This is a genomic window from Pseudomonas sp. TE12508, assembly GCF_056279485.1.
The window spans coordinates 1-81,364 of record NZ_JBWCCN010000025.1; the positions used below are offsets into that span (position 1 = coordinate 1).

The 81,364-nt window shown below is 60.2% G+C and carries 66 protein-coding genes; 35 read left to right on the forward strand and 31 right to left on the reverse strand.

Annotated features, from left to right (window positions below; translation table 11 throughout):
- Positions 1-129 precede the first annotated feature (129 nt).
- The gene (locus tag ACZ9IM_RS27615) at positions 130-570 is read right to left on the reverse strand and encodes a carboxymuconolactone decarboxylase family protein (RefSeq protein ID WP_476225546.1); all 441 of its coding nucleotides are present in this window, start codon (positions 568-570) and stop codon (positions 130-132) included.
- Between the two features lie 205 nt (positions 571-775).
- Here ACZ9IM_RS27615 and pdxR point away from each other — a divergent pair, with 205 nt between their 5' ends.
- From pdxR to ACZ9IM_RS27630, 3 genes are all read left to right on the forward strand, one after another.
- The gene (gene pdxR, locus ACZ9IM_RS27620) at positions 776-2,209 is read left to right on the forward strand and encodes a MocR-like pyridoxine biosynthesis transcription factor PdxR (protein WP_427628043.1); all 1,434 of its coding nucleotides are present in this window, start codon (positions 776-778) and stop codon (positions 2,207-2,209) included.
- 123 nt (positions 2,210-2,332) lie between these two features.
- Positions 2,333-2,626, forward strand: coding sequence for a putative quinol monooxygenase (locus ACZ9IM_RS27625; RefSeq protein ID WP_476225548.1), 294 nt, complete (start codon positions 2,333-2,335; stop codon positions 2,624-2,626).
- A 245-nt stretch (positions 2,627-2,871) separates the two neighbouring features.
- On the forward strand, positions 2,872-3,288 hold the full coding sequence (locus ACZ9IM_RS27630; protein ID WP_427628041.1) for a cupin domain-containing protein: 417 nt from the start codon (positions 2,872-2,874) through the stop codon (positions 3,286-3,288).
- A 190-nt stretch (positions 3,289-3,478) separates the two neighbouring features.
- Here ACZ9IM_RS27630 and ACZ9IM_RS27635 read toward each other — a convergent pair whose 3' ends face one another.
- Positions 3,479-8,386, reverse strand: coding sequence for an NAD-glutamate dehydrogenase (locus ACZ9IM_RS27635; RefSeq protein ID WP_476225549.1), 4,908 nt, complete (start codon positions 8,384-8,386; stop codon positions 3,479-3,481).
- A gap of 503 nt (positions 8,387-8,889) precedes the next feature.
- Here ACZ9IM_RS27635 and ACZ9IM_RS27640 point away from each other — a divergent pair.
- From ACZ9IM_RS27640 to ACZ9IM_RS27685, 10 genes are all read left to right on the forward strand, one after another.
- A complete protein-coding gene (locus tag ACZ9IM_RS27640) occupies positions 8,890-9,243 on the forward strand; it encodes a hypothetical protein (protein ID WP_476225551.1) in 354 nt (117 codons plus the stop codon).
- Between the two features lie 294 nt (positions 9,244-9,537).
- A complete protein-coding gene (locus tag ACZ9IM_RS27645) occupies positions 9,538-10,497 on the forward strand; it encodes an AAA family ATPase (protein WP_007901181.1) in 960 nt (319 codons plus the stop codon).
- Positions 10,498-10,502: 5 nt separating this feature from the next.
- Complete coding sequence (locus ACZ9IM_RS27650) at positions 10,503-11,447, forward strand: DUF58 domain-containing protein (protein ID WP_008067941.1); 945 nt, start codon at positions 10,503-10,505, stop codon at positions 11,445-11,447.
- A complete protein-coding gene (locus ACZ9IM_RS27655; RefSeq protein WP_007901179.1) occupies positions 11,444-11,938 on the forward strand; it encodes a DUF4381 domain-containing protein in 495 nt (164 codons plus the stop codon). Before ACZ9IM_RS27650 ends, ACZ9IM_RS27655 begins: the two co-directional genes overlap by 4 nt.
- Positions 11,931-13,025, forward strand: coding sequence for a vWA domain-containing protein (locus ACZ9IM_RS27660; protein ID WP_476225553.1), 1,095 nt, complete (start codon positions 11,931-11,933; stop codon positions 13,023-13,025). Before ACZ9IM_RS27655 ends, ACZ9IM_RS27660 begins: the two co-directional genes overlap by 8 nt.
- Positions 13,022-14,758, forward strand: a complete 1,737-nt coding sequence (locus ACZ9IM_RS27665; protein WP_427627616.1) for a tetratricopeptide repeat protein — start codon at positions 13,022-13,024, stop codon at positions 14,756-14,758. Before ACZ9IM_RS27660 ends, ACZ9IM_RS27665 begins: the two co-directional genes overlap by 4 nt.
- Complete coding sequence (locus tag ACZ9IM_RS27670) at positions 14,755-16,404, forward strand: BatD family protein (RefSeq protein ID WP_476225555.1); 1,650 nt, start codon at positions 14,755-14,757, stop codon at positions 16,402-16,404. The genes ACZ9IM_RS27665 and ACZ9IM_RS27670 overlap by 4 nt, the downstream gene beginning before the upstream one ends.
- Positions 16,405-16,679: 275 nt before the next feature.
- Positions 16,680-17,924, forward strand: a complete 1,245-nt coding sequence (locus ACZ9IM_RS27675) for an exonuclease SbcCD subunit D C-terminal domain-containing protein (RefSeq protein ID WP_427627613.1) — start codon at positions 16,680-16,682, stop codon at positions 17,922-17,924.
- Positions 17,921-21,562 carry an AAA family ATPase gene (locus ACZ9IM_RS27680; RefSeq protein WP_476225556.1) on the forward strand — a complete coding sequence of 1,214 codons (3,642 nt, stop codon included), beginning with the start codon at positions 17,921-17,923 and terminating at the stop codon, positions 21,560-21,562. The genes ACZ9IM_RS27675 and ACZ9IM_RS27680 overlap by 4 nt, the downstream gene beginning before the upstream one ends.
- Positions 21,559-22,161 carry a glutathione S-transferase gene (locus ACZ9IM_RS27685; RefSeq protein ID WP_476225557.1) on the forward strand — a complete coding sequence of 201 codons (603 nt, stop codon included), beginning with the start codon at positions 21,559-21,561 and terminating at the stop codon, positions 22,159-22,161. The genes ACZ9IM_RS27680 and ACZ9IM_RS27685 overlap by 4 nt, the downstream gene beginning before the upstream one ends.
- A gap of 166 nt (positions 22,162-22,327) precedes the next feature.
- On the opposite strand, the gene ACZ9IM_RS27690 is transcribed toward ACZ9IM_RS27685, so the two are convergent.
- From ACZ9IM_RS27690 to ACZ9IM_RS27730, 9 genes are all read right to left on the reverse strand, one after another.
- Positions 22,328-22,585, reverse strand: coding sequence for a hypothetical protein (locus ACZ9IM_RS27690; protein ID WP_476225559.1), 258 nt, complete (start codon positions 22,583-22,585; stop codon positions 22,328-22,330).
- Positions 22,582-22,794: a hypothetical protein gene (locus ACZ9IM_RS27695; RefSeq protein WP_427627607.1), complete on the reverse strand. Its 213-nt coding sequence runs from the start codon at positions 22,792-22,794 to the stop codon at positions 22,582-22,584. Before ACZ9IM_RS27695 ends, ACZ9IM_RS27690 begins: the two co-directional genes overlap by 4 nt.
- A 114-nt stretch (positions 22,795-22,908) precedes the next feature.
- On the reverse strand, positions 22,909-23,034 hold the full coding sequence (locus ACZ9IM_RS27700) for a hypothetical protein (protein WP_007901166.1): 126 nt from the start codon (positions 23,032-23,034) through the stop codon (positions 22,909-22,911).
- Between the two features lie 206 nt (positions 23,035-23,240).
- Positions 23,241-23,420 carry a hypothetical protein gene (locus tag ACZ9IM_RS27705; protein WP_007901164.1) on the reverse strand — a complete coding sequence of 60 codons (180 nt, stop codon included), beginning with the start codon at positions 23,418-23,420 and terminating at the stop codon, positions 23,241-23,243.
- 156 nt (positions 23,421-23,576) lie between these two features.
- Positions 23,577-24,746: a lactonase family protein gene (locus tag ACZ9IM_RS27710; protein ID WP_476225591.1), complete on the reverse strand. Its 1,170-nt coding sequence runs from the start codon at positions 24,744-24,746 to the stop codon at positions 23,577-23,579.
- Positions 24,739-25,035 (reverse strand): DUF5629 family protein, encoded by a 297-nt coding sequence (locus ACZ9IM_RS27715; RefSeq protein WP_008011324.1) that lies wholly within the window; start codon positions 25,033-25,035, stop codon positions 24,739-24,741. The genes ACZ9IM_RS27710 and ACZ9IM_RS27715 overlap by 8 nt, the downstream gene beginning before the upstream one ends.
- 199 nt (positions 25,036-25,234) lie before the next feature.
- On the reverse strand, positions 25,235-26,815 hold the full coding sequence (locus tag ACZ9IM_RS27720) for an aldehyde dehydrogenase (NADP(+)) (protein ID WP_476225561.1): 1,581 nt from the start codon (positions 26,813-26,815) through the stop codon (positions 25,235-25,237).
- 10 nt (positions 26,816-26,825) lie between these two features.
- Positions 26,826-27,818, reverse strand: coding sequence for an AraD1 family protein (araD1, locus tag ACZ9IM_RS27725; protein ID WP_476225562.1), 993 nt, complete (start codon positions 27,816-27,818; stop codon positions 26,826-26,828).
- A 156-nt stretch (positions 27,819-27,974) separates the two neighbouring features.
- Positions 27,975-29,297 carry an MFS transporter gene (locus ACZ9IM_RS27730; protein WP_427627600.1) on the reverse strand — a complete coding sequence of 441 codons (1,323 nt, stop codon included), beginning with the start codon at positions 29,295-29,297 and terminating at the stop codon, positions 27,975-27,977.
- 194 nt (positions 29,298-29,491) lie between these two features.
- Between ACZ9IM_RS27730 and ACZ9IM_RS27735 the strand changes: the two genes are divergently transcribed.
- From ACZ9IM_RS27735 to ACZ9IM_RS27745, 3 genes are all read left to right on the forward strand, one after another.
- Positions 29,492-31,228, forward strand: coding sequence for an IlvD/Edd family dehydratase (locus ACZ9IM_RS27735; RefSeq protein ID WP_476225564.1), 1,737 nt, complete (start codon positions 29,492-29,494; stop codon positions 31,226-31,228).
- A gap of 185 nt (positions 31,229-31,413) precedes the next feature.
- A complete protein-coding gene (locus tag ACZ9IM_RS27740; RefSeq protein ID WP_032830095.1) occupies positions 31,414-32,130 on the forward strand; it encodes a FadR/GntR family transcriptional regulator in 717 nt (238 codons plus the stop codon).
- A gap of 126 nt (positions 32,131-32,256) precedes the next feature.
- Positions 32,257-37,065 carry a dermonecrotic toxin domain-containing protein gene (locus ACZ9IM_RS27745; RefSeq protein WP_476225566.1) on the forward strand — a complete coding sequence of 1,603 codons (4,809 nt, stop codon included), beginning with the start codon at positions 32,257-32,259 and terminating at the stop codon, positions 37,063-37,065.
- A gap of 78 nt (positions 37,066-37,143) precedes the next feature.
- On the opposite strand, the gene ACZ9IM_RS27750 is transcribed toward ACZ9IM_RS27745, so the two are convergent.
- From ACZ9IM_RS27750 to ACZ9IM_RS27785, 8 genes are all read right to left on the reverse strand, one after another.
- Complete coding sequence (locus ACZ9IM_RS27750; RefSeq protein WP_476225568.1) at positions 37,144-39,528, reverse strand: efflux RND transporter permease subunit; 2,385 nt, start codon at positions 39,526-39,528, stop codon at positions 37,144-37,146.
- A 28-nt stretch (positions 39,529-39,556) separates the two neighbouring features.
- Positions 39,557-40,624 (reverse strand): WD40/YVTN/BNR-like repeat-containing protein, encoded by a 1,068-nt coding sequence (locus tag ACZ9IM_RS27755; RefSeq protein WP_427627595.1) that lies wholly within the window; start codon positions 40,622-40,624, stop codon positions 39,557-39,559.
- A 1,072-nt stretch (positions 40,625-41,696) separates the two neighbouring features.
- Positions 41,697-44,354, reverse strand: a complete 2,658-nt coding sequence (gene pepN / locus ACZ9IM_RS27760; RefSeq protein WP_476225570.1) for an aminopeptidase N — start codon at positions 44,352-44,354, stop codon at positions 41,697-41,699.
- Between the two features lie 10 nt (positions 44,355-44,364).
- A complete protein-coding gene (locus tag ACZ9IM_RS27765) occupies positions 44,365-45,195 on the reverse strand; it encodes a DUF2797 domain-containing protein (RefSeq protein WP_063343486.1) in 831 nt (276 codons plus the stop codon).
- Positions 45,192-45,452, reverse strand: a complete 261-nt coding sequence (locus ACZ9IM_RS27770) for a YeaC family protein (protein WP_192343680.1) — start codon at positions 45,450-45,452, stop codon at positions 45,192-45,194. The genes ACZ9IM_RS27765 and ACZ9IM_RS27770 overlap by 4 nt, the downstream gene beginning before the upstream one ends.
- Before the next feature lie 30 nt (positions 45,453-45,482).
- Entirely contained in the window at positions 45,483-46,355 is an 873-nt protein-coding gene (locus ACZ9IM_RS27775; protein WP_476225573.1) for a rhomboid family intramembrane serine protease, read from the reverse strand.
- On the reverse strand, positions 46,352-47,326 hold the full coding sequence (locus ACZ9IM_RS27780; RefSeq protein ID WP_427628252.1) for a metallophosphoesterase: 975 nt from the start codon (positions 47,324-47,326) through the stop codon (positions 46,352-46,354). The genes ACZ9IM_RS27775 and ACZ9IM_RS27780 overlap by 4 nt, the downstream gene beginning before the upstream one ends.
- Positions 47,323-48,213 carry an NAD(+) kinase gene (locus tag ACZ9IM_RS27785; protein ID WP_007906781.1) on the reverse strand — a complete coding sequence of 297 codons (891 nt, stop codon included), beginning with the start codon at positions 48,211-48,213 and terminating at the stop codon, positions 47,323-47,325. The genes ACZ9IM_RS27780 and ACZ9IM_RS27785 overlap by 4 nt, the downstream gene beginning before the upstream one ends.
- A gap of 124 nt (positions 48,214-48,337) precedes the next feature.
- Here ACZ9IM_RS27785 and ACZ9IM_RS27790 point away from each other — a divergent pair, with 124 nt between their 5' ends.
- A complete protein-coding gene (locus ACZ9IM_RS27790) occupies positions 48,338-49,288 on the forward strand; it encodes a DUF1853 family protein (RefSeq protein WP_123722996.1) in 951 nt (316 codons plus the stop codon).
- A 203-nt stretch (positions 49,289-49,491) separates the two neighbouring features.
- Here the strand turns inward: ACZ9IM_RS27790 and ACZ9IM_RS27795 are convergent, their stop codons facing one another.
- A complete protein-coding gene (locus ACZ9IM_RS27795) occupies positions 49,492-50,052 on the reverse strand; it encodes an NADPH-dependent FMN reductase (RefSeq protein WP_123359687.1) in 561 nt (186 codons plus the stop codon).
- 184 nt (positions 50,053-50,236) lie between these two features.
- Between ACZ9IM_RS27795 and ACZ9IM_RS27800 the strand changes: the two genes are divergently transcribed.
- The gene (locus ACZ9IM_RS27800) at positions 50,237-50,473 is read left to right on the forward strand and encodes a hypothetical protein (RefSeq protein WP_123495100.1); all 237 of its coding nucleotides are present in this window, start codon (positions 50,237-50,239) and stop codon (positions 50,471-50,473) included.
- Between the two features lie 88 nt (positions 50,474-50,561).
- A complete protein-coding gene (locus tag ACZ9IM_RS27805) occupies positions 50,562-51,455 on the forward strand; it encodes a LysR family transcriptional regulator (protein ID WP_123495102.1) in 894 nt (297 codons plus the stop codon).
- On the opposite strand, the gene ACZ9IM_RS27810 is transcribed toward ACZ9IM_RS27805, so the two are convergent.
- The 5 genes from ACZ9IM_RS27810 to ACZ9IM_RS27830 all read right to left on the reverse strand — a co-directional run bounded on the left by ACZ9IM_RS27810 (position 51,421) and on the right by ACZ9IM_RS27830 (position 56,927).
- Positions 51,421-52,035, reverse strand: a complete 615-nt coding sequence (locus ACZ9IM_RS27810; RefSeq protein WP_429427533.1) for a GNAT family N-acetyltransferase — start codon at positions 52,033-52,035, stop codon at positions 51,421-51,423. The genes ACZ9IM_RS27805 and ACZ9IM_RS27810 overlap by 35 nt on opposite strands.
- Before the next feature lie 14 nt (positions 52,036-52,049).
- Complete coding sequence (locus ACZ9IM_RS27815) at positions 52,050-54,305, reverse strand: Orn/Lys/Arg family decarboxylase (RefSeq protein WP_427628244.1); 2,256 nt, start codon at positions 54,303-54,305, stop codon at positions 52,050-52,052.
- Positions 54,306-54,644: 339 nt separating this feature from the next.
- Entirely contained in the window at positions 54,645-55,403 is a 759-nt protein-coding gene (gene dnaQ / locus ACZ9IM_RS27820) for a DNA polymerase III subunit epsilon (protein ID WP_008074393.1), read from the reverse strand.
- Between the two features lie 222 nt (positions 55,404-55,625).
- Positions 55,626-56,078: a ribonuclease HI gene (gene rnhA, locus ACZ9IM_RS27825; protein WP_003180633.1), complete on the reverse strand. Its 453-nt coding sequence runs from the start codon at positions 56,076-56,078 to the stop codon at positions 55,626-55,628.
- Positions 56,079-56,168: 90 nt separating this feature from the next.
- Positions 56,169-56,927 (reverse strand): methyltransferase domain-containing protein, encoded by a 759-nt coding sequence (locus ACZ9IM_RS27830; protein ID WP_052964263.1) that lies wholly within the window; start codon positions 56,925-56,927, stop codon positions 56,169-56,171.
- Between the two features lie 65 nt (positions 56,928-56,992).
- On the opposite strand from ACZ9IM_RS27830, the gene gloB reads away from it, so the two are divergent.
- From gloB to fabI, 8 genes are all read left to right on the forward strand, one after another.
- Complete coding sequence (gene gloB, locus ACZ9IM_RS27835; protein WP_476225577.1) at positions 56,993-57,760, forward strand: hydroxyacylglutathione hydrolase; 768 nt, start codon at positions 56,993-56,995, stop codon at positions 57,758-57,760.
- A gap of 99 nt (positions 57,761-57,859) precedes the next feature.
- Positions 57,860-59,314 carry a transglycosylase SLT domain-containing protein gene (locus tag ACZ9IM_RS27840; RefSeq protein WP_063343481.1) on the forward strand — a complete coding sequence of 485 codons (1,455 nt, stop codon included), beginning with the start codon at positions 57,860-57,862 and terminating at the stop codon, positions 59,312-59,314.
- 282 nt (positions 59,315-59,596) lie between these two features.
- Positions 59,597-61,429: an extracellular solute-binding protein gene (locus ACZ9IM_RS27845; protein ID WP_427628197.1), complete on the forward strand. Its 1,833-nt coding sequence runs from the start codon at positions 59,597-59,599 to the stop codon at positions 61,427-61,429.
- Positions 61,426-63,267, forward strand: a complete 1,842-nt coding sequence (locus ACZ9IM_RS27850; protein WP_427628198.1) for an extracellular solute-binding protein — start codon at positions 61,426-61,428, stop codon at positions 63,265-63,267. Before ACZ9IM_RS27845 ends, ACZ9IM_RS27850 begins: the two co-directional genes overlap by 4 nt.
- A 4-nt stretch (positions 63,268-63,271) precedes the next feature.
- Positions 63,272-64,345, forward strand: coding sequence for a microcin C ABC transporter permease YejB (locus ACZ9IM_RS27855; protein WP_007906757.1), 1,074 nt, complete (start codon positions 63,272-63,274; stop codon positions 64,343-64,345).
- Position 64,346: 1 nt separating this feature from the next.
- Positions 64,347-65,366 (forward strand): ABC transporter permease, encoded by a 1,020-nt coding sequence (locus ACZ9IM_RS27860; protein ID WP_427628200.1) that lies wholly within the window; start codon positions 64,347-64,349, stop codon positions 65,364-65,366.
- Position 65,367: 1 nt separating this feature from the next.
- Entirely contained in the window at positions 65,368-66,978 is a 1,611-nt protein-coding gene (locus ACZ9IM_RS27865; protein ID WP_052964258.1) for an ABC transporter ATP-binding protein, read from the forward strand.
- Between the two features lie 21 nt (positions 66,979-66,999).
- Entirely contained in the window at positions 67,000-67,794 is a 795-nt protein-coding gene (fabI, locus tag ACZ9IM_RS27870; protein ID WP_007906751.1) for an enoyl-ACP reductase FabI, read from the forward strand.
- A 177-nt stretch (positions 67,795-67,971) separates the two neighbouring features.
- Here fabI and ACZ9IM_RS27875 read toward each other — a convergent pair whose 3' ends face one another.
- Positions 67,972-68,838, reverse strand: a complete 867-nt coding sequence (locus ACZ9IM_RS27875) for a LysR family transcriptional regulator (RefSeq protein ID WP_476225581.1) — start codon at positions 68,836-68,838, stop codon at positions 67,972-67,974.
- Positions 68,839-68,952: 114 nt separating this feature from the next.
- On the opposite strand from ACZ9IM_RS27875, the gene ACZ9IM_RS27880 reads away from it, so the two are divergent.
- Positions 68,953-69,378, forward strand: a complete 426-nt coding sequence (locus ACZ9IM_RS27880; protein ID WP_192343670.1) for a VOC family protein — start codon at positions 68,953-68,955, stop codon at positions 69,376-69,378.
- Between the two features lie 35 nt (positions 69,379-69,413).
- Here ACZ9IM_RS27880 and ACZ9IM_RS27885 read toward each other — a convergent pair whose 3' ends face one another.
- From ACZ9IM_RS27885 to ACZ9IM_RS27900, 4 genes are all read right to left on the reverse strand, one after another.
- Positions 69,414-70,022, reverse strand: coding sequence for a GGDEF domain-containing protein (locus tag ACZ9IM_RS27885; RefSeq protein WP_476225593.1), 609 nt, complete (start codon positions 70,020-70,022; stop codon positions 69,414-69,416).
- A gap of 73 nt (positions 70,023-70,095) precedes the next feature.
- Complete coding sequence (locus ACZ9IM_RS27890) at positions 70,096-70,674, reverse strand: hypothetical protein (protein ID WP_476225582.1); 579 nt, start codon at positions 70,672-70,674, stop codon at positions 70,096-70,098.
- A gap of 1 nt (position 70,675) precedes the next feature.
- The gene (locus tag ACZ9IM_RS27895; RefSeq protein WP_476225583.1) at positions 70,676-72,844 is read right to left on the reverse strand and encodes a xanthine dehydrogenase family protein molybdopterin-binding subunit; all 2,169 of its coding nucleotides are present in this window, start codon (positions 72,842-72,844) and stop codon (positions 70,676-70,678) included.
- A 24-nt stretch (positions 72,845-72,868) separates the two neighbouring features.
- Positions 72,869-73,324: a (2Fe-2S)-binding protein gene (locus tag ACZ9IM_RS27900; protein ID WP_007906916.1), complete on the reverse strand. Its 456-nt coding sequence runs from the start codon at positions 73,322-73,324 to the stop codon at positions 72,869-72,871.
- 419 nt (positions 73,325-73,743) lie between these two features.
- Here ACZ9IM_RS27900 and ACZ9IM_RS27905 point away from each other — a divergent pair, with 419 nt between their 5' ends.
- From ACZ9IM_RS27905 to ACZ9IM_RS27925, 5 genes are all read left to right on the forward strand, one after another.
- Positions 73,744-74,268, forward strand: a complete 525-nt coding sequence (locus tag ACZ9IM_RS27905; RefSeq protein ID WP_476225584.1) for a sigma-70 family RNA polymerase sigma factor — start codon at positions 73,744-73,746, stop codon at positions 74,266-74,268.
- 4 nt (positions 74,269-74,272) lie between these two features.
- A complete protein-coding gene (locus ACZ9IM_RS27910; protein ID WP_476225586.1) occupies positions 74,273-75,259 on the forward strand; it encodes a FecR domain-containing protein in 987 nt (328 codons plus the stop codon).
- Between the two features lie 106 nt (positions 75,260-75,365).
- Positions 75,366-77,855, forward strand: coding sequence for a TonB-dependent siderophore receptor (locus ACZ9IM_RS27915; RefSeq protein ID WP_476225587.1), 2,490 nt, complete (start codon positions 75,366-75,368; stop codon positions 77,853-77,855).
- Positions 77,856-77,986: 131 nt separating this feature from the next.
- A complete protein-coding gene (locus tag ACZ9IM_RS27920; RefSeq protein WP_476225588.1) occupies positions 77,987-78,490 on the forward strand; it encodes a VOC family protein in 504 nt (167 codons plus the stop codon).
- A 34-nt stretch (positions 78,491-78,524) separates the two neighbouring features.
- The gene (locus tag ACZ9IM_RS27925; protein ID WP_427626226.1) at positions 78,525-79,358 is read left to right on the forward strand and encodes an AraC family ligand binding domain-containing protein; all 834 of its coding nucleotides are present in this window, start codon (positions 78,525-78,527) and stop codon (positions 79,356-79,358) included.
- A gap of 145 nt (positions 79,359-79,503) precedes the next feature.
- Here ACZ9IM_RS27925 and ACZ9IM_RS27930 read toward each other — a convergent pair whose 3' ends face one another.
- Positions 79,504-80,091 (reverse strand): LysE family translocator, encoded by a 588-nt coding sequence (locus tag ACZ9IM_RS27930; protein WP_476225590.1) that lies wholly within the window; start codon positions 80,089-80,091, stop codon positions 79,504-79,506.
- A gap of 242 nt (positions 80,092-80,333) precedes the next feature.
- On the opposite strand from ACZ9IM_RS27930, the gene ACZ9IM_RS27935 reads away from it, so the two are divergent.
- The gene (locus ACZ9IM_RS27935; protein ID WP_008074349.1) at positions 80,334-80,546 is read left to right on the forward strand and encodes a DUF1059 domain-containing protein; all 213 of its coding nucleotides are present in this window, start codon (positions 80,334-80,336) and stop codon (positions 80,544-80,546) included.
- A 150-nt stretch (positions 80,547-80,696) separates the two neighbouring features.
- Positions 80,697-80,987, forward strand: coding sequence for a hypothetical protein (locus ACZ9IM_RS27940; protein WP_192343663.1), 291 nt, complete (start codon positions 80,697-80,699; stop codon positions 80,985-80,987).
- The last annotated feature ends 377 nt before the right edge of the window (positions 80,988-81,364 follow it).

An 81,364-nucleotide genomic window follows, 5' to 3' on the forward strand; every position in this document is an offset into this window, starting at 1 on the left:
ATTCCAGGGCATGGTCAGGCACCTCCTGACCGTATTTCATACCTGTAAACGATGTCTCCGGTTTAAAACGTAAAGGATGTCTCCGGTTTCTACCCGAGCAAGCCCGCTCCCACAGGGTTTGCGCTTGAATTAACCGCTAGGCGTTTGCCGAAAGCTCACCGCCAGGCGATTCCAGCTGTTGATGGTGCTGACGGCCATCGTCAGGTCGACCAGTTCGCCTTCGCTGAACTGCTCCCGGGCCAGGGCGTAAACGTCATCCGGCACGTGGTTTTGCGAGAGCAGGGTTACCGCTTCGGTCCAGGCCAGGGCGGCTCGCTCCCTAGGGTTGAAGAAATTGCTGTCGCGCCAGACTACGATCCCATACAGCCGGCGATCGCTCTCACCGAAGCGGCGCGCGTCCACCGAGTGCATGTCGGTGCAGAAGGCGCAGCCATTGAGCTGCGAGGCGCGGATTTTGATCAGGTTCAACAAGGCCGGTTCGATGCTCAGGTCGCGGGTCAAGGCCTCCATCGCGATCATGGCTTTCATCGCTTTGGGCGATGCGCTGTAGTAATCCAGACGGGCGTTCATGGCGGTGCCTCATGGCGCTGATCAGTGCCTCCACGGTAGGCGCTGATGCGCGAGGGTTACAGAGCCAATTCGGCGAAAATGCCATGGACCGCCCGGCAGAAGGCCAATCGGCGCTTTTTCGCCCACGCAACTTCTGTGCAGCCGTTCATGCGGGTAATCTGGCGCGACGCACAGTCGCCTCAACCGCCCAAGGAGCCCCGCCGGTATGGAACTTCATGTTGTCATCAACGGCCGCAAGGACCTGGCAGGCCAGTTGTACCGGCAACTGCGCAGCGCCATCGAATCCGGTCGCCTGGCAGCCGGGGCGCAACTGCCACCCAGCCGCTTGCTGGCCGAACAACTGGGGATCTCGCGCAAGACCATTTCCGACACGTATGCGCAACTGACCTACGAGAACTTCCTCACCGGGGTGATCGGCAAAGGCACTTACGTCAATGCCCGGGCGGCGAAAATCGTCCACAAGCAGAGCCATTCGGAGCTGGCCAGCTTTGATGTGATCGAGCGCTGGCGCAAGCTGCCGACGTTCTTGCGCCACCCGACGCTGGAAGGCTCGTTGCGTTATGAGTTCATCGGTGGCGCCACCAGCAAGGGCCAGTTTCCGCAGGACGATTGGCGCCGCTGCACCTCCCATGCCTTGCGCCAGATTGCCGGTTCCAAAGGTTTCTACAGCCAGCCCGAAGGCCTGCCGGCGCTGCGCAATGCCATCGCACGGCACATCGCGTTTTCGCGCGGGGTCAACTGTCAGGACGAAGACGTGGTGGTGTGCAATGGCGCCCAACAGGCGCTGGACCTGATTTCCCGGGTGTTGACCCAACCGGGCAGCCTCGTCGCCATGGAAGACCCCGGCTACCCGCCGGCGCGTCTGTTGTTCGGGAGCCATGGCGCAACGGTGGTCGGCGTGCCGGTGGATGCGCAAGGCATTCAGGTCGAGCATATTCCCGATGGTACCCGGCTGATTTACGTCACCCCGTCCCACCAGTTCCCCTTGGGCATGCCCCTAAGCCAGGCCCGCCGGGAAGCCCTGCTCGCAAGGGCCTATGAGCTGGGGGCGATCATCATCGAAGACGATTACGACAGCGAATTCCGCTACGAAGGCCGGCCCACCGACTCGCTGCAAAGCCTGGATGAGCGCGGCATCGTCGCCTACGTCGGCACTTTCTCAAAGACCCTGTTGCCGGAGTTGCGGCTCGGTTACGCGATTTTGCCACCGGCGATCCTCGAAGCGGTGATCCGCGCCAAGCAGCTCACCGACCTGCATACCTCCACCCTGCCCCAATGGGCGCTCGCCAAGTTCATCGCCGAGGGCTGTCTGCTCAAGCACATCCGGCGCTGCCATACGATTTACGCCGGGCGCCGTGAACGGATCCTGGCGCGCATGGCGGGCGACCTTTCACCGTGGTTCGAAGCGGTGCCAACCACAGCCGGGTTCCACATGGCGGTGCTGTGCAAGGTGCCGGTCGATATTCCATTGGTGATCGAATTGGCAAAAAAAGTCGAAGTGGGGCTCTATGCCCTGGACAGCTTTTTTTACCAGCAAGCGCCGCGGGCCGGGCTTTTCCTGGGATTCGGCGCGATCGAAACCCTGGACATCGACATCGCCCTGGACCGTTTGCGGGACATTTTGCAGCAGCTCGGTTGAGGGATTGGTCTGCGGCTTTATCTGGCGATTGGCTATTGGCGGTCTGGGGGGGCAGGCCTATCCTGATTGGGCGTTATCCCTCAATGAGCAGGATTCGTCCAGCCTGATTCAGGAGTGTGAGCAATGTCCAACGAAGTGATTACCACCGTAAAGGTGCAGGCTGCCGCCGGCCGCTCGGACGAACTGGGTAAGCAACTGCAAAAGATTGTCGACACCCTGCGCGAACTTCCGGGCTGTGACTCCTATATGGTCGACCGCTGCCCCGAGGACGACACCCGCTGGACAGTCAGCGCCCGCTGGCAATCGGAAGCGGCCATGCAATCGCATTTCAACTGCCCCGAAGTGCAAGGCTTCATCGGCCTGATCGACAGCCGACTGGCCAATGCCGTCAACTTCAACAGCTTTCCAATCGTTTAAAATCAAGACGCTCTGGTGATGATCGTTCCCACGCTCTGCGTGGGAATGCAGCCAGGGGCGCTCCGCGCCCCAAAAGCTGACGCAGAGCGTCCGGTGAGGCGTTCCCACGCAGAGCATGGGAACGATCAGCGGGTAACGTAGCTTCGGTCATTGGTCCCCTCACCTTCCCGAAAATTGGCCGTTTGATTGCCCGATAGCGCGGCTTACTGTGGTCCCTGACGACTCACCACCTCAGGTAATCAACCATGAAAACGCTTTGTTTTTTTGCCGCGCCTCTCGCCGCCCTGACGCTGAGCATTTCAGCCCCGACATTCGCCCACGAAACCGCTCCTTCAGAAAAAGTCACCGTCCTGCAGGACCAGATGCTGAAAAACGCCCCCGGCAAAAAAGCCTTGATGATCGAAGTCGATTACGAGCCGGGCCAATCGTCCATCGCCCATAAACACCAGGGCACGGCCATGGCTTACGTGCTTTCGGGGGAGATCATCTCTCAAGTCAAAGGCGAAAAAGCGATCACCTACAAGGCCGGTGAATTCTGGTACGAACCGGCGGGTTCTGAACATCTGGTCTCGAAAAATGCCAGCGCTACCCAACCCGCCAAGCTGCTGGTGTTCATGGTGTTGGCGCCGGATGAGAAAGTGTTGATTCCTTTGGAGAACTAATAGCTGAGGCGAAGCTGATGGCCCTATCGCGAGCAGGCTCGCTCCCACAGTAGATCGCATTCTTCTGGAAGAATCCGGTCACCTGTGGGAGCGAGCCTGCTCGCGAAGAGGCCCGACCAGACACAACAAAACCTTCAGACAAAAAAAAGCCCCATCTCTTTCGAGACGGGGCTTTTTCATTCAACGCCTATCAGGCAGCCGGTTCCAGCTCGGTGCTGACAGCGGCAGTCGCAGTGGCAGGCACCACCGCTTGACCGCTCAACGCCAGGTCCAGCAGTTCGCGGTTGGCCACCGCGTACATGGCGTAGTCGGTGCCGCTGGCGGCACGGATTTCCACCAGCATGGCGCGCCAGCGTTCGATCATGCCTTCGTGCTCTTCCATCCACAGCGCCAGGCGTGTTTCCACATCCTGGGTGCCGTCGCCCTGTTGCAGGACAGAGATGGTGATCGCACGTTGTTGCCAGTCGACGTCATCACGGAACGCTTCACGGGCCAGGGCCTGCCAGTTGTTTTCAACCGGCAGAGCGCTGATCTGTTGCAGGTACCAGGTGATGTCCAGCGCGCTGCCCACGGCGAAGTAGGCCTTGGCCACGTCCGCTGCGTTCTGGCCGGTCACATCCGAAGCTTCGATGATCGGCAGCAAGGTGTACAGGTGAGTGGTGCCTGCAACCATGCGCGCCAGCAACTCAGGCACGCCAGCCGCGACGTAAGCCTGGTAGCGGGTCTGCCAGCCTTCGCGGGTCGGGCCTTCCAGCAGTTCGTCGAGCTTGAGACCCAACGCCGCCAGGTGCGGACCGAAGTGCGCGACGTCACGGGCAGCGTTCTGCTCGTTGCGACGGCTGCGCAGGAACCAGCGCGTAGCGCGGCGACCCAGGCGCATCAGCTCGTCCATCAGCTCCAGTTGTACGTCGGCCGACACCTGATAATCCAGGGCTTCTATCTGCCGGAACCAGTGCGGGAGGTGGAAGATATCCCGAACTATTACATAGGCCCCCGCAACATTCGCCGGGCTCATGCCGGTCGACTCTTTGAGTCGTTGAACGAAGGTGATGCCCATGTGGTTCACCAGATCGTTGGCGATCTGGGTGCTGACGATTTCACGCTTCAGACGGTGACGGCGCATGGCAGCGGAGAACTTGCTCACCAGCGTCGGCGGGAAAGCGGTTTCCATGTCGCGGGTCAGGTAGTCGTCGTCCGGCACCAGGGAGTTGAGCAGCGCTTCCTTGAGGTCGATCTTGCTGTAGGAGATCAGCACCGACAGCTCGGCACGGGTCAGGCCATGGCCTTCCGCGAGGCGTTCGTTGATCGCTTCTTCAGCCGGCAGGAACTCGATGGCGCGATCCAGCTTGCCGCGGCCTTCCAGATCGTTCATCAGACGTTTGTATTCGGCAATCCGCACGAAGGCACGACGTGCCGCCAGGGACAGGGCCTGAGTCTGCTTGTAGTTGTTACCAAGCACCAGGTTGCCGACTTCGTCGGTCATGCTCGCCAGCAACTGGTTACGTTGCTTGTCGGTCATGTCACCGGCATGCACGACTTCGTTCAGCAGGATCTTGATGTTTACTTCGTGGTCGGAGCAGTCCACACCACCGGCGTTATCGATGAAGTCGGTGTTGGAGCCGCCGCCATTGAGGCCGAATTCGACACGACCCAATTGGGTCATACCGAGGTTACCGCCCTCGCCCACGACTTTGCAGCGCAGTTCGTTGCCGTTCACGCGCAGTGCATCGTTGGCCTTGTCGCCGACATCGGCGTGGCTTTCGCTGCTGGCTTTGACGTACGTACCGATACCGCCGTTCCACAACAGGTCTACCGGTGCCTTGAGCAAGGCATTCAGCAGTTCGGTCGGGGTCAGCTTGTCAGCCTGAATGTCGAAGCGCTCTTTCATCTGCGGGGAAATCGCGATGCTTTTCGCGCTGCGCGAGAAGATCCCGCCGCCTTCGGACATGATGCTGGTGTCGTAGTCCGACCACGCCGAACGCGGCAAGTCGAACAGACGCTGACGCTCGGCGAAGCTGTTGGCTGGCTCCGGGTTCGGGTCAATGAAGATGTGCAAGTGGTTGAAAGCAGCGACCAGTTGCAGCTTGTCGGACATCAGCAAGCCGTTACCGAACACGTCACCGGCCATGTCGCCGACGCCCACTACAGTGATGCTGTCTTCCTGAACATTGATGCCGCGCTCGCGGAAGTGGCGTTGTACGCCGACCCACGCGCCCTTGGCGGTAATGCCCATTTTCTTGTGGTCGTAACCAGCCGAGCCACCGGACGCAAAGGCGTCGCCGAGCCAGAAGCCGTAGTCGATGGCGATGCCGTTGGCGATGTCGGAGAAGGTTGCAGTGCCCTTGTCCGCCGCCACCACCAGGTACGGGTCATCGTCGTCATGACGCACGACGTTGGCCGGCGGTACCAGCGCGCCGTCTTTCAGGTTGTCGGTGATGTCCAACAGGCCCGAGATGAAGATGCGGTAGCAGGCGATGCCCTCGGCCGCGATCTCGTCACGGCTGCCGCCCAGTGGCAGGCGACGCGGCAGGAAGCCCCCCTTCGCACCCACCGGTACGATGACCGAGTTCTTCACTTGCTGGGCTTTTACCAGGCCCAGGACTTCGGTGCGGAAGTCTTCTTCACGGTCGGACCAGCGCAGACCACCGCGAGCAACGTTGCCAAAGCGCAGGTGCACGCCTTCAACACGAGGCGAGTAAACGAAGATTTCGAACTTCGGAACCGGCTTCGGCAGCTCTGGAATCTGGTGCGGGTTGAACTTGAAGCTGAAGTAGGACTTGTTCTGACCGTGGGCGTCGGTCTGGTAGAAGTTGGTCCGCAGGGTCGCTTTGATCAGGTCCAGGTAACGACGCAGGATGCGGTCTTCGTTCAGCACCTGGACATCGTCCAGTGCTGCCAGAATCGCGTGTTCCAGGCGTTGTTGCTTGTCTTCCAGATCATCGCTGGCAAGCTTGCGCGCCAGGTAGAAACGGGTCTTGAACAACCGGGTCAACTCGCGAGCGATGTCGGTGTGGTTGTTCAGGGTGCTGGCGATGTAACCCAGGTCGAAGCCCAGACGGATCTGCTTCATGTAACGGGCGTAGGCACGCAGCAGCGCCACATCGCGCCATGGCAGGCCGGCGGTCAGCACCAGACGGTTGAAGGCATCGTTCTCGGCATCGCCACGCACGATGTGGACGAAGGCGTCCTGCAAGGTGTCGTTGAGTTGCTGGATGTCGAGTTCCAGGCCTTCGGCGGCGGTGAACGCGAAGTCGTGAATCCAGAATTCGCGGCCATTGTTGTGACGCAGGCGATACGGGAATTCACCCAGCACGCGCAGGCCAAGGTTTTCCAGGATCGGCAACACGTCGGACAATGCCAGCGGGGTATCGGCGTGATACAGCTTGCAGTGCAGCATGCGCTGGCCGGAGACCTGGGCCAGCGGCTGATAGAAGCTCATCACCAGCGGATTTTTTTCGCTCAGGCTCAGCAGGTGCTGCATGTCGACCACAGCCGAGTGGGCTGCGAAACGCTCGCGGTAACCGGCCGGGAAGCCTTTCGGGAAGTCCGCCAGCACGTTGGTGCCGCTAGCCTCGCCGAAACTTTCAACTGTCAGGCTGGCGTAATCGTCCTGCCAGCTGCGGCAGGCCTGTACCACTTCTTTTTCCAGCAGCAGCGGATCGATGTCCAGACGGTTCTTCGGATCGACCCGCAGAATCAGTTGCACACGGGCCAGCACGGACTCGGAGAAGAAGGTCCAGAACTCGCAGTCCGAGGCTTTCAGGCGATCCATCAGCACTTGCTGGATCTTCTGGCGCACTTCGGTGGAGTAGATGTCGCGTGGCACGTAGGCCAGGCAGTAGCAGAAGCGGCCGTACGGGTCTTTGCGCAGGAACACGCGGATCTTGTTGCGTTCCTGGATCTGCACGATCGACATCACGGTGGTGAACAGCTCGTCCACCGGGGTCTGGAACAAGTCGTCGCGCGGCAACACTTCAAGCACCTGGGCCAATTCCTTGCCCAAGTGAGCCTTGGCCTGGAAGCCCGAACGCTGTTCGATGATCTCGACCTTGCGACGGATGTAAGGAATGACCCGCACGCTTTCGCCATACACCGACGAGGTGTACAGGCCCATGAAGCGGCATTCCTTGATGACTTTGCCATCGGCATCGATCTGGCGGATCGATACGTAATCCGGGTAAGCCGGACGGTGGACACGGCTTGGGTGTGCAGCCTTGGCGAACGACAGCGGCGTCGGTTCGCGCAGGTAGTTGACGGCGTAGTCTTCGATGCGCAGATCGTCGACGGTCAGGCCGGCACGCAGCAGTTTGGTCAGGCCGAGGAACGAATTCTGGTCATATTCGATGTGACCGCCGTTCTGATCCTCGCCCACCACGAACTCTTCGTAGCCCAGGAAGGTGAAGTGGTTGCCCACCAGCCATTCCAGGAAGCTCTTGATTTCGGACTTTTCGTCGGCGTTGATGATGAACTGGCTGTTGTCGATGCCTTCGATCAGCTCCTGGACCTTGGCTTTCATCGGTTCGAAATCGGCGACCGCGACGCGGACTTCACCGAGAACCTGCTCCAGCTCTTTGGTCAGGACGTTCAGTTCGGCCGTGTTGGCGCAACGGTCGATTTCCAGGTACATCAGCGATTCTTGCAGAATGCCTTCGCCCTGGGTGCCTTTGGGCAGGATTTCCAGCAGCTCGCCCTTGCTGCCGCGACGCACGCTCAGCACAGTGGTTTGCAGGGTATGAATGCTGTAGCCGCGACGGTTCAGCTCGGTGCGCACCGAGTCCACTAGGAACGGCAGATCGTGGTGCAGCACTTCGACCGCGGTGTGGGTCGACTGCCAGCCGTGGCGCTCGTAATCAGGGTTGTAGACGCGCACTTGCGGATGCGCGTGATCGAAGCGCTCAAGCAGGCGCCACGCAGAAAGGGTGCAGCCGGCGAGGTCGGACAACCGACGCTGGGTCAGCTCGTCCAGTGAAATAATGCCGAAGAATTGTTCAGCGAACAGCGCCACTTGTGGCAGTGCCTGTTCACTGATGTGCTGCGCCAGTGCCGCTTGCAGTTGGTGCTGGAAGTCGGCTTTGCTGGCTGCGGTGAAGAACGCCATCTGTGGTACTCCGCTTGGGCTTGTTATTGATGGAAGCGTCGCGTGCAAACCCCTTTCGGGGCAATCCGTCACCCTGTTCCTGATTCTCGGGCAGAGGAAACAGGATGACAGGTGGGTGAAGCTGGACGAGACACTCAGGTCACATTCACCTTCCAAGAATGGGCATCTGCAAAAACGACTGGCCTGGGTGCAGCGCAATGCCTTTACGGGTGCTCATCCGTTGCGCAGCTTAACGACTGCGGCAAGGGCCATGCTTGCAGCGCTGCGACATATTCGGTCAACGGTACGCAGCACGCGGCAGGTGCCTCGAACAACATTAGCAGTCGTGTAGAAAATCGGGCGCTTTATGCCCGGTTTTACGGCACCTGCGTGCCAAAAATGACCAGTAACACCCCGAATGTTCACGACACATCTTCTGACACTCAGCCGAGCAGAAATTCCCCAAGGCTGGCAGAATTGCTTTTTGTAACGTTCACCACGCTCGCCGAGCCAGGATTTTCCCCATGCAAATGACAACTGACCTCTTGATCGTCAACCCGTGCGACGAAGAAGAAGACAACTTGGCCATGCTCTGCTGCAACAGCGCCGAGGGCGAAATGTTCCTGATGAGCCGCTTTCCGGACGAGGATGAGCTGGAGATCATCTTCCACGACAAGCCTTCGGCCCTCAACGGTGTGAAAGTCACCCTCAGCCCTGACCGCCTGCTGATCGAAATCGCCGCCGCGGACGCCGATGTGCTCGATGGCGAAGATTCGTTGGAAATCCTGCACAGCACCGATGCGCAGGAACTGGCTGAGGTGGAAGAAACCTTGCAGAACATCCTCAAAGGGACTGGTACCTATGTAAGCCAGCTCTGAGCCTCGGAATCTCGGGCGCCTGAACCTGCCTCATCGCGAGCAGGCTCGCTCCCACATTTGATCGCATTTTCATGTGAGAACCCGGTCACCTGTGGGAGCGAGCCTGCTCGCGATGAGGCCAGCCAGATCACCACCCTGTCCCTCGCCTACAAATTTCCAACAATTTTGCCCATCAATTCCCGCACTTTGCACAAAATGCCGTTGGTCGCCGCCCCCCGCGATGGATTAAAGTAACGCCCCCAGCCCTGGCGTTATTCGAACGTCTTCGGTCACCCTTTCCAGGAACAGTCATCGATGGAACATCGTGAAGCGCTGCTCGCGCTGCGAACCTTTCTTTCAACGCAGATTCTCGGCCAGGAAAAACTCATCGAGCGCTTGCTCATCGCCTTGCTCGCCGACGGCCACATGCTGGTCGAGGGCGCCCCGGGCCTGGCCAAGACCAAGGCCATCAAAGAGCTCGCCGAAGGCATCGAAGCACAGTTCCATCGCATCCAGTTCACCCCCGACCTGCTGCCAGCCGACATCACTGGCACGGAAATCTATCGCCCGGAAACCGGCAGTTTCGTATTCCAGCAAGGCCCGATCTTCCACAATCTGGTGTTGGCGGACGAAATCAACCGTGCTCCGGCCAAGGTTCAGTCGGCCCTGCTTGAAGCCATGGGCGAACGCCAGGTCAGCGTCGGGCGCAGCACCTACGACCTGTCGCCGCTGTTTCTGGTCATGGCCACGCAAAACCCCATCGAGCAGGAAGGCACCTACCCGCTGCCCGAAGCCCAGCTCGACCGTTTCCTGATGCACGTGAAAATCGGTTTCCCTGACGCCGCCGTCGAGCGCCGGATTCTGCAACAGGCTCGCGGCGAAGCGCTGCATGGCGAAACCAAACCCGAACGCCGAGTCAGCCAGCAGGCGATCTTCGCCGCGCGCAAGGAAATCCTCGGGTTGTACATGGCCGACGCCGTGGAGGAATACCTGGTGCAACTGGTCATGGCCACACGTACGCCGGCCAAGTTCGACCCGGAAATGGCCGAATGGATCGCCTACGGCGCCAGCCCCCGTGGCTCCATTGCCCTGGACCGTTGCGCCCGGGCCCACGCCTGGCTGGCCGGTCGCGACTTCGTCAGCCCGGAAGACATTCAGGCGGTGCTGTTCGATGTGTTGCGCCACCGCATCATTCTTTCCTTCGAAGCCGAAGCCGCTGGCATCGACCAGGACCGGGTGGTCCAGCGGATTCTCGACGTCGTAGCCGTCGCTTGACCCCGATGAACGCCCTCCTGCCGCCCGAGCCGGGCATCCGTGTCAGCCTTTCCGAGCTGATCCAGATGCGTCATCGCGTGCGCGAAGTGCAGTTGTTTTCCACGCCGAGCCAGCGCAGCCCGCTGATCGGCCTGCACCATTCCAAACTGCGCGGGCGCGGGGTGGACTTCGATCAGGTGCGGGTGTATCAGGCCGGCGATGACGTGCGAAGCATCGACTGGCGCGTCACCGCCCGGACCCAGGAGCCCCATACCAAGCTGTTCCACGAAGAACGCGAGCGGCCGATTTTCATCATGGTCGAACAGAGCCGTCGACTGTTTTTCGGCTCGGGGCTGATGTTCAAATCGGTGCTTGCTGCCCAGGCGGCGAGCCTGATTGGCTGGGCCGCGCTGGGCCATAACGACCGGGTCGGCGGGCTGGTGTTCGGCGACGACGAGCACTACGAGATCAAACCGCGACGCAGCAAGCAAAGCCTGCTGCAATTGCTCAACCGACTGGTGCGGGTCAATCAGTCGCTGCATACCGAACGCGAGCCCGACCGCGACGCCTTCGGCATTGCCCTGCGCCGCGCCCGGGAAGTATTGCGCCCCGGCAGCCTGGTGATCGTGATCTGCGACGAACGCGCCTTGTCCGACAGTGCCGAACAGCAGCTGAGCCTGTTGTCGCGCCATTGCGACCTGTTGCTGCTGCCCGTGTCCGACCCGCTGGATCACGCCCTGCCCGCTGCCGGGCTTTTACGCTTCGCGGAACGGGGCGCACAGCTGGAACTCGACACGTTGAATTTCGACTTGCGCCAGGCTTATCGCGCACAGGCTGAAGCGCGCATCGCCCGCTGGGAGCTGCTGGCGCAAAAGTTGCGGGTATTGCTGATGCCTTTGAGCACCCAAAGCGAAATGGTCGAGCAACTGCGCGAATACCTCAATCCTCAACGTCCGGGGAAAGGTCGATGAGCAGCCTCGATCAACTGCAACCGCTGATTTCCCCGCCACCGATCGGCTTCTGGCCGCCGGCGCCGGGCTGGTGGCTGCTGCTGTTATTGCTGCCATTGATCGGTTTCGGCCTGTGGCAGTTGCGCCGCTTCATCCCGAACAAGCGCCCTATCGTCCGTGCCGAACAACCGCTGGACCCGGTGCGTCTCGCTGCGCTGGCCGAACTCGCCCGGATGCCCAAGCCCTACGACGGCGCCCCGGCCGGTGCCTGGCTGCAGCAACTCAACGGCTTGCTCAAACGCCTGTGTCGCAACCATTACCCCTACAGCCAGAGCCACACCCTTAACGGTCGCAAATGGCTGGCGTTCCTTGATAACCGCTGCCCGGCCGCCGGCCTCACGCGCTGGATGGTGCTAGTGGAAGGCGCCTACAAACCCGAATGCAAACTCGACGACAAGGCCATCGCCGGCCTGACTCAAGCTGTCGACACCTGGATTCGCAAACATGTTTGAGTTCACCTGGCCGTGGATCTTCGCCCTGCTGCCACTGCCCTGGCTGATGCGGGTGCTGCTGCCGGTGGCCGACAGTGGCGAACCGGCGCTCAAAGTCAGCTTCCTGAGCGACCTCGAAGGCCTCGCTCGCCGTCGTGCCCGGGCGAATCTGCCAGCGTGGCGCCAGCAAGCCCCATTCATTCTGCTATGGCTGTTATTGCTGATCGCTGCCGCACGCCCGCAATGGCTCGGCGAGCCCCTGCCGATTGCCGCCAGCGGCCGCGACTTGCTGGTGGCGGTGGACGTGTCCGGCTCGATGGATTTTCCCGACATGCAGTGGCAGGACGAAGACGTCAGCCGACTGACATTGGTGCAACATTTGCTCGGTGATTTTCTTGAAAGCCGCGACGGCGACCGGGTCGGCTTGATCCTGTTCGGCAGCCAGGCGTATCTGCAAGCGCCGCTGACTTTCGACCGGCACACCGTGCGCGTATGGCTCGACGAAGCGCGGATCGGCATCGCCGGCAAAAACACCGCCATCGGCGACGCGATTGGCCTGGCCCTCAAACGTCTGCGCCAACGCCCGGCACAAAGCCGCGTGCTGATTCTGGTTACCGACGGTGCCAACAACGGCGGTGAAATCGATCCGCTGACCGCCGCACGGCTGGCAGCCAACGAAGGGGTGAAAATCTACCCGATCGGTATCGGCGCCGACCCGGAACAAAGCGGCACCCTGGGATTCCTTGGCATCAACCCGAGCCTGGACCTCGACGAACCGGCCTTGAAAGCCATCGCCCAAGCCACCGGCGGCCAATACTTCCGCGCCCGCGACGGCGAAGAACTGCAAGCGATCAAGCGCACCCTCGACAAACTGGAGCCGGTGACCCAGCAACCCACTCAGGCCCGCCCGGCCCAAGCGTTGTATCACTGGCCTTTGGCGATGGCACTGCTGTTGAGCATGCTGCTGGTGATCCGCGAGCGCTGGCCGGATAACCCTTTGCAACGGCTGTTTAGCAAGGAGCTGTTTACCAAAGAGCGGTTTCTGCAAACGCAACTGCCCGACTGGCGTCAGCGGCTCAAACGCCTGCGCCTGCGGAGGCGCCGATGATTGCGCTCTGGCCGCACTGGTTCCGCCCTTGGTGGCTGCTATTGTTGCCGTTGCTGGGCTGGTTGCTCTGGCAACTCTGGCATCGACAGAAACGCGCTGGCCGCTGGCAAATGATTCTGCCGCCGGCCTTCCATGCCGCGCTGCTCAGCGGTGGCAGCGGTCGCGAAAGCAAACTGCCGTGGGTCGCCCTGGGCCTGGCCTGGGTGCTGACCGTGCTGGCCCTGCTGGGGCCGAGCTGGCAGCGCGTCGAACAAACCAGCCAGAAACCCGCCGACCCGCTGGTGGTGTTGCTTGAGCTGACCCCGGAAATGCTCGCCACCGATAGTGCGCCGAACAGACTGGAACAAGCCCGGCGCAAACTGTTCGATCTGCTGCAAAATCGCAGCGACGCGCAGACCGCAATCATTGTCTACGCCGGCAGCGCCCACACCTTGGTGCCGCTGTCGGATGACCTGTCGACCAGCCGCAACCTGGTGGATGCGCTCAAGCCGTCGCTGATGCCCCAAGCCGGTCATCGTGCCGATCTGGCAGTGGCCAAGGCCCTTGCGCTGCTGGATCAGGGCGCCCTCGGCCAGGGTCGGATCCTGCTGATCGGTTCGTCGCTGACGGAACAGGAGCGCCAAGGGATTCGTCAGGCGCTGGACGACAAGTCCACGCAATTTCTGATGCTCGGTATCGGCACCGCCGAAGGTGCGCCGGTCGCGCAGGACGACGGCAGTTTCCTCAAGGATGACCTGGGCGCCATTCTGGTGCCCCGCCTGGACGGCCCCAGCCTGAAAGCCTTTGCCAATGGCCTGGGCGGACGTTATCGCCAGGCGCGTCTGGACGATGCCGACCTGCGCGGCCTTGGCCTGCTCGATGGGCCACGGGATCTGCGCAACGACGGTCAGACGTTGCGCCTCGACACCTGGGCCGATCAAGGCTATTGGCTGCTGCTGCCACTGTTGTTACTGGCCGCCTGTGCCGGGCGCCGCGGTTGGCTGTTCTGCCTGCCGCTGCTGTTCCTGCTGCCGCAACCGAGCTACGCCTTCGATTTCGAAGACTTGTGGCTGCGTCCCGATCAGCAGGGCCTGCATTTGCTCAAACAAAAGCGCCCGGCCGAGGCCGCGCAGCATTTCGAAGATCCGCAGTGGCAAGGCGTGGCGCTCTATGAGGCCGGCGACTACAGTGGCGCCGCCCAGCGGTTTACCCAAGGCACCGATGCCCACGCCCACTACAATCGGGGTAACGCCCTGGCCAAAAGCGGTGAGCTGGAAGCAGCGCTGGATGCTTACGATCAAGCCCTTGAACGTCAACCGGATCTACGCCCGGCCCTGACCAACAAGGCATTGGTGGAAAGCCTGCTCAAGCAGAAAACCTCAGCGCCGCCCGTCGAGCCGGACAAAACCGCCGATGGCAAAACCGAAACCATCACCCAGGAACCGCCGCCGGGCAGCGCCACCCAACCCAGCAATGGCGAGCCGAAAACCGACGCTGAGCAGACCACACCGGACGCCGGGCAGCCGCCCACGACGCCACCGCAACCGGGCGCCAATGAAGTCCCGGGCAGCGAGTTGGGGGATGAGCAAAGCACCACGCCACCACGACGCCCGGCCAGCGACATGATTGAAGGCGAACAGCGCCAGGCGCTGGAGCAATGGCTGCGCAAGATCCCGGATGACCCCGGCGAATTGCTCAGACGCAAATTCTGGTACGAACAGCAACAACATCAGGATCAGGAAAAAACTCGATGACCCGCTTCACCGCCTTCTTGCTCGCATTGTTGCCCGCCCTGTTGCTCTGCACCGTTCAGGCCCAGGCTGTGGAGCTGGTCGCCAGCGTAGATCGCAGCCGCCTGAATTCCGGCGAGACGGTCGAACTGACCCTGGAGACCAGCGACGTGACCCAGTTCGGCAAACCCGACCTGTCCCCGCTGGAGCCGCTGTTCGAAGTGCGCGGCACCCGCCAGGTCAACCAACTGAACACCCTCAACGGCAACACTCAGGCGACCACGCGCTGGATCATCACCCTGCTGCCCCGGCAAAACGGCAGCGTGGTGATTCCATCGCTGCAACTGGGCGACGTCCAGAGCCAGCCGATTACCGTGCAGGTGATCGAGAGCGAAACCCAGGACAGCAGCAACACACTGGCGCCGGTGTTCATCGAAGCCAGCCTCGACCAGAACAGCGTCTATGTGCAGGCTCAGGCGATCCTGACCTTGCGCATCTACCATTCGGTGTCGCTGTACGACGACAGCAGCCTGACCCCGTTGCAGATTCCCGATGCGCGTATCGAACAGCTGGGCGAGTCGCGCACCTACGAAAAAGTCATCAACGGATTGCGCCATGGCGTGATCGAAATGCGCTACGCGATCTACCCGCAGCACAGCGGTGAATTGACCATTCCGGCACAGATGTTCAGTGCCACGCCGGTCGATACCCGGCCGTCCCAGGACGCAACACCTCAAGGGCCAAAACCGGGCAAGCAGATGCGCGTCAAATCCGCCGAGATCCCGCTGACGGTCAAGGCCAAACCCGACACGTATCCGGCCGATGTTCCCTGGCTGCCGGCCCGCAGCCTGAGCCTCGGCGAAAGCTGGAGCCCGGAACCGGATCATTTGCAGGTTGGCGACTCGCTGACCCGCAGCTTGACCCTGAACGCCGAAGGCCTCGCCAGTTCGCAATTGCCACCGTTGCCCGCCACCGAGATCAACGGCCTGCGGCGCTACCCGGATCAACCGGTGCTGGGCAACCAGAGCAGCGAGCGCGGCTTGATCGGCAGTCGCGAGGACCGTGAAGCCCTGGTGCCGACCCGCACCGGCAACATTGATTTGCCAAGCGTTGAAGTGGTCTGGTGGAACACCTTCGAGGATCATCTGGAACACAGCAGCCTGCCGGCCCGTACGCTGCAAGTGGCGAGCAATCCAAGCCTGATCGTCGATACCCCGGCGGGCAGCCCGCAGGTGATGTCCGGTGCCAACAACGAAGCCCTCTGGTGGAAACTCAGCACCGTGATCCTGGCCTGCACCACCCTGCTGGGCTTCGGCCTCTGGTGGCGCGCCCGCTGGCAACCGGCGATCCTGCGGGCGGCGCAGACCGGCCCAAGCCCACGCACCTTGCTCGACGACCTCAAACGCGCCTGTCAGGCCAACGACTCCCACGCCACTCGCCAGGCCCTCGACGCCTGGGCACGACAACAACCGGAAACCCTGGCCGACATGGCGGCGCGTTTTGTGCCGCTGTCTGATGCACTGGACGGCCTGAACGGCGCGCTGTACAGCGAAACCGGTCAGTACTGGCAGGGCGAGGATCTCTGGCGCGCGATTCGGGCGATCCCCACGGCCGAAGGGGTTCAGGATCTGGTTGGCGATACCGGGTTGCCGCCGCTTTATCCGAAATAATCCCGCTCAATGGAATGAATGAGCTGTTGTGGCGAGGGGGCTTGCCCCCGTTCGGCTGCGAAGCAGTCGTGAATCCAGGCAACTCGGTGGGCCTGACGAATTGTAGGGGGGCGCTTCGCGCCCCAACGGGGGCAAGCCCCCTCGCCACAGAAAAGCCCCACTCACCACAAAATCAGTGTCTGACCACATCCCATGTGTTTGCCAGTAAACTCTCCCCTCTTTAGCCGCCACCCTTTTCCTCGCGGCCATCACCTTATTTTGTTGCGGAGTACGCCTTGCGTCTGTTTCACACCTCCGACTGGCACCTTGGGCAGAACCTGCACGGCCAGGAGCGCGATTTCGAGCACGCCTGTTTCCTTGACTGGCTGCTGCGTCAGCTGAAGCTGGATCAGCCTGATGTGCTGCTGATCGCCGGCGATATCTTTGACACGGTCAATCCGCCGGTCAAAGCCCAGGAACGCCTCTACGACTTCATCGTCAGCGCCCACGAGCAGCAGCCGTTGCTGACCATCGTGATGATCGCCGGCAACCACGACTCCGGCTCGCGCATCGAACTGCCCGCGCCGTTGATGCGGCGCTTGCGCACTCACGCCCTCGGTCGCGTGCTGTGGCTCGATGACGGCCAACTGGATGCCGAACGTTTGTTGTTGCCGTTGCCTGATGCCAGCGGCGAAATTGCCGCCTGGTGCCTGGCGTTGCCGTTCTTGCGCCCCGCCGAAGTGACCGGCGCGCATTTGGGCGATAACTACTTGCGCGGCATTGGCCAGGTTCATGAATGGCTGATCGAAGCGGCCAACGCCAAGCGCAAGCCGGGCCAGGCGTTGATCGCCATCAGCCATGCGCACATGGCCGGTGGTTCGGTCTCGGAAGATTCCGAGCGCAGCCTGATCATTGGCAACGCCGAAGCCCTGCCCGCCAGTCTGTTCGGGCCGAGCATCAGTTATGTCGCCCTCGGGCATTTGCACAAGCCGCAGAAGGTCAACGGTGAAGAGCGCATCCGCTACTGCGGCTCACCGATTCCGTTGTCGTTCTCCGAGATCAATTACCAGCATCAGATCCTCGACATTCAGCTCGATGGCGAAACATTGGTCAGCGTCGAACCGCGCCTGATTCCGCGCTCTGTCCACTTGCAACGCCTCGGCGCCGCGCCGTTGGCGGAAATCCTGTTGCAACTGGCCGACCTGCCCAACATCGACCTGCTCGCCGATATCCAGCGCCAGCCGTGGCTGGAAGTGCGGGTCCGTCTCGACGAACCGCAACCGGACCTGCGCCATCAAGTGGAAACCGCCCTGCAAGGCAAAGCCGTGCGGCTGGTGCGGATTGCTGCCGAGTACGCCGGCAACGGCAGCCGCGACGGCGTCGATGACGGCACAACCTTGATCGAACTGGATCAGCTTTCGCCCCAGGAACTGTTCAGCCGCGCGTGGCAGGACAACTACGGCAGCGAGGTCGACGAGCAAACGCTCAAGGACTTCGCCGAGCTGTTGCAAGACGTGCAGATGGAGAGCGAACAACCATGAAAATTCTCGCGATCCGCCTGAAAAACCTCGCCTCTTTGGCCGGGCCGTTTGAAATCGACTTCACTGCGGAGCCCTTGGCCAGTGCCGGTCTGTTCGCGATTACCGGGCCGACCGGTGCGGGCAAAAGCACACTGCTCGACGCCCTGTGCCTGGCGCTGTTTGGCGCCGTGCCACGCCTGAACAACACCGGCCGCGACGCCAAGGTCCCGGACGCCGATGGTGAAATCGGCACTGGTGACCCGCGCACACTGCTACGGCGTGGCACCGGCGAAGGGTATGCAGAAGTGGATTTCGTCGGCATCGACGGTCGCCGCTATCGCGCTCGCTGGGAGGCCAATCGCGCCCGGGAAAAGGCCGGCGGCAAACTGCAAGCCAGTCGCCAGAGCCTGCGTGACATCGATCAGGATCAACTGCTGGCCAGCCAGAAAGGCGAATACAAAGCACAGCTCGAAGCCGCGCTGGGCCTGAACTTCGAACAGTTCACCCGCGCCGTCATGCTGGCCCAGAGCGAGTTCAGCGCCTTCCTCAAGGCTGACGACAACGACCGCAGCGAGCTGCTGGAAAAGCTCACCGACACCGCGCTCTACACCCGTCTCGGTCGCCGCGCCTTTGACAAGACCAAGGAAGCTCGCGAAGCCCACAAGCTGTTGCAGGATCAGGCCACCGGGGTGACGCCGCTGTCGCCAGAAGCCCGGGCCGAACTCGATGAGCGCTTCAACGACGCTCAGCAGCAACTCAAGACCCAGCAGGCGCAGCTCAAACAGCTGGAGTTGCAACACACCTGGCTCAAGGACCTGCGCCAGTTGCAAGACTCGCAACAGAGCGCCACCGAGCAACTGCAATCTGCCCAGCAACACTGGAACAGCCTGGCCGGCGAGCGCTTGAAGCTGACTCGCCTGGAGCAATTGGCCCCGCAACGGCATCAGTTCGCGCGCAAGACCGAACTTACCGCCCAGCTCACGCCGCTGGCAGCGCAGATTCAGCAACACACGCAACAGCAAAGCGAGCTGATCGAGCGACAGACTCAACTCGAACAGAGCCTGAGCACCGCCCAAACGGCGCTGACCCACGCGCAAAGCCAACACACATCCAGAGCGCCACTGCTGCGCCAAGCCTTCGAAGAGCAAAGCACCCTCGCCCGCCTGGTCAAGGACGCCAGCCTCAGTGCCGACCTCAAGCAGCAGGCGGAACAGGCCTGCACTCAGGGTCAGGGCACGATTCAGGGTTTGCTCGAGCAACAGAAACAGGTCGCCGAACGGTTGCAGCGGATTGCCGGGGAGCTTGAGCAAAGCACTCATCTGGCGCCATTGGGCGATGCCTGGAACGCCTACCGCGATCGCCTGCAACAACTGATGCTGATCGGCAATCGCCTGAACAAGGGCCAGGCCGAACTGGCCGCCCTTGAGCAAAGCGCCGCTCGCGCCGCCGAGGAACTGGCCACACAACGCCAGAGCCTTGAGGTGCTGTACAAAGAAGCTGGCGCCGAGCCTGAAGCGGTGGCCGAGCAGATTCAGATCCTCGGCAGTTTGCTGCAGGACAACCGCAAGCAACTGCGGGCCTTTGAAGAGCTGACGCGGCTTTGGGCCAGCCAGCAGGAACTGGACAAACGCGGCGCCGAGCTTCAACAGCGGCAACTCGCCGCTCAGCAAGACCGCGATCGTCTGACCCAGGACGGGGTGAAGACCAAGGCCGAACTAAGCGTCGCCGAACAGACCCTGACCGTTACCCGCGAACTGCTGGAACGTCAGCGTCTGGCGCGCAGTGCCAGTGTCGAAGAACTGCGCGCGCAGTTGCAGGACGATCAGCCGTGCCCGGTTTGTGGCAGCCCGGATCATCCTTATCACCAGCCTGAAGCCTTGCTGCAAAGCCTCGGCCGGCATGATGAAAGCGAACAGGCCAACGCTCAGAAAGCCGTCGACCTGCTCAAGGAAAAACTCACCGATCTGCGTGCCGAAGTCGGCGGCTTGATTGCTCAGCAAAAAGAACTGCTGCAACAGCAAGAACAGCTCGCGACTCAGCAACAAAGCCTGACCCCGAGCCTGGAGGCGCACCCACTGTCCGCGCAACTGTTGGCCCAGGACGCAAGCAAACGCGATGCCTGGCTAACCCAACAAAGCAGCCAGTTGAACCAGAGCATCACGCAGGATGAACAACGGCAAACCGCCCTGCTCACCCTGCAACAGGATGCCGCGCGCCTTGCGCAGCAACTGCGCAGTGCTGAAACGGCGAGTCAGCAAGCCACACAACACCTGATCAACCAACAACGTGAACTGAGCAGTGATCGCCATCGTCTGGACGAAGAACTGAAGGCGTTCAGCACCCTGCTCCCGGCCGACACGCTGGAGGCCTTGCGCAACGAACCCGCCGCGACCTTCATGCAGCTCGACCGGCAGATCGCCCAGCGCCTGCAACAACTCGACCAGCAGCGCGAAGAACTCGGCGAACAGCAACAGCGCCAGCAGACGCTGGAGAAAGAACAGTACCAACAGCAGACCCGCATCCAGCAACAGGAAGCTGCGCAGCAGCAGTTCACGGCGCTGACCGGGCAGCAACAGGCTTGCCAGGAAAAACTGACGCAACTGCTGGGCGAACATGCCAGCGCCGAACAGTGGCAGCAGCAACTTGATCAGGCCGTCGAGCAGGCGCGCACTGCCGAAGCAACGGCCAATCAGGAACTGCAAACCGTACGCACGCGCTTGGTGCAACTGGCCGCTGAACTCAAAGCGCAGCAGGAACGTTCGCAGGCCCTGGAAACCGAAGATCGCGAGCTGAGCGCCAAGATCGCCGACTGGCGTGCGCAGCATCCAGAGCTGGACGACGGCGGACTGGAAGATCTGTTGAGCGTCGACGACCAACACGTCAGCGAACTGCGTCAACGTTTGCAGCAGAGCGAAAAAGCCATCGAGCAAGCCAAAGTGCTGCTGCAGGAGCGGGATAAGCGCCTGCTCGATCATCAGGCGCAGCACAACGGCAATCTCGATGCCGAACAACTGGCCACGACGCTGGCAGAGCTGCAAAACCTGTTCGCCGCCAGCGAACATCGTTGCGCCGAATTGCGTGCAGAACAGGCCGAGGATCAGCGCCGACAGAATGCTAATCAGGCGCTGGCACAACAGATCGCCGACGCCTACGCCGAGTATCAGCGCTGGGCGCGGTTGAATGCATTGATCGGTTCGGCCACCGGCGACACCTTCCGCAAGATCGCCCAGGCCTACAACCTTGACCTGCTGGTGCATCACGCCAACGTCCAGCTGCGGCAACTGGTGCGGCGCTATCGGTTGAAACGTGGCGGCAGCATGCTCGGGTTATTGGTGATGGACACCGAGATGGGCGACGAACTGCGCTCGGTGCATTCGCTGTCCGGCGGCGAGACGTTCCTGGTGTCACTGGCCCTGGCGCTTGGTTTGGCGTCGATGGCTTCGAGCACGCTGAAAATCGAATCGCTGTTCATCGACGAAGGCTTCGGCAGTCTCGATCCTGAATCCCTGCAACTGGCCATGGACGCTCTCGACGGTTTGCAGGCGCAAGGACGCAAGGTCGCGGTGATTTCCCACGTGCAGGAAATGCATGAACGGATTCCGGTGCAAATCCAGGTTCACCGTCAAGGCAACGGCCTGAGTACGCTGGAGGTGAAATGAATACGCTGTATTCGTTCCGCCGCTGCCCCTACGCCATGCGCGCACGCATGGCCCTACGCTACTCGGGGGTTGAGGTGAATATCGTCGAGGTCAGCCTCAAGGCCAAACCCGCCGAAATGCTCGCACTGTCGAGCAAAGGCACAGTACCGGTGCTGAGTGTGGATGGGCGGGTGATCGATGAAAGCCTGGATATCATGCGCTGGGCACTGGCGCAGAACGATCCGCAAGACTGGTTGCTCAAGGATGACCCGCAAGCACAGCAACGCAGCGCCGCGTTGATCGAAGAGAACGATCAAGTGTTCAAGTTGCACCTGAATCGCTACAAGTACGCCGAGCGTTATCCCGAGCAGCCGATGGCGTTTTACCGGTCTGAGGGCGAGGTGTTTTTGCGCAAGCTGGATGAATTGCTGGAGGGGCGTGACTACTTGCTGGCCGATCACCCGAGCCTGACGGATATCGCCCTGATGCCGTTCGTGCGGCAGTTCGCCCACGTGGATCGCGAGTGGTTCGGGCAGACGCCTTATGTGCGATTGCAGGCGTGGTTGCAGCGCTTCATCGAGTCAGACCTGTTCACCGGTGTGATGGCAAAGCAAAAGTAAGAGCATTCCATTGTGGCGAGGGGGCTTGCCCCCGTTAGGCTGCGCAGCAGTCGTAAAACCGGCGACTGAGTTTCATCTGACAAATTACGAAAACCTGATTCAGGGCTGCTTCGCACCCCAACGGGGGCAAGCCCCCTCGCCACAATTGACCTCATATGTTGGGGACTCAGGCCAACACCGAGCACATCCCCAACACCGAGCAATCCACCTGGAACGGCCCGAAGAATTCACCATTGGGTTTGATCGGCGGATTGCCCACCAACAGCTCCAGAGCCTTGGCGGTCTGAATGTTGTGGGCGATGTTGTGGTTGCATTCGATAGCCCGCGCCACCGATCCCGCCGAACCCTGCCCGATCCCAAGCAAAGAAGCGCCATTGGTCATGAATGCCAGGAAGGCGATGACCCAGAGCTTGCGTCCCTTCATGCCCCCACCACTCCCGCCACGTCGGCATGATCGACCAATACGTTTGGCGCACGGTGTTCGAATTGAATGGCGGGATAAGCGACCTGAATCGGTGCTTGAAGGCTTTGTTGCGATTGAGCCGAAAGGCTGACGACCAACACCATGGCCACGTAAAGACCGATGGCCAGGTAGGCGCCGTGTTTGGCAGAAGTGATGATTGCGCTGGCCATGGTGTTCTCCGTGGGCATGTTTCAGTGCCCACAGAATCGATCAAAAAACACAAGTTAACTAGCGACCTTTATGCATAGTCGCTATCAGTTTTATTGATCATGACCCCAGCGTATTTAGTCCTCGATAAAACTCATCAAGCGCTCGCGGGCCGCATCCGGCTCGTTGGGAACGGGCTGGGCAGCCGATAGAATCGGGGTGGAATAGAGAAACAGGAGAACCACTGCCAGACGCATCGCCATGCTGTCGATCCTTTTAGGGAAGGAGTCAAAAAATCAGCGTCAAATCTAAACTCATGGCCATGTGATATCAAGCAATACATTGATAGCAATATGATGCTGTCGTAAACGCGTTATGCAGGAGCGACATCACTTCGATGCTTTTCGACGCCTTGCAGGTCGATCGGCAAGTGACTTCGCTCCTGCATAAAAGGTGCAGGGTTCAGATTTCAGTGTTGGGTTTTGTGATCCAGCGCGGCGTAGAAGTTGGCGCTCTGTTGCAGGTATTTCTGGGTATAGCTTTGGGCGTGGGATTTTTTGTCGCTGATTTCAACGTTGGCGCTGGCAGGCAGTGCAACAGTGGCAGAGATAGCGGAAGCGGCGATGACGGAGAAGAGATTGAAGTTCATGGCGGTATTCCTCGGGTTCAGTTGGCTTGCTTGCCCGGTGGGGCCGTGAAGCAAACTTAACGCCCGAGGGGCGGCGCCTTGAAATGCTTTGTAGCATTAGCCGATATCAGTCTCATTAATAGAAGGTTGCAGGCCCCATCAACCGGGGCCTGCGGTCTATTGACGCACCAGGAACTTGAGATCGCTCGGGGCATCCATCGGCAGTTTCTGCACGGTTTTACCTAACAGACCGGTCTTGGCATCGCGCTCGACGACGACAATCTGATTGCTCTTCTGGTTGGCAATCAGCACGAACTTGCCACTCGGGTCGAGGCTGAACTCGCGCGGGTGATCACCGTCCACGGAGCGGCGCTGAAGCTCCTTGAGATGGCCGGTCGCCGGGTCGATAGCGAACACCAGCAACTGATTGGTGGTGCCACGGTTGCTGACGTAAAGGAACTTGCCGTCGGCCGAGGCGTGAAGCGCAGCCGCAGCCTTGCCCGATGTAGGCAGGCCCGCCGCCAGATCGACCAACTGCGTTTGCTCAAGCTTGCCGTCGCGGTAATCGAACACCGCGACCTGCGCGCTCATTTCCATGGTCAGCCAGGCGTGCTTGCCATCGGCACTGAACAGCAGATGTCGCGGCCCGCTGCCAGGTGGCAACTGGACGGACGCGGGTTTGGCGGCGGTCAATGGTCGTTCCGGATTGACCTTGGGGTCGAAGCGATAGACGAAAATCTTGTCCGCTCCCAAGTCGTTGGAAAACACGTATTGGCCATCCGGCGATGAAACCACCGAATGCACGTGTGCCGACTTCTGCCGCTCAGGGTTGACCCGGCTGGACGGATGACTGCTCATCTGCACCACGGGTTTTAGCTTGCCATCGGTGCCCACCGGTAACACCGCCAGGGTGCCGCCCGGGTCTTCAGCCACCGAGTAGTTGCTGACAAACACGTGACTGGCATCACCGCTGACGCTCGAGTGCGTCGGCTCGTTGCCCAGGGTTTGCACCTGACTGATCAGGTTCAATTCATTGGTCTTCGGGTCAATTGCATAACTGCTGATACGCCCTACCGGATCCGCCTGGCCCGGGCCGTTTTCGTTGACCGCGAACAGGCGATGTTGATCCTTGGACACGACCAGCCAGGACGGGTTGGCGCTCTTCACCACTTGCAGGGGTGTGGCGTCGATCTGCCCGGTGCGGCTGTCGAAGTTCAGACGATAAATCCCTTGGCTCTGGCCGGCGGTGTAGGAGCCCACCAGCAATTCGTAACTGTCGGCCGCTGCCGCCTGCACGCCCATTGCGCCGACGCTGCCGGCCATCAACAGTGGCCAGAAGTTACGCATCCTCATTCGTTTCGTCCTCGTCGTCACCACCGCCGAACGCTTCCATAGGCACCAGCCGATGCTCGCCGGAATCACCGGTAATGATCCAGCTCTTCAAGTCGGGATCGAACGTCGCCGCCGCGATCTGGGCCATGCTGAACTCCCAGCGCTTGAGCGCCCGACCGTCCATGCATTCGATGTGCAGGTTATCGTCTTCATCGAGGGAGAAGTCGAAAGCGTGCAGCCCGTCGATTTCAAGCATGTCGCAAACTTCGAGGGCGCTGAGCAAGGTGTTGGTTACGGCAGTCATGGCAGTCAATCTTTGAATGGGAAAGGCGCAATGATAGCTCATCACACCGCAATGATCGTTCCCACGCGCAGCAAAGGAATGCAGCCAGTGACGCTCTGCGTCACATCAACAGCCGAACGCAGAGCGTCCGTTGAGGCATTCCCACGCAGAGCGTGGGAACGATCAGTTCCAGCGGACCGAGCCAATCAGTTGTGGGCGGCTAGAGAGCATCGCGCGATGACTTGCCGTCGACCAGGCGCTGGATGCGCAGCGGATTGCCATTCTTCAGTGCTTCCGGCAGCAGGCTGTCGGGGTAGTTCTGGAAGCACACCGGGCGCAGGAAACGGTCGATGGTCAGGGTGCCCACCGACGTGCCGCGTGCATCGGAAGTCGCCGGATACGGCCCGCCATGAACCATCGAGTCGCAGACTTCCACGCCGGTCGGATAGCCGTTGAGCAGAATCCGCCCGACCTTCTGTTCCAGCAATGGAGTCAGTTCGCCGAATTGTTCGAAGTCCGTCGGCTCACCGATGATCGTTGCCGTCAGCTGCCCATGCAGTCCGTTCAACGCGGCGTTGAGTTGCGCCTGATCCGCCACTTCGACGAACACCGTGGTCGGGCCGAACACTTCCTCTTGCAGCACTTCATCGCCATCGAGCAACAGGCTCACATCGGCCTTGAACAGTTGCGGCTGCGCCTGATTGCCTTGTTGCGGGTTGCCGGCCAAATGCTCGATTTTCGGATGTGCGAGAAGCTTCTGCAGGCCCTTGCCATAGCTGCTCAAGGTGCCGGTATTGAGCATGGTTTGCGCCGGTTGATCGCCAATCAGCCCCGCCACCTGCTGCACGAACGCGCTGAACTGCGGCGAACGAATACCGATCACCAACCCCGGATTGGTACAGAACTGACCACACCCCTGCACCACCGACGCCGTGAGGTCTCGGGCGACGCTTTCAGCACGAGCTTCCAGCGCTTGAGGCAGCACGATCACCGGGTTGATGCTCGACATCTCGGCGAACACCGGAATCGGCTGCGCACGTGCCGCGGCCATGTCGCACAGCGCACGGCCACCTTTGAGCGAACCGGTAAAACCGACCGCCTGAATCGCCGGATGCTTGACCAGCGCTTCCCCCACCCCGCCGCCGTAGATCATGTTGAACACACCGGCCGGCATCGACGTGTTCTCGGCAGCGCGGATCACGGCATTGGCCACCCACTCAGCAGTTGCCATATGGCCGCTGTGGGCCTTGAACACCACCGGGCAACCGGCGGCCAATGCCGAAGCCGTGTCGCCGCCCGCCGTGGAAAACGCCAGCGGAAAGTTGCTCGCACCGAACACCGCGACCGGCCCGAGGCCAATGCGGTACTGACGCAAATCCGGTCGCGGCAATGGCGTACGTTCAGGCAGCGCGCGATCAATCCGTGCGCCATAGAAATCACCGCGCCGCAGCACCTTGGCGAACAGGCGCATCTGGCCGCTGGTGCGACCCCGCTCACCTTGAATACGGCCCGCCGGCAACGCGGTTTCGCTACAGACCACGGCGACAAAGTCATCGCCCAACGCGTCCAGTTCATCGGCAATCGCATCGAGAAATTGCGCACGTCTTTCGGCACTCAGGCTGCGATAGGCCGGGTAAGCAGCGGCGGCAGCCTTCGCAGCGGCATCGACTTCTTCAAGGGTGGCTTGATAGAAATCGTGGGGCAAGGCCTCGCCAGTGCTGGCATCGACGCTCTGGAGTTTGACCGCGCCAGCAGCGCTGCGCTGACCGCCAATGTAGTTGTGACCAAGAATCCGGGTCATGGGTATCTCCTTAAAGTGTGCCGACGGTGCCGGGTTCGAACGCCGCTTCAACGGGCTCAATGCCGTTGATCAAGGGTGCGCCGAACTCGGCCTGGCTGATCTCGAACACGTCACCCGGTTGGGTGCGGATGCCATCGGCGAAGGACAAGGTCGCAGTGCCGAAGAAGTGAATGTGTACGTCGCCGGGGCGCAAGAACTGGTTGTATTTGAAATGGTGATACTCGAGGTTTTCCAGGCTGTGGCACATGTTCGCTTCGCCACTGAGGAATTCGTTCTGCCACAGCACTTCACCATCGCGCAGGATCCGGCTTGTACCGGCCAGATGCTGGGGCAACTCGCCAACCCGAAGCTCCGGGCCATAGCTGCAACTGCGCAATTTCGAATGGGCAAGATAAAGGTAATTCTTGCGCTCCATCACGTGATCGGAGAACTCGTTGCCCACGGCAAAACCGAGGCGATAGGGTTTGCCGTCGTGGCCGATCACATAGAGACCGCTGAGTTCGGGTTCCTCCCCGGCATCTTCGGCAAACGGCGGCAGCGGGAACGGTTTGCCCGGTCGCACAACGATGCTGCCGTCGCCCTTGTAGAACCACTCCGGTTGCACGCCGGCCTGGCCGGTCGCGGGTTTACCACCCTCCACGCCCCATTTGAAGATGCGCATGGTGTCGGTCATGGCGGTTTCGTCGCCGGCCTGCTGATGCATTTTGTCCCGGGCCGAAGCGCTGCCCAGATGGGTCAGGCCAGTGCCGCTGACCAGCATGTGCGCCGGGTCCGGGTGATCCAGCGGCGGCAGGATTTGTAGATTGGCCAGTAGCGCTGAATAGTCATGGCTGATGCCCAGCCCCAGGGTTTGAACCTGTTGCTCAAGATTGACCCCCGCCTCAATCGCCGCCAGCGCCAGATCCCGCACCGAGCGCGCATCCCGCACTTCGCGCACCAGGCCGTCCTCGACCACGCCGACACGGCGTTCGCCGTTACTCAATTCGAACTGAACTAAACGCATGATTTTCTCCTTTAAACAAACTCGAAAACGCCACAAAACCAATGTGGGAGCGAGCCTGCTCGCGATGACGGCCTGATATTCAACATTGATGTCGGACTGAATGACCTCATCGCGAGCAGGCTCGCTCCCACAGTTGATTGGTGTTAATCCTCAGATTCAGGTACGGGTAGCGCCCCGGGCGCTGGCGGCAAACTGGTCGGCCGGCAGCACGTGCTTACGCTCCAGCAACCGATAAACCACACCCGTCAGCACCAGGCCGAACACCATCACGCAGGACAGGAAATACAACCCCGACGCCAGATTGCCGGTGTATTCCTTCAACGCACCGATCACGAACGGGCCGATGTAACCGCCGAGGTTGCCCACCGAGTTGATCAACGCGATCCCCGCCGCCGCACTGGCGCCGGCGAAGAATCGGCCCGGCAAAGTCCAGAACACCGCGGTGCAGGAAAACAGCGCGAACGCCACCAGGCACAGCGCCGCCAATTGCAGCACCGGCACTGTCAGCCAGGCGCTGAGGAACAGGCCGATGGCGCCCAATACATACAGCACCGCCAGATGACCGTAGCGATCATTCAAGCGATCGGAACTGCGCGGAATGATCAGCAAACCGATGATCCCGAAGATGTACGGCACCGACGACACGAACCCGGTCATCAGGTCAGTGCCACCGAACTGCTTGATCAACGTCGGCAACCACAAACCGAGACCGTAGATGCTCAGCGTCACCGGCAGATAGAACAGCGCCAGCAGCAACACGCGTTTGTCCTTCAGTGCATGCAGCGGATTGCCGTGGCGGGTCTGGCCGTACACCTCCAGGTCCTTTTTCAGCTCACCGGTCAGCCAGTCTTTCTCAGACTGGTCCATCCATTTGACCTGTTGCGGACCGTCCGGCAGGTAACGCAGCACCGGCCAGGTCAGCAGGATTGCGGGCATACCGATGACGATGAACAGCCACTGCCAACCGTGCAGCCCAAAAATGCCGTCCATGCCCAGCAAGCCGCCGGACACCGGGCCGGTGATCATCATCGCGATGGGTTGGGAAAGGATGAACAACCCGAGAATCTTGCCGCGATGGCGAATCGGGAACCATTGGGTGATGTAGTACAGAACGCCCGGGAAGAAACCGGCTTCGGCCGCGCCGAGCAGAAAGCGCATCACATAGAAACTGTTCGGTCCCTGGACGAACGCCATGCCGATGGTGATGGCACCCCAGGTGACCATGATCCGCGCGAACCAGCGCCGGGCGCCGAAGCGGTCGAGCATCAGGTTGCTGGGGATTTCCAGCAGGAAATAACCAATGAAGAACAGCCCGGCACCCAGGCCATAAGCCGCGTCACCCAGGCCGATGTCGGCGCCCATGTGTAGCTTGGCGAAACCTACCGCGGAGCGATCCACATAGGCGATCAGGTACAGCAGGATCAGGAAGGGAATCAGTTTCAGCGTGATGCGACGAATAAGCCGCAGTTCCTGGCTCATGAGTTCGGTCTCCGATTGTTGTTGTTATAGAACCTCGGGGGACGCCTCTCGCAGAAAACTGCCAGGGCTCATCCCTCCGTTGAAAACGACTATATAGTAATACTATTTAACCAACAACACTTCCAAACAGCCGAAATTGCGCTTATGTTACGCCATAGCTCGAACAATATAGTCATACAATAAGAGAACCGATCATGTCTGATAAGAAACCCACCCTGCGCTCCGCCCAATGGTTTGGCACCGCCGACAAGAACGGCTTCATGTACCGCAGCTGGATGAAGAATCAGGGCATCGCCGACCACCAGTTCCACGGCAAGCCGATCATCGGCATCTGCAACACCTGGTCGGAACTGACCCCGTGCAACGCGCATTTCCGCCAGATCGCGGAGCACGTCAAACGCGGGGTGATCGAAGCCGGCGGCTTTCCAGTGGAATTCCCGGTGTTCTCCAACGGCGAATCGAACCTGCGCCCCACCGCCATGCTCACTCGCAACCTGGCGAGCATGGACGTCGAGGAAGCGATTCGCGGTAACCCGATCGATGGCGTGGTGCTGCTCACCGGCTGCGACAAAACCACCCCGGCGCTGCTGATGGGCGCGGCCAGTTGCGACGTGCCGGCGATCGTCGTGACTGGCGGGCCGATGCTCAACGGCAAGCACAAGGGCCAGGACATTGGCTCGGGCACGGTGGTCTGGCAGCTCAGCGAACAGGTCAAGGCGGGCACCATCACCATTGACGATTTCCTCGCGGCCGAGGGCGGCATGTCACGCTCGGCCGGCACCTGCAACACCATGGGCACGGCCTCGACCATGGCTTGCATGGCCGAAGCACTGGGCACTTCCCTGCCCCACAACGCGGCGATTCCAGCGGTCGATGCGCGCCGTTATGTACTGGCGCACATGTCCGGCATGCGCGCGGTGGAGATGGTTCGCGAAGACTTGAAGCTGTCGAAAATCCTCACCAAAGAAGCCTTCGAAAACGCCATTCGGGTGAACGCCGCCATCGGCGGTTCGACCAACGCGGTGATCCACTTGAAAGCCATCGCCGGGCGCATCGGCGTCGAGCTGGATCTGGATGACTGGACCCGCTTCGGTCGCGGCATGCCGACCATCGTCGACCTGCAACCGTCCGGGCGCTTCCTGATGGAAGAGTTCTACTACGCCGGCGGCTTGCCCGCGGTGCTGCGTCGTCTCGGCGAAGCGAACCTGATCCCGAACCCGAACGCCCTCACCGTCAACGGCAAAACCATCGGCGAGAACACCAAGGACGCGCCGATTTACGGCCAGGACGAAGTGATTCGCACCCTCGACAACCCGATCCGCGCCGACGGCGGCATCTGCGTGTTGCGCGGCAATCTGGCCCCGCTGGGTGCGGTGCTCAAGCCATCCGCCGCGAGCGCCGAATTGATGCAACATCGCGGGCGTGCGGTGGTGTTCGAGAACTTCGACATGTACAAGGCACGGATCAACGACCCGGAACTGGACGTGGATGCCAACTCGATTCTGGTGATGAAGAACTGCGGACCGAAGGGTTATCCGGGCATGGCCGAAGTCGGCAACATGGGATTACCGGCCAAGCTGCTGGCCCAAGGCGTGACCGACATGGTGCGGATTTCCGACGCACGCATGAGCGGCACCGCTTACGGCACGGTGGTCTTGCATGTGGCACCGGAAGCCGCAGCGGGTGGACCTTTGGCGACAGTGAAGGAAGGCGACTGGATCGAGCTTGATTGCGCCAACGGACGTTTGCACCTGGACATTCCGGATGCGGAGCTGGCGGCGCGCATGGCGGATCTGCAACCACCGCAACAGTTAATCGTGGGCGGTTATCGTCAGCTGTATATCGACCATGTGCTGCAGGCGGATCAGGGTTGCGACTTCGACTTCCTCGTCGGTTGCCGAGGGGCCGAGGTGCCGCGTCACTCTCACTGACAGCAAACATCCTTTGTGGGAGCTAGCCTGCTAGCGATTACGGTCTGTCAGTTGACGTTCATATTGACTGGCACACCGCAATCGCTAGCAGGCTAGCTCCCACATTTGCTTTGTATCAGCCTCAAGTCTGCGCCGCGCCTGCTATCATGCGCGGCACCCCATCGCACAGGATCGCGCCGTTCCCCATGGATTACCGCAAACCCTCCGACCGCAAAAGCATGCACTCGCGCATCGTCCAGGAATTGGGCATGCAGATCGTCTCGGGACGGTTCAAGCCGGACGACAAACTGCCCGCCGAAGCCCTGCTGTGCGAGGAATACGCGGTCAGCCGACCGGTGCTGCGCGAAGCCACTCGCGTATTGGTGGCCAAGGGCCTGGTGTATTCCCGTCCGCGGGTCGGTACGGTGGTCAAGCCGCGCAAGGAATGGCACATGCTCGACCCGGACGTGCTGCACTGGCTGATGCAAAGCAGTCCGCAAAATGAATTCTTTGATCTGCTGACCAGCGTGCGCAGCATCATTGAGCCGGCCGCCGCCGCGTTGGCCGCGCAGTTCGCCACCGACGAAGACATCGCCTCCATCGGTGAAGCCTACCAACGCATGGAAGCGGCACCGACGCCTGAAGCCTTGCTGCAACCGGACCTGGATTTCCACAGCCGGATCGCCGACGCAACCCATAACGACTTACTGGCGAACCTGTGCAACATGCTGTCGGTAGCGATTGCCGAAGCCTTGAAGCATTCCAACCAACGGCCGAATCTGCATGAACTGGCGCTGCCACGGCACAAGGCGATCCTGACCGCTATCGAAAACCGTGACGCCCTCGGTGCCCGGCATGCAACGCTGGTGCAACTGGATGATGCGCGCAGTGCGCTAAGCACGGTACTCGGTCAAGTCTTGTAACCACACGCCATAACCCATTCCGCACAGGCGGTGACAGAATGAGATTTCCTGCTCAGGGCCGATGATCCGGCCCAGAGGCACGGACGCTATGACAGCGCCGACCTATAACACGAAAAGGATTTCGTCATGCTCACCCCTGTTGCACCGGTACCTCCTCCATTCAGCCAATTGCCCGCCCGGGCGGTTCAGCAGCGATTCGCCAGTCGACCGACACTGCTTTCTGTGATTATCAATGCATTACGCGACAGATTGCTGGAGCATTACCCCACACTGGATTTCGATCCGATAAAGATCAAGCTGGCCAGCCCCGCTGTCGGTGGCCATTGGGATCTGAAGCCGTTGAGCCAAGTGGTTCTCGACCATCTGGTCAACCCGCAGATACTGGACTTCACCCCACAGGACTCAAGGGCGTTTTTCCTCACGCAAGTACCACCCAAACGCCTGGACACCGCAGCCAAGCCTCACGTGGACATGCAAATCATTGCCAGCATCATTGCCGAGCTGCCATCGACGCTTTACCTCGATTATCAGCAGGCATTGGCTGACTACTGGAGCCTGACCGACGACAGCGGCATCAGTCGCTGGCAATGGTTCAGCGAGTTCCTCCATGACCAGTTGAAAGCCGCAGCCTTATACGCCTCGAATCTGAGTGACGAACAGCGAGACATGGTGCGGCAGGTCACGGACTGGCCCGACAGAGTCGAGCGCTCGCCCAAGACCAGCAGAACCGTTTACGCCTGCTTTCTGGAAACGACACTCGGCAAAGACGATAACGAAATACTTCTGCTCGGGCCTGAAATTCTGCTGATGCGTGAGAAACAAGTATTGCTGTGCAGCGTTGACGGCCGCGTCCAACCTTTCGATTCCCTGGATGACTTCGGCAGCGCCTGGGGGAAGAAGATGCAAAGCGAGTTTTTGATCGACCGTCTCACCTGGAAACGCTATGAGCCCAATGGCGATCTGTTCGAGCTCCAGGCGGGCCTGATCTTTGATCGGCAGCTCAAAGACCTGGCCACATTGCCCTTTTCCGGCGCCACGAGCGAGAAAGACCTGACGCAACGTCTGGACACCCTCACAGACCCGACAACGTTATTCATCCGACAATCGACAGCGCAACCAGCGATGCTGGCACAGTTGCACTCGCAACTCCCCGACTGGTTGAAACAGGCTTCGGCCACTGATCGCTTCGCCTATCGCCAGCACCTGTTCGACCTCGCAAACGTCACCGCTCAAAGCCATGGACAGTCATTTAATGAAGGCATCGAGGATATCCGAAGCTTCAGCCGCGAGGCGCTGCGAGCGCAGATAAAGCAGGATCACAACGTCGACTACAACCCCGACGAGCTGGTGCTCGACTTCGCCGTCGCTGCCGGCTATCCGGGAGGTGCCGGTTTTATCGAACATGTGCGCATGTCCCTGACTGATCTGGCCCTGAAGAATCTCGCCGGCAAGCCCCGTGGCCGCCTGCGGGTTTTGCGTAAGGACGGACAGACTCCCGAAGACTGGTTGAACGAGGACTATATACTCGGCAGCAAAGGCCTAATCCAGCGTGTCGACATCGGTACGGTCTATCCGCAAAGGATCAAGACGTTATTACTATCGGACACCGTGGATGCCCGGCGCCGAGAAGCCCTGTTTACCCGCGAACTGCGAGTCCGGTTACCGATGCGCGCGCTGGAGTACAAGGTCAGAAAACAATGTGGCTTGACCGACAAGGGTTATCGCTACGTCAAGGCGCTGATGGGGGAGACACCTTCTGAGCGCAAAGTCGACGAACAGGACATCGTCATCCGCCCGCTGGCGTTTCACAGAAAGTCCGGTGCCAAACCCGATACGGTGGACAACATGTTCCTGATCGAACCCCTTGACCCGAACGTTGGCCCACATCTTCTTTATCGTCCGTTGTACGCCGAAGCCCTGCTGGAGTACCCGTCGCGCCAGGCCGTCCTCGATGCCATCGCCGAATCCGGCGCGTTGCAAACCAGCGTGCTTACATGGATGGCGGATAACGTACGAGACATTTACGACAATGACGGGTTCAAGGAACCGCACATTGTTCGCTTTCACTTGGGCGACGAATTCGAACGTCCACGAAAACCCGCCCCCGTGACCTTGGCCAACAATGACGGCGCAGATGTGTTGCACCAATCGCTACGCGACGGTCGACTACTCAATTATCTGTTCACCAGCACCGCCCGCGCCTTGGTCGATCTGGCCGAGCGTGAGTCGGTGTCCAACAGTGAAAGCCGTTGGGCCGTTCTCATGGAGGGTGCATGGTTACTCTTCAATACGCTGCTGCTACCGCTGACGCGAGGGCCGCTGATGCTTGCCGGATGGATGATGGTACTGATCACCAGCCTCAAACAGGACCTGCCCGCCCTCGACAGCGACGATCCGAAAGCCAAAGAGTTAGCGCTGATTGATCTGCTACTCAATACCGCGATGGTGCTGTTGCACCTGGGAGCCAGCTCGGAAAACGCCCATCAGCCATTGCCATCGAAAACCCCTGAACAAACCGCCCCGCGCCTGAAACCCTGGCGCAGACTGGCAAATCACGCAGAACCGATGCCTGCCGCCCTCGTTCATCAAGGTTCGCCGGGCATCCCACAGGAAACGGTAGGTGGCAGCCATACGGTGCTGGATTTCACCAGCTCCATTGCCACCTCTAAAGCGGCCGACAAGCTGCTCAATGCCTTGTTGGACTTTCACGTGCCATGGCCGCAGAAGTTGCCACCGGCCGAGAAAAACGGTTCTCTGAAGGGACTTTTCCGGATCGACGATACCTGGCACGCCAGCATTGGCGGACTTTTTTTCCAGGTCGGCGTCGTGCCGGGCTTCGCAGAGGTCTACCTGATAGATCCGGCCCATTCCGATCGCCCCGGTTTCAAACTCGCCAGCGACGGCAAGGGGAACTGGCGACTGGATCGGGGATTGAAGCTTGAAGGCGGCATGAGGGGGCGACTCCAGGCGGTGCGCGATGAAAACCGGCTCCGGCTACATGAACTGACCACTAATAAGGATCGCCTGAAGCAGGCCCTCGCGCCATTGGTACTCTCTCAATCAGAGGCGAGGAGATCATTGTTTTCCGCGAGGGAAATGCTCGACGCACAAAAGAAAAAGCTCAGGATCGTATGGGAGTTGCTCGGCAAGGCTACACCAGAGCAGAAGGTCCAGCTGACCTCGCGTCATAGCCAGGAAGTGCTCAAGACAGCAGAGGCCGCCGCTATACATGACAGAGAGCTGAATATTTACAAGGAGCGCATTGACACGTTGAATGCAGAAATGCCGAAGTTGACCGATGCGTACAACGCCTTGATCGAAGTCGACAGAACCAGGCCTTACGAGAGCGAACGTGATAATGGGCTTTTACTCATCTGGGACGCTCTGGATATCGTTCATGAGCAAATAAAGCTGTTGGGACGCGATCTCCTTCAGACCAGGAATGGGGAATACCTCAATGAACTCCTCGCCCGTTTTCCTGAAGAATTGGGTCAGGAAATAACGACAGCCTATTTCGAATTTGTCGACAACCGGCGGGCAGAAATCGAGATAACCAACAGGCTCATCGAGTCCGCCAAAACACTTGAAACGACTCAGGAACAGGCAGGTGAAAAACTGCGCAGTCGAAAAATAGTGAAGCACTTGTTCAATGCCGAAAACTACCTCCCTGCTTTAATCAAGTTACATCAATTGCTGTCGCTTAAAGAATTGGTTCTGGAACGCAGTTGCCGCTCCAGAGATCCGGCAGAGTATCCCTTTGTAATGCGACTCGTCGGCTCTTCAATGGAGAGCACAGTGCTGTCCCACATGGAGATCTGCAGTAGCTCCGGCTACGCAACCGCCGAGCAGATAGCCGTCCTTGAAAACATCCTCAAGCACTACGAAGAAATCGATAATGCTGTTCGTTCGTTGAATGAAATGGCATCTGGCTTTGTGCGCACTGAATATCAAACACCGTTTCTGAAGCAACTCAATGAAGCGCACGTCAGCGCCGAAGAGCAACTGGCTGCACTGATTCGAGAAAACGAAGGGGTCGCGCCCCAATCCGCACATACCAAACCGATCAGGACCAGGCCGTCCACCAAAAGGGTATTCAAGTCCCGCAACAAAGGCACCCTGATCGGCGACATCAGACCCTCTCGGGAAAACAATCAAGGTCGTTTCATCGATGTTCAAGATCCGATTACCGAACAGAAGATTGCCAGCTACATGGAACACCCCGAGGAAGGTGTCTGGGTTGAAGTCGTGCAGGGCACGCCCACTCAACCAACATTGCCGCCAGGGTCGCGACCTTTATCGGCAATAAAAAAGGAAATGCATGCGCTGATTGGCCAACGGGCGGGTATCGAAAACTCGATACGCTTCCAACAGAAAAAGCTACAGGATCCTGGTCGGCTCGAAAGCCTCAACCCCTTGGACTGGAATGACATGCTGGTCCAGTACGCCGACAAGCTCAACGCCTTGGCCGATGAAATTGATAACACCCATCCTGCTGCGCCGCAGGCCCCCCAACTGAGTGAAACCCTTCGTAACGAGGCACTCGAAGCAACTCGCCAGGCACGTCTGTATTGCAGCGAGGGCTACAAAAAACAGCTGCCCAAGGCAGAAAACATCCACTACTTATGGAAGAACGGTTTCGTTGACATCAATCTGGTGGGGCGTTTGATACAGACGGCTGCCGGAGACTATCTCACCGAATATGCGGTACGCGAAAAGAACACATTTAACGTTTTATGGTATGCGCACTTTCATTACGCCAGCCTTGATATGCCTCGACCGGACTACAGCATTGGCCATTTAAAACTACCGGAGCAGCGCTTTCTGACACGCAAGGATCTTATCCGGCAAGCCGCCGCCGACAACCGTGCCGTGGCCAATCTGGAGAAATCGCTGATCAAACCGCCACTGGATGAAACACTGTTCTTAAAACTCTGAATCCAGTTTGCAGCGCTGAACAACACGCGATAAAAAAAGCCGCAACCAAGGTTGCGGCTTTTCTGTTTCAGCCAGGGATCAGTGAGCAAACAGCGAGTTGCCCTTCTGCCCTGCCAGTTTCTCCGGTTTGATCAGGAACCGCGCCAGCGCTGGCAGCAGCCACAACGCGCCGAACATGTTCCAGAGCAACATGAAGGTCAGCATCAGGCCCATGTCGGCCTGGAACTTGATCGCCGAGAAGATCCAGGTGCATACACCGATCGCCAGGCACAGGCCGGTGAACAGCACGGCTTTACCGGTGGACTTCAGCGTCTGGTAGTACGCCTCTTGCAACGGCAGGCCGGCACGCAGGAAGCTTTCCAGACGGCTGTAGATGTAGATCCCGTAGTCCACGCCAATCCCCACCCCGAGCGCCACTACCGGCAAGGTCGCCACTTTCACGCCGATGCCCATGAACGCCATCAATGCGTTGCCGAGGACCGAGGTCAGTACCAGCGGCAGCACGATGCACAAGGTCGCCGCCCAGGAGCGGAAGGTGATCATGCACATGGTTGCGACGCAGATGTACACCAGGACCAGAATGGTCAATTCGGAGCGTTTGATCACCTCGTTGGTGGCCGCCTCGATCCCGGCGTTACCGGCGGCGAGGATGAATTCCAGGCCTTCCTTGTTGTTCTCTTTGGCGAAGTCCTGCACCGCATGCACGGCGCGGTCCAGGGTTTCGGCCTTGTGGTCGTTGAGGAACACCAGCACCGGCGCCAGGGAGCAATTGTTGTTGTACAGGCCATCGGCGCGGGCGATGGAGTTGTTCAGCACGTCCGGGTTGCGCGACAGGGTTTCCCATTTCAGGTTGCCCTCGTTCATGCCCTTGATCATCTGCTTGGACACGGTCACCAGGGAAATGGCCGACTGCACGCCCTCGGTGTTCTGCATCTTCCACATCAGCTCGTCGATCGGCGCCATGGCCTCGTAGCGCGAGCAACCTTCAGACTTGGTCTTGACCATCACCACCAACACGTCGGAACTGGTGGAGTAGTTATTGATGATGAAGCTGTTGTCCTTGTTGTAGCGCGAGTCCGGACGCAGTTCCGGCGCGCCCTGGTCGAGGTCACCGATTTTCAGGTTCTGGCTGTACCAGAGGCCACCACCGAAAGCGATCAGCGCCAGGGCAATAGAGATCGGGGCGACTTGGGGGCTGGCAAAATTCGACAGCAGGCGCCAGAAAGGATGCTCGCGGTGCGCGTCTTTCTTGCTGCGTTCGACGGCGCGCTTGCTGATACCGACGTAGGAAATCGCCACCGGCAGCAGGATCAGGTTGGTGAACACGATCACCGCCACGCCGATGGACGCGCCGATGGCCAGTTCACGTATCACGCCAATGTCGATGATCAACAGCGTGATGAAGCCCACCGCATCCGCAAGGATCGCGATCATCCCCGGCAGGAACAGCTGACGGAATGTACGGCGTGCCGCAGTCAGCGCGTTCTCCGCCTCGCTGGACTGCAAGGCGATACCGTTGATTTTCTGCACGCCGTGGGAAATCCCGATGGCGAAGATCAGGAACGGCACCAGCATCGAGTACGGATCAAGCCCGAAGCCGAAGAAGTGCATCAAGCCCAGCTGCCAGACCACCGCCACCAGCGTCGTGCTCAAAACCGCCACGGTGCTGCGCATGCAGTTGGTGAACCAGTACAGCAGGATCAGGGTAATGACGAAGGCGACGCCGAAGAACATCACCACCATGACCAGCCCATCGATCAGGTCGCCGACTTTCTTGGCGAACCCGACAATGTGGATCTTCACGTTGGGGTTTTGGGCTTCGAACTTGTTGCGGATCTTGTCTTCAAGTTCGTGGGAGAACTTGCGGTAGTCCAGCGCCAGCAACTTGCCCTGATCCTGTGGGTCCGGGTAGGACTCCAGCAGCGGGATGTCGACGATGCTCGACTTGAAGTCGTTGGCCACCAGGCGCCCGACTTGCCCGGACTTGAGCACGTTATTACGCAGCAGGTCGAGGCTTTGCTGGGAGCCGTTATAGCTCTGGGGAATCACTTCACCACCGGCGAAGCCCTCCTCCGTCACCTCGGTCCAGCGCACGCTCGGGCTCCACAGCGATTTGAGGCCGGAACGGTCGACGCCGGAAATGTAGAACACCTCGTCGTTGATCTGACGCAGAGTCTCCATGTATTCCTTGGAGAAGATGTCGCCGTCGGTGGCTTCCACGGAAATCCGCACCGTGTTGCCCAGGTTCGCCAGATCGTTGCGGTGCTCCATCATTTTTTCAATGAACGGATGCTCGAGCGGGATCATTTTTTCGAAACTGGTGGACGGCCGGATCAACGTCGCCTGCCAGAACAGGAAAACACTGACCAGCAGGCAGATGACGATGACTGCCGGGCGGTTGTTGAAAATCAGGCGCTCAAGAAACGTCGCCTTATCCTGATGAGGAGTGCTTAAGGATGTCATAGACCCGCCTTCTTGTTATTTGCCCGGCTCATTTGGACGACCCGTTTTTTCCATTCTCTGCGCCGGTGGGCGAAGTGACGCGAACGCCACCCTGTCCGGCCAGAATCAGATTGCCGTTGCCTGCCGCAGTCACCGCCGAGACGGAAATGCGATCCGGACGGTTGAACACGCTGAAGGTTTCGCCGTCGTCGGTGCTGCGAATCACGCTGCCGCCATTGCCGACGATCACGATGGAACCGTCATCGAGCAGCGTGGCGCCAGACAGGCCGAATTCCAGTGTGCCACGTGCAGCCTTGAGCTCGACCTGCTCCCAGGTGCTGCCGAAATCCGTGGAGCGGTAAAGATTACCGCGTAACCCGTAGGCCAGCAGCGTGGCCGGTTGCGCGGTGCCAATCACACCGAACAGCGAGCCTTCATAGGGGCCTTCAAGCTTTTCCCAGGTCTGCCCGTCATCGGCGGAGCGGAACATGCTGCCCTGTTCACCGACGATGAAAATGCCGGAATCCTTGACCGCGGCAATCGCGTTGAGGTGGAACTGGTCTTCGTTGTCGAGGCGATCGCTGACGTTTCCCCAGTTTTTACCGCCGTCGGTGGTTTCCAGCAAGGCACCGTAAGCGCCCACGGCAAAGCCGCTGTTAACGTCCTTGAACCAGACGTCGAGCAGCGGCGATTCGCGTGTCAGGTCTTCGAATTGTTTGGTCCAGGTGATGCCGCCGTCTTCGCTGGCGAGGATCTGCGCGTCATGGCCAACGGCCCAGCCGTGTTTGTCATCGACAAAAAACACCGCCGTCAGCAGTTGCCGGGTCGGCACCTTGGCTTGGGCCCAGGTTGCGCCCTGGTCGTCGGAATACAGAATGTGCCCGCGATCGCCGACCGCCACCAGGCGTTTGCCCGCGTGTACGACATCGAGCATCAGGCCTTTGCTGGCCTTGGCGGATTCAACGGAATAAACCACATCGGTGGCCGACGCGGCAGCGGCCAGCGCAGGCGCCGACAGCACGGTACAGCCCAACAGCGAGAGCGCTGTAGCCAGCAACGCGAACCTGCGTAACGCCGGCGGGCGGCCAATACTCACACCCATGACAGGCTCACTCATAGACCTTCCCCCACATTATTATTGTTAGGTCGTTCAACCCTTCAGGGCGCCGTAAGGGATTCGCATCGGGATTGACCTATTCAGGAGCATAGTCCTGAAACCCGCAATCCAGAGCCCCTTCGGAAGCTGGCTTATCCTATCGGGGTTTGGAAAGGTCTGACAATCGACGCCACGTTATGTTTTGTTAACCTGAGGGGATATGGGTTGTGGGTGAATGGGGAGGCATTCGGAGGGGTGATTGGGGTTTGGGGTACATATCCGTTTTTGTGGTCACGGCGGCTATTGGTTCCGCTCTTACAGCGGGTCACTTTGGAAGAGCGCCAAAGTAACCAAAGCGCTTTTTGCCCCGCCATTCGGTGCCTCGCTTAGGCTCGGCATGCCCTCACTCCGGCATTGCTCCGGGGGCCCGCCGCCATCGGCCATCCATGGCCGGGGGCGGCTACCGCGGCATCCTTGCCGCGGTGCCCTCTGCGCAACGCCTGCGTTCGGCCTCTGGGAAAGGGGCGGCAGATCCAATGCCAAAGCAACAGCAGAAGCAACGGCAACGGCAACGGCAACGGCAAGATCAAAAGATCGCAGCCTCGCTTCGCTCGACAGCTCCTACAGGGACATGCGTTCACTTGAAGTCAGGCCGGCCGGTAGGCCGCCTCGCTTTTGATGTTGACGCACCGCCCCCTCGAGAGGCCGAGTGGAGGTTCTGCGTAGTGGGCAACCCGGCATGGATGCCGGGTTAGCCGCCCCCGGCCATGGATGGCCGATGGCGGCGGGCCCACGGAGCAGGACCGGAGCGAGGGCATGCCGAGCCTGGGCGAGGCACCGAACGAAAGGGGCAAAAGCGTTTTGGTTACTTTGGCGCTTTTCCAAAGTGACCCGCTGTAAGAGCGGAACCTTAAGTGGCCGTTACCGCAGAAACGGATATGTACACCATCAAACAATCCCGGTCGCGGGCAGGCCAGCTCCCACAATTTGATCGGTGTAAATCTGTAAGAAACAGGTCGGCTATCAGGCCGCCTTCGCGAGCAAGCCCGCTCCCACAGAGGTCCGAGTGAACTCTGCGGGAGCAAGGCCAAACTCAGGCCAGGCTTTTGCTGACCACTTCAAACACATCGCTGGACAGTTGCCCCGAAGCGCGAATCCGCTCCAGCTCACCTTTCATCAACGCCTGACGAGCGTCGTCGTATTTGCGCCACCGAGTCAGCGGCGCCAGTTGGCGAGAAGCGATCTGCGGGTTAAACCCATTCAGCTCGATCACCAGATCCGCCAGGAACCGATACCCGGAACCGTCAGCTGCGTGGAAGTTGATCAGGTTCTGCCCGGCAAACGCGCCGATCAGTGCCCGCACCTTGTTCGGGTTCTTGATCGTGAACGCCGGGTGATGCATCAAGGCTTTGACCCGCTCCAGACCGCCCGGCAATGTGCTGCCGGCCTGAACGCTGAACCACTGATCCATGACCAGCGGATTGTCCTTGAAGTGTTCGGCGAAGGTCGCCAACGCCGTGGCTTTCTGCTCTTCGAACGGCGAATTGACCAACACCGCCAACGCCGTCAGACGCTCGGTCATGTTGTCGCTGGTGTCGAACTGTTCAAGGGTTGCCGCCAACACTTCCGGCTTGCCGCTGAGCATCAGGTACGACAGCGCAATGTTTTGCAGCGCGCGGCGGGCGAAATGCTCGGCTTCGGCCACATACGGCGTTTTCTTCGAGAGATCGCGATTGGCCTGATAACGCAGCCACAATGCCTCGAACAAGCCTTCAGCCAATTGCTTACGGGCAAACTCGCGGGCCGTGTGAATGGCGTCTACATCAGCCACTTCACTGATCTCGGTCAGATACGCCTCGCCCGGCAGCGAAAGCATTTCGGCGACCATGGCCTGATCCAGCGTCTCATCGGACAGCACGGTACGCAGCGCTGCAACCAAACGCTGATCCAGCACCAGCGCTTCACCCTTCTGTTGCTGTTCGATCAACTCTTGCAGCACCTGCACCGACAATTGCTGACCGGCATCCCAGCGGTTGAAACCGTCGCTGTCGTGCTGCATCAGGAACATCAGCTGATCACGGTTGTACGGGAAGCTCAGTTTCACCGGCGCCGAGAAGCCGCGCAGCAACGAAGGTAGCGGCTTTTGCGCAATGTCGATGAAGGTGAAGGTCTGCTCGGCTTCAGTCACCGAAATAACCCGCGAAGTGCCTTGAGCACTGGTTTCACCGGCAAGACGCAGGGCAATTTCGCCGCCCTTGCTGTCCAGCAGGCCCAGTTCCACCGGAATCACGAATGGCAGCTTTTCCACCTTGTCCGGGGTTTCCGGGCAGCTCTGGCGGAAGGTCAGGCTGTAGGTTTTTGCCGCGGCGTCGTAGGACTCGCTCACCGCCAAACGAGGCGTGCCGGCCTGGCTGTACCAGCGTTTGAACTGGGTCAGGTCGACACCGTTGGCATCTTCCATGGCCTTGATGAAGTCGTCGCAGGTCACGGCCTGGCCGTCATGGCGTTCGAAGTAAAGGTCACTGCCTTTGCGGAAACCGTCGGCGCCAAGCAAGGTGTGGATCATGCCGACCACTTCCGAACCCTTTTCGTACACGGTCAGGGTATAGAAGTTGGAAATCTCGATGAAGCTGTCCGGGCGCACGGCGTGGGCCATCGGGCCGGCGTCTTCGGCGAACTGGTGAGTGCGCAGGTACGCCACGTCCTGGATGCGCTTGACCGTGGCCGAGTTCATGTCGGCGGAGAACTCCGAATCCCGGAACACGGTGAAGCCTTCCTTGAGCGACAGCTGGAACCAGTCGCGGCAGGTCACACGGTTGCCCGACCAGTTGTGGAAGTATTCGTGGGCAACGATTGCTTCTACACGCTGGTGCGCGGCGTCGGTAGCGGTTTCGGCGCGGGCCAGCACGGCGCTGGAGTTGAAGATGTTGAGGCCCTTGTTTTCCATGGCGCCCATGTTGAAGTCGTTGACCGCGACGATCATGAAGATGTCCAGGTCGTACTCTCGACCGTAAACCTCTTCGTCCCAGCGCATGGACTTCTTCAGGCTGTTCATCGCGTGCTGGCACTTGTCGATGTTTTCCGGCTCGACATAGATGCGCAGCGCCACGGAGCGCTCGGTCATGGTGGTGAAGGTGTCTTCGACGCACCACAGGTCACCGGCCACCAGCGCGAACAGGTAGGCCGGTTTCTTGAACGGGTCTTCCCAGGTCGCCCAGTGCCGGCCGTCTTCGCCGGGACCCGAGGCAATCGGGTTGCCGTTGGACAGCAGCACCGGATAGCTGTGCTGCTCGGCGACCACCGTGGTAGTGAACGTGCTCATCACGTCCGGGCGGTCGAGGTAATAGGTGATTTTGCGGAAACCTTCGGCTTCACACTGGGTGCAGAACATGGTGCCGGATTTGTACAAGCCTTCCAGGGCCGTGTTGGTTTCCGGGTGGATCCTGACGCTGGTGTCGACCGTGAAGCTTGTACTGGCCGGGTGCAGGGTCAGGTGATTCTCGGTCAGCTGATAGTCGGCAGCGCTCAGTTCGCGATCGGCCAACGTCACGGATAGCAGATCGAGTTGCTGGCCATCCAGCACCAGCGGCGGCAGACCCGGGCCACGTTCAGGATTGCGGCGCATCACCAGTTGCGCATGGACCAGGCTGTGGTCCTCGAACAACTCGAAGGTCAGGTGCGTCTCGTCGATCAGGTACTCAGGCGCCTGATAGTCCTTCAGGTAGATCATCTTCGGTTGTTCGGTGCGCATACTGGAATCCTTACTGATGCACGGCGAGCTGGTAGGCCGTGTATTTACGAATATTGATCACGCCGGTGTCGAAAATCAGGTACTGGCCCTTGATCCCCAGCAGCGTGCCTTCGGCAATCGGGTTCTTGTCCAGGTTAAAGCTGACAATCTTGGCCGGGTATTGCTCGACCGGATAGCGGATCTCGAGCGGTTCGACATCGGTAATGGTCTGGATTGCTTGCAGGCCAAATCGTTCCTGCAAACCTTGCAAACCTTGCGCACAACTTTCAAACAACTGATCGCGAACCTGCGCCAGATCCACCGATACCGCATCGCCCTTGAGTAAAGCACGCCAGTTGGTCTTGTCGGCTACCTGGCTGCGGAACAGGTCTTCGACGAAGCCTGACTGCTGACGGGTCGCGACGCGCATGATCGGCAAGGCCTGGCTGGCGCCCTGATCGAGCCAACGAGTGGGCAGTTGCGTGGCGCGGGTTATGCCGACCTTGATCCCCGACGAATTGGCCAGATACACCACATGATCGGTCATGCAGAATTTTTCGCCCCACGCAGGCTCACGGCAGGTGCCGGCGTCGTAGTGGCAACGCTCCGGGCTCATGATGCAGAGGTCGCATTGGGCCAGTTTGGTCATGCACGGGTAGCAGTAACCCTGGCTGAAACTGGTTTTGGTCTTGCGTCCGCAATGGGTGCAGTGGATCGCTCCCAGGTATTCCAGGCGCACCGTGGTGCCGATCAACGGATTGACCGGTACCTCGGCGTCGCCCAGACGAAAAGCGTACTGAACGTTCGGCCCGTCAAGGCGCGCCGACATTTTGCTGATTGCACCGCGGCCAATCTCGATCAATGGACGGCATCCGATTTGAACAGAATGTTTGGCACTTCAATCGACTTCGACTCGCATTCCTGCGGGCCCATGTAGCCGGTGCGTTCTTCCTCGGGCAGGTTCTGGATTTCCCAGGCGATCATCGCTTGCAGGGACAGTTCGCGCTGCTCGGCGGTGAGTTTGCCACCGTCGGACCATTTGCCGATTTCCACCGCCAGTTTCAGGCTCCGGTAGATATCCGGGGTGATGTTTTTGATCATTTCGTTAAAAGAGGACATCAAGGGCTCCGCGCTCTTTAATCACATAGCTTATTTGGAAGTCAGTTTACGGCGGTTGTACAAACCGCCCAACAAACCGGTGAAGCATCCGATGAGTAACCCGCTGACGTGGGCCGCGTTGGCAATCTGGCCGAAGCCGATCATCGAGACCAGCCCGGACAGGCATAGCAGCAACCACACCAGCATCATCACCAACACCCCTCGGGGCAGGCGATACGCCGGGTTCGGCGACAGAACCTGGAAGATCCAGCAATGCCCGAGCAGGCCGTACAGCACACCGGACAACCCGCCAAACAGGCTCGGGCCGCTGAAAAGGTATTGGGTATAGTTGGACACCAGGCTGAACAGCAGCGTCAGGCCGATCAGGTTGATGCTGCCCTGCCGCGACTCGATGCGCCGCCCCAGTTCCCAGTACCACATGCCGTTCATGGCCAGGTGCAGGATGCCGAAGTGGATCAGCATCGGCGTGACCAGACGCCACCACTGCCCCGCCGCCAGGCTGTCGGCCAATGGCGTGAAATGGATGTACTCGCCGACCACACGGAAATCGAGGAAGGTCAGCCAGCGCATCGTGTCGAGGTTATCGCCCAGCATCGTCACCATGGCGACGATCAGGCTCAGCAACAGCACCAACGCCGTAGCCTTGCTGTAGCGCAACTGCTCGACGAAGCCCGGACGCGGCTGCGTCTGCGCGATCGGGATATCCAGTTGCTGATCGGGGTCGCCGGCGGGAAAGCGTTCGTACAATGAGCGCACGTCTTCGCTGATGTTGGCCGGCACCCACAGCACTTGCTCGCCCGCCTCTTCGCTGACCCGATGGGGCACTTGCATGCGCTGCAGCAGTTTGACAAACCCGCTCAAATCCACCGCCAGAGGCAGACGCAATACCGCCACCGCCGTCATTGCAGCACCTCCGGCCGCTCGACATCGACCCAGACAAATTTTTGCGGGTCGAGACGGGTTTCCTGATCCAGACGATAAGCGACCAGTTTGCCGTAGAGCACCGCGCTGTAATCCAGGCACGCCAGGTTCGGGCGGATCGGTGCCGGTTTGCCGCTGCGCCAGTAGTGGCCGACGAACAACAACGGCTCATCGACGCCGTAGCGCAGCAAGTTGTCTTTTTCGCTGGACGACAGCGGCGTGCGGGCTACTGGCTCAGGCAAGGCGTCGGGCTGGAACACGATATCTCCGTAGGTTTGCGGGTCGTCTTCCCAGAATTTGGTGCGGAAAAACGAGCGCGTCAGGCCGTCGCCGCTGGTCATGGTCAAGCCGTGAGGCAAGCGCATGTCGGTGCCGCGCAACAGGCGATCGAACACGGTGCAGGCAAAACTGCCCGGCACCGCGGAGGCCTGGAGGAAGTGCTCATCGATGCAACCGTCGGGGAACAACCCTCGCAACGGCTCGATCAGGCCGGCGTCCCAACAGGCATGCACCACCCGGAAACGCCCGGCATCGACGAACAGAGGCAATTCATAGAACCATTGCAGAAAGTCATGCCAATCTTCGGGATGATCTTCAAACTGAGTCAGGGTTTCCTTGAGCAGGCGACCGTGGCGCGGCGTATGTTCACGCACGAACTGCTGGCCGCTGCCCGGCAACGCCGGCGTGCTCCAGCCGAGGGCGTTGAATTCATGGTTGCCCATGATGCACAGCGCCTGGCCGGCTTCGACCATGTCGTGGACGATGTGCAGCGCCTCGCGAATCCGCGGGCCGCGGTCGATGATGTCGCCGAGGAACACCGCCATGCGCGACGGATGCCGCCAGACGCCAGCCTGTTTGTGATAACCGAGCCGGTCGAGCAAGTGCTCAAGGGTCAGAGCGCAACCGTGCACGTCACCGATCAGGTCGTAGCTACGCGCGGGATCGAGCATCAGTCGCCTCCACCACCCAACTTGCTGCCCCAGCCGAGTTTCGTCCGGCAGACTTCATAGTAGTTGTGGTCAAGCGGGTGAATCAGCCGCAGTTTCTGCGCTTTCTTGCTGATGGTGATGGTGTCACCGGGCGCGCAGGTGAAGTGATTCTGCCCGTCACAGGAAACTTGCGGGTAAATCTGCATATCTTTGGACACGACGATTTTCAGCTCACTGTTGCCATCGACCACGATCGGTCTACCTGACAAGGTATGGGGGTACATCGGCACAATCACAATAGCGTCGAGCTTGGGATGCATGATCGGGCCGCCCGCCGACAGTGCGTAGGCGGTTGAACCGGTCGGCGTGGCGACGATCAGGCCGTCGGCCTTCTGGCTGCAGACGAACTGGCCATCGATGTACAACTCGAACTCGATCATCCGCGTCGATTTACCGGGGTGCAGCACCACATCGTTCAGTGCATCGCCCTGACCGATGGCCTCGGCGTGGCGCCGGACTTCGGCTTGCAGCAGGAAGCGGTTTTCCACCAGGTAGTGGCCGTCGAGCACTTCGGCGACTTTGACTTCCAGCTCATCAGGGCGAATATCGGTCAGGAATCCCAAACTGCCCCGGTTGATGCCGAGCACCGGAATATTGTGTCGGGCCAGCGCCCGGGCGGCGCCCAGCAGGCTGCCGTCACCACCGACCACAATCACCATGTCACAGACTTCACCAAGCATCTTGCGCGACGAAGTTTGCAGGCCATGACCCGGCAGGACTTCGGCGATGGTGTCTTCGAGGATCACGTGCAGGTGACGATCGAGCAGAAACCGTTTCAGTCGGCGGACGGTATCCAGCACCTGAGAACTGCCCAGGCGACCGATGATGCCGATATTACGAAATTGCTCCATGGGGCTCCTATTAGGATGCGGAGGGCCTGCGACGGCGAAAAACACGATTATGGGCGAAAGCGCGGCGTAGACAAAACCCTTTCAGCCACAACGGTGCGCTCGCGTTTCGGGCTATGCTCGCAAGATGATCCTATTTCCAGATTTGCTCCAGTTACCTCACCAGTTGCGCCACCCTGAAGTGCGCGACCTGGCTTGGGTCATCCTCGCGCCGCCGATGCTCAGCGTCACCCCGTGGCCGCAGCGTCATCCGCTGGCGGGCAGCGACTGGGTGCAGGCACCGGAGCGCCTGGAACACTGGCTCAGGCAACTGGATCGCGACAGCTACGACTTGCTGCACTGGCTGGCCCAGGCCAGGACCCGGCGGCTGGGTCTGTACTACGAGCGGCTGTGGCAATACGCCGTGCGACACGCGCCGGGCATCGAACTGATTGCCGCCAACATGCCGATCCGCCGTGAAGGCCACACCCTGGGTGAGCTGGACATGCTGCTGCGTGATCGCGATGGCGTGCATCACCTGGAACTGGCGATCAAGCTCTATCTGGGGCCACAGAACGGTGACGGCCACGACACCGCGCAGTGGCTCGGACCGGGTTGTCATGATCGGCTCGACCGTAAACTCAAGCACCTGAGCCAGCATCAGTTACCGATTTCCGCGCGGGCGGAAAGCCGTGCAGTGCTGGCGTCTCTGGATATCCAGCAGTTCAGTGCGCATCTGTGGCTGGGCGGTTATCTGCTCTATCCGTGGCCGGGGCAGGCCGAATCACCCAGCGGCGCGCACCCTCAGCATTTGCGCGGTAGCTGGCTGCATCAGAAGGACTGGGCGGACTTTGTCGTGCAACGCCCGTTCGGCCGCTGGCAACCCCTGCCCCGCCATGCCTGGCTGGCGCCGGCGCACTATCCCGAAGAGCAAACCTGGAATGCTGAACAGCTGAGCGCATGGCTGAGCGATCTGGACCCGCTGGCACCGGCGCAATTGATGGTGCGGCTGACAGAGAATGGCGAAGGAGATTGGGAAGAAGCCGAGCGACTGTTTCTGGTGTCCGATCTTTGGCCGAATGTGCCAGGTAATGGTTGAGTTTTTGTGGTGAATGGACTGGCCCTATCGCGAGCAGGCTCGCTCCCACATTGGATCCCCGTATGGCGAAGATCCTTGTGGGAGCGAGCCTGCTCGCGATAGGGTCGACACGGTTCAGATAGACAACCGCAACGCCAGCGCCGCCGGCGTCACCATCAACACAATCCCGACCTACAGGTTCGGCAGCTGCTACAAGGGAAAGGTCACTGCTTTTTATGCTGCTCAACCCACAGCGCATACGCATCGATGAATTTTTGCAAGAACGGCCTGACCGACTCTGACAACTTGCCCGCCTCATCAAACGCTGAACCGGCGCCGCCCAGGTAGGCTTCCGGTTGCTGCATGCACGGCACATTGAGAAACACCATGGACTGGCGCACGTTGTGGTTGGCGCCAAATCCGCCGACGGCGCCCGGTGAAGCGCTGATCACCGCACCCGGCTTGCCGTTCCAGGCGCTCTTGCCATAAGGGCGCGACCCCACGTCGATCGCATTCTTCAATGGCGCCGGTACCGAACGGTTATATTCCGGGGTCACGAACAGCACCGCGTCGGATGAACTCACTTGTTGTCGGAAAGTGCTGTAGGCTGCCGGCGGTGATTCGCCATCGATGTCTTCATTGTAGAGCGGCAAATCGCCGATTTCGACGATGTTCAGCTTCAGATTGGCAGGCGCCAGCTCGGCCAGCGCCAGCGCAACCTTGCGGTTGATCGACGCTTTTCTCAGGCTGCCGACCAGAACGGCGATCTCGTAGACGTTGCTCATGGAAGATTCTCGACTGTCCAATGGGAAGAGCTTCTAGTTATAGATGATCAGATGACGATTCAACCAGCGGGCGACGGAAAAACAGCGCCCCTGACTATTTTTTTCCTGTAGGAAAACTTACCTCGCCCAACCACGGTCTACAGAACCGCAAATTGAGTGATTTATCTCCAGAGGTTCTAAGCAGATGGCAGCAGTACTCGTCGGTCAGTTCCATGCAAGAGACGCGGAAGGCCGCGTTTATTCCGTGCATGAGTTCCAGGAATCCACCCCGTCGCACGACGGCCTCGCCGGCTCGGTGCCTGTCAGCACCTATAAGCTGGCCATTGGCGACCGGCTCAACAAACTCGACGACAACGAATTTGTGCTGGTGCAATCGGGCGTCACCCTCACTCGCGAACCTGAAACGAACGTGGCCTCATAACTCGCTGTTATGAGCAGAAGTCATATGCGCGCACTTGAGTTAGGATTCAGTGACTGACTCCCTCACCTGCTGAACATGGACTTCACGCATGCGTTTACGTCATATCGAAGTGATCCAGGCGCTCCTGCAGACCGGTCACCTGGGCACCGCCGCCGAATGGCTGCAGCTGCCAGTGGCCGAGGTTGAACGCACCCTGCGTGATGCCGAGGATCAGTTGGGTTTCATGCTGTTTGCCAGCGTGCGTGGTCGTCTGCAAGCCACGCGCGAAGCACGGGAGCTGCAAGTCGAGATCGCCCACGTCTACGAAGCCCTCGAGCCGGTCCAGCGACTGGCCAGCAGCCTCAAGCAATATTTGGCCCCGCCCCTGCGCATCATCTGCACCCCGCCGCTGGCACAACACCTGTTGCCACACAGCATCGCGGCCCTGCGCCGACGCCTCCCCGACGCACCTTGCACCCTCCTGAGCCAGCCGACCGGCGCGATTGTCAGAAGTCTGCTGCTGCGTGAAAGCGATCTGGGCCTGAGCCTGCATGACCCGGACCACGCCGATATCCATTGCCAGGTCATCGCTCAAGGCAAGCTCCAGCTACTGGCACCCCATGGCTGGCTGCAACCGAAACAGAAGTACATTTCGCTGCAGGACCTGGCTGGCCAGTCGATGGTCGGCCTGGAAGGTCACGATCCGTTAAGCCCGGCACTGGACAACAAGCTGCATGCGCTACGCCCTGCCCCGGTCATTCAGACACGGGTACAGACTCATCAGATGATGCGCAGCATGGTCGAGGCCGGTGAAGGTCTGGCGATCGTCGACCCATTTACCGCCCTCGGCGCCAAATCGGCCGGGCTCGATGCCTGCCCGCTGGCGCCTGCCGTGCCGATCAGCGTGTATGCCTTGAGCCTGAAGAGCGCCGAGCCCTCTGCGGCCGTTCAAGCGCTGCTGGACATCATCACGGAACAAGCCGTGGCGATGCTGGCGAGCTGAGCGGGTTTTCCAGCGGATTATCGAATAATCGATACCAGAACAGCGCCATTTCAGCGGTATTCGGATCGATCCCGCGGTAGCGCAGGTGATCGATTCCGCCCACCACATAGCCACAGCGCTCATAAAGCCGACAGGCACCCAGGTTGTTGTTCTGGGTTTCCAGCATGATGCCCGGCAGTTTTTTCTTGCGACTCCAGAACTGCGCCACGTCCAGCAACGCCTTGGCCACGCCATGACGGCGCGCCGGCGCATGCACCGCCAATTCATCGATATGGGCGAAGCCGTTCCAGTTGGTGCTGACCACTAAATGCCCCACCGGCTCGTCATCCAGATAGGCCATGAAAATTTCACTGTCGGCGGCATCGCGAAAACTGCTGAATTCCTCGGGATCGATGCCGTAACACTTGCGATACGGGGTGATTGGCGTCACCGGCCACTGCGCCACCGGCTTACCGATTTGCGCGGCACCATAGGCGGCGACTTCAAAACTGAAATCACTGCCCCAGATATAAGCCGCAAACCCCTCATCGGCGACACGCACCGAGAGGCCTGGGTATTTGGGATTCATTACTGGTTGCATACTCGGAAAGGTCCTCATTCCTTGATGCAATCGACGGTGTAATGCCGTCCATTGCCCTCGTCTTCGTGTTGCAAGCCATGCACATCGGCGACAAATCCGGGGAAGCTGCTGTCGAACGTACGGGCAAACTTCAGGTAATCGATGATCGAACGGGTCGACTCGGTGAACCGCTCGCCGGGCATGATCAACGGGATCCCCGGCGGGTATGGCACCAGCATTACCGCTGCGATCCGCCCGTCCAGAGCATCGATCGAAACAGCCTCAACCTCCCCGCGTACTAATTGATCATAGGCGTCCGCCGGCTTCATCGCGACTTCCGGCAGTACGGTGTACATGCGTTTGAGGTGTTTGGCCGTGGCATTGCTGCGATAACAGGCGTGCAATTGATCACACAGATCGCGCAAACCCATGCCTTGATAACGGGCAATATTGTGTTGCGCCACGCACGGCAGGCAGGTGGCCAGGCTGACATTGGCGTCGTAACTGCGCTTGAACTCCAGCAACTCGGTCAGCAGCGTGCTCCATTTGCCCTTGGTGATGCCCATGGAGAACAGCACCAGGAACGAATACAGCCCGGTCTTTTCCACGACCAGTCCGCGCTCCCAGAGGAATTTGCTGACCACCGCCGCCGGAATCCCGCGCGCGCTCAGGGCACCGCCCGCCGTCAAACCCGGCATCACCAACGTGACCTTGATCGGATCGAGCAGCACGTAGTCGTCGGTCACACCGCCAAAGCCGTGCCAATCGGCGTCGGGTTGCAGCAACCAGTCTTCGGTGACTACCTGCTCAATACCCTCGGCCGAGGGTGGTTGCCAGATGGAAAACCACCAGTCATCGGCGGCGATGTGCTGGCGCAGATTGGCCAGGGCCCGGCGAAAGCTCAGGGCCTCGTCGAACATTTCCTGCAACAGCGAACGGCCAGCCGGCCCTTCCATCATCGCCGAGGCCACGTCCAGCGAGGCGATGATGCTGTACTGGGGCGAGGTCGAGATGTGCATCATGAACGCTTCGTTGAAACGGTCGCGGTCGAGCTGCCGCGCACCGCCGTCCTGAACGTGAATCATCGACGCCTGACTGAACGCCGCCAGCAATTTGTGCGTGGAGTGCGTAGTGAACACCAGCGGGCTGTCTTCGCTGCGAGAGGTGCCCATGCCGTAACGGCCGGCGAAGAACTCGTGAAACGCCGCGTAGGCGTACCAGGCCTCGTCGAAATGCAAGACCTCGACGCTGTTGCCCAGGCTCTGCTTGATCAATTCGGCGTTGTAACAGAGGCCGTCGTAAGTCGAATTGGTCACCACCGCCAACTTGACCTTGGGTTCGCGGCCCTTGGTCAGCGGGCTGGCGTCGATCTTGGCCTGGATCGACTCACGGCTGAATTCGCTCAACGGAATCGGGCCGATAATGCCCAGTTCATTGCGTTCCGGGCACAGGTACAGCGGAATCGCGCCGGTCATGATGATCGAATGCAGCACCGACTTGTGGCAGTTGCGATCCACCAGCACCAGGTCATCGCGGGCCACCATGGAATGCCAGACGATCTTGTTGGCGGTTGAGGTGCCATTGATCACGAAAAAGGTGTGATCGGCGCCGAAATTACGCGCGGCTCTCGCTTCCGCTTCGGCCAGCGGACCGGTGTGATCGAGCAGCGAACCGAGTTCCGGTACCGACACCGACAAATCCGAACGCAGCGTATTTTCCCCGAAAAACTGATGAAACGCCTGCCCCACCGGGCTCTTGTGATACGCCACGCCGCCGCCATGGCCGGGGGTATGCCAGGAATAATTGGAATCGGCGGTGTGCTGTACCAGCGCCTTGAAGAACGGCGGCAACAGCCCGTCCAGATATTTGCGCGCCGCGCGGGCGACTTGCCGGGCAAGGAAGGGTACGGTGTCTTCGAACAAATAAAGAATGCCGCGCAGTTGATTGAGCTCGGCCATGGCGTCAGCCGGGGCATTTTCCAGGGTCACCTGTTCGCCCAAGGCAAAGATCGGCAGGTCCGGCGCCCGAACCCGTGCCAGGCGGATCAGCTCGGCCATGTTATGCAGAAGATGAGCATGGGTGCTGGCGTCTTCGGCGGCAATCAACATGCAAGAGAGGCCGTGATGAGTCGAGGCGACCAGACGCCCTTCGTTGTAATCGACCGCCGAGACGATGCTGAAGCCTTCCTGCTCAAGCTCCCGGGCGATGCCACGCACACGATCACCGGCAACGGTGTCGGCCTTGATGTCGCGGTGGACGATCAGGACCGGGAATTTCAAATCTTTATACATGGGGCTCGGTGTCCTGAGGCGGCAGACCGTGGCCTGCCAATAACCTCAGGGTAGAGGGTTGGAGCGCATGTGGCGAGGGGGATGCCCTGAAGTGGGTCGGCGGGTGCACCAGCATGTGGCCTGACAGCCCGGATGAGGGAGGATTTCTGTAATGGAGTTTTTGGAGGAACAGGTTTTTTGTGGCGAGGGGGCTTGCCCCCGTTCGGCTGCGCAGCAGTCGTAAACCTGCCAATGCGGTGAATCTGACAAAATCCGGGGCCGCTTCGCGACCCAACGGGGGCAAGCCCCCTCGCCACAGGCAAGCTCCCTCGCCACAAAAGCCCTTCCGCTCGAAGGGGCTCAGGCCTGAGCCTTGGCCTCAGCCAATTGCTGCCACAACGACGGAGCGCCGGCAGATTTGGCGATGGCTTCAAGACGCGCAACGTGCTGGGCCAGATCTTCTTCACTCGCACGGATGATCCGGATCGGTTGACGATCGGCCGGCAGGCGACGGATTTCGGTGGCGGAGTTATCCGCGCCCTCACCTGAACCATTGCCATCGGACGCGTTACCGGCCAGCGACAGGCTGGTCTGGCCGCCGGTCATGGTCAGGTAAACGTCGGCGAGAATCTCGGAGTCGAGCAAGGCGCCGTGCAGCTCACGGCCGGAGTTGTCGACGCCATAGCGTTTGCACAAGGCGTCGAGGCTGTTGCGCTGCCCCGGGTGACGTTCCCGGGCCATCATCAGGGTGTCGAGAATCGAACAGTGTTGCGTGATGTCCGCGCGGTCGTGGTGGCCCATCAGGGCGAATTCGTTGTTGATGAAGCCAACATCGAACGCCGCGTTATGGATGATCAGCTGCGCACCCTTGATGAACTCGAAGAACTCATCGGCCACTTCGGTGAAACGCGGCTTGCCCACCAGGAATTCATTAGTGATGCCGTGGACACCGATGGCGCCTTCGTCACTCTCGCGATCCGGTTGCAGGTAAACGTGGAAATGCCGGCCGGTCAGGCGCCGACCGATCAACTCGACACAACCGATTTCGATAATCCGGTGGCCGTCGGTCACCGGCATGCCGGTGGTTTCGGTATCGAGTACAACGGATCTGGTGGCCATCAGTGCTCAGCTCTCAACGGGTCAATCGTGCAAAAGCGGCGATGTTAACACGCTCGCCGGGGTCTTTCAGATACACCGTGTTGCGCCCATCGCGAGCAGGCTCGCTCCCACTGATCGTTCCCACGCTCTGCGTGGGAATGCCTCAAGGGACGCTCCGCGTTCCAATGGGACGCAGAGCGTCCCGGGCTGCGTTCCCACGCGGAGCGTGGGAACGATCAGGGTCTAGGCCTGCTTGTACCCACGCACTTCATCAACGCCACGGTTGGCCAGTTGGTCGGCCCGTTCGTTGCCGTGATGGCCGATGTGCCCGCGCACCCATTTCCAGGTGACGTTGTGGCGGTTGACCTGCTCGTCGAGCAGCTTCCACAGATCGGCGTTTTTCACCGGTTCCTTGGCCGCGGTTTTCCAGCCGCGTTTCTTCCAGTTGGCCATCCACTCGTTGATGCCTTTCATCACGTACTGGGAGTCGGTCACCAGCAGTACGTCGCAGGAGCGCTTGAGCTCTTCCAGGCCACGGATCGCGCCCATCAACTCCATGCGGTTGTTGGTGGTGTTGGCTTCGCCGCCCCAGAGTTCTTTTTCAACGCCCTTGCACACCAGCAATGCACCCCAGCCGCCCGGGCCAGGGTTGCCCTTACAGGCGCCATCGGTGAAGAGTTCTACGCTATCGCTCATGCCAATCTATCCAGAAAATGCGGTGGCTCGCCGATCGGTGACCGACGATGCCCGAGGCCGGGGCGACCCCGGCCGGGAAAAAAATGTGTATTACGGTTCGAGGTGACGACGGTTGACCTTGGCCATCGGCAACGGAATCAGTTTGCCCATCGGTTCGCGCCGTTCCTGACGCACCGGCCGCAGGCCCACCACAATCTTGCGCGCGACCAATAAATAGAAGCCACCACCCGACAACTGCCAGTCACCGGCCTTGCGCTCCCAACCGGCCAGACGGGCTTGCCAGGCAGGCGACGCAAGCGGCGGACGATAGCACCCGAAGCGGCGTTTCTCCAGCGCGAAGCCCAGCAGATTCAGCCAGTCGCCAACCCGCGACGGCGAAATGCAACGGGCCTTGCGCAAGGCGTCATGGGCGAATACATGACGCAGGCCCCAACTGCTCCAGGGATTGATCCCGACAATCAGCAGATGCCCGCCAGGCCGGACACTGCTCGCCGCTTCGCGCAGCAAACCGTGGGGCGACAGGCAGAAATCCAGCCCGTGCTGCAACACCACCACATCGGCGGCGTGTTCGCTCAAAGGCCAGGCCTGCTCTTCGCAAACGATCTCCACGCCCGGCAACGGCGCGCCGAGCCGCACATTGCGCTGGACCTGCGGCGCCGACGGCGGCGTCTGCGCCGAAGGGCCGTAATGCACCAGGTAGCCGCCGAAGAAGCGCCCCAACTCGTCTTCGAGCATGCGTCGTTCTTCGTCCAGCAGAAATTGCCCGATGGGCCCGGACAGCCATTCACGGGCTGCGCTGATCAATGTCAGCCACTCAGGATCGGCCTGAGCGAACGCTTTATCGGTCATTGCATTCTCCAACGCGCCAGGAAGTTCTAAGATGCGCCAATGTTTTCCGCTTGGCGAATCCGACGATGATACAGATCAGTGCCCTGCCCGCCTTCACCGACAACTACATCTGGTTGTTACAAGACCACAGCACCCAGCGCTGCGCCGTGGTCGATCCGGGCGATGCCGCGCCAGTACAAGCCTGGCTCGCGGCGCACCCGGGTTGGGTGTTAAGCGATATTTTGATCACTCATCACCATCATGACCATGTCGGCGGCGTCGAGCGGCTGAAAAAAGCGACAGACGCGACAGTCTATGGCCCGGCCAGTGAAAGCATCCCGGCGCGGGACGTGGCGCTCAAGGACAATGATCGCATCAGCGTGCTGGGCTGGGACTTCGATGTCATCCAGGTGCCGGGGCATACCCTCGGGCACATCGCCTTTTATCACCAGGGCCATTTGTTTTGCGGCGACACCCTGTTCGCCGCCGGTTGCGGACGCCTGTTCGAAGGCACGCCGGAGCAAATGCATCACTCGCTGAGCCGCCTCGCCGCGCTGCCCGAAGACACGCTGGTGTACTGCACTCACGAATACACCTTGAGCAACTTGAGGTTTGCCGCAGCGGTAGAACCGGGCAATCCGGACACCGCCGCACGTCTGGAAAAAGTCACCGCACAACGTGAAGCCGGAATCATGACGCTGCCCTCTACTCTGGCGCTTGAAAAGCTAACCAACCCGTTTTTGCGTGTCGACGAAACATCCGTTAAAGAAAAAGTGGACGAACGGAATGGAACCCATAACCGGGCTCCGAGTGCGGTTTTTGCTGCTCTACGCGCTTGGAAAGATAAGTTCTAAGTAGCCATCACGCTGGTACAAAAATTCTGAATGGTTGACCGCAGGGGGTGCGCTTTCTAGAATCGCCCGACATTTTTGCCCGGAACTTACTTCCAGCCAATGTCGTCACCTATTCGTAAAGCCATCAATTCAGACGCATTGACCCGCTTGGCTCAAGCCATTGCGGTGGCTGTGTCCGCCACTCTGGCGGGCTGTTCCAGCCATGTGCCGCAGACCGAAGCGACACACACTCCGAATATCGCCGCTCGAGCCAAACAGAAACCTGTCTGGCTCAGCGAAAAACCAACACCGCAAATTCCACAGGACGTCTGGGAGCGCATGCGCCAGGGCTTCCAGTTGCAGGACAACCTGGGCGTCAACCCGCGCATCGAGCAACAGCGCCTGTGGTTCGCCAGTAATCCGTCCTTCCTCGAAAACGCCGGCGAACGCGGCAGCCTCTACATTCACTACATCGTCGAACGCCTTGAAGAACGCAACATGCCGCTGGAACTGGCGCTGTTGCCGGTGATTGAAAGCGCCTACAACCCGATGGCCTATTCCCGGGCCGACGCGGTGGGTCTTTGGCAATTCATTCCGTCCACCGGGCGTTACTTCAACCTGCGTCAGACCCGTTTCTATGATGGCCGGCGCGACATCACCGCCTCGACCACCGCGGCCATGGATTACCTGAGCCGCCTGCACGACATGTTCAACGGCGACTGGCTGCTGGCCCTGGCGGCCTACAACGCCGGCGAAGGCACGGTCAGCCGGGCCATCGAGCGCAACGAACGACTAGGCCTGCCGACCGACTACTGGAACCTGCCGCTGCCAGCGGAAACCCAGGCCTATGTGCCGAAGCTGCTGGCCCTGTCGCAAGTGGTCCTCGCACCCGACGCCTATGGCGTGAACCTCAACCCGATCGCCAACGAACCGTACTTCCAGGTCGTCGAAATCAACCAGCGCATGGACCTGTCCAAGGTTGCCGCCGTCGCCAACATCGACGAAGACGAACTGTTCCAGCTCAACCCGGCCTTCAAGCAGCGCACCACCATCGACGGCCCCCAGCATCTGCTGGTGCCAACGTCCAAGGCGCAACTGCTGACTGCCAGCCTGTCGACCATGCGTCCTGAAGAGTTGATCAGCCAACGATCGCTCAAGCCGGTGTTCGAAGGGGCAGACGACAGCGAAATCGCCAGCCTCAAGCGCGCCTATCGGGTCAAACGCGGCGACAATCTCGGCACCATCGCCAAGGCCAACAAGGTCGAGGTCAAAGACCTGCAACGCTGGAACAAGTTGAACGGCAAAGACCTCAAGGTCGGCCAGACCCTGGTGATGCAGGACACCACCAAGCGCAAATCCGGGCGCGTCAACACCGTGGTCGCGGTGAACAGCAAGACCAACGGCAAGGTAACCAACAAGACGCAACAGACCCAATACAAGGTCAAGCAAGGCGACTCGCTGTACATGGTCGCCAAACGCTTCAACGTTGAAATGCAGCACCTCAAGCGCTGGAACCCTCGGGTTGGCCAGGCGCTGAAACCGGGGCAGATGCTGACGGTTGCTTCGCCGCATTAAGCGGCTTCGGGCAATGGGGCTTTTTTGTGGCGAGGGAGCTTGCTCCCGCTGGGTAGCGAAGCACCCCCAAAACCTGAAACCCGATGATTTCTGACACCGCGCAGTCAGGTTTACGACTGCTTCGCAGCCGAGCGGGAGCAAGCTCCCTCGCCACAGGTTCTGCAATCCACCGGACCATCACCTCACAATTAACAACGCATTAAGCCCCCGTCTTTTTCCTGTCGATACAAGCTGTTACTGTACGGCCCACAAAGCCCAAGCCGCCTGGATCGGATCTCTGACTTGAAGCGTCCCCTCCTCCTGCTCCTGATCAGCCTGGCCTTGAGCTCCCCCGCAAGCGCGACGATCAGCGAAAGCCATGGTTATGCGCAGTTCGGCACGCTCAAGTACCCGGCCAGATTTACCCACTTCGACTGGGTCAACCCGCAAGCGCCCAAGGGCGGTACGTTGCGGGTGATGGCGTTTGGCACCTTCGATACGCTCAACCCTTACACATTCAAGGGTTCGAGCCCGGTTTCCACCGCCAACTTCCTGCAGTACGGCATCAACGAACTCAATGAACCGCTGATGGTCGGAACCGGCCAATACGCGCCCTCCGGCGATGAGCCGACCTCCAGTTATGGCCTGATTGCCCAATCGGTGGAATACAGCGAGGACCGCAGCTGGGTGGTGTTCAACCTGCGCCCCGAAGCGCGTTTCCACGATGGCACGCCGATCACCGCTTACGACGTAGCGTTCTCTTACCGTTTGCTGCTCAAGGAAGGTCATCCGCAATACCGCACCAACCTTCAGGAAGTGTCGCGGGTGGATATTCTCAACCCACGGCGCATCCGTTTCGTCTTCAAACGCTCCGGTAATCCGCTGCTGATCCTGCGCCTGGGCGAGTTGCCGGTGTTGCCCCAGCATTACTGGGAAGGTCGCGATTTCAAGGCCACCACCTTCGAGCCGCCATTGGGCAGCGGGCCGTATCGCATCACCTCGGTAACGCCCGGGCGGCAGATCGTCTTCGAACGGGTCAAGGATTACTGGGGCAAAGACCTGCCGGTCAATCGCGGCAAGTACAACGTCGATCGCATGGAAGTCGAGTTCTACCGTGACAGCGACGTGGCTTTCGAAGCGTTCAAGGCCGGTGAGTTCGACATCTACATCGAACACCAGGCGAAGAACTGGGCCAACGGTTACAACTTCCCGGCCGTGCGCCGTGGCGATGTGATCAAGGCGCAAATCGCGCACCAGATCCCGACCCAGAGCCAGGGCCTGTTCATGAACAGCCGGCGGCCAACTTTCGCCGAGGCCAAGGTCCGCGAAGCGCTGGGGCTGATGTTCGACTTCGAGTGGACCAACCGCACGCTGTTCAGCGGCGCCTACAAACGCGCCATGAGTTATTACCCCAACAGCGAGTTCTCCGCGACCGGGCTACCGGTCGGTCATGAGTGGCTGCTGCTCAAGCCCTATCGCGATCAGTTGCCCGCCAAGCTGCTCACCGAGCCGTTCAGCCTGCCGCAGACCGAAGGCCGCGGCATTCCGCGGGAAACCATGCGCAAGGCCCTGGAGCTGCTCGCCGAGGCCGGCTGGAAGCTCAACGGTCAACGGCTACAGAACACCATCGGCCAACCGTTGCGTTTCGAGATCCTGCTGGTCAACCCGAACCTGGAGCGCATCCTTCAGCCTTACGTCGAGAACCTCGCCAGCATCGGCATCGACGCACGGCTGCGCACGGTCGATCGCGCCCAGTACAAACAACGCCTCGATCAGTTCGATTTCGACATGATCCTGATGACCCTCAACCAGACCCTCAGCCCGGGTCTGGAGCAATGGCAGTACTTCCACTCCAGCCAGGTCGGGGTCAAGGGCAGCAAGAATTACGCAGGTATCGCCAACCCGGTGGTCGACCATTTGCTTGAACAACTGCTCGCCGCCCAGACCCGTGATGCACAAGTCGCCGCCGGCAAGGCGCTCGACCGGGTACTGCTGTGGCAGCACTACATCATTCCCAACTGGTACCTCAATTATCACCGCCTGGCCTACCGCAACCGGTTCGCCTTCGTCACCACGCCGCCCTACACCCTGGGCCTGAGCGCGTGGTGGCTGAAATCTTCGGAGAAAGATCGATGAAACCCGTACGCGCCCTGCTCTTGCAGGCCAGCGGTCTGTTGTTCGCCGGGTTGGCCTGCGCCGCCCCGCAACATGCCCTGACCCTGTACAACGAGCCGCCGAAATACCCGGCCGACTTCAAACACTTCGATTACGTAAACCCCGACGCCCCCAAGGGCGGGATCTTCCGTCAGGCCGGGTTCGGTGGCTTCGACAGCCTCAACCCGTTCATCAACAAAGGCGTGCCGGCCGACGACATCAGCATGATCTACGACACCCTGGCCAAACAGGGTCTGGATGAGGCGTTTACCGAATACGGCCTGATCGCCGGCAAAATCGAGAAAGCCCCGGACAACAGCTGGGTGCGCTTCTACCTGCGTCCCGAAGCACGCTTCCACGACGGCCATCCGGTACGTGCCGAAGATGTGGTGTTCAGCTTCCAGACCCTGATCAAGGACGGCGCCCCGCTCTTCCGCGGCTATTACAGCGACGTGGAGGAAGTGGTCGCCGAAGACCCGCTCAAAGTGCTGTTCAAGTTCAAGCACAACAACAACCGTGAATTGCCGCTGATCCTCGGCCAGTTGCCGGTGCTGCCCAAGCATTGGTGGGCTACCCGCGACTTCAACAAGGGCAACCTGGAACTGCCGCTCGGCAGTGGCCCGTACAAAGTCAGCGAAGTGAAGGCCGGACGCTCGGTGCGCTATGAGCGGGTCAAGGATTACTGGGGCAAGGACCTGCCGGTCAATCGCGGCTTCTACAACTTCGACGTGCTGACCACCGACTACTACCGCGACAACACCGTCGCGCTGGAAGCGCTCAAGGCCGGTCAGTTCGACTACTGGCTGGAATCGGCCGCGAAAAACTGGGCCAAGGCCTACAACATTCCGGCGGTGGCCGAAGGTCGGCTGATCAAGGAAGAAATAGCCAACGGCAACCCCACCGGCATGCAAGGCTTCGTGTTCAACCTGCGCCGCCCGGTGTTTCAGGATGTGCGTGTGCGTCAGGCACTGACCCTGTTGCTGGACTTCGAATGGACCAACAAGCAACTGTTCAACGGCGCCTACGCGCGCACCCGCAGTTACTTCGAAAACTCGGAAATGGCCGCCACCGGCCTCCCCGACGCCGATCAGTTGGCGATCCTGGACCCATTGCGCGGCAAGATTCCCGAGCAAGTGTTCAGCGAGGCGTTCCAGAACCCGGTGACCGACGCCAGCGGCATGATCCGCACTCAGCAGCGCAAGGCCTATCAACTGCTGCAAGAGGCCGGCTGGCGGATCGTCGACGACAAAATGGTCGACGCCACCGGCAAACCGGTGACCATCGAATTCCTGCTGGCCCAGACCGAGTTCGAGCGGGTGCTGCTACCGTTCAAGCGCAACCTCAGCGACCTGGGCATCGACCTGGTGATCCGCCGGGTCGACGTCTCGCAATACATCAACCGCGTGCGCTCCCGGGACTTCGACATGATCGTCGGCAGCTTCCCGCAGTCCAACTCGCCGGGTAACGAACAGCGCGAGTTCTGGATGACCGCCGCGGCCGACAAACCGGGCAGCCGCAACTCCATGGGCCTGAAAGACCCGGTGGTGGATCAACTGGTCGAGCAACTGATCAACGCCGACTCACGCCAAAGCCTGGTGGCCCACGCCAGGGCACTGGACCGGGTGCTGCAATGGGGTTACTACGTGATCCCCAACTGGCACATCAAGACCTGGCGCGTGGCGTACTGGAGCCACATCGGCCACCCGAAGGTTTCGCCCAAATATGACATCGGCATCAATACCTGGTGGGTCAAGCCCAACGCGACATTGCCGATAGAAGTCGAAACCAAACTGCAAGCCGACCCTGCGGGCACGGAGTAATCAGATGCTGGCGTATATTTTTCGGCGACTGCTGCTGATCATCCCGACCCTGCTCGGCATTTTGCTGATCAACTTCGTGATCATCCAGGCCGCCCCCGGCGGGCCGGTGGAACAGATGATCGCCAAGCTCGAAGGCTTCGAAGGCGCCACCAGCCGCATTGCCGGCGGCGGTGCCGAGGTGTCGGTGGCCGGCTCGGCCTATCGTGGGGCGCAAGGCCTGGACCCGGCGCTGGTCAAGGAAATCGAGCACATGTACGGCTTCGATAAATCGGCGCCGGAACGTTTGTGGATCATGATCAAGAACTACGCCACCCTGGATTTCGGCGACAGCTTCTTCCGCGACGCCAAGGTCATCGACCTGATCAAGGAAAAGATGCCGGTGTCGATCTCCCTGGGGCTGTGGAGCACGCTGATCATGTACCTGGTGTCGATCCCTCTGGGGATCGCCAAGGCGACGCGACACGGCAGCCACTTCGACGTCTGGACCAGTTCGGCGATCATCGTCGGTTACGCGATCCCGGCGTTCCTGTTCGCCATCCTGCTGATTGTGGTGTTCGCCGGCGGCAGCTATTTCGACTGGTTCCCGCTACGGGGCCTGACCTCGAACAACTTCGATGAGCTGAGCACTGGCGGCAAGATCCTCGATTACTTCTGGCACCTGGCGCTGCCGGTGACCGCATTGGTGATCGGCAACTTCGCGACCATGACGCTGCTGACCAAGAACAGCTTCCTCGATGAAATCAACAAGCAATACGTGGTCACCGCCAAGGCCAAGGGGCTGACCCGCCATCGCGTGCTCTACGGCCATGTGTTTCGCAACGCCATGCTGCTGGTGATCGCCGGTTTTCCTTCGGCGTTCATCGGGATCTTTTTCACCGGTTCGTTGCTGGTGGAAGTGATTTTCTCCCTCGACGGCCTCGGTTTGATGAGTTTTGAAGCAGCGATCAACCGCGATTACCCGGTGGTTTTCGGCACGCTGTTCATCTTTACCCTGTTGGGGTTGGTGGTGAAATTGATCGGTGACCTCACTTACACCTTTGTCGATCCGCGCATCGACTTCGAAAGCCGGGAGCATTGAGATGAACCTGTCCCCTCTCAATCGCCGACGTTTCGAACTGTTCAAGGCCAACAAGCGTGGCTGGTGGTCGTTATGGCTGTTCCTGATTCTGTTCGGCGCAAGCCTCGGTGCCGAACTGATCGCCAACGACAAACCGCTGGTGGTGCACTACGACGACGCCTGGTACTTCCCGGCCCTCAAGCGTTACCCGGAAACCGCGTTCGGCGGCGAATTCCCGCTGGAAGCCAACTACAAGAGCCCGTACATTCGCGAGCTGCTCAAGGCCAAGGACGCCTGGGTCTTGTGGGCCCCGATCCCCTACAGCTACCAGAGCATCAACTACGACCTGAAAGTCCCGGCACCCGCGCCGCCTTCGGCCGATAACCTGCTGGGCACCGACGATCAGGGGCGCGATGTGCTGGCCCGGGTTATTTACGGCTTCCGGATTTCGGTGCTGTTCGCTTTGACGCTGACCATTCTCAGCTCGATCATCGGCGTGATCGCCGGGGCCTTGCAGGGTTTTTATGGCGGCTGGGTCGATCTGGCCGGGCAGCGTTTTCTGGAGATCTGGTCCGGGTTGCCGGTGCTGTACCTGCTGATCATTCTGGCCAGTTTCGTGCAGCCTAATTTCTGGTGGCTGCTGGGGATCATGCTGCTGTTCTCGTGGATGAGCCTGGTGGATGTGGTGCGCGCCGAGTTCCTGCGCGGCCGGAATCTGGAATACGTGCGCGCGGCTCGGGCGCTGGGCATGCAGAATGGTGCGATCATGTTCCGCCACATCCTGCCCAACGCCATGGTCTCGACCATGACCTTCATGCCGTTCATCCTGACCGGCGCCATCGGCACCCTGACCGCCCTGGACTTCCTCGGCTTCGGCCTGCCGCCGGGCGCGCCGTCCCTGGGTGAACTGGTGGCCCAAGGCAAATCCAACCTGCAAGCGCCGTGGCTGGGTATGAGTGCGTTTGCGGTGCTGGCGTTGATGTTGAGTCTGCTGGTGTTCATCGGCGAGTCCGCTCGCGATGCCTTCGACCCGAGGAAGTGAAATGAATCAGGACAATCTGATCGAAGTGCGCGACCTGGCCGTCGAATTTGTCGTCGGTGAACGCGTGCAGCGGGTGGTCGAGGGCGTGAGCTTCGACATCAAACGCGGCGAAACCCTGGCGCTGGTGGGCGAAAGCGGCTCCGGTAAATCGGTGACCGCCCACTCGATCCTGCGGCTGCTGCCCTACCCGCTGGCCCGGCACCCGTCCGGCACCATCACTTATTCCGACCGGAATCTGCTGGATCTGAAAGAGAAAACCATCCGCCACATCCGCGGCAACCGGATTGCGATGATCTTTCAAGAGCCGATGACCTCGCTCAATCCGCTGCATTCGATCGAAAAACAGATCAACGAAATCCTGGGCATCCACAAAGGCCTGACCGGTAAAGTCGCGACCAAGCGCACGCTGGAACTGCTGGAAATGGTCGGCATCCCCGAGCCCGAAAAGCGTCTCAAGGCCCTGCCCCACGAATTGTCCGGCGGCCAGCGCCAGCGGGTGATGATCGCGATGGCCCTGGCCAATGAGCCGGAATTGCTGATCGCCGACGAACCGACCACGGCCCTGGACGTGACCGTTCAACTGAAAATTCTCGAACTGCTCAAGGAATTGCAGGCCCGTCTAGGCATGGCGTTGTTACTGATCAGTCATGATTTGAACCTTGTACGAAGAATTGCGCATCGGGTATGTGTCATGCAGCGCGGTTGCATCGTCGAACAGGCATCGTGCGAAGAATTGTTCCGCGCGCCGCAGCATCCGTACACGCGGGAACTGCTGGCAGCGGAGCCCAGCGGCAAGCCGGCGACCAATGTGATTGGCCCGCCGTTGCTGCAGGTCGAGGACCTGAAAGTCTGGTTCCCGATCAAGAAAGGCTTTCTGAAAAAGACCGTGGACCATATTAAAGCGGTCGACGGGATCAATTTCAGCCTGCCCCAGGGCCAGACCCTGGGGATTGTGGGAGAAAGCGGTTCCGGCAAGTCGACGCTCGGCCTGGCGATTTTGCGTCTGATCGGTAGCAAAGGCACCATACGTTTTGAAGGCAAGCAGCTAGACTGCCTGACGCAGAGCGAAGTTCGGCCGCTGCGCCGGGAAATGCAGGTGGTGTTCCAGGACCCCTTCGGCAGCCTGAGCCCACGGATGTGCGTGAGCCAGATCGTCGGCGAAGGCCTGCGGATCCATAAGATGGGCACCGAGGCAGAACAGGAACAAGCGATTATTGCGGCACTCAAGGAGGTAGGCCTGGACCCGGAAACCCGGCACCGCTACCCCCACGAATTTTCCGGTGGGCAACGGCAGAGAATCGCCATTGCCCGGGCATTAGTGCTAAAACCGGCGTTGATTCTGCTGGACGAGCCGACTTCGGCCCTCGACCGCACCGTGCAACGCCAAGTGGTGGAGCTGCTACGTTCACTGCAAACCAAGTACAACCTGACGTATTTGTTTATCAGCCATGACCTGGCTGTCGTCAAAGCGCTGAGCCACCAGCTGATGGTGGTCAAGCATGGCCAAGTGGTCGAACAGGGAGACGCGCAAAGTATCTTTGCCGCCCCCCAACATCCGTATACACAGCAGTTGCTGGAAGCCGCTTTTCTGGCACCAGCCACTGCGCAATAAACCTGAAAAGAGGAGCAACACATGGGTTTTCTCGCCGGTAAGCGCGTACTGATCGTCGGTGTCGCCAGCAAGCTGTCCATCGCATCCGGCATCGCTGCCGCCATGCATCGCGAGGGCGCTGAGCTTGCCTTCACTTATCAGAACGACAAACTCAAGGGTCGTGTCGAAGAATTCGCACAAGGCTGGGGCTCGAGCCCTGAGCTGTGCTTCCCGTGCGACGTGGCCAGCGATGAAGAAATCGCCAAGGTCTTCGAAGCACTGAGCAAGAAGTGGGACGGCCTGGATTGCATCGTGCACTCCGTCGGCTTCGCCCCGGGCGACCAACTGGACGGCGACTTCACCGAAGCCACCACCCGTGAAGGTTTCCGCATCGCTCACGACATCAGCGCCTACAGCTTCGTGGCCCTGGCCAAGGCTGGCCGCGAAATGATGAAAGGCCGCAATGGCAGCCTGCTGACCCTGTCGTACCTGGGCGCCGAGCGCACCATGCCGAACTACAACGTAATGGGCATGGCCAAGGCTTCGCTGGAAGCTGGCGTGCGTTACCTGGCCGGCTCCCTGGGCCCGGATGGCACCCGCGTTAACTGCGTATCGGCTGGTCCGATCCGCACCCTCGCCGCTTCCGGCATCAAGAACTTCCGCAAGATGCTGGCCGCCAACGAAGCGCAAACCCCGCTGCGTCGTAACGTCACCATCGACGAAGTCGGCAACGCCGGCGCCTTCCTGTGCTCGGACCTGGCGTCCGGCATCAGCGGCGAAATCATGTACGTAGACGGCGGCTTCAACACCACCGCCATGGGCAACATCGAAGAGTGATCTTCGGTTAGCCATTAAAAAACCCGCCGATTGGCGGGTTTTTTATGCCTGCCATTCAAGAATCGATGCAATCCCCTGTGGGAGCGAGCCTGCTCGCGATGACGATGTCAGACGCACTGCATCTATCGACTGACGAACCGCTATCGCGAGCAGGCTCGCTCCCACAGGGGAAGGTGTTCAGTCGTCAATTGGAGACAGACATCGGGCAAACAGTCGTTGAATCGGCAGGCTGCGCTGGCTATAACGCTGCAACAGCACGATCTCCCGGTAGAACGTCAGCTCACCCAACGGGATGATCCGCACCTTCGCCCCATGCTCAAGCCACAGCCCAGCCTCGGGCAATAGCGAAACACCCAGCCCGCATTCGACCATTTTGACGATAGCTTCCAGCTCATCCAGCTCCAGAGCTACCTGCACATCAATCTGCTGCTCACGTAAAAAGCGAGTCACCAAGCGCCCACCGAAAGAATTGCGGTCGTAGCGTACGTGGGGATGGTTGGCGAGTAACTGCAGCGGGTCGTCGCCCTCAAGGTCTGCCGGCACGATCAGCACAAACGGCTCCCGGCGAATGACTTGCACCGACAATTCCTTGGGTAATTCAAACGGCGGCTTGATCAGAATCGCCAGATCCACTTCGCCGGTGTCCACCTGACTCAACAGGCTCAGGGATACCCCCGGCACCAGCTTCGCCTCCAGCAATGGCGCCTGCTGCCGGAGTCGCAACAGCGCGCGCGGCAACAACCCGGTCTGGGCGGTGGCCACCGCGCCGATCTTCAATTCGCCACGAAACTCGCCGACGCTATCACTGACGGCCATGCGGCTGAAGGTCTCAAGAATTTCCCGAGCCATCGGTAACGCCCGCTGCCCTGCGGCGTTGAGAATCGCCTGACGTCCGGTGCAATCGAACAGGCGTATGCCCAACGCCTGTTCGAGGTTACGGATCTGCGCGCTGACCGCCGACTGGGTCAGGCCAATGTGCATGCCTGCCGCAGCGAACGTGCCATGACGCGTCACGGCAATGAAGGTTTTCAGTTCCCGCAGCATGCGGCTCCCCGATTGATCGAAATAATTTTAGCTCGTCGCAAAAACTATCGTCTTTCAATCAAAAAGCACAGGGCTAAACTCGGTCTTAACGCTCAACCCGTCGAGGCACGTCCGATGCAACTGTCCCCTTTTCACTTGGCCATCCCGGTTTACGACTTGGCCGCTGCCCGGCGCTTCTATGGTGAAGTGTTCGGCCTGGAAGAAGGTCGCTCCAGCGATCACTGGGTCGATTTCAACTTTTTCGGCCATCAACTGGTCATTCATCTGGCACCGAAAAACGCTTCTCAGGAAGCCGCCCACACCAACGCCGTGGATGGCCACGACGTACCGGTGCCGCATTTCGGTGTGGTATTGGGGATGGCGGAATGGGAGGCCCTGGCCGAGCGTTTGAAAGCCCTTGGCACGCGCTTCGTGATCGAACCGGGTATCCGCTTTCAGGGATTAGTGGGCGAACAGGCGACGATGTTTCTCTTCGACCCCTGCGGCAACGCTCTGGAGTTCAAGGCATTCAAGAACATCGACCAGTTGTTCGCCAAATGATCCGGGCACGTTGCAGCGCTATTGCAAGACGCCATTCAACAATGACGGACGTCGCGCAGCGCCTTATCGACCAAGGCCAGCAAGTCTTCCGCCGTCTGGTGTAGCCGAGGATCAAACTCGATCTGCCCGATACTGAAGCGAATGTCATAGCCACGATGCGCCGTGGCATTGCGTTCATCGAGTATTTCTTCGAGGCGCGCTCTGATCGCGGCGATTTCCACGGCGTCGGTGCCGGTCAACAAGGCAGCAAACTCATCGCTGCCGAGCCGGCCGATCACATCGCTTTCACGAAAGGCGATGCGTAGCACATCGGCGAAGGTTTTCAGGGCATCGTCGCCCTCGGTACGACCATATAGCTGGTTGATGCGCTTGAAGTCGTCGAGATCGAAAAACAGCAGCGTCGCGGGTATGCCCAACTGCTGACAGGCCTCCAGCGCCAACCGGGCCAAAGCCTCGAAGCCATGACGATTGGAGAGCAGCGTCAATTCATCCATGCTCGCCATCTGCACGCCCGTCAGTTCTTGCTCGGCCTTGCGCGCCAGGTCGCGCAGTACATCGCGATCCTGCGCTGCGCTGTCGAGGACGTTCGGCGCACGCAGGTCTGCGCCAGCGCCGGGTTTGAGCGGTTTGCCTGGGGTTAACATCATTCACTCCTTGATGGATATGAACGTTAGAGTCGCTCATACCCAGTATGACTCCCTATAAACGCGCCGCTGGTCAGCTTCCCGCCACCGGACACGGCCCTCCAGCATCGGCCCAGAGTTTGAACTGGGTGACGAAGATATCGTGGGGCACCGGCACCGGCGCCCGTCCCTCGCCCGGGCGCCAGCCCCAGAGCACCAGTTTGTCCTCGCTGACGTGCTTGATCAGTGCCGCAAAATCACGGTCGCCATTGCTGGAGCGGTCCTTGATCATCGCGCACAACTTGTCGGGTGGCAGGCCGATCCAGGCCATTTTGTGCGCGGCCGGTGGCAGGCTCCAATGCGGCGCTCCCGGCGGTGCATGAGGCCCATAACTGGCCGGTGGATTGCTTTCGGCATGACAGGTAGCACATGGCAAACCGGCCGAACCCTTGCCATCCATGCCGCGAACCACGTTCATTGCGTGCGGCACGCCGGCGTCGAACTGCAACGGCGAATCGCCGGGGATATGACAGTTCTGACAACGCGGGCTCTGGAACACTTTCTGCACCGTGTCGAACGCCTTCACCGCCGCTTTATCGTCAGCGAACAGGTCCGAGGCATAGCCACTCAGCCCGATCAACACCACCGCACCAAGAACCAGATGTCGTCTCATCTCACACCCCCGACAGTTGCAACGGCAGTTCCCGCAGGCGCTGCCCGGTCAGGGCAAACACTGCATTAGCCACTGCCGGCGCCACCGGAGGCACACCCACTTCGCCAATACCGCCCGGTTTGTCGCTGCTAGGGACGATATGCACCTCGACCACCGGCATCTCGTTCAGGCGCAGCACCTGATAGTCGTGATAATTGGATTGCTCCACCTGACCGTCCTTGAACGTCAGTTTGCTGTGCAAGGTAAATCCGAGACCAAAGGTGATGCCTGACTCCATTTGCGCGGCGATGCTCTGCGGATTGACCGCAATGCCGCAGTCCACCGCGCACACCACCCGGTGTACGCGAATCGCCAGGTTGTCCTGGGACACCTCGGCCACCTGAGCGACATAGCTGCCGAAAGATTCATGCACCGCCACGCCCAATGCGTGGCCGTCCGGCAAGGGTGCTTTCCAGTTGGCTTTCTCCACCGCCAGATTCAACACGCCCAAATGCCGTGGATGCGCCTTGAGCAAAGCGCGTCGGTATTCCACCGGGTCCTTGCCGGCCGCGTCTGCCAACTCATCGATCAGCGACTCCATGACGAATGCAGTGTGGGTGTGCCCCACCGAACGCAACCACAGCACGCTGATGCCGGTTTGCGGTGAATGCAGTTCGACCTGATGGTTGGCCAGCCCCTCAAGGTAAGGACTGTCGGCCACGCCTTCGACGGAGGTTTTGTCGATGCCATCCTTGACCATGGTCGCCGCGAACGACGTGCCCGTCAGGATCGACTGCCCGACCAGCACATGCTTCCAGGCCATTGGCATGCCGTCGGCATCCAGGCCGATGCGCGCTTGATGCAAGAACGCCGAGCGGTAGTAACCGCCGCGAATGTCATCCTCTCGGGCCCAGACGGTTTTCACCGGCGCGCCCGCCGCTTTGGCGACGTACACGGCTTCGCTGACAAAATCCGAGGTTGGATTGGCCCGACGCCCGAAGCCACCGCCAAGGAATTGGGTGTGGATCTCGACCTGTTCGGGTTTGAGCCCGGTGATCTTCCCCGCGATCATCTGATCCAGCGTCTGAAACTGCGTGCCGGTCCAGATTTCGCATTTGTCCTTGGAGATTTTCACCGTGCAATTGAGCGGCTCCATCGGCGCGTGGGCCAGGTACGGCACACTGTATTCGGCCTCAATCGTCTTCGCCGCTTTGCCTAGCGTCGCTGTCGCATCCCCGGCCTTACTGGCGGAAGTGCCGGGGGTGGCGGCGAGTTTACGGAAGCTTTCCAGCAGTTTCTGACTGTCGAGCCCGGCGTTCGGCCCCAGGTCCCATTCGACCTTCAGCGCATCGCGCCCCAGCTTCGCCGCCCAATAATGATCGGCAATCACCGCGACCCCCGTGGGCACCTGTACCACTTTGTGCACGCCCGGCACCGCCAGCGCCTCGGCGCCTTCGAAGGATTTGACGCTGCCACCGAACACCGGTGGACGTGCAACCATCGCCGTCATCAGCCCATCAAATTGCACGTCCATGCCGAACTTCGCCTGCCCGGTGATTTTCTCCGGGGTGTCGAGGCGCTGGGTGGGTTTGCCGATGATCTTCCAGTCTTTGGCCTCCTTGAACCTGATCGTGGCTGGATCCGGCACCGGTAACTTGCCGGCGTCATCTGCCAATTCGCCGTAAGTGGCCCGTTTGTCGCCAGCCATGACCACGCCCGATTCGGTGCGGATCTGCGAAGGCGCCACGTCAAATCGTTTGGCCGCTGCCTCAATCAGCATCAGGCGCGCCGCCGCTCCAGCCTGGCGATAGCGGTCGAACTCCATCCAGGTCGACGTCGAACCGCCGGTGATCTGCATTCCGCCAAACGCCGGCAAGCCGTAATCGGCCGCCGAAGCCGGCGCATGTTCGACGCGGATTTTCGACCAGTCGGCGTCCAGCTCTTCGGCGATCAACATGGTCAGGCCGGTCCAGATGCCTTGGCCCATTTCCGAATGGCCGAGCAGCACGGTGATGCTGTTGTCGTTGCCAATGCGTAAAAAGGCATTGGGGGCGAAGACGTTTCCTTGATTCTCGGCGCCGAGGGCAAAGCGATTGGCACCGGGGATGACAAACGCCACCACCAGACCGCCGCCCAACACTGCGCTGCCCTTGAGAAAACCGCGACGCGAGACAGGGTTGATTCTGTTCATGGGTCAGCTCCCTTCGACGTGGAATCAACCGATCTCGGCGGCGCGTTTGACCGCGGCGCGGATTCTTGGGTAGGTGCCGCAGCGGCAGATGTTGCCGGACAGCGCCTGGTCGATGTCACTGTCGGTGGGCTTGGGGATCTTCGCCAGCAGCGCTGCCGCCGACATGATCTGCCCCGACTGGCAATAACCGCACTGAACCACGTCGAGTTCGGCCCAGGCTTGCTGGACCGGGTGCGAGCCATCGGCGGACAAGCCTTCGATGGTGAGAATTTTCTGCCCGTGGGCCACCGCCGTGGCAGGCGTGATGCAAGAGCGCAGCGGCGCGCCGTCGACGTGTACGGTGCAGGCGCCGCACTGGGCCATGCCACAACCGAATTTGGTGCCCGTCAGGTGCGCGACATCGCGCAGCACCCAGAGCAATGGCATGTCCGCGGGGACATCCAGTTCCTGGTCCTTGCCATTGATATTAAGGGTCAGCATTGCGGGTTTCCTCAGACTCACGGTGTTCTGAAGGGGCGCCTCGTGGCGAGGGGGCTTGCCCCCGTTCGGCTGCGAAGCAGTCGCAAATCCAGTGCGTACTAGTGTGCTTGGCAGTACGAGATTGCAGGTTTTAGGACAGCTTCGCAGTCCAACGGGGGCAAGCCCCCTCGCCACAAGCTTCGCTCCTACAAGGTCGGCGGGTTACGCGCGCCTTGGGTTATCCCTACAGCTAAGCGCAATTTGACCCACAAGCCATGTTCATCGACCACCGGTCGCTGCTACGCGGATTGATCGGAAGTTGGCCTGGAACCACCTAAAAGCAAACCAATATCATTTGCGAGACTTCTGGTCATTTGCTTTAATCGCGACCAATTCTTATTTGCACCCGCGACGCCGGTCGCCATGGACGTGTGCTCTCAATGACAATCGCCGACTTTTCTTCGGTTCAAAACCTCTATACCTGCCACCACCAATGGCTGTACGAGTTGTTGCGTCGACGCCTCAGCAATGCGATGGATGCCGCGGATCTCGCTCATGACACCTTCATGCGAGTACTCAAGCGGCCACAGGCGTTTGACTGCGACGTTCGAGAGCGCTCCTATCTGGCGACCATTGCTCGCGGTTTGTGCATTGATCACTGGCGTCGTCGGCAGTTGGAGCAAGCGTGGCTGCAGACCCTCGCCGCGCGACCTCCCGCCTTGCAGCCTTCACCGGAACAGCGGGCGATCATCGTCGAAACCCTGCACGAAGTGGACGCCCTGCTACAGCGCTTGCCCAAACGAGTCAGCGATGCATTTATCCTGGCTCAGTTGCACGGCATGCCCTATCGACTCATCGCCAGCGAGATCGGCGTGAGCGAGCGCATGGTCAAGAAATACCTGGCCCAGGCCATGATGCATTGCGCGATTCTCGAGGCCGAGCTCGATGGGTTGCTGATTGAATAACCCCATGCCCGCCGTCCCCTTGAAAAAACTCAGCCATGCCAGCCTCGAGCAAGCGGCTCAGTGGTATGTGCAACTCCACGACCCACAAGTAGCCGACCACGAACGCCTGCGCTGGCAGGCCTGGCTGGCTCAAAGTGCCGACCATCAGGACGCCTGGCGCTACATCGAACGGGTCGGGCAACGCTTCACCCCGCTGCAACACGACAGCGAACAACAGGCGGTAAGCCAGGTCCTGCGCAGCACCGGGCGCTCGCCGATCAGTCGTCGCCAGACCCTCAAGAGCCTGTTGATCATCACCGCTGGCAGCCTGACGGGATGGGCTGCCTGGCGCGGCATGCCGCTACCGGAAACGCTCGGGCGGTTCACTGCCGACCTCGCTACCGGCACCGGGGAAACCCGCGAAACCGTGCTCAACGATGGCAGCCGGATCTGGCTGAATGCACTCAGTGCACTGAATGTCCGCTTCGATGCCACGCAACGTTTGCTGCAGTTGCAGTGCGGCGAAGTGTTGATCGACACCGCCAAGGACCCCGGTCGACCGTTTTTGGTGGAAACCGCCCAAGGGCGATTGCGGGCGCTGGGTACCCGCTTCAGTGTTCGCCAAGAGGATCGACAGACGTTGCTGAACGTCTATGCAGGCGCGGTTGAAGTCCGCACCCGCCAAGGCGCGGTACAGGTTATCGAGGCCGGTCGGCAACTGGCGTTCAGCGACAGCGCAATGGCGCTGAGCACCGCCGCCAGCCCCTCACGGGAAGCCTGGCGTCATGGCCTGCTGCTGGCAGACAACCTGCCACTGGGCCAGTTGATCGACGAATTGAATCGCTACCGTCCGGGGCATTTGCACTGCGATCCGGAAGTCGCCGAGCTACCGGTCATGGGCTCGTTCCCACTCAAGGACACCGATCAGGCATTGCGCCTGCTGGAAGCGGCATTGCCGATCCGGGTGCAAAAAACCTTCGCCTGGTGGGTCAGCGTCGGCCCGAAAGCCTGAGTGGAAAAAACTCTTTTTCGGCAATCGGTTCCCTTTTGTCTTTCTCGTTCGGTTAACCCCTCAGAAGCACCTCACATTGCCGATCGAACTGATTCCAGGGAACGCCATGTCACGCAACGCCTTCACCCGCACTCGTTTTGCCCTGCGCCCCTTGGCGCTGGCTCTCCCGGCCGCATTTTTGAGCTTTTCGGCACCGTTCGCTCAAGCAGACACCACGGGCGCCAGTGAACAGTCCAGCCCCCGGACACGCCATTACGCGATAGCGGCGGGACCGTTGGCCAGCGTACTCAATCGCTTCGCCGAGCAGAGCGGAGTCTTCCTCGCCGGTCACAACGACCTCGCGGCCGGTAAGCGCAGCCCCGGCCTCGATGGCGACTACACCGACTCGCAAGCGTTGCAGCGACTGTTGCAAGGCAGTGGCCTGCAAGCCAACCCCCAGGGCAATGGCGGTTATGTGTTGCAAGCAGTGCCTGCCTCGCAAGGTGCGCTGGAACTGGACGCCACGAACATTTCCGGTCAGGGGCTGGGCGCCACCACTGAAGACACTCATTCCTACACCACCGGCTCGACGTCTTCGGCCACAGGCCTGCCGCTGTCCCTGCGCGAAACACCGCAGTCGGTGACCGTCATCACCCGTCAGCAAATGGACGACCAGGGTTCCACCAGCATCGCCGACACCCTGCGCCGTGCCCCCGGCATCAGCGTGCAGAACTACGACAGCGAACGCTGGGAGTTTTCCAGCCGTGGCCTGCCAATCACCAATTTCCAGTACGACGGCGTCAACACCGACTACGACGGTGTCTACGATTACGGCACCACCAGCACCGACATGGCGACCTTCGACCGCGTGGAAATCATCAAAGGTGCAACGGGCCTGATGACCGGTTCGGGCGATCCCTCGGCTACCGTCAACCTGATCCGCAAGCGCCCGACCAAAGAATTCAAGGCGTCGATCGCCGGCACGGTCGGCTCCTGGGACAACTACCGTAGCGAAGGCGACATTTCCGGCCCGCTGACCGAAAGCGGCAACGTGCGCGGGCGGTTCGTCGGGGTCTATCAGGATCGCAGCGCCTACATGGATCACTACCAGAACACCAAGGACATCGCCTACGGCATCCTCGAAGCCGACCTGACCCCGGACACCCTGCTGACCTTCGGCATGGACCAGCAAAATACCCGTTCGCGCGGCGCCAGCTGGACCGGTTTCCCGATGTACTCCAGCGACGGCTCGCGCACCAACTTCTCTCGCTCCTTCAACCCGGCCACCGACTGGAGCCGGCGCGACTTCACCAACCAGACGATTTTCGCCTCGGTGGAACAACGACTGGCCAACGACTGGACGCTGAAAGTCAGCTACGACCGCAAACACCGCCAGCACGACACCCTGCTCGGCTCGGCCAGCGGTGGCAATCCGGACCCGGTCACCGGTAACGGCATGTTCATGTACATGGGCAAGTTCAAGGGCGATCAGGTTCAGGACAACATCGACATCAACCTCACCGGCCCTTTCAGCCTGTTCGGTCGCGAGCATGATTTGATCGCCGGTTTCATGTCGATGAACGCCCGCCAGGACATTCCAGTGCACGGTTCGGTCTATCCGGCCCTGGACGGCAGTATCTTCGACTGGCGTGGCGAGTTCCCCAAACCGGACATCCCGCGCGTCGGCGATAACGACATCGTCCAGCGCCAGACCGGCGCCTACCTGGCCACCCGGCTCAAGCCCACCGATGATCTGTCGGTGATCCTCGGCGGCCGGGTCAGCGACTTCAAGGGCAGCGACCACCTCGACTACAGCGATCCGAACACGCCCGACGTGCGCGACGGCTACCGCCAGACTGGCGTGGTCACCCCTTACGCCGGGCTGATCTACGACCTCAACGATACTTATTCGCTGTACACCAGTTACACCAGCATCTATCAGCCGCAAATGAGCAAGGACGCCGCGCGCCAACTGCTCGACCCGGTGGAAGGCGACAGCTACGAAGCCGGCATCAAGGCCGAATACTTCGGTGGGCGCCTCAATGCCAGTTTCGCGGTGTTCCGCATTGAACAGGACAACATCGCCCAGTACGTCAGCGGCTTCGAGACCGAGTCGGTGTACAGCGCCGTCCAGGGCGCGACCACCAAAGGCTTCGAGTTCGAGTTGGCCGGTGAAGTGATGGAAGGCTGGAACCTGTCGGCCGGTTACACCTACAACCACACCCGCGATGCCAAAGGCGATTACGTCTACGGCTCGGTGCTGCAAACCACCGCCCCGGAACAAGTGGTGCGCGTGTTCAGCACCTATCGACTGCCCGGCGCATGGGAAAACCTGACCGTCGGCGGCGGTGTGAACTGGCAAAGCGAGTTTTTCGGCAACGTGTTCCAGCCCAACCCCGCCGACACCGTCAACTTCGGCCAGTACTCACGCATCACCCAGGACAGCTACTACCTGGTGGACCTGATGGCACGCTATCGCTTCAACGATCACCTGAGCGCGACCGTCAACGTCAAGAACCTGTTCGACAAGACCTATTACACCGGACTGGGCAATTTCGGCACCGGTTTCTACGGCGAACCGCGCAGCCTGCAACTGACGACCAAGTGGGATTTCTGAGCCCTGCTTCAACGGCTGCCGAAGAATCGGTAGCCGCTTTCTTGCGAGTTGTCGATCTACGGCGCCACCGGGCGACCACAGGCTGACTACGCTGATAATCCAGAGTGATTAACCCGCAGAGGAGCACCGCCATGCACCGCGTTCAAAAACTCACGCCTTGCCTGTGGTTCGACGATCAGGCCGAGGAAGCCGCGAAGTTTTACTGCGCGATCTTCGATCATTCAAAAATTGCCGGCATCACCCATTACGGCAAGGCCGGTGAGGAAATCCATGGCCGGCCGGAAGGTTCGGTGATGACCGTCAGTTTCGAGCTCGATGGGCAGAGCTTCACAGGCCTTAACGGTGGCCCGGTGTTCAAGTTCAATGAGGCGATCTCATTCCAGGTCAATTGCCACACTCAGGAAGAAGTCGACCACTTCTGGGGGCGCCTGTCTGCGGGCGGTCCCGTTGAAGCCCAGCAGTGCGGCTGGCTCAAGGATAAATTCGGCGTGTCGTGGCAGGTCGTGCCGGTCGTTCTGATGGACATGATGAAAGACCCTGACACAGCCAAATCCCAGCGCGCCATGGCGGCAATGCTGCAAATGAAAAAACTCGACGTCGCCACGCTGCAACGAGCCTTTGACGGCGAGAACTAATACACTCCAAAGCAGAACCGCCGAGGACACCGAGATGAAGCACGCCGTCGCCAAAGATGCAGACAAAGCCCCGCGCTTCTGGCGCGACGACGCCCTGCCCTTCATCGAAGCCCGTTCCATCGCCGACGGTCGCGAGGTCTGCTACAGCCGGCATTCCCATGCGCACTTTTCCATTGGCGCGATCACCGCCGGGCGCAGCACCTATATTCACGAGCAATCGGAGTTTCAGGTCAGTGCCGGCACCGTGGTGCTGATGAATCCGGGCGATGTGCATGCCTGCAACCCGATCGACGACCAGCCGTGGTCGTACCTGATGCTGTACGTCGAAACGCCCTGGCTGACCGATTTGCAGCATCAGCTCGGCTTCAGCCAGGACTCGGCGTTTCGCCGCTTTTCCATCACTCACAATCGTGACGTCGAGCTGTTTGCTGGCCTGAAGAATTTGTACGAGGTGTTGATCGACCCGCAGCAAGACGTGCTGCGCAAGCACAGCGCGGCGGTGGAATTTTTCACCGACGTGCAACAGCGGCTCAACCCTGTCGAGCAACCGCTGCGCGAACCCAATTTCAAGCTGGAACGGGCCGCCGACTATATCCGCGACAACTGCACGCACATGCTCAAGCTCGAGGATATTTGCGAGGCGGCGCAACTGTCGCCGTCGTACCTGATCCGCGCGTTCAAGCAGCATTACGGCATGACGCCCCATGCGTTTCTGATCAACCGGCGCATCCAGTTCGCGCAGGAACAACTGCGTAGCGGCAAGTTGATTGCCGATGTGGCGCTGGAAGCCGGGTTTGCTGATCAGGCGCATTTTCAGCGCGCGTTCAAACAGCATCTGGCGGCGACACCGGGGCAGTATCGCGGTTGATGCCGACAACGCCAACTTCTGTGGCGAGGGAGCTTGCTCCCGCTGGGCTGCGAAGCGGCCCCAAATCCCGGCGACTGCTGCGCAGTCGAGCGGGAGCAAGCTCCCTCGCCACCAAAAGCGCTCTGACGACAACAGTGGAATTGACTCAAGGCAACAGCAAATACCCCGCACTCACTGCCAGCAACAACGCCATGGCCCGATTGAACAGGCGCATCCCCGCCGGATTGCTCAGGTAGCCGCGCAAAAACGTGCCGGCATACGCCCAGCACCCCACCGACAAGTAGCAGATCACCAGATACACCGCGGCGAACTGCCACACCAACCGCGCTTCGCCATCGGCGACAAACGCGCCCATTCCCGCCACACAGGCCAGCCAGGCTTTCGGGTTGAGCCATTGCATCACCGCGCCATACAGCATCGAGGGCGCCCGCCCCGACTCCTTGGCATCGAGTTGACCGTTATCAGTGGCCAATTTGAAAGCCATGAACAGCAGAAACGCCACCCCCGCCCATTGCACCACCCGCGTCAGCGCCGGCCAACGCTGCAACACCTCATGCAATCCCAACCCCATCAGCACCAACAGCAGAACAAACCCCAAGGTCGCCCCGGCCACATGCCGCTGACTGGCGCGAAAGCCGAACTGCGCGCCAGAGCTCAACGCCACAATGTTCACCGGTCCCGGTGTAATCGAAGCTGCCAGCGCAAACGCGGCCATGGAAAGAATCAGACTCATTGCATACCTTCTTCAATTCAGTTGAACCAGGCTTCAAGGTAATGAGCAGCCTGAACGCCGTATTGAAGAAAACGCCCCTCTGCGTCATTGCAAGCCTGCCACGATGCGCCTTGTGGCGAGCCTATACTCTAAGAGTTGGCCCACTCGAAGCGACCTGCAATCGTGTTTGATGTCCGGGGTATCGCGTCGAGTGATCGTTCACGCAGGCCACGGCCTGCCTTCGTCGTAGGGAGGAAAAGATCATGGCGCGTAAATACATCGACTGCCGCGAGTTTCCAAGCGATTCCAAATGCTCGGTCGCGCTGTCCGCAGACTCTGAAAACGAACTGCTCGAGGCCGCCGCACAGCATGCGGTCAGCGTTCACAAGCACACCGACTCACCGGAACTGCGTGCGCAACTGAAGACGATGTTTCACGACGGTACTCCGCCTGTTGAAGCACCGCGTCCCGCGTAGGAGCTGCCGAAGGCTGCGATCTTTTGATCTTGATCTTCATCAGGACCGCCGGGAACATAAATAGGGATACATAAAAAGGGACAGACCACGATTTAAGGCATATGCCGAGCAATCGTGGTCTGTCCCCTGTTTTCCCCAAAGGAGACGACCATGTATGCGGTTATAAGAACCTACCTGGGTGCTGGAGCAAAGCAGCTTTTCGAGCTTTTGGAACAGCGCAAGGCCGACGTCGAAGCTACCCTGCGGACAGTGCCAGGCCTGGTAAGCTACACACTGCTGAACACGGGTGATGGCGGTACGGCGGTGACTGTTTGCACGGACAAGGCCGGCAGCGATGCGAGCTTGAAAGTCGCACGCGACTGGATTCAGAAGAATGCCTCGAATATTCACGCAAACCCGCCGATCGTGACGGAAGGTCCGGTGATTGTGCAGATCAAATAGCGTGCCTCTCCGGTTGATCTTACATTAGAAGGGACAGACCACGATTTAAGGCAAATGCCGGGCAATCGTGGTCTGTTCCCTGTTTTTCTCTCTGATCCCAACCTGAATGACGAAGGAGATCCCTTGTAGGAGCCAGGCTTGCCGGCGAAGGCTCTTAAGGACGCCTTCGCCGGCAAGCCTGGCTCCTACATGTCCGATTTACCCTTAACTGACCAGCATTCAATGCCAGCCAGTTAAGGCGCAGAACCTGTGGGAGCGGGGGGGGGGGGGGGGGGGGGGGGGGGGGGGGGCCGGAAAAATGGTTGATGCAGAGGCGATTGGGCGGCACCCCCCCCCCCCCCAAAGAGGGCGACCCCCCCAGCAAAAGCACTCAAAAC

Coding starts and splice junctions, on each gene's coding strand:
- ACZ9IM_RS27615 (WP_476225546.1), bottom strand. CDS start 570: ATGAACGCCCGTCTGGATTACTACAGCGCATCGCCCAAAGCGATGAAA.
- pdxR (WP_427628043.1), top strand. CDS start 776: ATGGAACTTCATGTTGTCATCAACGGCCGCAAGGACCTGGCAGGCCAG.
- ACZ9IM_RS27625 (WP_476225548.1), top strand. CDS start 2,333: ATGTCCAACGAAGTGATTACCACCGTAAAGGTGCAGGCTGCCGCCGGC.
- ACZ9IM_RS27630 (WP_427628041.1), top strand. CDS start 2,872: ATGAAAACGCTTTGTTTTTTTGCCGCGCCTCTCGCCGCCCTGACGCTG.
- ACZ9IM_RS27635 (WP_476225549.1), bottom strand. CDS start 8,386: ATGGCGTTCTTCACCGCAGCCAGCAAAGCCGACTTCCAGCACCAACTG.
- ACZ9IM_RS27640 (WP_476225551.1), top strand. CDS start 8,890: ATGCAAATGACAACTGACCTCTTGATCGTCAACCCGTGCGACGAAGAA.
- ACZ9IM_RS27645 (WP_007901181.1), top strand. CDS start 9,538: ATGGAACATCGTGAAGCGCTGCTCGCGCTGCGAACCTTTCTTTCAACG.
- ACZ9IM_RS27650 (WP_008067941.1), top strand. CDS start 10,503: ATGAACGCCCTCCTGCCGCCCGAGCCGGGCATCCGTGTCAGCCTTTCC.
- ACZ9IM_RS27655 (WP_007901179.1), top strand. CDS start 11,444: ATGAGCAGCCTCGATCAACTGCAACCGCTGATTTCCCCGCCACCGATC.
- ACZ9IM_RS27660 (WP_476225553.1), top strand. CDS start 11,931: ATGTTTGAGTTCACCTGGCCGTGGATCTTCGCCCTGCTGCCACTGCCC.
- ACZ9IM_RS27665 (WP_427627616.1), top strand. CDS start 13,022: ATGATTGCGCTCTGGCCGCACTGGTTCCGCCCTTGGTGGCTGCTATTG.
- ACZ9IM_RS27670 (WP_476225555.1), top strand. CDS start 14,755: ATGACCCGCTTCACCGCCTTCTTGCTCGCATTGTTGCCCGCCCTGTTG.
- ACZ9IM_RS27680 (WP_476225556.1), top strand. CDS start 17,921: ATGAAAATTCTCGCGATCCGCCTGAAAAACCTCGCCTCTTTGGCCGGG.
- ACZ9IM_RS27685 (WP_476225557.1), top strand. CDS start 21,559: ATGAATACGCTGTATTCGTTCCGCCGCTGCCCCTACGCCATGCGCGCA.
- ACZ9IM_RS27690 (WP_476225559.1), bottom strand. CDS start 22,585: ATGAAGGGACGCAAGCTCTGGGTCATCGCCTTCCTGGCATTCATGACC.
- ACZ9IM_RS27695 (WP_427627607.1), bottom strand. CDS start 22,794: ATGGCCAGCGCAATCATCACTTCTGCCAAACACGGCGCCTACCTGGCC.
- ACZ9IM_RS27700 (WP_007901166.1), bottom strand. CDS start 23,034: ATGGCGATGCGTCTGGCAGTGGTTCTCCTGTTTCTCTATTCCACCCCG.
- ACZ9IM_RS27705 (WP_007901164.1), bottom strand. CDS start 23,420: ATGAACTTCAATCTCTTCTCCGTCATCGCCGCTTCCGCTATCTCTGCC.
- ACZ9IM_RS27710 (WP_476225591.1), bottom strand. CDS start 24,746: ATGCGTAACTTCTGGCCACTGTTGATGGCCGGCAGCGTCGGCGCAATG.
- ACZ9IM_RS27715 (WP_008011324.1), bottom strand. CDS start 25,035: ATGACTGCCGTAACCAACACCTTGCTCAGCGCCCTCGAAGTTTGCGAC.
- ACZ9IM_RS27720 (WP_476225561.1), bottom strand. CDS start 26,815: ATGACCCGGATTCTTGGTCACAACTACATTGGCGGTCAGCGCAGCGCT.
- araD1 (WP_476225562.1), bottom strand. CDS start 27,818: ATGCGTTTAGTTCAGTTCGAATTGAGTAACGGCGAACGCCGTGTCGGC.
- ACZ9IM_RS27730 (WP_427627600.1), bottom strand. CDS start 29,297: ATGAGCCAGGAACTGCGGCTTATTCGTCGCATCACGCTGAAACTGATT.
- ACZ9IM_RS27735 (WP_476225564.1), top strand. CDS start 29,492: ATGTCTGATAAGAAACCCACCCTGCGCTCCGCCCAATGGTTTGGCACC.
- ACZ9IM_RS27740 (WP_032830095.1), top strand. CDS start 31,414: ATGGATTACCGCAAACCCTCCGACCGCAAAAGCATGCACTCGCGCATC.
- ACZ9IM_RS27745 (WP_476225566.1), top strand. CDS start 32,257: ATGCTCACCCCTGTTGCACCGGTACCTCCTCCATTCAGCCAATTGCCC.
- ACZ9IM_RS27750 (WP_476225568.1), bottom strand. CDS start 39,528: ATGACATCCTTAAGCACTCCTCATCAGGATAAGGCGACGTTTCTTGAG.
- ACZ9IM_RS27755 (WP_427627595.1), bottom strand. CDS start 40,624: ATGAGTGAGCCTGTCATGGGTGTGAGTATTGGCCGCCCGCCGGCGTTA.
- pepN (WP_476225570.1), bottom strand. CDS start 44,354: ATGCGCACCGAACAACCGAAGATGATCTACCTGAAGGACTATCAGGCG.
- ACZ9IM_RS27770 (WP_192343680.1), bottom strand. CDS start 45,452: ATGTCCTCTTTTAACGAAATGATCAAAAACATCACCCCGGATATCTAC.
- ACZ9IM_RS27775 (WP_476225573.1), bottom strand. CDS start 46,355: ATGACGGCGGTGGCGGTATTGCGTCTGCCTCTGGCGGTGGATTTGAGC.
- ACZ9IM_RS27785 (WP_007906781.1), bottom strand. CDS start 48,213: ATGGAGCAATTTCGTAATATCGGCATCATCGGTCGCCTGGGCAGTTCT.
- ACZ9IM_RS27790 (WP_123722996.1), top strand. CDS start 48,338: ATGATCCTATTTCCAGATTTGCTCCAGTTACCTCACCAGTTGCGCCAC.
- ACZ9IM_RS27795 (WP_123359687.1), bottom strand. CDS start 50,052: ATGAGCAACGTCTACGAGATCGCCGTTCTGGTCGGCAGCCTGAGAAAA.
- ACZ9IM_RS27800 (WP_123495100.1), top strand. CDS start 50,237: ATGGCAGCAGTACTCGTCGGTCAGTTCCATGCAAGAGACGCGGAAGGC.
- ACZ9IM_RS27805 (WP_123495102.1), top strand. CDS start 50,562: ATGCGTTTACGTCATATCGAAGTGATCCAGGCGCTCCTGCAGACCGGT.
- ACZ9IM_RS27810 (WP_429427533.1), bottom strand. CDS start 52,035: ATGCAACCAGTAATGAATCCCAAATACCCAGGCCTCTCGGTGCGTGTC.
- ACZ9IM_RS27815 (WP_427628244.1), bottom strand. CDS start 54,305: ATGTATAAAGATTTGAAATTCCCGGTCCTGATCGTCCACCGCGACATC.
- dnaQ (WP_008074393.1), bottom strand. CDS start 55,403: ATGGCCACCAGATCCGTTGTACTCGATACCGAAACCACCGGCATGCCG.
- rnhA (WP_003180633.1), bottom strand. CDS start 56,078: ATGAGCGATAGCGTAGAACTCTTCACCGATGGCGCCTGTAAGGGCAAC.
- ACZ9IM_RS27830 (WP_052964263.1), bottom strand. CDS start 56,927: ATGACCGATAAAGCGTTCGCTCAGGCCGATCCTGAGTGGCTGACATTG.
- gloB (WP_476225577.1), top strand. CDS start 56,993: ATGATACAGATCAGTGCCCTGCCCGCCTTCACCGACAACTACATCTGG.
- ACZ9IM_RS27840 (WP_063343481.1), top strand. CDS start 57,860: ATGTCGTCACCTATTCGTAAAGCCATCAATTCAGACGCATTGACCCGC.
- ACZ9IM_RS27850 (WP_427628198.1), top strand. CDS start 61,426: ATGAAACCCGTACGCGCCCTGCTCTTGCAGGCCAGCGGTCTGTTGTTC.
- ACZ9IM_RS27855 (WP_007906757.1), top strand. CDS start 63,272: ATGCTGGCGTATATTTTTCGGCGACTGCTGCTGATCATCCCGACCCTG.
- ACZ9IM_RS27860 (WP_427628200.1), top strand. CDS start 64,347: ATGAACCTGTCCCCTCTCAATCGCCGACGTTTCGAACTGTTCAAGGCC.
- ACZ9IM_RS27865 (WP_052964258.1), top strand. CDS start 65,368: ATGAATCAGGACAATCTGATCGAAGTGCGCGACCTGGCCGTCGAATTT.
- fabI (WP_007906751.1), top strand. CDS start 67,000: ATGGGTTTTCTCGCCGGTAAGCGCGTACTGATCGTCGGTGTCGCCAGC.
- ACZ9IM_RS27875 (WP_476225581.1), bottom strand. CDS start 68,838: ATGCTGCGGGAACTGAAAACCTTCATTGCCGTGACGCGTCATGGCACG.
- ACZ9IM_RS27880 (WP_192343670.1), top strand. CDS start 68,953: ATGCAACTGTCCCCTTTTCACTTGGCCATCCCGGTTTACGACTTGGCC.
- ACZ9IM_RS27885 (WP_476225593.1), bottom strand. CDS start 70,022: ATGTTAACCCCAGGCAAACCGCTCAAACCCGGCGCTGGCGCAGACCTG.
- ACZ9IM_RS27890 (WP_476225582.1), bottom strand. CDS start 70,674: ATGAGACGACATCTGGTTCTTGGTGCGGTGGTGTTGATCGGGCTGAGT.
- ACZ9IM_RS27895 (WP_476225583.1), bottom strand. CDS start 72,844: ATGAACAGAATCAACCCTGTCTCGCGTCGCGGTTTTCTCAAGGGCAGC.
- ACZ9IM_RS27900 (WP_007906916.1), bottom strand. CDS start 73,324: ATGCTGACCCTTAATATCAATGGCAAGGACCAGGAACTGGATGTCCCC.
- ACZ9IM_RS27905 (WP_476225584.1), top strand. CDS start 73,744: ATGACAATCGCCGACTTTTCTTCGGTTCAAAACCTCTATACCTGCCAC.
- ACZ9IM_RS27910 (WP_476225586.1), top strand. CDS start 74,273: ATGCCCGCCGTCCCCTTGAAAAAACTCAGCCATGCCAGCCTCGAGCAA.
- ACZ9IM_RS27915 (WP_476225587.1), top strand. CDS start 75,366: ATGTCACGCAACGCCTTCACCCGCACTCGTTTTGCCCTGCGCCCCTTG.
- ACZ9IM_RS27920 (WP_476225588.1), top strand. CDS start 77,987: ATGCACCGCGTTCAAAAACTCACGCCTTGCCTGTGGTTCGACGATCAG.
- ACZ9IM_RS27925 (WP_427626226.1), top strand. CDS start 78,525: ATGAAGCACGCCGTCGCCAAAGATGCAGACAAAGCCCCGCGCTTCTGG.
- ACZ9IM_RS27930 (WP_476225590.1), bottom strand. CDS start 80,091: ATGAGTCTGATTCTTTCCATGGCCGCGTTTGCGCTGGCAGCTTCGATT.
- ACZ9IM_RS27935 (WP_008074349.1), top strand. CDS start 80,334: ATGGCGCGTAAATACATCGACTGCCGCGAGTTTCCAAGCGATTCCAAA.
- ACZ9IM_RS27940 (WP_192343663.1), top strand. CDS start 80,697: ATGTATGCGGTTATAAGAACCTACCTGGGTGCTGGAGCAAAGCAGCTT.